The organism is Ovoidimarina sediminis (genome assembly GCF_032586175.1).
Taxonomy (GTDB): Bacteria; Pseudomonadota; Alphaproteobacteria; order Rhodobacterales; family Rhodobacteraceae; genus Ovoidimarina; species Ovoidimarina sediminis.
Genome location: NZ_JAWHTE010000007.1, coordinates 1 through 114,714, shown reverse-complemented (window position 1 = coordinate 114,714; position 114,714 = coordinate 1). Strand labels below are relative to the sequence as shown.

General features: G+C 63.1%; 104 protein-coding genes, 2 pseudogenes and 1 riboswitch (1 of these 107 only partly in view). Of the genes and pseudogenes, 59 read left to right on the top strand and 47 right to left on the bottom strand.

The features are described from left to right. A protein-coding gene (gene pnp / locus RXV90_RS10505) for a polyribonucleotide nucleotidyltransferase (protein WP_316648603.1) crosses the window boundary here: on the top strand, window positions 1–945 show its final stretch. Its footprint begins 1,188 nt before the window's first position; 945 of the gene's 2,133 nt are visible here — the last part of the coding sequence; the start codon falls outside the window, past its left edge; it ends in the stop codon at window positions 943–945. Window positions 946–1,062: 117 nt separating this feature from the next. Here pnp and RXV90_RS10500 read toward each other — a convergent pair whose 3' ends face one another. The 4 genes from RXV90_RS10500 to RXV90_RS10485 form a co-directional block, all read right to left on the bottom strand. Further along, window positions 1,063–2,328, bottom strand: coding sequence for a SulP family inorganic anion transporter (locus RXV90_RS10500; RefSeq protein ID WP_316648602.1), 1,266 nt, complete (start codon window positions 2,326–2,328; stop codon window positions 1,063–1,065). Window positions 2,329–2,510: 182 nt separating this feature from the next. Further along, window positions 2,511–4,427, bottom strand: coding sequence for a PhoX family protein (locus RXV90_RS10495; RefSeq protein WP_316648601.1), 1,917 nt, complete (start codon window positions 4,425–4,427; stop codon window positions 2,511–2,513). A 334-nt stretch (window positions 4,428–4,761) separates the two neighbouring features. After that, window positions 4,762–4,971: a hypothetical protein gene (locus tag RXV90_RS10490; protein WP_316648600.1), complete on the bottom strand. Its 210-nt coding sequence runs from the start codon at window positions 4,969–4,971 to the stop codon at window positions 4,762–4,764. Between the two features lie 12 nt (window positions 4,972–4,983). Then, on the bottom strand, window positions 4,984–5,286 hold the full coding sequence (locus tag RXV90_RS10485; RefSeq protein ID WP_316648599.1) for a hypothetical protein: 303 nt from the start codon (window positions 5,284–5,286) through the stop codon (window positions 4,984–4,986). A gap of 199 nt (window positions 5,287–5,485) precedes the next feature. Between RXV90_RS10485 and RXV90_RS10480 the strand changes: the two genes are divergently transcribed. From RXV90_RS10480 to RXV90_RS10460, 5 genes are all read left to right on the top strand, one after another. Beyond that, a complete protein-coding gene (locus RXV90_RS10480; protein ID WP_316648598.1) occupies window positions 5,486–6,922 on the top strand; it encodes an aldehyde dehydrogenase family protein in 1,437 nt (478 codons plus the stop codon). Beyond that, complete coding sequence (locus RXV90_RS10475; RefSeq protein ID WP_316648597.1) at window positions 6,919–7,344, top strand: ester cyclase; 426 nt, start codon at window positions 6,919–6,921, stop codon at window positions 7,342–7,344. The genes RXV90_RS10480 and RXV90_RS10475 overlap by 4 nt, the downstream gene beginning before the upstream one ends. A 101-nt stretch (window positions 7,345–7,445) precedes the next feature. Then, entirely contained in the window at window positions 7,446–8,375 is a 930-nt protein-coding gene (locus RXV90_RS10470; protein ID WP_316648596.1) for a VOC family protein, read from the top strand. 1 nt (window position 8,376) lies between these two features. Beyond that, the gene (locus RXV90_RS10465; protein WP_316648595.1) at window positions 8,377–8,979 is read left to right on the top strand and encodes an alpha/beta hydrolase; all 603 of its coding nucleotides are present in this window, start codon (window positions 8,377–8,379) and stop codon (window positions 8,977–8,979) included. 54 nt (window positions 8,980–9,033) lie between these two features. Further along, window positions 9,034–10,065: a serine/threonine protein kinase gene (locus tag RXV90_RS10460; protein ID WP_316648594.1), complete on the top strand. Its 1,032-nt coding sequence runs from the start codon at window positions 9,034–9,036 to the stop codon at window positions 10,063–10,065. Between the two features lie 16 nt (window positions 10,066–10,081). Here the strand turns inward: RXV90_RS10460 and RXV90_RS10455 are convergent. From RXV90_RS10455 to RXV90_RS10440, 4 genes and pseudogenes are all read right to left on the bottom strand, one after another. Then, window positions 10,082–10,777: pseudogene (locus tag RXV90_RS10455) on the bottom strand (pseudouridine synthase); the annotation flags it as partial. Beyond that, a complete protein-coding gene (locus RXV90_RS10450; RefSeq protein WP_316648593.1) occupies window positions 10,726–11,094 on the bottom strand; it encodes a GFA family protein in 369 nt (122 codons plus the stop codon). The gene RXV90_RS10450 and the pseudogene RXV90_RS10455, both read right to left, overlap by 52 nt. After that, a complete protein-coding gene (locus RXV90_RS10445; RefSeq protein ID WP_316648592.1) occupies window positions 11,091–11,711 on the bottom strand; it encodes a LysE family translocator in 621 nt (206 codons plus the stop codon). Before RXV90_RS10445 ends, RXV90_RS10450 begins: the two co-directional genes overlap by 4 nt. Further along, window positions 11,708–12,166 (bottom strand): GAF domain-containing protein, encoded by a 459-nt coding sequence (locus tag RXV90_RS10440; RefSeq protein ID WP_316648591.1) that lies wholly within the window; start codon window positions 12,164–12,166, stop codon window positions 11,708–11,710. Before RXV90_RS10440 ends, RXV90_RS10445 begins: the two co-directional genes overlap by 4 nt. Window positions 12,167–12,264: 98 nt before the next feature. Here RXV90_RS10440 and RXV90_RS10435 point away from each other — a divergent pair, with 98 nt between their 5' ends. The 4 genes from RXV90_RS10435 (at window position 12,265) to RXV90_RS10420 (ending at window position 15,476) form a co-directional block, all read left to right on the top strand. Further along, entirely contained in the window at window positions 12,265–12,609 is a 345-nt protein-coding gene (locus RXV90_RS10435) for an STAS domain-containing protein (RefSeq protein ID WP_316648590.1), read from the top strand. A 13-nt stretch (window positions 12,610–12,622) separates the two neighbouring features. Next, a complete protein-coding gene (locus RXV90_RS10430; protein ID WP_316648589.1) occupies window positions 12,623–13,105 on the top strand; it encodes an ATP-binding protein in 483 nt (160 codons plus the stop codon). A gap of 283 nt (window positions 13,106–13,388) precedes the next feature. Continuing rightward, the gene (locus RXV90_RS10425) at window positions 13,389–13,682 is read left to right on the top strand and encodes a hypothetical protein (RefSeq protein ID WP_316648588.1); all 294 of its coding nucleotides are present in this window, start codon (window positions 13,389–13,391) and stop codon (window positions 13,680–13,682) included. 216 nt (window positions 13,683–13,898) lie between these two features. Continuing rightward, entirely contained in the window at window positions 13,899–15,476 is a 1,578-nt protein-coding gene (locus RXV90_RS10420; RefSeq protein ID WP_316648587.1) for a gamma-glutamyltransferase family protein, read from the top strand. A gap of 54 nt (window positions 15,477–15,530) precedes the next feature. On the opposite strand, the gene hspQ is transcribed toward RXV90_RS10420, so the two are convergent. Next, complete coding sequence (gene hspQ, locus RXV90_RS10415; RefSeq protein WP_316648586.1) at window positions 15,531–15,857, bottom strand: heat shock protein HspQ; 327 nt, start codon at window positions 15,855–15,857, stop codon at window positions 15,531–15,533. A gap of 81 nt (window positions 15,858–15,938) precedes the next feature. Between hspQ and RXV90_RS10410 the strand changes: the two genes are divergently transcribed. Beyond that, on the top strand, window positions 15,939–16,820 hold the full coding sequence (locus tag RXV90_RS10410) for an AEC family transporter (RefSeq protein WP_316648585.1): 882 nt from the start codon (window positions 15,939–15,941) through the stop codon (window positions 16,818–16,820). Window positions 16,821–16,900: 80 nt separating this feature from the next. Then, entirely contained in the window at window positions 16,901–17,485 is a 585-nt protein-coding gene (locus RXV90_RS10405) for a transglycosylase SLT domain-containing protein (protein WP_316648584.1), read from the top strand. Between the two features lie 6 nt (window positions 17,486–17,491). Here the strand turns inward: RXV90_RS10405 and RXV90_RS10400 are convergent, their stop codons facing one another. The 4 genes from RXV90_RS10400 to RXV90_RS10385 form a co-directional block, all read right to left on the bottom strand. Beyond that, entirely contained in the window at window positions 17,492–18,091 is a 600-nt protein-coding gene (locus RXV90_RS10400; RefSeq protein WP_316648583.1) for a LolA family protein, read from the bottom strand. A gap of 80 nt (window positions 18,092–18,171) precedes the next feature. Continuing rightward, entirely contained in the window at window positions 18,172–20,886 is a 2,715-nt protein-coding gene (locus tag RXV90_RS10395; RefSeq protein WP_316648582.1) for a DNA translocase FtsK, read from the bottom strand. 20 nt (window positions 20,887–20,906) lie between these two features. After that, window positions 20,907–22,088, bottom strand: coding sequence for an aminotransferase class I/II-fold pyridoxal phosphate-dependent enzyme (locus RXV90_RS10390; RefSeq protein WP_316648581.1), 1,182 nt, complete (start codon window positions 22,086–22,088; stop codon window positions 20,907–20,909). A gap of 118 nt (window positions 22,089–22,206) precedes the next feature. Beyond that, window positions 22,207–23,532, bottom strand: a complete 1,326-nt coding sequence (locus tag RXV90_RS10385) for an amidase (RefSeq protein ID WP_316648580.1) — start codon at window positions 23,530–23,532, stop codon at window positions 22,207–22,209. 84 nt (window positions 23,533–23,616) lie between these two features. Between RXV90_RS10385 and RXV90_RS10380 the strand changes: the two genes are divergently transcribed. Further along, window positions 23,617–24,843, top strand: a complete 1,227-nt coding sequence (locus RXV90_RS10380) for an FAD-dependent monooxygenase (protein ID WP_316648579.1) — start codon at window positions 23,617–23,619, stop codon at window positions 24,841–24,843. Here RXV90_RS10380 and RXV90_RS10375 read toward each other — a convergent pair. From RXV90_RS10375 to trxA, 3 genes are read right to left on the bottom strand one after another with little or no spacing between them, the layout of a single operon-like run. Further along, complete coding sequence (locus tag RXV90_RS10375) at window positions 24,840–25,022, bottom strand: Trm112 family protein (RefSeq protein ID WP_316648578.1); 183 nt, start codon at window positions 25,020–25,022, stop codon at window positions 24,840–24,842. The two genes, RXV90_RS10380 and RXV90_RS10375, sit on opposite strands and share 4 nt — an antisense overlap. Continuing rightward, window positions 25,019–25,663, bottom strand: a complete 645-nt coding sequence (locus RXV90_RS10370; RefSeq protein WP_316648577.1) for an LON peptidase substrate-binding domain-containing protein — start codon at window positions 25,661–25,663, stop codon at window positions 25,019–25,021. The genes RXV90_RS10375 and RXV90_RS10370 overlap by 4 nt, the downstream gene beginning before the upstream one ends. Window positions 25,664–25,690: 27 nt before the next feature. Continuing rightward, entirely contained in the window at window positions 25,691–26,596 is a 906-nt protein-coding gene (gene trxA, locus RXV90_RS10365; RefSeq protein ID WP_316648576.1) for a thioredoxin, read from the bottom strand. Window positions 26,597–26,696: 100 nt separating this feature from the next. Here trxA and RXV90_RS10360 point away from each other — a divergent pair, with 100 nt between their 5' ends. Next, on the top strand, window positions 26,697–27,203 hold the full coding sequence (locus RXV90_RS10360; RefSeq protein ID WP_316648575.1) for a DUF6653 family protein: 507 nt from the start codon (window positions 26,697–26,699) through the stop codon (window positions 27,201–27,203). On the opposite strand, the gene RXV90_RS10355 is transcribed toward RXV90_RS10360, so the two are convergent. The 3 genes from RXV90_RS10355 to RXV90_RS10345 all read right to left on the bottom strand — a co-directional run bounded on the left by RXV90_RS10355 (window position 27,200) and on the right by RXV90_RS10345 (window position 29,602). Continuing rightward, window positions 27,200–27,988: an exodeoxyribonuclease III gene (locus tag RXV90_RS10355; RefSeq protein ID WP_316648574.1), complete on the bottom strand. Its 789-nt coding sequence runs from the start codon at window positions 27,986–27,988 to the stop codon at window positions 27,200–27,202. The genes RXV90_RS10360 and RXV90_RS10355 overlap by 4 nt on opposite strands. Before the next feature lie 138 nt (window positions 27,989–28,126). Then, window positions 28,127–28,762: a DUF924 family protein gene (locus RXV90_RS10350; RefSeq protein ID WP_316648573.1), complete on the bottom strand. Its 636-nt coding sequence runs from the start codon at window positions 28,760–28,762 to the stop codon at window positions 28,127–28,129. 153 nt (window positions 28,763–28,915) lie between these two features. Continuing rightward, entirely contained in the window at window positions 28,916–29,602 is a 687-nt protein-coding gene (locus RXV90_RS10345) for a response regulator transcription factor (protein WP_316648572.1), read from the bottom strand. Window positions 29,603–29,760: 158 nt separating this feature from the next. Between RXV90_RS10345 and ribA the strand changes: the two genes are divergently transcribed. Together ribA and RXV90_RS10335 are read left to right on the top strand one after the other, a co-directional pair. Further along, window positions 29,761–30,849, top strand: coding sequence for a GTP cyclohydrolase II (gene ribA, locus RXV90_RS10340; protein ID WP_316648571.1), 1,089 nt, complete (start codon window positions 29,761–29,763; stop codon window positions 30,847–30,849). Window positions 30,850–30,852: 3 nt separating this feature from the next. Then, window positions 30,853–31,347, top strand: a complete 495-nt coding sequence (locus tag RXV90_RS10335) for a L,D-transpeptidase family protein (protein ID WP_316648570.1) — start codon at window positions 30,853–30,855, stop codon at window positions 31,345–31,347. On the opposite strand, the gene RXV90_RS10330 is transcribed toward RXV90_RS10335, so the two are convergent. The 3 genes from RXV90_RS10330 to RXV90_RS10320 all read right to left on the bottom strand — a co-directional run bounded on the left by RXV90_RS10330 (window position 31,348) and on the right by RXV90_RS10320 (window position 35,517). Next, entirely contained in the window at window positions 31,348–32,004 is a 657-nt protein-coding gene (locus tag RXV90_RS10330) for a YggS family pyridoxal phosphate-dependent enzyme (RefSeq protein ID WP_316648569.1), read from the bottom strand. Then, the gene (locus RXV90_RS10325; protein WP_316648567.1) at window positions 31,991–34,162 is read right to left on the bottom strand and encodes a tetratricopeptide repeat-containing sulfotransferase family protein; all 2,172 of its coding nucleotides are present in this window, start codon (window positions 34,160–34,162) and stop codon (window positions 31,991–31,993) included. Before RXV90_RS10325 ends, RXV90_RS10330 begins: the two co-directional genes overlap by 14 nt. Before the next feature lie 146 nt (window positions 34,163–34,308). Further along, window positions 34,309–35,517 carry a porin gene (locus RXV90_RS10320; protein WP_316648566.1) on the bottom strand — a complete coding sequence of 403 codons (1,209 nt, stop codon included), beginning with the start codon at window positions 35,515–35,517 and terminating at the stop codon, window positions 34,309–34,311. 186 nt (window positions 35,518–35,703) lie between these two features. On the opposite strand from RXV90_RS10320, the gene RXV90_RS10315 reads away from it, so the two are divergent. The 6 genes from RXV90_RS10315 to RXV90_RS10290 all read left to right on the top strand — a co-directional run bounded on the left by RXV90_RS10315 (window position 35,704) and on the right by RXV90_RS10290 (window position 41,247). Continuing rightward, window positions 35,704–36,216 (top strand): DUF3576 domain-containing protein, encoded by a 513-nt coding sequence (locus tag RXV90_RS10315; RefSeq protein WP_316648565.1) that lies wholly within the window; start codon window positions 35,704–35,706, stop codon window positions 36,214–36,216. A gap of 90 nt (window positions 36,217–36,306) precedes the next feature. Then, entirely contained in the window at window positions 36,307–38,868 is a 2,562-nt protein-coding gene (gene leuS, locus RXV90_RS10310; protein ID WP_316648564.1) for a leucine--tRNA ligase, read from the top strand. Beyond that, entirely contained in the window at window positions 38,855–39,343 is a 489-nt protein-coding gene (gene lptE / locus RXV90_RS10305) for an LPS assembly lipoprotein LptE (RefSeq protein ID WP_316648563.1), read from the top strand. The genes leuS and lptE overlap by 14 nt, the downstream gene beginning before the upstream one ends. Further along, a complete protein-coding gene (locus tag RXV90_RS10300; protein ID WP_316648562.1) occupies window positions 39,340–40,362 on the top strand; it encodes a DNA polymerase III subunit delta in 1,023 nt (340 codons plus the stop codon). Before lptE ends, RXV90_RS10300 begins: the two co-directional genes overlap by 4 nt. Then, window positions 40,362–40,955, top strand: a complete 594-nt coding sequence (locus RXV90_RS10295) for a glutathione S-transferase family protein (RefSeq protein WP_316648561.1) — start codon at window positions 40,362–40,364, stop codon at window positions 40,953–40,955. The genes RXV90_RS10300 and RXV90_RS10295 overlap by 1 nt, the downstream gene beginning before the upstream one ends. Continuing rightward, window positions 40,939–41,247, top strand: a complete 309-nt coding sequence (locus RXV90_RS10290) for an HNH endonuclease (protein WP_316648560.1) — start codon at window positions 40,939–40,941, stop codon at window positions 41,245–41,247. The genes RXV90_RS10295 and RXV90_RS10290 overlap by 17 nt, the downstream gene beginning before the upstream one ends. A 9-nt stretch (window positions 41,248–41,256) precedes the next feature. Here the strand turns inward: RXV90_RS10290 and RXV90_RS10285 are convergent, their stop codons facing one another. Next, window positions 41,257–42,009, bottom strand: a complete 753-nt coding sequence (locus RXV90_RS10285; RefSeq protein WP_316648559.1) for an SDR family oxidoreductase — start codon at window positions 42,007–42,009, stop codon at window positions 41,257–41,259. Between the two features lie 100 nt (window positions 42,010–42,109). On the opposite strand from RXV90_RS10285, the gene RXV90_RS10280 reads away from it, so the two are divergent. The 10 genes from RXV90_RS10280 (at window position 42,110) to RXV90_RS10235 (ending at window position 51,283) form a co-directional block, all read left to right on the top strand. Further along, window positions 42,110–43,603 carry a DUF2125 domain-containing protein gene (locus tag RXV90_RS10280; protein ID WP_316648557.1) on the top strand — a complete coding sequence of 498 codons (1,494 nt, stop codon included), beginning with the start codon at window positions 42,110–42,112 and terminating at the stop codon, window positions 43,601–43,603. Window positions 43,604–43,666: 63 nt separating this feature from the next. Next, window positions 43,667–45,013 carry a TldD/PmbA family protein gene (locus RXV90_RS10275; protein WP_316648556.1) on the top strand — a complete coding sequence of 449 codons (1,347 nt, stop codon included), beginning with the start codon at window positions 43,667–43,669 and terminating at the stop codon, window positions 45,011–45,013. Further along, complete coding sequence (locus RXV90_RS10270) at window positions 45,000–45,782, top strand: 3'(2'),5'-bisphosphate nucleotidase CysQ (protein WP_316648555.1); 783 nt, start codon at window positions 45,000–45,002, stop codon at window positions 45,780–45,782. The genes RXV90_RS10275 and RXV90_RS10270 overlap by 14 nt, the downstream gene beginning before the upstream one ends. A gap of 220 nt (window positions 45,783–46,002) precedes the next feature. Then, a complete protein-coding gene (locus tag RXV90_RS10265; RefSeq protein ID WP_316648554.1) occupies window positions 46,003–47,253 on the top strand; it encodes an aminotransferase class V-fold PLP-dependent enzyme in 1,251 nt (416 codons plus the stop codon). A 37-nt stretch (window positions 47,254–47,290) separates the two neighbouring features. Beyond that, the gene (locus RXV90_RS10260) at window positions 47,291–48,253 is read left to right on the top strand and encodes a phosphate acyltransferase (RefSeq protein WP_316648552.1); all 963 of its coding nucleotides are present in this window, start codon (window positions 47,291–47,293) and stop codon (window positions 48,251–48,253) included. 108 nt (window positions 48,254–48,361) lie between these two features. Continuing rightward, window positions 48,362–48,814, top strand: a complete 453-nt coding sequence (locus RXV90_RS10255) for a hypothetical protein (protein ID WP_316648550.1) — start codon at window positions 48,362–48,364, stop codon at window positions 48,812–48,814. Window positions 48,815–48,825: 11 nt separating this feature from the next. Continuing rightward, the gene (locus RXV90_RS10250; RefSeq protein ID WP_316648549.1) at window positions 48,826–49,407 is read left to right on the top strand and encodes a hypothetical protein; all 582 of its coding nucleotides are present in this window, start codon (window positions 48,826–48,828) and stop codon (window positions 49,405–49,407) included. After that, window positions 49,404–49,982 (top strand): SCO family protein, encoded by a 579-nt coding sequence (locus tag RXV90_RS10245; protein ID WP_316648548.1) that lies wholly within the window; start codon window positions 49,404–49,406, stop codon window positions 49,980–49,982. The genes RXV90_RS10250 and RXV90_RS10245 overlap by 4 nt, the downstream gene beginning before the upstream one ends. Before the next feature lie 13 nt (window positions 49,983–49,995). Next, the gene (locus RXV90_RS10240) at window positions 49,996–50,457 is read left to right on the top strand and encodes a rhodanese-like domain-containing protein (protein ID WP_316648547.1); all 462 of its coding nucleotides are present in this window, start codon (window positions 49,996–49,998) and stop codon (window positions 50,455–50,457) included. Between the two features lies 1 nt (window position 50,458). Further along, complete coding sequence (locus tag RXV90_RS10235) at window positions 50,459–51,283, top strand: CE1 family esterase (RefSeq protein ID WP_316648546.1); 825 nt, start codon at window positions 50,459–50,461, stop codon at window positions 51,281–51,283. Window positions 51,284–51,290: 7 nt separating this feature from the next. Here RXV90_RS10235 and mdoH read toward each other — a convergent pair whose 3' ends face one another. From mdoH to RXV90_RS10170, 13 genes are all read right to left on the bottom strand, one after another. Beyond that, window positions 51,291–53,198: a glucans biosynthesis glucosyltransferase MdoH gene (gene mdoH, locus RXV90_RS10230; RefSeq protein ID WP_316648545.1), complete on the bottom strand. Its 1,908-nt coding sequence runs from the start codon at window positions 53,196–53,198 to the stop codon at window positions 51,291–51,293. Continuing rightward, window positions 53,195–54,694 (bottom strand): glucan biosynthesis protein, encoded by a 1,500-nt coding sequence (locus RXV90_RS10225; RefSeq protein WP_410482358.1) that lies wholly within the window; start codon window positions 54,692–54,694, stop codon window positions 53,195–53,197. The genes mdoH and RXV90_RS10225 overlap by 4 nt, the downstream gene beginning before the upstream one ends. Window positions 54,695–54,711: 17 nt before the next feature. Then, window positions 54,712–55,947: an OpgC family protein gene (locus tag RXV90_RS10220; RefSeq protein ID WP_316648684.1), complete on the bottom strand. Its 1,236-nt coding sequence runs from the start codon at window positions 55,945–55,947 to the stop codon at window positions 54,712–54,714. Window positions 55,948–55,983: 36 nt separating this feature from the next. Beyond that, complete coding sequence (locus RXV90_RS10215) at window positions 55,984–57,357, bottom strand: tetratricopeptide repeat protein (protein WP_316648543.1); 1,374 nt, start codon at window positions 57,355–57,357, stop codon at window positions 55,984–55,986. Window positions 57,358–57,565: 208 nt separating this feature from the next. Beyond that, window positions 57,566–58,774 carry a CaiB/BaiF CoA transferase family protein gene (locus RXV90_RS10210; protein WP_316648542.1) on the bottom strand — a complete coding sequence of 403 codons (1,209 nt, stop codon included), beginning with the start codon at window positions 58,772–58,774 and terminating at the stop codon, window positions 57,566–57,568. After that, window positions 58,758–60,368, bottom strand: coding sequence for a thiamine pyrophosphate-binding protein (locus RXV90_RS10205; protein ID WP_316648540.1), 1,611 nt, complete (start codon window positions 60,366–60,368; stop codon window positions 58,758–58,760). Before RXV90_RS10205 ends, RXV90_RS10210 begins: the two co-directional genes overlap by 17 nt. A gap of 25 nt (window positions 60,369–60,393) precedes the next feature. Further along, window positions 60,394–60,867 carry a DUF302 domain-containing protein gene (locus RXV90_RS10200; RefSeq protein WP_316648538.1) on the bottom strand — a complete coding sequence of 158 codons (474 nt, stop codon included), beginning with the start codon at window positions 60,865–60,867 and terminating at the stop codon, window positions 60,394–60,396. Between the two features lie 93 nt (window positions 60,868–60,960). Continuing rightward, complete coding sequence (locus RXV90_RS10195; protein WP_316648536.1) at window positions 60,961–62,952, bottom strand: thiamine pyrophosphate-binding protein; 1,992 nt, start codon at window positions 62,950–62,952, stop codon at window positions 60,961–60,963. Between the two features lie 17 nt (window positions 62,953–62,969). Then, the gene (locus RXV90_RS10190) at window positions 62,970–63,239 is read right to left on the bottom strand and encodes a hypothetical protein (protein ID WP_316648535.1); all 270 of its coding nucleotides are present in this window, start codon (window positions 63,237–63,239) and stop codon (window positions 62,970–62,972) included. Then, on the bottom strand, window positions 63,236–63,997 hold the full coding sequence (locus RXV90_RS10185) for a hypothetical protein (protein ID WP_316648534.1): 762 nt from the start codon (window positions 63,995–63,997) through the stop codon (window positions 63,236–63,238). The genes RXV90_RS10190 and RXV90_RS10185 overlap by 4 nt, the downstream gene beginning before the upstream one ends. Beyond that, window positions 63,994–65,043 carry a Rieske 2Fe-2S domain-containing protein gene (locus tag RXV90_RS10180; protein WP_316648532.1) on the bottom strand — a complete coding sequence of 350 codons (1,050 nt, stop codon included), beginning with the start codon at window positions 65,041–65,043 and terminating at the stop codon, window positions 63,994–63,996. The genes RXV90_RS10185 and RXV90_RS10180 overlap by 4 nt, the downstream gene beginning before the upstream one ends. 179 nt (window positions 65,044–65,222) lie before the next feature. Then, window positions 65,223–65,408, bottom strand: a complete 186-nt coding sequence (locus tag RXV90_RS10175) for a hypothetical protein (RefSeq protein WP_316648531.1) — start codon at window positions 65,406–65,408, stop codon at window positions 65,223–65,225. Beyond that, the gene (locus RXV90_RS10170; RefSeq protein WP_316648530.1) at window positions 65,405–67,009 is read right to left on the bottom strand and encodes a glutamate synthase-related protein; all 1,605 of its coding nucleotides are present in this window, start codon (window positions 67,007–67,009) and stop codon (window positions 65,405–65,407) included. Before RXV90_RS10170 ends, RXV90_RS10175 begins: the two co-directional genes overlap by 4 nt. Before the next feature lie 672 nt (window positions 67,010–67,681). Here RXV90_RS10170 and RXV90_RS10165 point away from each other — a divergent pair. The 4 genes from RXV90_RS10165 (at window position 67,682) to RXV90_RS10150 (ending at window position 74,136) form a co-directional block, all read left to right on the top strand. Further along, complete coding sequence (locus tag RXV90_RS10165) at window positions 67,682–69,523, top strand: Na/Pi cotransporter family protein (protein ID WP_316648529.1); 1,842 nt, start codon at window positions 67,682–67,684, stop codon at window positions 69,521–69,523. A 36-nt stretch (window positions 69,524–69,559) separates the two neighbouring features. After that, a complete protein-coding gene (locus tag RXV90_RS10160) occupies window positions 69,560–69,808 on the top strand; it encodes a hypothetical protein (RefSeq protein WP_316648528.1) in 249 nt (82 codons plus the stop codon). A gap of 148 nt (window positions 69,809–69,956) precedes the next feature. Further along, window positions 69,957–71,051: an efflux RND transporter periplasmic adaptor subunit gene (locus RXV90_RS10155; RefSeq protein WP_316648526.1), complete on the top strand. Its 1,095-nt coding sequence runs from the start codon at window positions 69,957–69,959 to the stop codon at window positions 71,049–71,051. A gap of 4 nt (window positions 71,052–71,055) precedes the next feature. Next, window positions 71,056–74,136 (top strand): efflux RND transporter permease subunit, encoded by a 3,081-nt coding sequence (locus RXV90_RS10150; RefSeq protein WP_316648525.1) that lies wholly within the window; start codon window positions 71,056–71,058, stop codon window positions 74,134–74,136. Here RXV90_RS10150 and RXV90_RS10145 read toward each other — a convergent pair. From RXV90_RS10145 to RXV90_RS10125, 5 genes are all read right to left on the bottom strand, one after another. Beyond that, entirely contained in the window at window positions 74,097–74,345 is a 249-nt protein-coding gene (locus RXV90_RS10145) for a hypothetical protein (RefSeq protein WP_316648524.1), read from the bottom strand. The genes RXV90_RS10150 and RXV90_RS10145 overlap by 40 nt on opposite strands. Then, complete coding sequence (locus RXV90_RS10140) at window positions 74,342–74,911, bottom strand: DUF2953 domain-containing protein (protein ID WP_316648523.1); 570 nt, start codon at window positions 74,909–74,911, stop codon at window positions 74,342–74,344. Before RXV90_RS10140 ends, RXV90_RS10145 begins: the two co-directional genes overlap by 4 nt. Before the next feature lie 6 nt (window positions 74,912–74,917). Further along, on the bottom strand, window positions 74,918–75,277 hold the full coding sequence (locus tag RXV90_RS10135; RefSeq protein ID WP_316648522.1) for a GerW family sporulation protein: 360 nt from the start codon (window positions 75,275–75,277) through the stop codon (window positions 74,918–74,920). 503 nt (window positions 75,278–75,780) lie between these two features. Continuing rightward, a complete protein-coding gene (locus tag RXV90_RS10130) occupies window positions 75,781–76,374 on the bottom strand; it encodes a response regulator transcription factor (protein WP_316648521.1) in 594 nt (197 codons plus the stop codon). Further along, on the bottom strand, window positions 76,371–77,522 hold the full coding sequence (locus tag RXV90_RS10125; protein ID WP_316648520.1) for a two-component system sensor histidine kinase NtrB: 1,152 nt from the start codon (window positions 77,520–77,522) through the stop codon (window positions 76,371–76,373). The genes RXV90_RS10130 and RXV90_RS10125 overlap by 4 nt, the downstream gene beginning before the upstream one ends. A gap of 211 nt (window positions 77,523–77,733) precedes the next feature. Between RXV90_RS10125 and RXV90_RS10120 the strand changes: the two genes are divergently transcribed. Genes RXV90_RS10120 through RXV90_RS10105 form a run of 4 tightly spaced genes read left to right on the top strand, consistent with a single transcriptional unit; the run spans window position 77,734 to window position 83,752 of the window. Further along, the gene (locus tag RXV90_RS10120; protein WP_316648518.1) at window positions 77,734–78,477 is read left to right on the top strand and encodes an ABC transporter ATP-binding protein; all 744 of its coding nucleotides are present in this window, start codon (window positions 77,734–77,736) and stop codon (window positions 78,475–78,477) included. 5 nt (window positions 78,478–78,482) lie between these two features. Then, entirely contained in the window at window positions 78,483–80,843 is a 2,361-nt protein-coding gene (locus RXV90_RS10115) for an ABC transporter permease (protein WP_316648517.1), read from the top strand. Window positions 80,844–80,847: 4 nt separating this feature from the next. Then, window positions 80,848–82,062, top strand: a complete 1,215-nt coding sequence (locus tag RXV90_RS10110; RefSeq protein WP_316648515.1) for an efflux RND transporter periplasmic adaptor subunit — start codon at window positions 80,848–80,850, stop codon at window positions 82,060–82,062. Window position 82,063: 1 nt separating this feature from the next. Then, entirely contained in the window at window positions 82,064–83,752 is a 1,689-nt protein-coding gene (locus RXV90_RS10105) for a PHA/PHB synthase family protein (protein ID WP_316648514.1), read from the top strand. Window positions 83,753–83,761: 9 nt separating this feature from the next. Here RXV90_RS10105 and RXV90_RS10100 read toward each other — a convergent pair whose 3' ends face one another. After that, complete coding sequence (locus RXV90_RS10100; RefSeq protein ID WP_316648512.1) at window positions 83,762–84,064, bottom strand: phasin family protein; 303 nt, start codon at window positions 84,062–84,064, stop codon at window positions 83,762–83,764. A 193-nt stretch (window positions 84,065–84,257) separates the two neighbouring features. Here RXV90_RS10100 and RXV90_RS10095 point away from each other — a divergent pair, with 193 nt between their 5' ends. Next, complete coding sequence (locus RXV90_RS10095; protein WP_316648510.1) at window positions 84,258–86,864, top strand: cation-translocating P-type ATPase; 2,607 nt, start codon at window positions 84,258–84,260, stop codon at window positions 86,862–86,864. Beyond that, window positions 86,830–87,570, top strand: a complete 741-nt coding sequence (locus tag RXV90_RS10090; protein WP_316648509.1) for a VIT1/CCC1 transporter family protein — start codon at window positions 86,830–86,832, stop codon at window positions 87,568–87,570. The genes RXV90_RS10095 and RXV90_RS10090 overlap by 35 nt, the downstream gene beginning before the upstream one ends. Before the next feature lie 5 nt (window positions 87,571–87,575). Here the strand turns inward: RXV90_RS10090 and RXV90_RS10085 are convergent, their stop codons facing one another. Then, window positions 87,576–88,232 carry a Crp/Fnr family transcriptional regulator gene (locus RXV90_RS10085; protein ID WP_316648508.1) on the bottom strand — a complete coding sequence of 219 codons (657 nt, stop codon included), beginning with the start codon at window positions 88,230–88,232 and terminating at the stop codon, window positions 87,576–87,578. Window positions 88,233–88,423: 191 nt separating this feature from the next. On the opposite strand from RXV90_RS10085, the gene RXV90_RS10080 reads away from it, so the two are divergent. From RXV90_RS10080 to RXV90_RS10040, 9 genes are all read left to right on the top strand, one after another. Then, window positions 88,424–90,292 carry an NAD(P)H-dependent oxidoreductase subunit E gene (locus RXV90_RS10080; protein ID WP_316648507.1) on the top strand — a complete coding sequence of 623 codons (1,869 nt, stop codon included), beginning with the start codon at window positions 88,424–88,426 and terminating at the stop codon, window positions 90,290–90,292. Next, window positions 90,289–91,002 carry a 2Fe-2S iron-sulfur cluster-binding protein gene (locus RXV90_RS10075; protein ID WP_316648506.1) on the top strand — a complete coding sequence of 238 codons (714 nt, stop codon included), beginning with the start codon at window positions 90,289–90,291 and terminating at the stop codon, window positions 91,000–91,002. Before RXV90_RS10080 ends, RXV90_RS10075 begins: the two co-directional genes overlap by 4 nt. Further along, entirely contained in the window at window positions 90,995–91,564 is a 570-nt protein-coding gene (locus RXV90_RS10070) for an NADH-quinone oxidoreductase subunit B family protein (RefSeq protein WP_316648505.1), read from the top strand. The genes RXV90_RS10075 and RXV90_RS10070 overlap by 8 nt, the downstream gene beginning before the upstream one ends. Before the next feature lie 27 nt (window positions 91,565–91,591). Continuing rightward, window positions 91,592–93,034, top strand: a complete 1,443-nt coding sequence (locus RXV90_RS10065) for a Ni/Fe hydrogenase subunit alpha (protein ID WP_316648504.1) — start codon at window positions 91,592–91,594, stop codon at window positions 93,032–93,034. After that, window positions 93,034–93,483, top strand: coding sequence for a hydrogenase maturation protease (locus RXV90_RS10060; RefSeq protein WP_316648682.1), 450 nt, complete (start codon window positions 93,034–93,036; stop codon window positions 93,481–93,483). The genes RXV90_RS10065 and RXV90_RS10060 overlap by 1 nt, the downstream gene beginning before the upstream one ends. Next, window positions 93,480–94,316 (top strand): DUF6544 family protein, encoded by an 837-nt coding sequence (locus RXV90_RS10055; protein WP_316648502.1) that lies wholly within the window; start codon window positions 93,480–93,482, stop codon window positions 94,314–94,316. Before RXV90_RS10060 ends, RXV90_RS10055 begins: the two co-directional genes overlap by 4 nt. Window positions 94,317–94,371: 55 nt before the next feature. Further along, window positions 94,372–95,766 (top strand): bifunctional enoyl-CoA hydratase/phosphate acetyltransferase, encoded by a 1,395-nt coding sequence (locus tag RXV90_RS10050; RefSeq protein WP_316648501.1) that lies wholly within the window; start codon window positions 94,372–94,374, stop codon window positions 95,764–95,766. 98 nt (window positions 95,767–95,864) lie between these two features. After that, window positions 95,865–96,299 (top strand): universal stress protein, encoded by a 435-nt coding sequence (locus RXV90_RS10045; protein ID WP_316648500.1) that lies wholly within the window; start codon window positions 95,865–95,867, stop codon window positions 96,297–96,299. Between the two features lie 22 nt (window positions 96,300–96,321). Beyond that, entirely contained in the window at window positions 96,322–97,866 is a 1,545-nt protein-coding gene (locus RXV90_RS10040) for an alanine/glycine:cation symporter family protein (RefSeq protein ID WP_316648499.1), read from the top strand. Window positions 97,867–97,929: 63 nt separating this feature from the next. Here the strand turns inward: RXV90_RS10040 and RXV90_RS10035 are convergent, their stop codons facing one another. Both RXV90_RS10035 and RXV90_RS10030 read right to left on the bottom strand, forming a co-directional pair. After that, window positions 97,930–99,177, bottom strand: a complete 1,248-nt coding sequence (locus tag RXV90_RS10035; RefSeq protein WP_410482356.1) for a D-amino acid dehydrogenase — start codon at window positions 99,175–99,177, stop codon at window positions 97,930–97,932. A gap of 128 nt (window positions 99,178–99,305) precedes the next feature. Further along, a riboswitch (glycine riboswitch) is annotated at window positions 99,306–99,393 on the bottom strand. 85 nt (window positions 99,394–99,478) lie between these two features. After that, window positions 99,479–101,629, bottom strand: a complete 2,151-nt coding sequence (locus tag RXV90_RS10030; RefSeq protein ID WP_316648498.1) for an EAL domain-containing protein — start codon at window positions 101,627–101,629, stop codon at window positions 99,479–99,481. A gap of 360 nt (window positions 101,630–101,989) precedes the next feature. On the opposite strand from RXV90_RS10030, the gene RXV90_RS10025 reads away from it, so the two are divergent. The 8 genes from RXV90_RS10025 to RXV90_RS09990 all read left to right on the top strand — a co-directional run bounded on the left by RXV90_RS10025 (window position 101,990) and on the right by RXV90_RS09990 (window position 111,577). After that, window positions 101,990–103,156, top strand: a complete 1,167-nt coding sequence (locus RXV90_RS10025) for a tyrosine-type recombinase/integrase (protein WP_316648497.1) — start codon at window positions 101,990–101,992, stop codon at window positions 103,154–103,156. 347 nt (window positions 103,157–103,503) lie between these two features. Continuing rightward, a complete protein-coding gene (locus RXV90_RS10020) occupies window positions 103,504–104,664 on the top strand; it encodes a mechanosensitive ion channel domain-containing protein (protein WP_316648496.1) in 1,161 nt (386 codons plus the stop codon). A 137-nt stretch (window positions 104,665–104,801) separates the two neighbouring features. After that, on the top strand, window positions 104,802–108,353 hold the full coding sequence (locus tag RXV90_RS10015; protein WP_316648495.1) for a PAS domain S-box protein: 3,552 nt from the start codon (window positions 104,802–104,804) through the stop codon (window positions 108,351–108,353). Window positions 108,354–108,363: 10 nt separating this feature from the next. After that, on the top strand, window positions 108,364–108,702 hold the full coding sequence (locus RXV90_RS10010) for an STAS domain-containing protein (RefSeq protein WP_316648494.1): 339 nt from the start codon (window positions 108,364–108,366) through the stop codon (window positions 108,700–108,702). Between the two features lie 134 nt (window positions 108,703–108,836). Continuing rightward, window positions 108,837–109,181: an STAS domain-containing protein gene (locus tag RXV90_RS10005; RefSeq protein ID WP_316648493.1), complete on the top strand. Its 345-nt coding sequence runs from the start codon at window positions 108,837–108,839 to the stop codon at window positions 109,179–109,181. 9 nt (window positions 109,182–109,190) lie between these two features. Beyond that, a complete protein-coding gene (locus RXV90_RS10000; protein WP_316648492.1) occupies window positions 109,191–109,331 on the top strand; it encodes a hypothetical protein in 141 nt (46 codons plus the stop codon). A 287-nt stretch (window positions 109,332–109,618) separates the two neighbouring features. Next, entirely contained in the window at window positions 109,619–111,022 is a 1,404-nt protein-coding gene (locus tag RXV90_RS09995; RefSeq protein WP_316648491.1) for a calcium-binding protein, read from the top strand. A gap of 348 nt (window positions 111,023–111,370) precedes the next feature. After that, on the top strand, window positions 111,371–111,577 hold the full coding sequence (locus RXV90_RS09990) for an adenylate/guanylate cyclase domain-containing protein (protein WP_316648490.1): 207 nt from the start codon (window positions 111,371–111,373) through the stop codon (window positions 111,575–111,577). 141 nt (window positions 111,578–111,718) lie between these two features. Here the strand turns inward: RXV90_RS09990 and RXV90_RS09985 are convergent, their stop codons facing one another. Next, window positions 111,719–113,920 (bottom strand): ankyrin repeat domain-containing protein, encoded by a 2,202-nt coding sequence (locus RXV90_RS09985; RefSeq protein ID WP_316648489.1) that lies wholly within the window; start codon window positions 113,918–113,920, stop codon window positions 111,719–111,721. Between the two features lie 293 nt (window positions 113,921–114,213). After that, window positions 114,214–114,633, bottom strand: a pseudogene (locus RXV90_RS09980) (IS5/IS1182 family transposase); the annotation flags it as partial. Between the last annotated feature and the right edge of the window lie 81 nt (window positions 114,634–114,714).

The following is a 114,714-nucleotide window of genomic DNA, read 5'->3' as shown; positions in this document are numbered from 1 at the left end:
GGTCCTCCGGGCCGGCGCGAGATCGGCCACGGCAAGCTTGCCTGGCGTGCGCTTCAGGCGGTTCTGCCGGCGGCGACGGATTTCCCCTACACGATCCGCGTGGTTTCCGAGATCACCGAGTCGAACGGCTCCTCGTCCATGGCGTCGGTCTGCGGCGGGTCGCTGTCGATGATGGATGCGGGTGTGCCACTTAAATCGGCGGTGGCCGGTGTGGCCATGGGCCTCGTCCTCGAGGATGACGGCTCTTACGCCATCCTGACCGATATTCTCGGCGACGAGGATCATCTGGGAGACATGGACTTCAAGGTCGCGGGTACCGAGAAGGGCATCACCTCGCTTCAGATGGACATCAAGGTTGCCGGGATCACGCCGGAGATCATGGAAAAGGCCCTCGCACAGGCCAAGGAAGGCCGGATGCACATCCTGGGCGAGATGAACAAGGCGCTCTCCGAGACCGCCGAGTTCAGCGTCCACGCGCCGCGCATCGAGACGATGACCGTGCCCACCGACAAGATCCGCGAAGTGATCGGCTCGGGCGGCAAGGTGATCCGCGAGATCGTGGAAGTCTCGGGCGCCAAGGTCGACATCAACGACGACGGTGTCGTCAAGATCGCCTCGCCGAACGGAGAAGCGATCAAGAAGGCCTATGACATGATCTACTCGATCGTGGCCGAGCCGGAGGAAGGCAAAATCTACAAGGGCACGGTCGTCAAGATCGTGGACTTCGGCGCCTTCGTGAACTTCTTCGGCAAGCGCGACGGCCTCGTCCATGTCAGCCAGATCGAGAACCGACGCCTGAACCATCCTTCGGACGTACTGAAGGAAGGCCAGGAAGTCTGGGTCAAGCTTCTGGGCTTCGACGACCGCGGCAAGGTGCGCCTGTCGATGAAGGTCGTGGACCAGGAGACGGGCGAAGAGATGAAGAAGGAAGAGACTGCGGAGTAATCCCGCACTCTTTCGGAAGGGATCGACGCCGTCCTTCGGGGCGGCGTCTTTCTTTTGGACCGGTGCCGCATTCGAACGGCTGAACCGGCGAACCGAGCGCGGCGTTTGCCCCGCACGTCACCGATCCGGTGGTGTCCAGTCGCTTTCGACAGTTGCCCGGCGGCTCAACCGGATGGCAAGGCCAACGGCAACACCCACACCGATGGCCACGGTCAGGTCGACCAGTACCGTCAGCACGAGGGTCAGAAGCAACAGCGCGATGTCGGCGGGGCGAGAGCGCGCGTAATCCCGCCACTTGTGCGGCTCGCTCATATTCCACGCCGTCACGATCAGCAGTGCCGCAAGCGCGGGCATGGCAAGATAGCCGGCCAGCGGAGCGGCCAGGAACATTACCAGAAGGATGGTGAGCGCATGAACGATCCCGGCCACCGGTGTCTTGCCACCGGCACGGATGTTCGTGGCGGTGCGTGCGATTGCGCCGGTGGCCGGCAACCCGCCGAAGAGGGAGGAGGCGACATTGGCGACGCCCTGGGCCGTCAATTCGGCATTCGGCCGATGCTGTCCGCCGATCATGCGATCCGCCACCATTGCGGACAGAAGGGATTCGACACCTGCCAGGAAGGCGATCACCAGCGCGGAAGGAAAGAGCTCGACAATCTGAGGCCACGTTATTTCCGGCAGGGCCGGGACTGGCAGCGTGGACGGCAAGTCACCGAACCGGGAATGGATCGTATCCACATTGAGGGCGAAGGCAGCGACGAGCAACGAGGCCAGCGCCACCGCCACGATCAGGCCCGGAAGACGCGGCGCCGCGCGGCGGAAGGCGACAATGAGACAGAGCGACAAGAGCGCAATGCCGAGGGCCGGGACGTTCACGGCCCCCCGCTCTGCCCAGAGCACCGGCATCTTTCCCAGGAAATCCGCGGGCAGGTCTTCGATCGACAAACCGAGAAAATCCTTGATCTGGCTGGTGGCGATAATGATCGCAATCCCGATCGTGAAGCCGTTGACCACGGCCTCGGGCACAAAGGCAATCAGGCGGCCGGCCCGGAAATAGCCGGCAACAAGCAGGATCAACCCTGCCATGAAGGTCGCCAGAACAAGGCCGTCATAGCCATGCTCGGCGATCACTCCGAAGACCACCACGATGAAAGCCCCGGTTGGCCCGCCGATCTGAACGCGGCTGCCGCCAAGCGCCGATATCAGGAAGCCCGCCACGATCGCCGTCGTCAGCCCTGTGGCCGGATCGACGCCGGAGGCGATGGCGATGGCGAGGCTCAACGGCAGCGCCACCATTGCCACGGTAACCCCCGCGACCAGATCGGCGCCGAACTGGCTGGCATCATAGGTTCTGAGGGTGGTGAGTATCTTGGGCTGGCGCATGGGTTTGGCAAAGACTGGACCGCCCGATCTATCTACGAGCCGCGGCCTCTACTCAATGGCAACCTGTTCTTAATGCCACCAGCCTGCGGTTCGCACCATCCGCGGAGGCACAAAGACCTTGAAACGGGGAAGGCCCCGGCGGTGTGCCGGGGCCTTCATCTTTTCTTCGGTGATACCGCGGATCAGCCCACGAGGCCGCCGTCGTCCCGCCAGACCGCGACGATGGACGAGCGCGGCAGCCCCTCGCCATCCGGGAACGACCCGCCCGGATGCTGGATGCCGACGAACATCGTCTTGCGGTCGGTGGACCAGCAGAGGCCGGTCACCTCGCATCCGTTCGGACCCGTCAGGAAGCGGTGAATCTCGCCCGATACCGGGTCGCCCGCGAGCATCTGGTTGTTGCCCTGACCGGCGAACTCCTCTTCGTTGGAGTCGTCGCCGTCGGTCTGGATCCAGACAAGCCCTGCGCTGTCGAACATGAGCCCGTCGGGCGAGTTGAACATGTTGCCCTCGTTGACGTTGGGCGAGCCCTTGTAGGCGCCTTCACCCACAACCGGGTTGCCCGCCATGACGTAAAGATCCCAGCGGAACGCATCGGTCGCGTGATCATCATTCGCCGGATACCAGCGCACGACCTGGCCGAAGTTGTTCAGGTCACGCGGGTTGGGCCCGTTCGCCGTCATCGGAACACCGCCGGGGTTGGTGCGGATCGACCCGTCGTCGTTGGTCGCACCCCTCCGCGAGTTGTTCGTCAGGCAGCAATAGCCCTCCGCGGCAATCGGGTTCACCTGAACCCATTCGGGGCGATCCATCGTCGTGGCCCCGACCGAAGTGGCGGCCACACGGGTGTGGACCAGGATCTCGGTGGCTTCCATGCCCGTCGATTCCGGCGTCAGCGCCAGCCACTCACCAGTCCCGTCCCAGTTGAACTTGGCGGCATAAAGCGTGCCGTCGTTCAACAGGTTCTCGGTATCCTTGCCCGGCGCATAGGTGCCGTTCGAGACATACTTGTAAAGGTGCTCGCCCCGCTCGTCGTCGCCCATGTAGACGACCACGTGCCCGGACGGCGCGATGGCGACCGCCGCGTTCTCGTGCTTGATGCGGCCGAGGCCGGTGCGCTTCTTCGGTGTCGAGTTCGGATCGGAGGGATCGATCTCGACGACCCAGCCAGCCCGGTTGGGTTCGTTCGGGTTCTTCGAGATGTCGAAGCGTTCGTCCCACTTGTGATAGTCATAGCCCCAGCCGTCGAGCCCGACACCATAGCGCTTCATGCCATCGGTCCGCTCGAAGTTCTCGTCGGTCGAGCCGAAGTAGCCGTTGAAGTTCTCTTCGCAGGTCAGATACGTGCCCCAGGGCGTCGGGCCCGAGCCACAGTTGTTCATCGTACCAAGGGACATCTTGCCGTCGGGGTCGGCCGCCGTCTTCATCATGTCGTGGCCGGCCGCGGGGCCGGTGATTTCCATCGGCGTGTTGTGGTCGATCCGGCGGTTGTAGGGTGAATCGACGACGATCTGGTACTGGCCGCTGTCATCGGGCGCGACCTCCACGATCGTCACACCCTGGATACCCTGGAAAAGGCGCACGTCGTCGAGGCTCTGCGGTGTGCCCGCCGCGTCTCCCTCGTAGGGCAGGTTCGTCCGGCGGTTGGCGTATTCATTGTTGACAGCGATCACCTCGCTGCCGTCGATGTTGAAGAGCCACATGCCGTCTGTGTTCTCGCCAAAGACCTTAGAGGCGTTGGCGGCGCTGTGCCCTTTCACCGGGTCAAACGGTTCGGCATCGGATGTCATGGGCTGGCCCCACTTGGCCACGACCGACCAACTGTAGCCCTCAGGGACATGCACGGTGCTGTCGGTCGCAATCCCGATCGGCTTGAAGGCGAAGCGGCTGTGCCCCATGGCCTCGGCCGATACCGAGGACATCAGCGTGCCCACGCCCATCGTCGCAGCGCCAGATCCGAAGGCCAGCACACCACCCAGGAAGCCCCGGCGCGAAATCGCCTCTTCAACCACGCGATCGAAATCGGATTCGGCGGGGCGCGGATCGTTCAGCTCATCCCAATCGTCGGCCGAAATTTCGGTGAGGTCGATATCTTTCATGAAAAACTCCCAAGTTGCAGTCGGCGCACGTTTCGGCGCCGTATTCGAATTGATGGACCGGAACACCCGGCCCGCCAGGACTGCCACTCGATAGAGTCTTACGAGGAAACCACATACGGCGTCGTTGCGCCGTTCACGCACTTTGACAATCTGGACGCAACTTGCCCGGTCGCGCAAGACTCTTGCAAGGGTCAGGCAAGATGTCAGGTGCTCCGGGGATGCGTCGGGTATCCTCGCCTCTCGTCAACGGGTGGCTGTACCCCGCCCGATATCGGGCAAGGCTGACAATCCCGTGACAGTCGGATGACAGATTTGTATCGGACCCGAACGCGCCTCAGCGCAGGTGGCGGTTCACCGTATTGAGGGCGTCGATCGCCTTGTCGCTCAGTTCGCCATCCGAATCGCTGCAGGTCGCCTCGATGATGCGGGCGAGATCCTGTCGGGTGCGGCTCTCACCGAACGACGCGAGGTGCTTTGCCAACCGGCGCACGATCTCGTCATAGGTCGAGGACTGGTCGGAGAGCCATTTGGCGAAGACCACCATTTCCTCCGCTTCCTACGCGGTCACGAGGAAAACATCGCGCGCCCCGCGCGCGAGGCTTTCCTCGGCGTCGCGGCTCCATGCATGGTCCATCTGCATCATCGCCGCCGCGATTGCGAGTGCGCCGAGACGCGGATCGTCCACGCATTCGGCGGGATGGACATTCGCCTTGCGCCGGAAGCCGAAGCGGCGGGCGGCGAGGCGCACGTCATTGGCCGCATCGACCAGTGTTTCGGCGGCATCGCGCGCATTCTGGTAGCGCAGATACCAGAGATAGGCACCCGTTAGGATAGCCAGCGCCCCGATAACGATGGGCATCGTTCGTCTCCGCGTCGATGTGACTGCTTCAAGACGTAAAAGGGGATTCGGGCGATTTCTGGGCTGGAAATCGCCATGAACGGCGTTGGATCGCGGAAGAGTGGTGCGGCAGCGATTGAAACTGCGACGGCGCGCGACTACGAAGTCTCGCGGTCAGGGGAGGTGCGGATCACCGTGCCCCCGAACAGGAGGTTACGCCATGCGCGAACATCGCCAATTCTACATCGACGGCCAGTGGGTGGATCCCGCCAAAACGCGGGATTGCGAGGTCATCGATCCCTCGACGGAAGAGCCCTGCGCGGTGATCTCGCTGGGCAGTGCCGTCGACACCGACGCGGCGGTTGCCGCCGCCCGCCGCGCGCTGCCGGGCTGGTCCGAAACCCCACCCGCGGAGCGCATCGCCTATATCGAGAAAATGGCCGAGATCTACGAGCGCCGGATCGACGAGATGGCCGAGGTGATCTCGATGGAAATGGGCGCGCCGAAGGCGTGGGCCCGGGGTGCGCAGGCCGCCGCCGGTCTTGGAAACATCCAGGGCTGTATCGCGGCCGCCAGACAGGTGCAGTTCGATCACCCGCTGGGCACCGCAGAAGGTGCCCATATTCTGAAGGAGCCGATCGGCGTTGTTGGCATGATCACGCCGTGGAACTGGCCGGTCAGCCAGACCACGCTGAAGGTGCCCTTCGCGATGGCCGCCGGCTGCACCATGGTTCTGAAGCCATCGGAATTCGCGCCGCTCGATTCGATCCTTCTGGCCGAGATCATCGACGAAGCAGGCGTGCCCGCCGGTGTCTTCAACCTTGTGAACGGGGATGGCGAGGGCGTGGGCGCGGTTCTTTCCGCCCATCCCGACGTGGACATGATTTCCTTCACCGGCTCCACCCGTGCCGGCAAGGCGATCAGCAAGGCCGCCGCCGAGACACTGAAGCGCGTGTCACTGGAACTGGGCGGCAAGGGTGCCAACATCGTCTTCGCCGACGCGCCGGAGGGTGCGGTAAAGAAGGGTGCGCGGGCCTGCTTCAACAACACCGGCCAGTCTTGCAACGCGCCGACGCGGATGCTGGTGGAACGCCCGATCTACGACGAGGCAGTGGAAATCGCGCGCGAGACGGCGGAGGCCACGACTGTCGGTTCGGCCCACGAAGACGGGCGGCATATCGGCCCCCTTGTATCGGAGCGGCAGTTCGACCGGGTGCAGGCACTGATCGAAACAGGCATCGCGGAAGGCGCACGGCTCGTCGCGGGCGGCCCGGGGCGTCCCGAAGGCTTCAACCGCGGTTTCTTCGTGCGACCGACGGTATTCGCGGATGTGACCCCGGGGATGGAAATCGAACAGACCGAGATCTTCGGCCCGGTTCTGTCCATGATCCCGTTCGATACCGAGGAAGAGGCGCTCGAGATCGCAAACGGCACGGCCTATGGCCTGACGAACTACGTCCAGACCTCCGACCCGGCGCGCCGCAACCGGCTGGCCCGGCGCCTGCGCTCGGGCATGGTAGAGATGAATTACAAGCCGCGCGGTGCGGGCGCACCTTTCGGAGGCGTCGGCCTGTCGGGCCGGGCGCGCGAGGGCGGTGTCTGGGGCATCGAGGAATACCTCGAGGTCAAGTCGGTCTCGGACTGGGCGGCGGAGTGAGCCACAGGAAAGATCGGCTTGCGGCGTTTCTGCGCCGGATCTGGTCGGAGGGCGAGGTGGCGGCGGTGGAGGAGTTCATCGCCGACCGCTACACCATCCACAACGATCCGGGCGATCCGTGGCATGGCCAGACGCTCACCCGGGACGGGTTCGCCGATCGGCTCGTGACATCGCGCGACGCGGCGCCCGATCAGGTCTTTACCGTCGTCGACATGATCGAGGAAGGCGACCGGATCGCCTTGACCTGGACCTGGACGGGCACACATCTGGGCGATCTTCCCGGCCTGCCCGCGACCGGACGGCGGATCGAAATGACCGGGGCAACCGTCTATGGCTTCGACGCAGAGGACAGGCTGACCGGGCATTGGCAGATCGCAGACCGCCTTGGCATCTACCGGCAGCTCACCACACCTGCTTCCTAAACCGAGTGCACAATTGCACATAAATGGCGCGTGGGCGGCGGTTGATGTCGTCCTTGCACGTCATACCTTCGATGGCGACATCAGCCAATTAGGACAGCACCATGCTGCACCAGATCAAGGGCCTTCACCACGTCACGTCGCTGGCATCCGGCGCGGCCCAGAACAACGATTTCTTTACGGGCACGCTCGGCCTGCGCCGGGTGAAGAAAACCGTGAACTTCGACGCGCCCGACGTATACCACCTCTATTACGGAGATGAGACCGGCGCGCCGGGATCGGTGATGACGTACTTCCCGTTCCCGGGGGCCATGCGCGGCCGGGCAGGCGCAGGCGAGGTCGCCACCACCGCCTTTGCGGTGCCTAGGGGCAGCCTGCCGGCCTGGACCGAGCGGCTTTCAGGCCATGGCGTTACCGGGCTTCAGCGCGGCACGCGGTTCGGAGACGACGTCCTCGCCTTCAGCGGGCCCGATGGCGACGGTTTCGCCCTGGTCGAAACCGAGGATGCGCGCATGCCGTGGACCGGCAACGGTGTTTCCGAGGACATCGCGATTCGCGGGTTTCACTCCGCCGCGATCCGGCTGCGCGGCACCGGCCCGTCCGCCGAGCTTCTGCGCTTCATGGGATATGAAGAGATCGAGCGCGACGGCGATGTCACGCGCTTTGCCATCGCGGATGGAAACGGGGCGGACATCATCGATCTGGAAAGTGTGCCGGGCGCGCCCTGGGCCGGTCAGGGTGCGGGCAGCGTGCATCACATCGCATTTGCGGTGGAGACTCGCGCGCGTCAGCTTGAGGTGCGCGAGGCGCTTCTCGACACAGGCTATCAGGTGACGCCGGTGATCGACCGAGATTACTTCTGGTCGGTTTATTTCCGCACACCGGGGGGCGTTCTTTTCGAGATCGCGACCAACGAACCCGGCTTCGACCGCGACGAGGATACCGCCCATCTGGGCGAGGCGCTGAAACTGCCGTCGCAGCATGCGCACCTGCGCGAGCGGCTGGAGCATGTGCTGGAGCCGATCGGAGACTGAGATGAGCTATTTCGCGGCAAGGACGGAGGGGCGCGAGGGCGCCCCGCTCCTCTTCACGTTCCACGGGACCGGGGGCGATGAAACACAGTTTCACGGGCTCGGAGGACAGCTTTTCCCCGGCGCGCATGTCGTCTCGCCCCGGGGCGATGTTTCCGAGATGGGGCATGCCCGGTACTTCCGACGTACTGGCGAAGGCATCTATAACATGGAAGACCTCGCGCGCCGGACGGAAGCGATGGCAACATTTATCGAGACCGAGACGGCACAAACCAGGGCGGACCGCGTGATCGGCCTTGGCTATTCGAACGGGGCGAACATCCTTGCCTCGGTCGCCTTCGCGCGGCCAGACCTGGTCGACGATCTGATCCTGATGCACCCGCTGATCCCCTGGTCGCCTGATCCGGTGCCGGGCCTTGCGGGCCGGCGTGTTCTGATCACGGCCGGACGGCAGGATCCGATCTGCCCGGCGCCGCTGACCGAGGCACTGGCCGGCTTTCTCAGTGCGCAGGGTGCGGCGGTGGAAATGATCTGGCATCCGGGCGGGCACGAGATCCGGCAGGACGAACTGACCGCGATCCAGGGGTTTCTTGGATCCGGGGCCTGACGCGCCATCCGTGCCGCCTTGCCGGGTGGCGCCCGCGAGTGATAGGTCGCGCGGATGACTGGGCCGGAAGACACCTTCGTCGCCACGAGCGTTCTGAAGCGCGATGCGTTTTCAGAGACGGTGATGGGCCATGCCCCCGGCCGTCCGGAGGAAAAGCTCACCCGGCGGAACCTCGGCACTCTCCCTCTCTGGTCGAGGGGTATCGGGCGGGCCCTTGCGCGGCGCGAGGCGCGGGCGCTCGAGGCTGTCATCGGGATCGACGGGGTGCCGCAGCTTGTGACCTCTAGCCGTGACGGGCTGACCCGAAGCTGGATGGAGGGCACGCCGCTGCAACTTGCCCGGCCTTCGGGCCCGGAATGGTACAAGGATGCCGCCCGGCTGCTGAAGGAAATGCATGCGCGCGGCGTAACCCATAACGACCTCGCCAAGCCGCAGAACTGGCTTGCCCTGCCAGACGGACGGGCGGGCGTGATCGACTTTCAGCTTGCGATCCTGCACCGGCGGCGCGGGCGATTCTATGAAATTGGCGTCTACGAAGACGAGCGCCACCTTCTGAAACAAAAACAGCGCTTTGCGCCAGATCTGCTGACCGCTGCAGAACGCGAGATCCTCGAAACCCGGTCGCGCCTTTCGGAAATTTGGCGCGCCACCGGCAAGCGGGCCTACAATTTCGTCACCCGACGGGTGCTGAACTGGTCGGATGGCGAGGGCACGGGCGACCGGCTGGAGCTTGAAGGCCCAGCGATCCGCACGGCGCTTCTGGACGGCGGAGGGGTTCGCGAAGTTGAGATCATGACATTTTCCGCCGCTGCATCGCGGATCGGGCTTTATGCCTTCGTCGAAACCGATCTTTCGGCGGACGCATTGCGGAGCCGGGTGAAAGCGCTCAGGCTCGACCACCTTCAGACCGCGTCCGCCCTGCCCCGGGGCGACGGCGGTGCCGTGCGGCGCGACGTTCTGGCACTGGTGGCCTCAAACCGGATGGACGAGATCGAGGCACTTCTTGATCGCGAGCCGGAGCTTCGCGAGATTGTGAGCCCGCTTGTCGGTGCACGCGAGAACCTGACGGACCGCTATATCCGGTAACTTGCCACTGACGCGTTCAGAATGGCACCTTCACCGAGAAGGTCAGCCCAGCGCCCCCGTCGGGATGTCGAAAACGCAGGCTTTCGGCGTGGAGCATGAGGCGCGGATGCGCACGCGCCTCGCCTGAGGCATAGAACGGATCGCCGAGGATCGGATGCCCGATCTCGCGCATATGCACCCTGAGTTGATGCGATCGCCCGGTTTTCGGGAACAGCCTGAGGCGCGTTTCGCCGTCGCCCCGCCGCACCACGCGCCAGTCGGTGACGGCCTCGCGCCCCGCATCGTGATCGACCTTCTGCATGGGGCGGTTCGGCCAGTCGACGGCAAGCGGCAGATCGACCGTCCCGGTATCTTCCGCCACGATCCCCGCGACCCGCGCGACATAGACCTTGCGCACCCTGCGCTTTTCGAACTGGAGGCCGAGGTGGCGCTGGGCGTGGGGCGTCAGCGCGAAGACCATGACGCCCGATGTATCCCGGTCAAGCCGATGGACGAGCAGCGCCTCGGGATAAGCTGCCTGGATGCGGGCGATGAGGCAATCGGCAAGCTCCGGCCCCTTTCCCGGCACCGAAAGAAGCCCCGACGGCTTGTTGGCGACGAGGATCTCATGATCGGCGTGGACGATCTCAAGAGGATCGTCTGGGGGCGCGTAGGCATCCGTCACGACTGCGGCAGGCCGTCGGTGATGTCGTAATAATCGCCCTTGTCGGACGTGAAGATGTGCTTTTGCAGCGTCATGCCCGTGGGACCGTCGATCGCGCCCAGCGCGAAGGAGATCGTATCTTCGTCATGGGCCTTCCAGAACAGGAAGGCCCCGCAGGTCGGGCAGAAGCCACGCTTCGCCGTCGCGCTGGCCTCGTACCAGCGAGCGTCTCCCTCGATCGCGATTTCCGTCTGCGGGACGTAGGCCGAGGCCCAGACATGACCCGATTGCTTCCGGCACTGGCCGCAATGGCAGGCGGACAAACCCTGGGGTCTTCCGGTTACGGTGAAGCGGACGCCTCCGCACAGGCAGGAACCCTTCATCATACTCTCCCTTGTATCCCTGAGGCACCGAGAAGCGCCCCGTAGACGATAAAGCACGCCGCCATGACACGGCGGAACCAGACATTCAGAACCGCGGCCATGGCTTGCCGACCCACCCAAGCGCCAATGGCGGTGTAGCTTGTATAGCTGAGCGCCGTAATCGTCAGCGCCGTTGGCACGATCACCGTCATCTGCGTCCAGATTGGCACGTCGGGCTGCACGAATTGCGAAAAGGCGGCGAGATAGCCCGCAATGGATTTTGCGTTGATCGTCGCGATGAGGAAGGCGCGGCCATAGATCGAGCGGCCCGACGCGGGGCGCGCCGGCACCGGGCGCTTCGCCGTGATCCAGCCGCGGATGCCGAGGCCGATCAGGAACGCGGCCCCGACTGCCTTCATCGCGAGAAAAAGCGTCTCTGAGGCCGCGATGACCGCCGTAACGCCAGCAGCCGAGAGGAACAGGAAAAGCGTCGCCTGGGTCAGGATCGCCGCGACACCCCAAAGCGACCGGCGGAAGCCGTGAGTCATCCCGTTGCTGATGCAGTTCACCGCGTTGGGCCCGGGCGTCGTGACGAAGAGCATCCAGAAAGCCGCGAAGACAAGCCAGCCCTCGACGCTCATGCCTCCAACCTTCCGAAGACATCCGCGAGGATCCGCGAGAGGCCTTCCGCATCGCCTTGCCCGAAAGCATCGGGCTGATCGCTGTCGATATCGAGAACGCCGATAAGCGCGCCCGCCGCATCGCGCACCGGCAGCACGATTTCCGACCGGGTACTCGACGAACAGGCGATATGGCCGGGGAAGGCATCGACATCGGCGACGATCTGGATCTCTCCGGTTCGGGCGGCCGCGCCGCAGACGCCGCGTTCGAACGGGATCACGAGGCAGCCACGGCCGCCCTGATAGGGCCCGATCTTCAGAACGCCGGGCGCGGTGACGCGATAGAAGCCCGTCCAATCGAAGCGCGCATCGGAATGGTGAAGCTCGCAGGCCACCGTCGCCATCAGCGCGATGGTATCGGTCTCTCCCTCGGTCAAGGCCGCGATGGTTTTTCCGAGCGCGGTATAGTCCTGCATGCCCGATGCCCCGGTATTTCGAGTTTTCGATTGCGCTCTTACCGAATGGTAACCCGTTCGGTCTAGCCTGCGCCGAAGCGTTGGGAAAGGAGTGTCTCGTGCAGCTTCAGTCTGAAACTATCGGGGATTGTCTTGTCGTCACCATTCTTGACGAGAGGATCGATGCCGGAACGGCCATCCAGTTCAAGGATGAAATGCGCAAGGTGATCGGTGACGCGCCTCAACGCGTGGTTCTTGACCTCAAGCCTGTGGATTCGATTGATTCGAGCGGCCTTGGCGCCATCGTTTCGGTAATGAAGATCATGGGCCCGGACCGGCCGCTTGAGCTTGCGGGGCTGTCGACCAAGGTGCAGACGGTGTTCCGGCTGACGCGAATGGACAGCGTGGTGACAATTCATTCGTCGCGCGAGGCAGCGTTGGGGGCCTATTCCCGTGCATCCTGAACCCATACAGCCGATGGGGGGCGACGACGGCATCGTGATCCGCCGGGGCACGAGCCCCGAGGGCGCGATGCGCACGGCGCTGTCCATCCCGGCGACGAATGAAGGCACACGCCTGGCCATCAAGAAGATCGCGGGGCTGGTCGACCGGTCGACCGCCTCGGGCGACGATATCGACCGGATGGAGATCGCGCTTGCCGAGGCGCTAAACAACATCGTGGAACACGCCTTCGCCGATCGCGAGGACGGGGTGATCGAGATGACGATCGATGCCGCGCCGCCGGGCCTGCATTTCGTGATCACCGATGATGGGGTTCCGATGCCTGCAGGCCGCTTGCCTGGCGGCCATACGGCGAATCCCGATCGGCGGGCCCATGAGCAGGAAGAGGGCGGCTACGGGCTGCACCTGATCCGCGAAGTGGCGCGAAAACTGCGATACGAGCGGGTGGACGACCGTAACAGGCTGCCGTTCCGGATCGCTCTTGGGGCAACCCGCTGACGTCTGTCTTGCGGCACTTGTGAAAGGGGCCGCCCGGACGTGCCTTGGAAGTAAGCTTCGGGCAGGATCCACGAACACCATGGTGTGAAGCGTGGGCATGAAGCACAGGAAGCGCCAAGTGCCGCGTGGCATATCGTACAGCACTCCGCCTCAGTGGTGCGGGAGCAGACGCGCGGCGGTGCATCGGGTTCCGAGCCGTAATTGGGGTGACAGGGCAAGGCACGGCCTATGGCTTTGACCAGTGCCTTCCAGGAGCCACCAGTCTTCAATGCCTTGGTCGATCTTGGCGAACTTCGCGCGCATCCCTGGAGCCGCAGGCGCCCTTGCAGGCGGCAGTCACGCAGCGCATTCGGATGCACCGATACGCGAGATTGACGAAACCAGACCTTCAGTTCGAGGCGCGCTTCGGCGCAAGGGCTTCGCGGCCCGGATCGAGAAGCGGAATTGCGAATGCCGGATCATTCAGGGCTTCGGGAGACTGCCCCTGGTGAGGGCGTGCGCAAATGGCATCGGCGAAGCGTTCGTCGGGCTTTCACCGGCACATTTGGGCACGTTGAGCATCGGCTTCGACGAATGAGGCCCAAGGCCTGAAACGGTGCCGGCTGTCTACCGTGCAGTGGCCGGCCGCGAGCCGGATCTCGCCCCCATAGGATAAGCCACGGCGCTGTTTATCGGGGCAATCAGGGCATCACCTTCGCGCCCGCTTCTCCTCTGATGGCGATGCGCCCGGCGCGGGCGCATGTGGACAGCGCCACCGCATCGCCTAGAGTGCGCCCCGCAGGCAGGAGGTATCATGCGCGATTTTCATTTGCCGGGTCGCTCGGCGGTCTTTGCGACGAACGGGATGGCAGCCACGTCGCATCCGCTTGGCGCGCTCATCGCGGTAGAGACGCTAAAGGCAGGCGGAAATGCAATGGATGCCGCGATCGCCGGCGCGTTCGTCCTGCAGATGTGCGAACCCCAGATGACCGGGATCGGTGGCGATTGCTTCGTGCTGTTCCAGAGGCCCGGGGACGCGGCCCCGCGGGCGATGAACGGCTCCGGCCGCGCCCCTGCTGCGCTGAAGGCAGAGGATCTGCGGGCCGCGGGGCATGACAGGATGCCTGCCGGCGGGCCTCTTCCCGTAACCCTGCCCGGCGCAGTCGATGCGTTTTGCAGGCTGTCCGAGGATTGGGGGCGGCTCGGAATCGACCGGCTGCTTGCCCCGGCGATCCACTACGCGGAGGCCGGAGTACCCGTTTCGCCCCGCACGGCCTTCGACTGGACTGCAGGCGAGGCCTTTCTGACCGGCGCGGCGCGGGAATTCTACCTTCTGAACGGCGCTGCACCCTCCCCCGGCATGCTTTACCGACACCCCGCACTCGGCGAAGCTTTCCAACACATCGCGCGTACGGGGCGCGCCGGATTCTACGAGGGACCGGTGGCGGAGGACATGGTCGCGGCGCTACGGGCCGCGGGCGGATGCCATACGGAGGCGGATTTCGCGGCCGTCGCCGCCGAGTATACCGATCCCCTGAAGGTCGCCTACGGCGGCGCCACACTTCACGAGCATCCACCAAATGGCCAGGGCGCGACCGCAATCCTGCTTCTGAAGATCCTGTCGAAGTTCGATCTCGCGGCGATGGATCCGTTTGGCGCCGAACGCGCCCACATCGAGGCAGAGGCCGTGAAGCTCGCCTATAGCGCGCGCAACCGGTTCATCGCCGATCCGGATCATGCGACGCGAACAGATCACATGACCGCGCCCGAGACGGCGGAGCGGCTCGCCGCCCTGATCCGGCCCGACCGTGCGATGCAGGACCCGCACCGCCTGAGCGAGGAGGTGCACCGCGACACGATCTATATCACGGTCGTCGACCGCGACAGGATGGCCGTTTCGCTGATCTATTCGATCTTCCGGAAGTTCGGCGCAGGTCTTGCCTCCGACCGGTTCGGCATACTGTTCCACAACCGCGGCTCGGGCTTCACCCTCGCCGAGGGGCATCCGAACGAGGCCATGGGGGGCAAGCGTCCCCTGCACACGATCATTCCGGGAATGCTTTCGGGCAGCGATTTCACGATGCCCTTCGGCGTCATGGGCGGAGCGTACCAGGCAGCGGGGCACGGGAGGTTCGTGACCAACCTCATGGATTACGGCCTGCACCCCCAGGCTGCGATCGATGCCCCGCGATGCTTCGCCTACGAGGGCCGGCTGGCCGTCGAGCGGGGATATCCCGACGCGGTGCGGGCCGCACTCGCCGATCTCGGCCACGACGTGTTCATTCCCGACGAACCGATCGGGGGCGCCCAGGCCATTCGTATCGATACAGGGACAGGTGTGCTTCAGGGCGGCTCCGACCCGCGCAAGGACGGCTGCGCCCTGGGATATTGAACCGGCCGGACAGGGGCGGTGCCTCCGGCCCACCCCGCGTTCATCGGTGTTCGTTCAGTTCAGCTGAAAATGCAGCGGATAGTGCCCGTCCTCGAAATCACCGAAGAGATCCGGAATATCCGGATGCCCGACCGGCTCGCCCGAATAATCGGCCACGAGGTTTTGTTCGGACACGTAGGCCACGTAATAGCTTTGATCGTTCTCGGCCAGCAGGTGGTAAAACGGCTGTTCCTTGGACGGACGGCTGTCTTCCGGAATGGCGCGATACCATTCCTCGGTATTGCTGAATTCCGGGTCCACATCGAACACCACACCACGAAACGGATGTTTCCGGTGGCGCACAATCTGGCCAAGATGATACTTCGCACGCTGTGTCAACATAGTACGACCCCCAATACTCTGTTCCTAATGAATGGGTTGCGGGCTGTCCACGCCCCAGCCCCGGATTGAGGGAAACAGACTGTGAACGTCGCCCTGACAGTGCTTGAAATCGTGGCTCCGATCTTCCTTCTGGGGCTCGTCGGCTTCGCCTGGGTGCGTCTTGGGTTCGAGTACCGAATCGAGTTCATCACGCGGTTCGCGATGAAGCTGGGCGTGCCCTGTCTGATCTTTACTGCGCTGATGAAAACCGAGATCGATCCCGCGGCGCTTCGCGCGCTGTCGCTGGCGACGCTCGTGGCCTACGGGATCGTGGCCTTGGCCGCCACGGCACTCGTTGCTGGCCTGCGCCTCGACATGCCGACGTATCTCAGCCCGATTATCTTTGGCAACACAGGCAATATCGGTCTGCCGCTGGCATTGTTCGCTTTCGGGGCGGAGGGGCTTGGCTATGCGGTCGTGGTTCTCGCGATCATGGCGGTGATGAATTTCACCGTCGGCCTGTGGATTGTGGCGGGTGGCGGAAACCCCCTTTGGGTCGCGAAAGAGCCGATGGTCGCGGCCACGCTTCTTGGTCTTCTTTTCCTCTGGCAGGGCTGGGAAACGCCCGCCTTCCTGACCAACACGCTGGACCTGATCGGGCAGACGGCGATACCGCTGATGCTCATCACCCTTGGCGTGGCGGTGGCGCGGCTGTCGCCGGGCCGGTTTGGCCAGTCATTGTGGCTGAGCCTTGCCAAAGCGCTGATATGCCTGCCTGCTGCCTGGGGAACGGGAGTGTGGTTTGGGCTCGCGCCTGTGCCCTTCGCGGTTCTCGTTCTCCAGGTCACCACGCCGGTCGCCGTCACATCCTATCTTCTCGCCGAGAAGTACGACGCGGATGCCGATGCCGTTGCCGGCCTTGTCGTCGTCTCAACCCTTCTGTCGGTTGGCCTGATCCCCCTGATCCTCGCATTCGTGATCTGACCGGGGCCCAGTTTTTCGTTTCGCCGGGGAACAGCATCCGGTAGTCTGCCGCAAAACAAATAAGAACGAGCGAGAGGCAGATGAGCAGACTTCTTCGCGCTCTGGTGCTTTTGACCCTTGTGGCGGGCTGCGGCAGCGCAAACTACTCGGCGCCCCGGAATCTCGACAATGCGTGCAGCATTGTCAGCCAGCGACCGAATTACCTTCGCGCCATGCAGCGGACGGAGGCGCGCTGGGGCGTGCCGGTGCCGGTGCAGATGGCAACGATCTATCAGGAATCGAAATTCATCGGAAACGCGCGCACCCCGCGCAAATACACGCTCGGGATCATCCCGATGGGGCGCGTCTCCTCGGCCTATGGTTACAGCCAGGCGCTGGACGGAACGTGGGACGATTACCGCAGCGACACCGGCCGCTGGCGGGCCCGGCGCGACGATATCGACGATGCGACGGATTTCATGGGCTGGTATTTCGCGGCGACACAGGCCGAACTCGGCATCTCGATGGCCGATGCGCGCAACCAGTACCTCGCCTATCACGAGGGGCGTACCGGGTACCGGCGCGGCAGCTACAACAAGAAGCAGTGGCTGATGCGCGTGGCCAACGAGGTGGCACAGCGCGCCGTCACCTACGAGGCGCAGCTCGTATCTTGCGGACGGCGCTGAGGAGGTTCAGCGCTTCCGGCTTTCGACTTCGTGGGTGATGTTGAACAGCACGGCTGACAGCGTGCCTCCAAGCCGGATCTCATCCAGCCTGACCTGGGTGGGCTGTCCCATGGCATCGATCACCGTCCAGCCCGCAAGGCTCAGCGGTTCGTTCTGGAACACCAGTTCGACCTGGCCGTTTTCGGGCGCATCGGGATCCTGGGCGGTAAGGATCGTGCGGTTCGCATCGCCCCGATGCCCTACGACCATACGCTGGTTTTCAAGGTCGACATTGCGTTCGAGGATCACGTAAAGCGGGGTGCGCTTCAGCGGATACTGCTCGGGAAATCCTGCGTTCGAGCGACCATCGAATATCGCGACCTGCCCGCCACCTGCCATCACGAGCGACTCTTCGGGCGGGTCGTACTCGAAACGCGCCCGACCCGGGCGACGCATGTAAAGCGTGCCGGTAGACCGCGATCCGTCCGCGTTGAGCTGGGTGAACCGGGCCTCAAGCGTGCGGATCGCGTTGAAGTACTCGGAGAGGGTCTCGAGAGGCACTTCGGCGAAGGCGGGCGTTGCAAGAAACGATGCGACTGTACCGGCGAGAAAGAGGCGGCGATCCATGTGGCGGCTCCATTGACTGCTCTCCCACTCATATAGGAAAGGCCCGCGGAAACCGCCAATGATAAGCGATAGCGCGCCGGTTACCCCTGCTCGGGCACCAGGATCTCGCGCTTGCCAACGTGGTTCGCTGGGCTCACGACGCCCTGGTCCTCCATCTGCTCAACAAGCCGAGCAGCCTTGTTGTAGCCGATGGCGAGCTTCCGCTGGATGTACGAGGTCGAACACTTCCGATCCTTGATGACGATCGCCACGGCCTGATCGTAAAGCGCGTCTTCCCCATCGGTGTTGCCGCCGAGGCCGAGGACGAGGTCGATATCGCTTTCCTTCTCCTCGTCGGGCCCCTCGACCACGCCGCCCACATATTCGGGCGGGCCGTAGGCCTTGAGGTGGTTCACGATTTCCTCGACCTCTTCATCCGAGACGAATGGCCCGTGGACACGGGTAATCTTGGCGCCACCGGCCATATAGAGCATGTCGCCCATGCCCAGAAGCTGTTCGGCGCCCTGTTCGCCCAGGATCGTGCGGCTGTCGACCTTCGAGGTGACCTGGAAGGAAATCCGGGTCGGGAAGTTCGCCTTGATCGTGCCGGTGATGACGTCGACCGAGGGCCGCTGCGTCGCCATGATGAGGTGAATGCCGCTCGCCCGCGCCATCTGTGCAAGGCGCTGGATGCAGGCCTCGATTTCCTTGCCCGCGACCATCATGAGATCGGCCATCTCGTCCACTATGACGACGATGAAGGGCATGGTTTTGGGTGCGAATTCCTCTGTCTCGAACACCGGTTCACCGGTCTCGTCGTCAAAGCCCGTCTGCACAGTGCGTTTGAAGAGTTCGCCTTTCGACAGAGCCTCGCGCACCCGGCCGTTGTAACCTTCGATGTTGCGGACGCCCATCTTGGACATCTTGCGGTAGCGCTCCTCCATTTCTCCGACGACCCATTTCAGGGCCACGACCGCCTTCTTGGGGTCGGTCACCACGGGGGAAAGGAGATGCGGGATCCCGTCATAGACGCTGAGTTCCAGCATCTTCGGGTCGATCATGATAAGCCGGCATTCTTCTGGCGTCAGCTTGTAAAGAAGCGACAGGATCATCGTGTTGATCGCCACCGACTTACCGGAACCCGTGGTACCCGCGATCAGAAGGTGGGGCATCTTCGCAAGGTTCGCGACCACCGGGTCGCCACCGATGTTCTTGCCGAGCGCCAGCGGAAGACGGTGGTTTCCGTCTCCGAAATCGCGACCCGAGAGGATTTCGCGCAGAACAACCTTCTCGCGCTTCTCGTTCGGAAGTTCGATGCCGATGACGGAACGGCCCGGCACGGTCGAGACCCGCGCCGACAGCGCCGACATCGACCGGGCGATATCGTCGGCAAGCCCGATCACGCGGCTGGCCTTGAGGCCCGGGGCGGGTTCGAGTTCGTACATCGTGACGACGGGGCCGGGGCGGACAGAGACGATTTCGCCCTTCACGCCGTAATCGTCGAGCACGGCCTCAAGCATGCGGGCGTTCTCTTCCAGCGACTCGTCGGACAGGTGATGCCGTTCGATGGCCTCGGGATTGGTCAGAAGGCTGAGCGGCGGAAGATCATAGCTTGCCGCCTCTTCGTCGAAGAGCGCCGGCTGCACCTCGGCCTTGGCGCGTGAGGACGGTTGCACAGGTTTCCGTGCCGTGTGCTGCACCCGGCTTTCTCCCTCGGGCCCGCGCTTCGAGGCGAAGAGCGGTGGGCGCGGGGCAAGGGGGGCCTCTTCATCGACAAGTTCCATGGGCGGCAGATCGCGCTCGACCTCGAGGGTATTCGCGCCCCGCACCGGGGGTTCGGCGCGCAGGGTCGTGGGCGCGGGTTCGTGCCCTTTCGCGCGAATGACATCGGCGATGCGCGCGCGAATGCGGTCGTCACCCGCGGGCTCTGCCTGGACGAAGGCCTCCGTCTCCTCGGCCTCGGGGGCAGCTCTTCCACCGAGCACCCGGGCCAGAAGGCCCTTGCGGCCCAGGGGCGGCGTTTCCAAGGCCGCTTCTGCACTTCGGCGGAACGCGTCAGGAGGGCCGGCAACCGGCTGCGCCTCCAGGTGTAGCATCGCGTTGTCGCGGGCAAGCCGCGACGCAGCACGCGCTTCGGCCGCGCGGCGCGCCACCGCCACACCGCCCGAGGCGGTGCTGCTCAACGCCGAGATCGCGGCGGCATAGGCCACCACCGATCCGCGCAGAAGGAAGCGCCAGAAGCCCCGCAATTCGGTTTTCGTGGCCCCAAGCACATAAAGCGCCATGGCGATGGTGCCGACGCCGACCATAAGCGACAGCACCTTGAGGCCGATGGTCGCGCGGATCGGAATGACACCCAGCACCGCGCCAAGAACGGTATCGCCGAAGAGGCCCCCGAGCCCGAAGGAGTGGGTCCACTGCGAGGTGGGCAGAAGAGTGGAGGCATAGATCGAAGCAAGAGCGATCGCGATCGGCGCGAAGATCAGCCGCGGCATCGCCCGGTCGGATCCGGCATGGAGGCAGAACCGGAGACCCCAGACAATCAGCACAGCGGCGAGGCCCCAGGCCCCGAACCCCGCGATGATGAAGAGCGGCGAGGCGATCGAGGCCCCGAAGCGGCCCAGAAGGTTCTGCGCCGGTTCATCGGTTACGGACAGCCAGGACGGATCCTCGGGCGCGTACGATCCAAGGATCATCGCCACAACCACACCGGCGACGAGCATCAGAAGCCCCATAAGCTCCCGTGCGCGCCGCTCCAGTACCGCCTGGGTTTCGCTGTCGAACAGCGGGTCTCTTGTCCGTGCCTGATACGCCATTGCTGCCTCTTCTTCTTGTCTTACGCGTACAAACAGTCCCGAAGCGCGGTAAGACCGCGTTCGAAAACCTCCTCATCGGCTGTCACCATCGCCGCGCGGATATAGCCCGCACCCGGGTTCTGGCCGTTCTCTGACCGGCTGAGGTATGCGCCTGGCAGCGTGCGCACCCCCCTTTCCCGCCAGAGTTTCACGGTTGCGGCCTCGCCGTCTTCGACGGGAAGCCACAGGAAGAAACCGGCATCGGGCGCCCCACAGCCCTGGATGCCGGACAAAACTCGGTCGGCCACGTCGTACTTGCGAACATAGGCCGCGCGGTTCTCCGCAACGTGCGCCTCGTCGGCCCAAAGCCGCTCTGCCACCCGTTGCAGCGGAAGCGGAAGTGGCGCGCCGGCATAGGCGCGCAGGCGACGCAGTTGAACCATCGCTGCCGGCCCGGTGGCGACGAAGCCCGAGCGGAGGCCGGGCATGTTCGAACGCTTCGACAGCGAATGAAAGACAGCGATGCGTTCTGGATCGGCCCCGACCTTCTTGCCAACCTCCAGAAGGCCCGGCGGCGGCGTATCGCGGTAGATCTCGGAATAGCATTCGTCGGCGAAGATGCGGAAATCGTGCTGCTCGGCGAGATCGAGGAGATCGGCAAGATAGGCCTCGTCCGCCACCGCGCCCTGCGGGTTCGAGGGAGAGCAGATGAAGGCGATCGCCGCCTGATCCAGCACATCGGCCGGAAGGGAGCGGTAATCGGGCAGAAAACCATTTGCGGCAATGGCAGGCACATAGACCGGCTCTGCCCCGGCCGCGAGGGCACCCACGGCATAGACCTGGTAGAACGGGTTCGGCACCAGCACCTTGGGGCGTGCTCCGTTCTTCTGTTCCGGGCACAAGGCGAGGACGGCGTTGAACAGGCCTTCGCGTGTGCCGTTCAGAACCATGATCCGGTTCGTCCCGACATCGACACCGAAGCGACGGCCGATCCAGCCGGAGATTGCGCCCAACAGCTCTTCCGAGCCGTCGTTCGGCGGATACATTCCGAATTCAGCGATATGTTCCGCGATCACCTCGCCCACCCAGTTCGGGAACGGATGCTTGGGCTCGCCAATCGACATTGCGATCACGTCGCCGCCCGGGGGCGTCTCCCCCAGTAGCGCGCGCAAACGCGGAAACGCGTATTCCGGCAGATCGGAAAACCGCTCTGGAAACGTCATTACTGCCTCAAGCCCGGGATCGTTCGTGTCCCGTTTGCTCAGAAGCTATCCCAGTCAGTCGCCCATGGTCCAGAAAAACGACGGAAAATCGCCCGTGGCCATGCGGGCTATGTGGCTTTTAGGACAAAGCGTCTTCCGCCGCCCGGCCGATCCGAAGAAGATGTCGTGTTGCGTCCGGCGCCACACACAACATGATGCCTGTTGATGGTGTGCCCGTCGGCAGTGTCAGCGCCGCAAGACCCATCAGATTTCCCACCCGCGTGTTTTGCAGGGCAAGGAGGTTGCGGGCGTTGAAATAGTCGATATCCCGCTCCAGATCCGCGATCTTCGGCGGCATGATCACGCAGCTTGGCAGGATCACCGCGTCATAGCCCGCGGTTTCCTCCAGATAGGCTGCACGAAGCCGATCGAGGCGCTGCCACGCGGCCACGTAATCGGAACCCGAATGCTGTGCCCCGCCCCGGAAGCGTTCGCGCACCCCTTCGAACATGACGCCGGGATTGGCTTCGATTTCCGCCGACCAAGTGCCATAGGCTTCGGTCGCGAACAGGACAGCTGAAAGCGGCATCGCCTCGGCAACAGAGCGAAGCGCGCGCTTCTCGATCACCGCGCCGGCGGCTTCGAGGCGTTCGACGGCGCTTTGGAAGGCCGCCAGCGGGGTGCCTTCGGTATCTTCCATCCCATTGAGAAGACTAAGGAAACGAGCGCCCTTCAGGGATGCGCCACCGAGATCGGTCGCTGCCCCCCCGCCCAGCGCGGAGAAGAGAAGCCCCGCATCCTCGACCGATCTGCAGAGTGGCCCGACGGTATCGAATTTCGGACAAAGCGGCACGACACCCTCGAGCGACAGATCGCCATGGGCCGTCTTGAGCCCGACCAGATCGTTCCAGGCCGACGGTACCCTGACGGAGCCGCCGGTATCCGATCCGATCCCCGCGGCGGCAAGCCCGAAGGCCACCGATGTGGCCGCGCCGGAGGAGGAGCCGCCCGAAACGGCCTCAAGATCGTTGACGGAAGGCGGTGTTGCCGTGATCGGATTGTAGCCGAGACCGGAGAACGCAAGCTCTGTCGTATGCGTTTTCCCGAGGCAAACGAGACCTGCCTGCGTCGCGTTCCGCAACACGCGGGCGTCGGCGTCCGGCACGCGGCCCTTCAGAAGCGCAGTGCCCGCCTCGGTGGCCACGCCGGCGGTGTCGTAAAGATCCTTCCAGGAGATCGGCACACCGTCTAGGGGCCCGCGGCGAAGGCCGGCGCGTGCCCTGTCCCGCGCTGCCGCCGCCTCGGCCCGTGCGCGGTCCGGTGTCAGCCGGGCATAGATCCGGTCGGTCAGGTCGTGCACCTCGCATGCGGCAAGATAGGTTTCGGTCAGTTCGAGCGGATCGATCTCGCCCGCCGCGATCCCGCGCCCCAGATCAGCCGCGGTCATGTGCCGCCAGTCTTCCATGTGACCGCCTCCATTGTTCGGCCCGGACGGTAGCGGCAGCGGGGCGCATGGACAATGCCGGCCGGAGGCGCATATCTGCGTGCCATGACGGAAAGGACAGATATCGTTGTTGCGGGGGGTGGGCTGAACGGCACCGCCCTTGCGCTTGCGCTGGCCTCCGGCGGGTTTTCCGTGACCATGGTGGACCCAGTGAAGGCAGAGATCCGCGCCGATGCAGGTTTCGACGGGCGGGGATACGCGCTGTCTCTGTCGTCGGTGCAGGTGCTCAAGGCACTTGGCCTCTGGGCCGGGCTGCAAGGGAACGCGCAGCCAATCCTCGATATCCGGATCACCGACGGGCGGCCGGGCGAAGGGCCGTCGCCCCTCATGCTTGAATTCGATCACCGCGAGATCGAAGAGGGCCCCATGGGCTTCATGATCGAAGACCGCTTCGTTCGGCAGGCGCTTCTGGCGGCCGTGGCCAAAAGCGATCTGATCGACCACCGCGATGGCGTGGGGGCGGCCGATCACAAGATAACGCCGGCAGATGTAACCGTTTCCTTCACGGATGGCGGAACATGCGAGGCCGCACTTCTGATCGGCTGCGACGGGAAGGCGAGCCCCACGGCCCGGCGAAGCGGCATTCGGCGCCAGGGCTGGGCTTACGGTCAGACAGCGCTTGTCTGCGCCGTCTCTCACGAATTGCCGCATGAGGGCTGCGCGCATCAGTATTTCCTGCCTGCCGGGCCCCTCGCCATTCTGCCCCTGCCCGGCAACCGGTCCTCCATTGTCTGGACGGAACGCGAAACGGAGGCACGGCGGATAATGGCGCTCGACGAGGCCGGGTATCTCGAGGTTCTCCGCCCCCGCTTCGGCGGCTTCCTTGGCGAGATCTCACTGGCCGGCGCGCGGTTTTCCTATCCCCTCTCCCTCTCGCTGACCGACCGGCTGGTTTCGGACCGCGTGGCGCTGGCGGGGGATGCCGCCCATGCCGTGCACCCGATTGCAGGTCAGGGGCTGAATGCCGGGCTGAAGGATGTGGCGGCATTGGCCGAGGTTCTGGTCGACGCCCGCCGGCGCGGCGAAGATATCGGCACGACCCTTGTCTTGGAACGCTATCAGCGCTGGCGCCGATTCGATATCGCAACGCTGGCACTTGCGACGGATGCGTTCAACCGATTGTTTTCGAATAACAATCCGATCCTCAGGGTTGGCCGTGATCTTGGCCTCGCCGCTGTCAACGCGATGCCGGGCCTGCGCCGGGGTTTCATCCGCGAAGCTGCGGGTCTGACCGGCGATCTGCCGCGCCTCGCGAAGGGACAGCCGCTTTAGTCGTCGAGTTTCCGCGCCTCGTCGACCAGCATGATCGGAATGCCGTTCCGGATAGGATAGGCCAGATGCGCGGCCTTCGAGATCAGTTCCTGCGCGTCGGCGTCATATCGCAGGGGCGCGCGGGTTTCAGGGCAAACCAGCGCCTCCAGCATTCGCCGATCGTGCGCCGGCTCGCTCATTGCATCACATCCTCACCCATCCCGCCCCGCAGTGCGAACTCGATCAGCGTGACGAGCGTTTCGCGACGCGTGGCAAGCGACGGCGCCTCGAGCAGCGCCTGCTTGTCTTCAGGTTCGAACGGGCAAAGCATCGACAGCGAATTGATCAGAAGCTCGTCCTCGGCCTCGCGCAGCGATTCCCAGTCGGTGGACAGGTTGCGATCCTCGAAATACCGGCGCAGCACGTCGAGAAACGCGGCCCTGTCGAAGCCCGCGTCATGCTCGGGCCCGCCCCGGTCGCGCTGAAACCCGTCCCACTGAACCTCACAACGGCGGTAGGGGGTGAAGCCTTCCACCTCCTTCGATACCCTGAAACGCGAAACGCCCGAGAGCGTGATCATGTACCGCCCGTCCTCGGTTTCCGAGAACGCGGTCACGCGACCGGCGCAGCCGATGGAATGCAGGCGCTTGACCTCGGCCCCCGGCACCTCACGCGGCTGGATCATGCCGATCAGGCGGTCGCTCGTCTTCAGCGTATCGTCGAGCATCGCAAGATAGCGCGGCTCGAAGATATGAAGCGGAAGCCGCGCGCGCGGCAGAAGAAGCGCTCCCGGTAAAGGGAACACGGGAATCACACCGGGCAGATCACCGTCTCGCGTCATACCTGAAAACGTAGGCCACGGGGCCGGTCAGGCAAATATCATTGACGACAGCTTGCGCCGGCCGTTAAGCGCGATCGGATCCTGGGGCTTCAGCGCGTCGAAAATCTTGAAGAGCTGGGTCTTTGCCGCAGCATCGTTCCACTCCCGGTCGCGCCTGAAGATATCAAGAAGCTCGTCCACCGCAGCGTCCACATCGCCCGCGGCATGAAGCGCCTGGGCCAGATCGAAGCGGGCCTGAAGATCGCCCGGGTTCGCCTCGACCGCCGCGCGCAGTTCCGCAACCGGCCCCGCCTTTTCCGCCTGGCGCGCAAGATCGATCTGGGCGCGGGCGGCCTCGACCTCGGGCGATCCCGCGATGGCATCCGGCGCATTCGCCAGAAGCGATTCCGCCTGGTCAAGCTGCCCCGTCGCCAGATGCGCACGGATCAGGCCACCATAGGCGCCAGGGTTTTCGGGCTCTTCCCCAAGGATCGCAGCAAAGGTTTGTGCCGCATCCGACGCGGCGCCTTCGGCCAGCATCGTTTCGGCGGCCTCAAGCGCTTCGCCCAGTCCGCCATCGCCCGCCATACCGCTCAGGCGGCCGATGAAGGCGTCGATTTCCGAAGCGGGCACTGCACCCTGAAACCCATCCACGGGCTGACCCTGCCAGAAGGCATAGACGGTTGGGATCGACTGAATCCGAAGCTGGGCGGCGATGTTCTGGTTCTCGTCGACATTGACCTTGACCATACGCACCTTGCCACCGGCCTTGGTCACGGCCGCCTCGAGTGCCGGGCCCAGCGTCTTGCACGGCCCGCACCAGGGCGCCCAGAAATCTACGATCACGGGCACTTCGCGGCTGGCCTCCACCACATCGGCCATGAAAGTGGCTTCCGAGCTATCCTTGATGAGATCGGTGGCAGGCGCCTTCGGTGTCGGATTGAGTTCCAGCATCTCTGAACTCCTTCTATCTGAGGTTGGGCTCTATATGCGGGTTCATGTGCGCCGCGCCAAGGGCTTGTTTGCAACACGCCGCGCTTCCATCTTCGCAAATATGGATATCTTCAAGGCCTCGGAGCGCCTGATGGGGCTCGACGACACGGAATGGGCGCATCACGCGTCGCCGTGGAGCGTGTACACCCGATTCACGATCCTGCCACTGCTTACCGTGACCACCTGGGCGCGCGACGCGCTGGGATGGTGGATCCTTCTGCCGGTCGCGGCAATCGTCGTCTGGATCTGGGCCAATCCCCGCGTGTTCCCGAAACCCGCGACGACGAACAACTGGGCGTCGAAGGGCACTTTTGGCGAACGGGTCTTTCTCAACCGCGCCGCCCTGCCGGTCCCCGATCATCACCGCCACTGGGCTTTCGGGCTGAGCTTCGCAGCGGGGCTTGGACTGATCCCTCTCGTCTGGGGGATCATCGCCTATGACGTGGGGCTCACGCCGTTTGGAATGGCGCTGTCGATGGGTGCGAAGATCTGGTTCGTCGACCGGATGGTCTGGCTTTACGAAGACATGAAGGAGGCCGATCCGGTGTATCGCGCCTGGCTGCGCTAAAGATCGAAAGTCGCGAACACGGGGGCGTGGTCGGAGGGCTGATCCCAGCCGCGAACGTCGCGCAGAATTCGGCTTCCATGCGCCGATCCGGCAAGGTCCGGCGTGGCCCAGATGTGATCGAGCCGCCGGCCCTTGTCGGCCGCATCCCAATCCCGCGCGCGGTAGGACCACCAGCTGTATAGCAGGCCCTCGGGGATGTCCTTGCGGGTGATGTCGATCCAGTCTCCCGCCTCCTGCGCCGCGCCGAGGTGGTCGACCTCGATCGGCGTATGGCTCACGATCTTCAGAAGCTGCTTGTGCGACCAGACATCATCCTCGCGCGGTGCGATGTTGAGATCGCCGACGAGGATCGCGCGTTCCGGCCGGGTGTCGCGAAACCAGTCGCGCATCTCGCTCAGGTAGTCGAGCTTCTGGCCGAACTTCTCGTTCTTCTCCCGGTCCGGCACATCCCCGCCTGCAGGCACATAGAAATTGTGAATGAGCGTTCCGTCTTCCAGCCGTCCCGCAATATGGCGCGCGTGCCCCAGCGCGGCGAAATCCATGTCACCGGCATCCTCGATCGGGCGCTTCGACAGGATCGCGACGCCGTTATACCCCTTCTGCCCCCGCGCCACGACATGGCCGTAGCCAAGACGCGCGAAAGTTTCGAGCGGCATCTTCTCGACCGGCGACTTGCATTCCTGCAGGCACAGGATATCGGGGGCCTCCTCGGTCAGAAGACGCTTCACCAGACCCTCGCGCAGGCGGACGGAATTGATGTTCCAGGTGGCAAGCGTCAGCGGCATCAGGGTTTCTCCGGTTCGTCAGGCCGCGCGACCCTAGTCGGTGCCGCGACGTCCCTCAAGCACCCTTCATGGGGCCGGAAATATCCTGGGGGAGGCGCGCGGCACGCGCGGCGGGGGCAACGCCCCCATGGCAACGTGTCAAACCGTTGGCTGCGCCTGCACATGCGGGAAATCGCCCGCGGCGATATAATCCTCTTCCTCCGGCGTCGAAAGGCGCCCGAGGATCGGATTGCGGTGCGGATGCCGCCCGAACCGCTCGATGATCCCGCGGACCCGCTCGTTCTGGGCGCACAATCGTTCCTTTGCATTGTTGAGGTGCTCGGGCAGCTCTGCGACGATCGTTTCGGTCATCTCGTCGATCACATTGAAGCGCTCGAGGTGATCGGGGCCCTCGCAATGCCCGAGCGCGATCACAAAGAACAGCTTCTCCCAAGGCGCGTAGGTCTCGAAATGGCCGTTGCGGTAGCCTTCAAGGGCCAGACGGCACGCCTTGATATCCTGCGCGAATGCGCCCGGCGTATCGCGCCAGAGTGAGCGCGGGAACTGATCCAGCACCAGAAGAAGCGCAAGTCGCCCCCGCGGTGTTCCGGCCCAGTCATCCAGTTCTCCGCGCGCTGCTGCCTTCGTGAGATCGGCGAACCGGGTGCAGATGGCCTCATCCATCCCGCCCTGCATCCGCTCGAAGATCCACGCAGTGAAGTCTTCCTGCGAGCGGTGAAATGTGTCGTCCGGATACCAGAACTCCAGCACGTCCTCGATCATTGTCGATGTCACTGTCTTTCCCCCGTTGTTTGCTTTGGATCGAGCCTAGCAAGATCGGCCTCGCGCGGTGCAACGAAAAAAGGCCGGGCGCAAGGCCCGGCCAGTCCAACAGGGAGGTATCGCCACTTCATAACCCCGAAGTGGCCCGGGGAACTTTGATTCGGGTCAAGAAACGAGCCGGTACCCTCCACTTTCCGTAACGAGAAGGCGAGCGTTTGACGGATCTGGTTCAATTTTTTGGCGAAGCCGATAAATGTGCGTTTCCAGAGTATGTGTGGTCACACTTGCGTTGTATCCCCACACCTCATGGAGGAGTACGTCACGCGCAACGACCCCCTCAGTTGCACGGTAGAGGAATTTCAGGATGTTTGTTTCCTTTTCGGTGAGGCGGATCTTCTTCTCGTCCTCGGTGACCAGCATCTTCTGCGCCGGCTTGAACGTGTAGGGGCCAAGCTGGAACACCGCGTCCTCGGACTGTTCGTGCTGCCGCAACTGGGCGCGGACACGGGCCAGCAGCACCGGGAACTTGAAGGGTTTCGTCACGTAATCATTCGCGCCTGCATCGAGGCCCAGGATCGTATCGGCATCGCTGTCGTGGCCCGTCAGCATCAGGATCGGACATTTGACACCCTGTTTGCGCATCAGGCGGCACAGTTCGCGGCCGTCGGTATCGGGAAGCCCAACATCCAGAATGACGAGATCGTAGATCGCGGCCTTGGCCTTCTCCATCGCCTCATGTCCGTCGCCGGCCTCGAAGACATCGAAATCCTCGGTCATGACCAGTTGTTCGCCCAGCGCCTCGCGCAGGTCCTCGTCATCGTCTACGAGCAGAATTTTCTTAAGGTTGGCCATCATCGCCTCCGTGCCGTTCCCGGAGAAATGCAACCCCTCGTTCCGTCTGCCAAGATGTGCTGCAACGATTTCACGCGCTCGTGTCGCCGCGTGTGGAAATGTTTCAATTCCCCGGGAAAATCGCTAGATCGACGGAAGCTGTCGAAAAGGATGCCTTGATGACCCTCGGCCCGTCCCCGGCGGAACGCCTGGCCCGCGCCCGCGCCGATCTTCGGATGGGCGTGCCCGTGGTGTTGTCGGGGCCCGAGGGCGGGGCTCTGGTGCTGGCCGCTGAAACCATTCGGCCCGAGCGGCTCGACGCATTGCGCGCGCTTGGTGAGCCGTGCCTCGTGATCACATCGCGCCGGGCGGAAACCTTGAAGGCGCGCGCCTATGACGGCGATCTCGCGCGGCTGGTCCTGCCCGAGAGGGCAGCTGCCGACTGGGTGGTCGCGGTGAGCGACCCGGCCACGGATCTGAACCACCCCATGCTCGGCCCCTTCGAAACGGCCCGGGGCGGCGATGCCAACCTTCACCGCACCGCGCTGCGCCTCGCGAAATCGGCGCGGCTTCTGCCCGCCGCACTCGTAGCAGCCCTGGACACTCCCGTGGCTCTCGCGCAGCGGGAAGGGCTGACCTGTCTGGATGCCGCGGTTACCGCGGAGGCTCTGGGCCACCTTTCGCCGATGCGCGACGTGGTCGCCGGGCGCGTGCCTACCACTGTCTCCGAGGCGGGCCGCGTCCATGTCTTCCGCCCCGACGATGGCGGGGAAGAGCATTATGCGGTCGAGGTCGGTCGCCCGGATCGCAGTGGCCCCGTTCTCGTTCGGATCCATTCCGCCTGTTTCACCGGCGATGTGCTTGGATCGCTGAAATGCGACTGCGGCCCCCAGCTTCACGCTGCACTCGCGCAAATGGGGGCCGAGGGGGCCGGACTTCTGCTCTATCTCAACCAGGAAGGGCGCGGCATCGGGCTGGCCAACAAGATGCGTGCCTACAGCCTTCAGGATCAGGGTTTCGACACGGTCGAGGCCAATCACCGGCTGGGTTTCGAGGATGACGAACGGGATTTCCGGATCGGCGCCAGCATCCTTGGCTCGATGGGCGTGCGCGACGTGCGGTTGATGACGAACAATCCTGCCAAGGTGGAGATGTTGAACGCCTGCGGCCTCAACGTGGTGGAACGCGTGCCCCTGAAGGTTGGGCGCACGGCCGAGAATGCGGCGTATCTTGATGTGAAGGCCAAGAAATCCGGCCATATCCTATGATCCATGCATCCCGCTGACCTCGTCCTCACGCCCACCCGCCTCCGGTTCCTCGGGCGCGGTTTTCCATGCAGCATCGGGCGGGGCGGCATCGCACGGCAGAAACGTGAGGGCGACGGCGCAACGCCCGTCGGTGTGCATCGGATCATCGGGCTCCTCTACCGGCCCGACCGGATCGCGCCACCGGCAGACTGGGCGGTGCCGATCCGGCCCGGCGGTCTCTGGTCGGACGATCCGGCCGATCCGCTCTACAACAAGATGGTGCGCGCGCCGCATCCCCATTCCCACGAGGCGTTGCGACGGGCCGACCGGCTTTACGACCTCGTGCTGCTGACCGACTGGAACTGGCCGTTCTCCGTCCCGGGCCGGGGATCGGCCATCTTCCTCCATCGCTGGCGGAAGCCCGGCCATCCCACCGAGGGATGCGTGGCCCTTCGGCCCGATCACCTGCGCTGGATCGCGGGGCGGATCACCGTGGGAACACGCCTGATCGTGCGCTGATCAGGCCTCTGACGGGCGGTCGCCGAAGATGGCGGAGCCGACCCGGACATGGGTTGCGCCAAGTGCGATCGCGCTTTCGAAATCAGCACTCATTCCCATCGACAGGCCTTCAAGCCCGTTCCGCTTTGCGATCTTCGCGAGAAGCGCGAAGTGAAGCGCGGGCTCTTCATCGACCGGCGGGATGCACATCAGGCCCCGCACCGGCAGATCGAGAGCCCGGCAATCGGCGACGAACCCGTCTGCCTCCGCTGGCATCACACCGGCCTTCTGCTCTTCTTCACCGGTGTTGACCTGCACGAAGAGATCCGGACATCCGCCTATTTCCTGCGCAAGCCGCGCGAGCGTCTTGGCAAGCTTCGGGCGATCCACCGAATGGATCGCGTCTGCAAGCTCCATCGCCTGGCGCGCCTTGTTGGTCTGAAGCGGGCCGATGATGTGAAGGCGGATCCCGTCGTATTCGGCGCGGTAGCCGGGCCAGCGGCCCTGCGCCTCCTGCACACGGTTTTCGCCGAAATCGCGATGGCCATCGTCAAGCACCCGGCGGATCCGATCCTCCGGCTGCTTCTTAGACACCGCGATCAGGGTGACGTCATCCGCGCTCCGCCCCGCCTCCTCCGCCGCCCGCGCGATGCGGGCGCGGACGTCACTCAGCGGCATCCATGTACTCCGGCCCCAGCGCGTCGAAGAGTTCCGTCAGATCGTCGCGATACCGCTCCCACGCCTTGGTCGAGGATTTGTACATCGGCTGACGCACCTGATAGACGCTGAGCGTCCGCACCCGGCGGTCGTTCTTGTGGAACTCAAGACACTGATCCTCCCACTCGAGGCCCACGGCATCGATCAGCTTGCGGGTTTCCTCTTCAGGATTGGCCACTAGATCTTCGTACTGGATTTCGTAGAACCAGTCGGGGGTGCGTTCGCGCCAGAAGTTCACCGCATTCTCAAAAAGCTTATAGTAATGCGCGCAGGCCTTTAGGTTGTAGCTGTACATGTGACCGCCAGCCGGAAAAATGTTCTTATAGATAGACAAAAGATTGTCGCGCGGGTCGCGCCTTACAATTACGAACCGAGCGCGCGGCATCGCCATCTTTAGTATTCCAACATACTCATAGACCTGAATAGACTTGTCTGTGGTATGATCATTTGGCTCCGCAATTTTCCCAACATAGGCTTGATACTTGTTGGCCAATTCCTCAAGCTCACTCTTGTGAATATCGCTGAGTGGTCTAAACGGTCCCTCGTTACGTTTGATAGCTTCGAGAGCTTGACGTACTCCAAATGCTAGTTCGCCTCCGCCTGATACCCGGCTATGGCTTGAAATGATTTGCTCTACAAGCGTTGTTCCTGAGCGCGGCATGCCCGTCACGAAAATGGGGGCAAATGAACTCTCAGACTCTAGTGTGACATTCGACCAATCCACCGAGTCAAGACTTGCATGGATCTTATCCTGCAATTCTTTGCGCCGGTCCATGTCATAGGGGTCTGTGCTTGCAATCATGGCGTTTGCAGGGTGCAGGAACTCGAAAACCCTATTGTAACTCTTATTGTCTTCCATGACCTTCCCCAATGCAAAGCCCAGGTTTGCCCGGCTGAAGTCATTCATGGTGTCGTCTTGCCAGAGCGACATCATCTCCGAAACAATTGGATCATCGAGCTCGATCTTCTTGCTGGTCAGATAAACTCGATAGGTTTCGCCGCGACGGGGAGCGAGCTGAATGGACCGTTGAAAAGCTTCATTAGCAGCGTCGAAATTACCGAGCGTCTGCTCGATTTCCGCAATTCTCGCCTGAATGAATCCTTTCTCTTCATCGTTTTCTACCCTGGTTCTTTTGAGGAGTTCGAGCGCAGCCTGAGGCTTTCCAAGTTCGACTTTCAGCGGGACGCCTAACGCGAGGAACCTAGTTTCAGCTTCCCGACTCTCCAAAATGTCCTCGATAACCTCCTCAGCGGCAACGTAATCTTTTCGTTCATGGTATATACTGGCTAGCGCATAAGCCGCATCGAGATTCTTGGGATGCAGAGACAGAGCCCGCTCAAAATCATTGGTTGCGTAGTCATCTCGACCAAGTTTCTTCATGATCATGCCACGCAAGAGAAGGGCGTCAGGCTGTCCTGGCGAAAGGCGCAGCGCGGCATTGGCATGCCGCAAAGCCAACTCAGGCTTATCGATGGTTAAGAGATGGCGGCCATAGTGAACGTGTGGCTCAGAGAGGCCTCTGTCCAACTGGATCGCCGTCTGGAATGATTGCTCCGCCTCTTGGTTTCGGCGCGTCGCCGACATTGCAACGCCGAGAACATCATGAAGCGCGCCGACGTCGGGATATATTGAGAGAAGACTACGAGCTAGTTTTTCCGCTTCTTGCCATTTCTTACTGTTGAGTAACTCTGCGAGGCTCAACATCTTGGCCGGCGGCATGCTGCCGAGATCTGGCCGTGACTTCTTCGGAAGGTCCACGCCCGTCTTCAACTCCGCGACCAGCCTTTTGTCGAGGTCCTTCACTCGGCCAATATCATCTTGGAATTTCTTTGCCTCTTCAGGATCCGAGAGAGTTCGAACAACGTCGGCCCTTAGCCTCCAAACGTCTGGAATTCTAGGACGAAGAACAGTGGCCACGGTAGCGTGCTTTATGGCGCGATCCGGTCGGTCGTTCTTGATGAATAGCCGCGCAACCTGAAAATGAACTTCCGGGATCTTGGGATTGGTCGCGATTAGCTTGCCGTAGGCTGATAAGGCTTCTTCGTCTTTCCCCGCCTTCTGGAGCTTGCGAGCCTCTGCAAATCCCTGTTTGAGGTCTTCCTTGGTGTCCGGTCTCATGGAAAAGCTTTCGAAGTTTTATGCCTGCTTTTTTGAATCTATGAGCCGCCAATATCAATGTCCAGTCACAGGCGTCGATTGGGACACACGCAAAAAGAAGAGAGCGGGCAAACACCCGCTCTCTCTTAGCATTTGGCTACTTTGACTTAGAAGCTCAGGCCCAGACCAGCCGACCAGGTGTCAACCGAAGTCGTCGAACCGAAGCTTTCGCCCGAACCATAGCCGACCATGATGACGGCACCGCCGCCGAGGTCGTAGTTGAAGGCGAGACCAAAGCCGTCCGCTTCAACCGAAGTCGAAGCTGTGCCCAATGTAACATCTGCATCGTACTTGCCGTAGTTGGCTTCGATGATCCAGTTGTCCACCGCGTAGGCAACGCCGATTCCATAGTGATCCCATTCAATGGTGCCACCAGTACCGCCAAACCCAAGAATTGCAGCCGCAGCGTTAACCGACGCAAAGCTGCTGGCGACGGACGTCACGACGCCGGCCAGATCGCCGTCAAGATTCATGTAGTTCAAGACAACACTGAAGCCACCGTCGAAATCGGCTGTCACAGAGGCGCCCCAGACGTCGGCATCACCCACGAGAGTAACGCCAAGAGTGGAAGTGCCCCCTACAGTCGAAACGGAAGTGGCAAAGTCGTAGGCACCCGACTGGAAGCCCAAGCCGAAGTCCATATCAACGCCACCGAGATCAGTGGAGTATTTGAAGGCAATACCCAGGATCTCATCAGGATCGTAAACAGCAGTTGTAAGCGCCGATCCAGTAGCCGTAATACCGAAGCCTGTGACGTTGTCAGCCGTATCCGCACCGATTTCAGCCGAGATCGCGAACGCGAAGTCGCCGAAGGAGTACTCGTATCGGGCAACCTGCCCGTCGAGGCCACCGTCGAGGCCCGAGTTGCCGTTGAAGCCGGCGTGGGTCGTGTGGTCGTCAGCGATCGACGTACCGAAGCCGACTTCGTTCATGGCCCAGTCGAGAGCACCGTCGGTGTCACCCATGGTGATCTTACCGAACGAGCCCGAGACGAAGACCGAGTGAGCGCCGCTTTCCGAACCGATGTCGCCAGCAGTCGCCTGGTTGTCGAGTTCGTCCAGGTCAATGGTCGCACCAAACTGGAGACCGCTGTCAGTTTCGCCGGAGAGCGTGAACGTCACGTCCAGGTCATGGTGGAAGACGGTGTCGACATCGTTGTCCTTAACACCGATTTCCGCATAACCGGAAAGCGACACGCCCTGCGCAGCCGCCATGCCGGCCGTCATGGCCAGCGCGGTGGAAGCAAGAAGTACCTTTTTCATTTCGTTTCCCTCGTGTTCAAAGGTGCGCCCCTTTTCGGCGAACCGAACGGGCATGCGTCTCTGTCGCTCCATAGGCCTCCGATTGCAAGAAGACCCCACGGGCACCCCGCAAATGCCGGGGTGATGGTGCAGCGATGCCACAGTGTGGCGGGCCGGTACGCCAAATGCGTGTGGGGAAACGGCTTGTCGCGTGCGAATCCGTCGGATACCAAGGCCTCAGAACAGCGTTTTGAGGAACTGATGCGGGCGAGAACCACCTTCACACTGGCCGCTATGGCGGTGGCGATTCTCTCCGCGTCTGGCTGCAGCCGGCTGGGAATCACGGGCTCCCGTCCGCCACAGAACAACGACAACTTTCCTACGGAAAACCGCACCCAGCAGGGCAATGAAGTCGTCTTCGACCGCGAGCGCAGCACGATCTGGGATCTGTTCTCCGCCGGCAACGACCCGAACATCACGGTTGAGGTCAACAAGTACATCTGGGCGGCCGCGCTCGATGTGCTCGATTTCATGCCGATCCAGGCCGCGGATCCGTTCTCCGGCGTGATCGTCTACGGCTTCGGCACCCCGCCCGGTTCGAACCGCGCTTACCGTGCCACGGTTTATGTTCAGGATCCCGCGCTTGACGCGCGCAGTCTGCGCGTTGCGCTCGCCACCCGTTCGGGCCCCGCACCCGCGGAAACCGTGCGCGCCGTGGAAGACGCGATCCTGACCCGGGCGCGCCAGCTTCGCATCCGCGACGGCGACCTCTAGAAGACACCCGCCGAACCGGCTATCAACCGCGCGGGGTCGCCCCCGGCCCGGTGTTTTCTGACGACAAGAACAAGAACAGGACGCTTCGCGATGTCGCGCTACACGCCCGCCGAGATCGAGACGAAATGGCAGACGGCCTGGGACGAGGCCGAAACCTTCCGCGCCACACGCTCGGACGACAAGCCAAAGTACTACGTGCTCGAGATGTTCCCCTATCCATCGGGCCGGATCCATATGGGCCACGTGCGAAACTACACCATGGGCGACGTCATCGCGCGTTACCGAATCGCGACCGGCCACAACGTGCTGCATCCGATGGGTTGGGATGCCTTCGGGATGCCGGCGGAGAACGCCGCGATGGAACGTGGCGGCCATCCGAAAGACTGGACCTACGGAAACATTGCCGACATGCGCGCGCAGATGAAGCCCCTGGGGCTTTCGATCGACTGGTCGCGCGAATTCGCCACCTGTGACCCCGAATATTACGGCCAGCAACAGGCGCTGTTCCTCGATTTCCTTGAGAAGGGCCTCGTCTACCGCAAGAACGCGACGGTGAACTGGGATCCGGTGGATATGACCGTGCTCGCCAACGAACAGGTGATCGACGGCAAGGGCTGGCGTTCCGGCGCACCCGTGGAACGGCGCGAATTGACGCAATGGTTCTTCAAGATTTCCGAGTATTCCGAAGAGCTTCTGGAGGCGATCGACCGGCTCGACAACTGGCCCGACAAAGTGAAGCTGATGCAGCGGAACTGGATCGGGAAGAGTCGCGGCCTGCAATTCGACTGGGCCCTGACCGAGCCGTCGCACGGGCATGAGACGATCGTCGTCTACACCACACGTCCCGATACGCTTCTGGGCGCGTCCTTCCTCGGGATTTCACCCGATCACCCGCTGGCGAAGGCGCTGGAGGCGGACAACCCCGACCTCGCTGCCTTCAACGCCGAGTGCCGCCGCACCGGCACCTCGGAGGAAGAGCTGGAGCGCGCGGAAAAGAAGGGCTTCGACACCGGGCTGAAGGTTCGCCACCCGCTCGATCCGACGTGGGAACTTCCCGTCTGGGTCGCGAATTTCATTCTGATGGATTACGGGACGGGCGCGATCTTCGGCTGCCCGGCGCATGACCAGCGCGATCTCGATTTCTGCCGCAAATACGATCTGCCGGTGATCGATACCTTCCTCGCCATCGACGACCCGACACCGGTGGAGGCCGAGGCCTTCGTGCCGCCGAAGACTGAAAAGGTGAAGTGGATCAACCACTTCACCGGCATCGACATGGCAACCGGACAGGACGCGATCGACGCCACCATCACACAGGCGGAACGCGACGGCTGGGGAACCGGTGTCACCAAATACCGCCTGCGCGACTGGGGGCTCAGCCGCCAACGCTATTGGGGTTGTCCGATCCCGGTCGTCCATTGCGAAGCCTGCGGGGTGGCGCCCGAGAAGAAAGAGAACCTGCCCGTCCGCCTGCCCGAAGACGTGTCGTTCGATCAGCCGGGCAACCCGCTCGACCGTCATCCGACATGGCGCGACGTGCCCTGCCCCGCCTGCGGCGCGCCGGCGAAGCGCGAAACCGACACGATGGATACATTCGTCGATTCCTCGTGGTACTTCGCGCGCTTCACGGCGCCTGATGCGGAAACGCCCACGCGGATGGAAGATGCCGCCTACTGGATGAACGTCGACCAATATATCGGCGGGATCGAGCACGCGATCCTGCACCTTCTTTATTCCCGCTTCTTCGCCCGCGCGATGCACATCTGCGGGCACCTGCCCGAAAGCGCGATCGAGCCCTTCGATGCGCTTTTCACCCAGGGCATGGTGACGCACGAGATTTATGTCACCCGGGATGAAAAGGATCGGCCCGTATATCACCTGCCCGGCGATATCGAATGGCACGAGAGCGGCGCACGCCTTGGCGCGACCGGCGAGGCGGTGGAGGTCATCCCGTCGGCCAAGATGTCGAAGTCGAAAAAGAACGTGGTCGATCCGTCGGATATCATCGAACGCTATGGCGCCGATACGGCGCGGTGGTTCGTATTGTCGGACAGCCCGCCGGAGCGGGACGTGGAATGGACGGCGGCCGGGGCGGACGCCGCATACAAGCATCTGGCCCGCGTGCACCGGCTTGCGACGGAGGAACTGGTCGATCCATCGGCGGAAAACCCCGGCGAGGACGAAGAACTTTATCGCGCGATGCACCGCACGATTCATGACGTAACGATGGGCGTCGAAAGCTTCGGCTTCAACGCGGCGATCGCGAAGCTCTATGCCTTCACGAGCACGATCGCACGGTCGAACGCCGGGGGCCACGCGAAACGCGAAGCGCTCCGCACCCTCGCACAGCTCATGGCGCCGATGACGCCGCACCTTTCCGAAGAGGTCTGGTCGCTTCTGGGCGGCGAGGGGCTTGTCGTCGATGCGCCCTGGCCCGTGGCGGACGAGGCTTTTCTGGTCGACGACACCGTCACCCTGCCGATCCAGATCAACGGCAAGCGGCGTGACGAGATCGAGGTGCCCAAGGATCTCGACAAGGCCGAGGTTGAAAAGCGTGCGCTCGCGACCGAAGCTGTCCAGAAGGCGCTGGCCGGTGGCCAGCCCAGAAAGGTCATCGTGGTTCCGGGCCGCATCGTGAATGTCGTTGTCTGACAGACGCATATTCCTGCTTTCCGCCGCTGCCCTCGCGGGCTGCGGCTTTACCCCGGTCTACGGGCCCGGTGGGTCGGCCAGCGCGCTCACAGGCCACATCGCCTTCGATCCGCCAAGTGACCCGGCGGGCTTCGCTCTCGTCCGGCAGCTTGAACGGCGCCTCGGGATCGCGCAGTCGCCAGCCTACCGGCTGTCGGCAGATATCGCGCGTGGCGAACAGGAACTCGGCGTCACGTCGGATCAGACGATCACGCGGTATAACGTGCTGGGACGGGTCGATTTCGTGCTGCGCCGCACCGATACCGGCGCGCCCGTCACGTCAGGCTCGGTCGAAAGCTTCGCCAGCTATTCCGCCACCGGCACCCCGTTTGCCACCCAGACCGCGCAGTCGGATGCCAATGAGCGCCTGATGGTTATCCTCGCCGACCAGATCGTCGCCCGTCTTCTGGCGACATCGGAGGAGTGGGCTTCGTGAAACTATCGGGCCGGGATGCCGCCGCCTATTTCCGCAAGCCCGACCCCGACAAGGCCGGACTTCTGATCTTCGGGCAGGACGGAATGCGGGTGGCCTTGCGCCGGCAGGAGGTGATCCGCGCCCTCGTCGGCTCGAACGGCGAGGAAGAGATGCGGCTGACCCGCCTTTCCGCCGCCGATGTACGGAAGGATCCGGCCACCGTGCACGACGGGCTGAAGGCACAGGGCTTCTTTCCCGGACCGCGCGTGGTTTTCGTCGATGAGGCAGGCGACGGGCTTACCCCGGCGCTCGAAACCGCACTGGGCGACTGGCAGCCAGGGGATGCGCAGCTCGTCGTCACAGCGGGATCGCTGAACGCGCGCTCTGCACTTCGCAAGCTTTTCGAGGCCGGACGCGCGACCGTGGCCATCGGCATTTACGACGACCCGCCATCCCAGGAAGAAATCGAGGCGATGCTAGCCGATGCGGGCCTGAAGGAGATCCCGCGCGAGGCGGCGGTGGATCTCGATACCCTTGCCCGCGCCCTCGACCCCGGCGATTTCCGTCAGACGATCGAACGTATCGCGCTCTACAAACTGAACGACCCCGCTCCGCTGACGCCCGACGAGATTGCCGATCTCGCGCCAGCCACCATCGAAGCCGCGGTGGACGATATCCTGCATGTCGTGGCCGAAAGCCGCCATGGAGAGATCGGCCCACTCATGGCGCGGCTGCGGGCGCAGGGCGTTTCCGCCGTTGCCCTGTCGATCGCGGCCACGCGCCACTTCCGCGCGCTTCACGCCGCTGCCTCCGATCCCGGCGGCCCGGCGGCGGGTCTTGCGCGGTTAAGGCCCCCCGTCTTCGGCCCCAGACGCGATCGGATGGGACGGCAGGCACAGACCTGGGGGGCACGCAAGTTGGAAGAGGCGCTTCGTGTGCTGATCGACACCGATCTCACACTACGCTCCCGCAACCGCGCGCCCGATATGGGGGTTATGGAGCGGACGCTGATACGCCTTGCCATGATGGGAGCCCGCTGATGCTGAAGCTCGTCGGATATATCCGAAGCCGCGCCTTCCGCGTGCTCTGGGCACTGGAGGAAATGGGGCTCGATTACGAACACGATCCAGCCGCGCCACGGTCCGAGGAGGTGAGGGCGCTGAACCCCTCGGGCAAGATCCCGATCCTTATCGATGGTGACGCGGTTCTGACGGAATCCACCGCCATTCTCACCTATCTTTCAGATAGATACGGTGGCCTTGCCTTTCCTTCCGGAAGCGTGGAGCGCGCACGCCAGGACGCCGCCACTTTCACATTGCTCGATGAACTCGACGCACCGCTCTGGGCGCTTTTCAAGCACCGCTTCCTCTTGCCCGAAGAGCTCCGGACAGACGCCATAAAGCCTGCTGCGTTGTGGGAGATCCAGCGTGCCGAGACGCATTTCGCCCGCCGCGTAGGCGCCGGGCCCTTCGTGATGGGCGACACCTTCACGATCCCCGACATTCTCGCCGGGCACCTTGGCGACTGGGCCGATCGCGCGGGCTTCGGCTCGGATGATCCGGACTGGCTGGCCTATCTCGACCGGCTGCGCGCGCGCCCTGCATTTCAGAAGGTCAATGCCACAGCCGGCTGATCCGGTTTGTCCGCTCTGCGACCGTCCGATCCCGCCGGATGCGCCGCAAAGCCGGCATCACCTGATCCCGAAACTCCGGGGCGGCAAGGGCGGGCCCACCGTGCTTCTGCACCACATATGCCACCGCGAGATCCATGCAACGCTGAGCGAGGCGGAGCTGGCCCGTGAGTACCCTGACATCGAACGTCTGAGGGGCCATCCCCGGCTGGCGAAGTTCCGCGCCTGGGTCGCAAAGCGGCCGCCCGACTTTCAATCGAAAGTGCCCGGAAAGCGCCGTCAGAAGGGGCGCTGATCCGACCTATCAGGAAAGCCCGATCTTCTGGCGGATATCCTCGTCGCGAAGCGAGATTTCATCGCCGAGGAAGCCGTCAGCCTCTGCCGAACACATCCAGTGAAGCGCACGCGCCGGCCATTCCGCAGGAATATGCGCCGACCAGTCGAGCCTCGATACGCGGTTGATCCCCGACGCCTTGATCTCCTTCTGCATCTGCGTCGCCACGGTGCCGGGGGAAAGACCGATCGCGCGGATCCCCTTGTCGCCATATTCGTGGTGGATGCAACGCGTCAGCATCGCTGCCCCGGCCTTCGAGGCGTTGTAGTGGCTCCACCCTTCCGTCGGGCCATGTGCCGCCCCAGACGACACTCCGAGAATGGTGCCGCCACCGGCCTCGAGCATCACCGGCAGAACCGCGCGGATGCCGTGATAGACACCTTTGAGATTGATATCGATCGCCTGCCCCCAGCCATCGGGATCCGACGTGGCGAGATGTGAAACGGGTTCGATCACACCTGCGTTGTTGATCAGAACGTCGACGCGCCCGAACGTGTTCCGCGCGGCCTCGACAGCGGCCGCGACCTCCCAGTACCGGGTCACGTCGCAAGGCACGGCCAGGGCCTGTGACCCGATTTTCCCGGCGAGATCTGCAATCGCCTCTTCGCCCCGCGCCAGCAGAACGACATTTGCGCCCGCCGCGGCAAAGACTTCCGCCGCGGCCGCACCGATGCCCCGGCTCGCCCCGGTGATGATCACGCATTTTCCGTTCAGCTCGGACAAATGAAAGCTCCCCTTAAATTTAGCCACAGACGGGTTGACCCCGGTTGCCCTGAGGCCAAAGGTAGCGCCGCCCCCGGAGTTTCAAAAGGTCCCCCACAGAATGACCCGTACCACTCTCATGATATCCGCCGCCCTCGCGGCTCTTTCCCTGCCCGCTCAGGCCGATGTCACCGCAGATGACGTATGGGAAAGCTGGCAGGCCATGTTGGAAGATACCAACCAGACCCTTCAGGTCGCACAAACCACGCGCGAGAACGGAACCCTGCGGCTTGAGGGCCTCGTATCCACGCTGGTGTCAGGCGGAGACACGATCGTCACGGAGTTCGATGAACTGACCTTCGACGAGCAAGGCGATGGCACCGTCTTGATCTCGTCGTCGCCGACCTTCCGGATCACGGTCGACGGCGACGGTGTCAATGGTGAAACCGTCAACATGGTCATCCTCCTCAACGTGACGGGGGCGGAAACGATCGCATCGGGCGATCCTGGGAACATCGACCACGCCTATACCGCCGATCGCATGGAAATGGTGCTCGACAGTATCGAGGCCAGCGGTGACCCCTTCACACTCGACTTCTCCGTTGCCGCCGACAGCGTTTCGGGAACCTACAACTGGAATGATGGAAGCCCCCGAAGCATCGATAATGCCTTCAGAGCGGGCGCGCTTGCGGCCTCTTTCTCGTTCGACGACCCCGGCGAGGAAGCGGCCGGAAACATGTCGCTGACCATGCAATCCATCGAAGGGCAGACGTCGGGAACCATATCGCCGCTTCAGGCGGGCGACGAGTTGGGGGCCTTCCTGCGCGCCGGGCTGACATCCGAAAGCACGTTCGCCTCGGGCCCGCTCGCCTACAAGATCGATGTGACCGACCCGGACGAGCAATTCATCATCGAAGGCTCGAATGAGACGGCAAGCCTGTCGGCCCGCCTGGACGCGGATGGCCTTTCCTACCAAAGCGCGGGCACCGGCACGGCGATCAGCTTCCTCGCGCCGGGGGCGATGATTCCGCCGATCTCGCTTGAAATCGCCGAAACCTCTTCGGGCCTGCGATTGCCCTTGCTCAAGAGTGACGAGATGCAGGATTTCGCGATCTCCTCACAGCTTACCGGCCTCGAAGTTTCCGACATCGTCTGGTCGATGATCGATCCGACAGGTGGCCTGCCGCGCGATCCCGCCAATCTCAAGATCGACATCACCGGCAAGGGCCGCTGGCTCTTCGAACTGACAGATCCCGCCGTGATGGAACAGGTCGAGGCCGAGGGCGAGGTGCCCGGCGAGGTGCAGTCGGTCGATATCAACGCGATGGACCTGTCCGTTGCCGGTGCAGCGCTGACCGGCACGGGCGCATTCGCTTTCGACAACAGCACCGTTCCGCCCACCCCCGCGGGCGCGATCGACCTCAGGCTTGTCGGCGCCAACGCACTTCTCGACAGCCTCGTGGCGATCGGGCTTCTGCCCGAAGATCAGGCGATGGGCGCGCGCATGATGCTCGGCCTCTTCGCCCGGCCGGGGGATGGCGAGGATACGCTGGTGTCCACGATCGAGCTGAAGGAAGACGGATCCGTGATCGCGAACGGTCAGCGCATTCGCTAAGCCCCGGGCTTGCGGCGCCCCCCTTGCGGGACTAGGTGCGGGGGATGATCGCAGGACACACCCATGACCGCTGATTTGTCGCTTCTGACCCAGCGTCTTCTCGACGCCGCCACCAAGGCCGGTGCGACCGCGGCCGATGCCATCGCTGTCGATGGCACGTCGATCTCCGTCGATGTGCGCGCCGGGGCGCTCGAGCAGGCCGAACGCGCCGAAGGGCTGGAGATCGGCTTGCGCGTTCTCGTCGGTGCGCGGCAGGCCTCGGTCTCGGCCTCCGACCTTTCCGACCGGACGATCGCGGAAATGGCCGAACGCGCGGTGATGATGGCCCGTGAAGCGCCGGAAGACCCTCATGTGGGGCTGGCCGAGCCGGGACAGTTGTCGGAGATCCGCGACGCAAAGGGCCTCGAACTTGAGGATCCGGCGGCGGAACCCGCCCCTTCCGCGCTCGAGGACGTGGCCCGGGACGCGGAAGCGGCGGCGCTGGCGGTCGAGGGCATTTCGATGGTTCAATCGGCCAGCGCGACCTATGGCCGCCGACGCATCCATCTTGCGGGTACGAACGGGTTCGAAGGCGGATACGGCCGCACCGACACGAGCCTGAGCTGCGTCGCGATCACCGGCGAAGGCACCGGGATGGAGCGCGACTATTACGGCGAGATGCGCGTGTTCGCGGCCGACCTGCCGGACGCAGCGGAGATCGGGCGGATCGCGGGCGAACGTACCGTCGCACGGCTCGGCGCGAAGAAACCGCCCACCGGCGCCTACCCGGTGCTTTACGACGAGCGTGTCGCGGCGTCCCTGATCGGCCACCTGTTGCAGGCCACAAACGGCACCGCGATCGCGCGCGGGGCCTCTTGGCTCAGGGATGCGATGGGCGAAGAGGTGCTGCCGCCCGCACTGTCGCTGCATGAGGATCCGCACCGTCTCCGCGCCTCGGCCTCGAAACCCTTCGATGGCGAGGGGCTGCGTACCCGCGCCCGCGATATCGTGGCGAACGGCATGCTGACGGGCTGGACGCTCGACCTCGCCACTGCCCGCAAGCTTGGGCTCGAAAGCACGGCGAACGCGGCACGCGGAACCTCTTCGCCGCCCAATCCCTCGAACCACAACATCGCACTGACCCAGGGCACGCAAAGCCGGGATGACCTGATCCGCGAGATGGGCACGGGGCTTCTCGTCACGTCTATGATTGGCACCTCGATCAACCAGACGACCGGCGACTATTCGCGCGGCGCCTCTGGCTTCTGGGTCGAAAACGGCGAGATCACCTATCCGGTCAACGAATGCACGGTGGCAGGCAACCTGCGCGACATGCTGCGCACGCTGGTGCCGGCGAACGACGCACGGTTGCACCTTTCGCGCGTCGTGCCGTCCTGCCTCGTCGAAGGGCTGACGATTGCCGGCGCATGACCTTGATCTTCTGACCGACGCCGCCCGCGCGGCGGGGGACATCGCCCGGGGCTTTTTCGAGGGCGCGAACCGGGTCTGGGACAAGGCCGATGGCGGGCCGGTGGGCGAGGCCGACATCGCCGTCGATACCTACCTGCGCGAAACGCTGACTGCCGCGCGGCCCGATTACGGCTGGCTGAGCGAGGAAACCGAGGACGATCCCGCCCGCTTGTCCGCCCGGCGGCTTTTCGTCGTCGACCCGATCGACGGCACCCGCGCCTTCATCGCGGGCGAAGCCACCTGGTCGCATTCCATCGCGGTGGTCGAGGACGGCGTGGTGAAAGCAGGCGTCGTCTACCTGCCGATCAAGGACAGGCTCTTTTCCGCACGGCTCGGCCACGGGGCGGAACTGAACGGCAGGCCCCTGGCAGCCTCAGCCGCCACCCGGGAAACCGGTGCGCGCATCCTCGCCGCCCGGCCCGCGCTTGACGACAGCCACTGGGCCGGGGGCGCGCCGCCCGTTCACCGGCATTTCCGCCCTTCGCTCGCCTATCGTCTCAGCCTTGTGGGCGAAGGCCGGTTCGACGGTATGCTGACGCTGCGCGACGCCTGGGAATGGGACATCGCCGCGGGCAGCCTGATCGCTGCCGAAGGGGGGGCTGAGGTGACCGACCGGACGGGCGCGGCGCTCCGCTTCAACAACCGCCACCCGGTCACCCCCGGCGTGATCGCGGCGCCGCACGCCCTGCACGCGGCGCTTTTGGAGCGGCTTCTGGTGCGGCCTCTCTGAACGCGGGCGGTCCCTGTCAGCAGACCCACGGAACCGCGCTAGTTGTCGGCGACGACCAACAGAGTGGAGGGCCCAGACGATCCTGCCGCCCATTCCGCACCCTCTCACGCACACACCCGCAATCCTCACCCGCCCCGCACGCCGGATCAACCTGCATCCGCCTTGACTTCGCCTCCCGCATCGGATCGACCTCGGCCAAACACCAGCCGGACCCTGACCGATGCCCGAAATCACCCCAGAACTCCTGACGCAAATCCGCGACCGTTTTGCCCACGTCGATGCCTGCCCGTTCCAGGGCGAGCGCATCTTCTTCGAGAACGCAGGCGGTGCGCTGACGCTCAGATCGGTGGTCGACACCTCCGCCCGCTTCGCCGCGATCCCCGACAATCAGGGGCGCGACAACCCGGCCTCCCACGCGCTCGTCGAGATCATCGACCGCGCGAAAGCGGATATGGCCGTCTTCTTCAACGCACCGGGCGGCCAGTTCTTCGTCGGCGAAAGCGGCACCGAACTGATCTTCCGCCTGATCTCGGCGGCCTGCCTTGCCCAGGACGGCGGCGTGATCCTCGGCTCCACCCTCGAACACCCCGCTACCCGGTCCGCCGCCGCGCGCTGGTCGGCGGAGGCCGGGATACGCCACGTTCTCATCCCCCATGACGACGCCACCGGTGGGATCGAGGCAGCGGCCTATGCTGCACACATCACTCCCGACACCCGCGTCGCCACGATCATCCACACCTCGCCCGTGACGGGGATGGGCACCGATCTTGTCGCAATCTCGGGCGCGATCCGGGGCGTCGCACCCGACTGCCTGATCATCGTCGACGGGATCCAGCACGCGGCCCACGGCCGGCTCGACCTCGCGGCCTATGGCATCGACGGCTACGTGATCTCGCCCTACAAGGCGTTCTCGCGCCATGGCTACGGCGTGGCCTGGGTTTCCGACCGGCTTGCCGCCCTGCCCCACGATCACCTTCTGAACGCGCCCGGCAATCCCTGGGAACTCGGCACCCGCGATACCGGGGCCTACGCGACGTTCTCGGATGTGGTGGCCTATTTCGACTGGCTCGGGGGTGAGGTCTCCGGCGCCCCGGACCGGCGCGCGCGCCTTGTCGCGGCGGGTGAGGCGATCCATGCCCACGAGGCGCGGCTGACGGACGCCATGCTGCACGGCACGGGAAACCTGAAGGGTCTTGCCGACATGCCGCGAGTGACCGTGATCGGCGGCGTCGACAACCCGCGGCGCGAGGGGCTTGTTTCGCTCACCGTCGATGGTCTCGATGCGCAGGACGTTGTGGCCCGCCTGAATGCGGCGGGCATCCGCACCCATACCCGGAAGGCCGATCACTATTCGGGCAATATCCTCGATCCCCTTGGCCTGCCCTCCTGCGTGCGCGTTTCGATGTGCCACTACAATTCCGAGCGCGAAGTGGCCGCCTTCCTAACCGCCATGGCCGAGATCGCGGAGTAGGCTTGCCCGCGCAGGGCCCGCACCGTAGCGTCCGGCCATGTCGCTGATCGAAGACATTCATGCCCGCGCCCGGGCCGCCCGACGCCGGATCGCGCTGGCAGATGCCGATGATCCGCGCGTGATCGAGGCTGCGCGCGGGGCGCGGGACCAAGGCCTTGCGGACATCATTCTCGTGGGGGCCCGAACCCCGATTCTCGCACAAGGCGACATCTCCGGGTTCGAGATACACGATCCGGCGGACAGCCCGCATGCGTCAGCCCTCGCCGTGGCCTTCGCCGCCCTGCCCCGACACCGCGCGTTCACGGCGGAGAAGGTGGCCCGTGCAATGAGCGATCCCCTCACCTTCGCCGCCATGCTCGTGCGTGCCGGCCATGCCGACGGCACCCTTGCTGGCGCGCGATCGACCAGTTCCGATGTCCTGCGCGCTGCCGCACGTGCGATCGGGCCGGCACCGGGCGCACCGCTGATTTCGTCCTCCTTCCTCATGGTGCGCGAGCGCCCGCTTCTCTTTGCGGATTGCGCACAGACGGTCGAACCAGACGCAGAGGCGCTGGCGGTCATCGCCGCGCAATCCGCCGACACCTACGCCGCGCTTACGGGCGACACACCCGTTGTCGCGCTTCTGAGCTTCTCGACTGCGGGCAGCGCGCGGCACGCCGCCGCCCGGAAAGTGAGCGATGCGGCACGGCTTCTGAAGAATGCGCGACCCGATCTTCTTTCCGACGGAGAACTGCAGCTCGACGCCGCCATAGTTCCCGAGGTCGCCGCGGCAAAGGCGCCGGCATCCCCAGTGGCGGGCCGGGCCAACGTGCTGGTGTTTCCAAGTCTCGAAGCGGGCAACCTCGCCTACAAGACAGCCGAACGCCTGGGCGGCTGGGCCGCCATCGGGCCGATCATGCAAGGGCTCGACCGTCCTGCAAACGATCTGTCCCGCGGCTGTTCGGCCGATGACATTCTGACGATGATCGCGATTACCGCGCTCCAGGCACCTGCCCGCTAAACGGGCATCGTCTCTCATCCGGGGACCAGTACACGGCTCCTGCCGGAAATGTGATCCCCTGGCCGGAAACGGCATGCTAGCGTCGACCTCACCAAAAGGGAGATCTACATGCGCACTGCCCTTGGCCTCATCCTGGGCCTCTCCATCCCGTTTCTGTCCGTCCCTGCGGAGGCCGCCGAGCAGCAGCGGATACGCGGCGAATTCATAGACACATGGTGTTACTTCTCCGGCGTGATGGGCGGCCCCGATGCAGTTCAGGGCACGGCGCACCATACCTGCGCAATCTGGTGTTCTGCAGGCGGTATTCCAGTGGGCCTTCTGGCCGAGGACGGCACCGTCTACATGATCCTGTCGATCAACGGTGACGATCAGTCGGCCTCGGGCGACACGCAACTCGCCCTCGCGGCCCATACCGTGACGGCTGATGCGACCGTCTATCGCCGGGACGGGCTGAACTACATCACGATCGAAAGCATCGTCGAGGACGAGGGGATCATCAACATGACCCACGAGGATTACGGCGTGATCCCGCCCTTCGCCATCCCGGATCCCGCGAAATGAGGCCCGGTTCCATGACACGCACTTCCCTGATTGCCGCCCTCCTTGCCTCTGTTGTCGCGGGTCTTCCTGCCACTGCCCAGGACGGGCCCGACTTCTCCGAAGGATCGGAAGCCAAACCCTGGAACCTTGGCTTCGAACAGCCCGCCTTCTTCAGGGCCAGGGTCGTCGATATGCTGTGCGAGGTTGCGGGCGATTGCGACAGCGCGTGCACGCCTGGCCGCCAGCTTGGCCTGCTCCGCGCCGCAGACGGCGTTCTGACATTCCCGAACAAGAACGGGCAGCCTGCCTTTTCCGGGGCGGCGGTCGAGCTTCTTCCCTTTTGCGGCGAGGAGGTTGAGGTCGACGGTCTTCTGATCGAGGACGATTATGTCGGCGCAACGAATGTCTATCTTGTGCAGACGATCCGACGAGTGGGAGACAGCGAATGGACGAAGGCCAGCCGCTGGACGAAGAACTGGGCCGACGAACATCCCGAGGCAAAGGGCAAGGGTCCGTGGTTTCGCCGCGACCCCCGCGTGCTCTCCCAGATCGCCGAACATGGCTATCTGGGCCTCGGCCTGTCGCATCAAGAGGCCTGGGACATCACGCGATGAGGCTGAATGCCGGGGTCGTCGCAGCCTTTGGTATGTCACTGGCGCTCTGGGCCGTGCAGGGCCATGCGGGGGACAGCCTGCCAGGTGACATCGGCGGCGCCTTCAAGCTGACCAATCAGCACGGCGATCCGCGCAGCGAGGCCGATCCTGACAGCGACGCACAGCTTCTGTTCTTCGGCTACGTGAACTGCCAGGAGATCTGTTCCGCCGCCCTTCCCGCAATGGCCGATGTTTCCGACATTCTCGCGGAGCGCGGGCTCAGGGTCACGCCGGTGCTCGTCACCGTCGATCCGGAACGCGACCGGATCGACACGATGGGCGGGCCGCTCGCCGATCTTCACCCCGGCTTCGTAGGGCTGACGGGAACGGCTGAGGCGCTTCAGGTCGCCTACGATGCCTATGACGTATCTTTCGAGGAGGTGTTTACCGATCCCGAATTCGGGCCGGTCTATTCCCACGGAAGCTTCATCTACCTCCTGGATCCAGGCGGCCGCGTTCTGACGCTGCTCCCCCCGGTGCTCTCCCCGGAACACATGGCCACTATCGTCGCGGCGAACGTGGCAGGGGCGGGCTAGGGCGTTGGCGCGCGTGACACGGCGACAGGCGCTTATCGGGCTCGGCGCGGTTTGCCTTGCGGGGGCTGCAATCTACGTAGGCGGAGGGCGGAACGCCTTCTACAGCTTCCTGGCGGAAGGCACGGATGCCCGTCAGCTGACCGCGCCGGAAGCCTACGAGGCGGCGCGATCCGGCGAGATCCTTCTTGTCGACATTCGCCGCCCCGACGAGTGGGCCGCGACAGGCAGCCCAGAAGGCGGCGTGCGCCTCGATCTCAGGCGCGAGGATTTCATCGAGGAACTGGACAAGCTCGCCAAAGGCCGGCGCGATGCGCCGATCGCGCTGATCTGCGCCCGCGGCGTGCGGTCGGCGCGGCTTACGAACAGGCTGACGGAGGCTGGATTTACCGCCATCATCGACGTGCCGGAAGGAATGCTCGGCTCTGGCGCCGGGCCCGGCTGGATCAAGCGGAACCTGCCTTTGGATCGGAGCTAGCATGCGTTGGATATGGGCACTTGCGGCGGCATTCATCGCCGGCCCCGCGGCTGCGGCATGCAACGGCGCAGAAGGGGCCTGCACCATCTCCTCGGGCGAATATCACATCGATCTTCCAGCAGGCGACGGGCCCTTCCCGGCGCTCGTATTCCTGCACGGTGCGGGCGGGAAGGGAGAGTCGATGGTCCGCATGATGGGCCAGGCGCTCGATCGCGGCTACGCGGTGATCGGCCCTCAGGGGTTGAAACGCCCAGACTCGCGGTTCTCCTCAAGCTGGTCGTTCTTCCCGGGCCGCGAAAAAATACGTGACGAGGCAGCCTTCCTGCGGGAGGTGATCGCGGATGCGAGTGCGAAACACCGGGTCGATCCCGATCGCATCCTTCTTGGCGGGTTTTCCATCGGCGGATCGATGACAACCTACCTCGCCTGCGAGCATCCCGACCTCGCGAAAGGCTTCGCCCCCGTCGCGGGCGGGTTCTGGCGCCCGCATCCCGAGCTTGACGCCTGCGCGGGGCCCGTCGATCTGTTCCACACCCATGGCTGGACGGACGGCACTGTGCCATTGGAGGGCCGCCCGCTTCGCCCCGGGCTCACGCAGGGCGATATCTTTTACACCATGCAAGTCTGGCGCGAGACGAATGGCTGCAACCGGCTCAGGGCCGACAGGTTCGAGATGGATGAGAACTGGTGGCGCCGTGCGTGGGACAGCTGTGACCGGGGATCTCTTGAGCTTGTACTGTTCCCCGGAGGGCACGGCGTCCCAAAGGGCTGGGCCAATATCGCGCTCGACTGGTTCGAGGCGCTGCCGCCGTCGCCCACGCAGTAGCGGCACGTCACTCCGCAGCGATCCGATCCGGCCCCGCCAGGGTGTCGCGCAGCGCGGCGCGATGCGCCCTGGCGCCGCGGATGATCGGCGGCGCGTCGAACACTTCGGGCGTCCCCAGAACCCGCTGGGTCCAGCGGAACCGCGTGAGGCGAAGGCCGGACAGCGCCGAAAGCGGCACCGCACCCAATAGCGAAACGGCCACCGGCAGAAGCCAAAGCGTCACGAGGCCGTGCACCATACCCCCGACGAGGAGGGCACCCACAATCGTCTCGAGCGCGTGGAACTTGATCAGCGTCCCGGGCCCGTAGCGCCCGCCTTGCCGTGGCTGCGGCACCCAACCTTCACGAATGCCAAGTGCCGTGCGGATCACCGCGATGGTCTGCTGCACCATCAGTATCGGCGCATAGAGGATCGACAAAAGGAGTTCTGCAAGAAACGACGCGGCGAACCGCACCGGCCCGCCCACCTCGCTCAGCCGCACACCGGAACGGTGAAGCGCGATAGTCCCCACGAATTTCGGGGCAAGCAGCATCCCGTACATGAAGGCAAGCATGAGCATGTTGTTGAACGAGCTCATCTCGGGCCAGACGACCTGCGGGTTCAGGCCCGAGAAATAGGTGATCACGTTCCGCTCCTGTCCTGCGCCGATAAGCGCCCAGACCGTCAGCAGCGCGAACCACGCGGGCGACAGCATGTAGCTCATCGCCCCGTGAAACATGTGGAACCGGCTGACCGAGTGGAAGCCACGAGTGGTCAGGATGCTCAGATGCTGCAGGTTGCCCTGGCACCAGCGCCGGTCCCGGCGGACATAGTCGATCAGCGTGGCCGGAACCTCTTCATAGCTTCCGCGTATCCGCGGGAGGAACCGCACGCCCCAGCCCGCCCGGCGCAATAGCCCGGCCTCGACGAAATCGTGGCTGAGGATCAGCGCATCCTTCGCGCGGAAGGTGTGAAGCCTGGGCAGCCTCGCCGACGCCGCGAAGGCCGCTGTGCGGATGATCGCATTGTGGCCCCAGTAGTTGCCCTCGCGGTCCGACCATGTCGCGATGCCTTCCGCCAGAACCGCACCATAGATCGTCGAGGCGAACTGCTGCACCCGCCCGAAAACCGTTTCGGCCCCGAAAAGCTGCGGACATGACTGGATCAGGCCGGCGCTTGGATCGCCCGAAAGCTCGTCGGCGAGCGCAATGATCGCCTCGCCCGACATCAGGCTGTCGGCGTCGAGCACCAGCATCGCCTCGTAGCTTCCGCCCCAGCGTTCAACCCAGTCGGCAAGGTTGCCGATCTTCCGGTCGGTGTTCATCGGCCGTCGCCGGTAATGTACCCGGGTGCCGTGCGGCAGCTTGGCCCTGAGCGCGGCGAAGGCGCGAAGCTCCTGTTCCGCAAGCGCCAGGTCGTGCGTATCCGACAGGATGAAGAGCGAGAAGCGGTGCACATGCGGTAGCGCGCTCAGCTCGTCAAGCATCGCCGCGGCATTGCCGAACACGTCCCACGGAATCTCCTGATAGGCGGGCACCAGAAGCGCCACCTCGATCGGCGCGACGGCCGCCTTCGCTTTCGGGGGCGCGGCACCGATAAGGCTCACCAACCCGACGGTCACGTTCGAAACCGCAAGCGAGATCCAGAAGAACGTCACCGCCATCAACCCGATAAGCAGCGCTTCCGGCAGGGACAGCCCGCCCATGGCAAAGAAGTTACCAACGATCACGACCAGAACGAGGGTCGCCAGAAGCGCGGGCAGGAAGGTCACGACCCGCCAGATCGCGGCGCGGCGCCGGCGCGTTAGCCCGGGGGCGGCATTGTCGCGGAACGGCCGCTTGAGATCCTGCCGCGGATGCTGAAGCGGCTTCTCCGGCGGCATGTAAAGCGCGAGCGGCAGAGATGCCTTGGCGGATTCCGCGGATCCCTGCGTCATGGCGCCGTCCAGCGGTATAGCCAGACCTCGGTCTGCGACCGGCCGTCCCGCACCAGTTGCGCGCGCAGTTCCACCGCGGGCGCCTTGCCGGGATCGAAACTGAAAGTCAGGCGCAGCCCGCCTGTCTCGGGATTCTGTTTCAGAACCCCGTCAGACACCTTGCCGCGATTGGAACTCACGTGCTTCACCAGCGTATCGATATCGCCGCGCAGGTTTGGGTGATCGGCGAAATCTATGACGACCAGCGTTTTCGAGCGGTCGAAATTGCCGCCGATCCGCGTGTTCAGAACGGGTGCGACAGCCCGGGGGCGCGGCGGCTCCCCGCCCCACGACATCTGATAGCTGAACCGGTGCGCCATGCCCGAATCGAGCGCCATGCGTGGCCGCCAGTAGGCGACGATGTTGTCATAGATCTCCAGATCCGTCGGGATCTCTACGAGGGTGACGGCCCCGGGCCCCCAATCCTCGCCTGGGGTGATCCACAGCGACGGGCGGTCGTGATACTTCGCCTCGAGATCGCCGAATGCCTCGAAGGCTCTGGAGCGCTGCATCAGACCGAAGCCCGACGGCCCGTCATCCACGAAGCTCGACACCTGAAGCCTGGCGGGGTTGGCAAGAGGGCGCCACAGAAGCTCTCCCGCCCCGTTGTGAATCATGAGACCGTCGCTGTCATGTACAGCCGAGCGGAAATCGTCATGTCCCGCGCGGTTCGTTTCGTCGAAGAAGAACATCGACGTCAGCGGCGCGATGCCCACGTGCTCAAGCGGGATACGCGGATACAACCTGGCGCTCACCTGCATCGTCATCGGCAGGCCCGGGGTTATGGCAAAGCGATAGGCCCCCGCGACCGACGGGCCGTCGAGAAGCGCATGCACCACCATCTGCGGATCACCGGGCGCCGGTGTTTCCAGCCAGAAGCGCGTGAATTCCGGAAACTCTTCGCCCGCCGGTTCCGCCGTGTTGACGGCAAGCCCCCGGGCCGACAGGCCATAGGTCTGGCCCCTGCCGATCCCCCGGAAATAGCTGGCGCCCTGGAACACCGCGAATTCGGTAAAGACACCGGCCTTCTGAAGCGCGGCGCGCAGGCGCAGGCCGGAATAGCCCATCGTCGCGTCCACCGGCAGATCGGGAAACTTGTCGGTCTTGTCGAAAAGCGTCGGGTCGAAGGCGAGCGTCCGGGCCTCGCCATTCTCGATCACGTTGATCTCGACCGCGCGCGGGAAATAGAGGCCGGGGTGAAAGAAATCGATCTTGAAGGGCGCGTCGGTGTCGTTCCAGAGCGCGTTGCGCGGATCGAACCACATCGAGCGGTATTGTTCGTAGGTCAGATCCCGCCAGCCCTGCGGCACCTGCGGGCGGGGCTGATAGGTGGCCATGGAAAGACGCCGCGCCTCCGCCTCCAGCCAGTCTTCCGAAAAGGGCCGCGCCGCGCCCTTGAAAACCGGGTCGGCCCCCGCCCTGGGGGCAAGGGCGGCAGCGGCAAGAACCGCAAGCATCTGACGACGGCCAAGCGTCACGACGGCCGCGCCTTGGGGCGCCACGGCTGGCCCTTGAACCACGCCACGGTGTAGGCCACGACAATCAGGGCCGCGATCCCCACAAAATTCGCAAGCGTTGTGTTCAGCGTCGACCGCCCGGCGACATCAAGCGCGACGCCGAGGATCCGCGCAAAGACCATCGAGAAGACGAAGACCGCAAGCGACTGCTGCCCGACCTTCATGACAACCCGCACAATCCTGTCCCACCAACGCTCAAGCATCCCGTCGCCCGTCGCGATCAGCCGCGCCCCCTGCACGCCGGCGGCGGCCCAGGCGAGGTAGGCGAGCGCGAGAAAATGTACGTAGCGCAGGATCCCGAAATCGGATTTGTTGAACCAGCTCCGGTTTTCGATGCGCCACTCCCGCGCCCAGTCGAAGCCGAACTCTCGCACCCCGATATTCGACAGGGGAATATTTGTAAGAACGATCACCGCCGCCACAGCGATCAGCCAGCCCTTCACCGGCGGCGCCGGGATCCAGCCCCGCATGAACGCAAAGCCGGTGAAGAAGATAAGTTGCCAGCCGAACGGGTTGAAGAACCACTCGCGGTCCGACCACGGCTCTGCGGGGAAATTGATCGCCAGATGCCCGACGCCCAGCCATTCCAGAAGCGCGCTTTGTGCGAAAAGCCAGACGACGGCGACCCCCGCCGCCGTCTGCCAGAGCGAGACATAGGAAAGCGCCATGACCACCGGCATCATGGCGAGGATCACGAGGTACATCGGCAGGATGTCGAAATAGTTCGGCACATAGGTGAGGGTGAATAGGCCCACGAGCTGCGGCCCGGGATCGGCGAAGAACTTCCAGAGGTTCAGCGAGCCGACGTAGTTCTTGTCGAAATCGCCATAGATGTTCAGCGCCGCCATCAGCATCGCGATAGTGAAGAACAGCCCGATATGCGCCCAGTAGACCTGCCAGACCCGGTAGATCACCCGGCCCGTGCCCAGCCGCCAGCCAGAGCGGTCATAGGTTTTTCCGAAGGCAATGGCCGAAGCCATGCCCGAACAGAAGACGAAGATTTCGGTTGCGTCGGAAAAGCCCCAGCGCGCGGGAATCCAGGAGGTGAAGAAGTTCCCCGGCGTATGGGCAAAAAGGATGATGAACATCGCGATCCCGCGGAAGAAATCGAGCCGCGGGTCGCGCAGCGTGCGGTCAGGCACGGCGTGCGACGCCGCGCGCGCCTGTTCCCGTTCCGGCGATGTCGTCACCATGGTCATACTCGTCCGCCCCGCCCAACCAGCTCCTGATCACTCAGCCGGAACCCGGTTCGACCGTGCCGATCCCCGGCGCGCCGCCTCGATCATCGCGCGGCGCGTCATGGCATAGGCGTCATCCGTTCTGGCGCGCCGGGCAGTCCTGTCGTTCAGGATCGCCTCGGTCTGTTCAAGCATTCCTGCGCGAAGACCCGCATCAATCGTAAGGCGCTCGAAGATATCGCGTTGCGCGTGGCTGCCGCCGGCAAGATGCATCTGCCGCCGGGCGCGCGCGAGGTGGGTGAAGGCTGTCCGATAGGCGCCTTCGCCGAAATCCCTCAACCCCGTTGCCGCGGCGACGCCGGGATGTGCCATGCGCGCATCCGCCTCCGAAGCGGAACGGTCCGCATCGTCCTTCAACCGGCGCAGAAGCTTGATGACCGCGTCCTCCCGCCTGTCTCCGATCAACGCCAATAGATAGTGGAGATCGGCGAAGACAAGACTGCCATCTTCCGTTCGCGCCGCAGAAAGATCCGCCAGTTCATTCCAGCGCGCGCCCACATCGACGCCTTCAAGCTCCAGCCGCATCAGAAGCGAGGTCGCATTCGAAATATCCCTGTAGTCGTCGGTCCGCTCCGCCCGGATCAGGGTGTCGTAGAGGGAAAGCACCGTCTCCGTCTCCCCGAGATCGAGGTGCATGAGGGCCTTGTGCCACCACACGTGGAACCGGAAATTGTTGCAATGCGCCCAGGCCGCTTCCCGCCCGCTCAGCCAGTCGATCCCGCCCCGGCTGTCGCCGGTCATGTCATAAACATGGGCCACGGCATGCAGGCCCCAGGCATCGTCAGCCGCAAGTTCAAGCCCAGCACGCCCCGCACGCGCGGCCTCCTGATACTCGCCGGTCTCCTCAAGTGCAAAAGCGTGGCAGCCCAGAAGATAGCCCCGCCCCGGATGATCCGCGTCATAGGCCGGAAGCACGGTTTCGATCGAACGTCGCATCCCTGCCGCATCGCCAAGAACGAACCGGATCGCATGCGAGAGTTTCATTGCCAGCGTATCGCCCGGGTTTTTCGACAGAACCTCGTCAAGCCGGTGCACGGCCAGCGAGGGCCGGCCGGAAAGCCATTCCCCGAGCGCCAGAACAAAGGCGTGCTCACGTGCGCTGACGGCGCCGTCCCGCACCGCGTTCTCTGCCGCCTGCAGGGCCTCCGCCGCGGTCGGCACAAGCTCGCCTCGGCCCAGAAGCATCAGGAACAGCCCTTTCACCGCGTGACCGAGCGCGAAGCCCGGCTCTGCCTCGAGTGTTCGGGCCAGATGCTCCGGGGTCACCGCGCCATGGGCCAGAAAGGCCATCTGCGTGTCGTTCCAGGCGGCCAGGGCCATGGAGGACGCAAGTGTCGTTTCCTGGCGAAAGATATCGGTTTGCATGAGGGTAACGCTGCTTCCGTTTAGGAGGGTCGAGCAAAACGGAATAGGATTGGCTGCTTTGTGTCAAAGGCGGGGGCCCCGATATGACGGACATGTGAGTGAATGCATGAAGTCTGTGATCGTATGTTGCGAAACGCAGCGCGCGGCGGCCATTTCCCGCCCGCGCCAGAACCGATATGCCCGTTTGGATGCCCCTTGAACTCGGCCGTCAGGGCAGCGCGTCGTCGCTGTCGAGCCAGCGCAGAATGCGTTCGCTGTGCTCCCCGAACCGGGGCGGAGGGTGTCGGTAGGTACACGGCGTCTTCGACAGATTCAGGGGGTTGCCGATCAGCTCCACGCCGCTGCGGTCGATATCCTCCCGCGCCATGTCGATGCGCATACCGCGCGCCGCCACCTGATCGGAGGCGAAGACCTGTTCGACCGTGTGAACGGGCCCGACGGGCACCTTCAGCGCTTCGAGGCCGGTCACCACTTCCTCAGAAGCGCGGCGGGAAAGTTCGCCCTCAAGCACCGGGATCAGCCTGTCGCGGTTCTTCACACGCATCGGGTTGGTCGCAAAGTCGGCATCCCGGGCAAGGTCGTCCCGGCCAAGAAACGAACAGAACCTCTGGAACTGGCTGTCATTGCCCACCGCGACGAGGACGTGCCCGTCCGAGGTCGTGAAGGTCTGGTATGGCACGATTGTCGGGTGCTGGTTTCCGCGCCGGGGCCGCGGCCCGCCGGTCGTCAGATGCGCGACACCTTCATTGATCAGCCAGGCCACCTGGCTGTCGACAAGCGAAAGATCGATATGCTGGCCCTGTCCCGTCCTGTCGCGGTGCCGAAGCGAGGCGAGGATGCCGGTCGTCGCGTACATCCCGCACATCACGTCGGCGATGCCCACGCCCACCTTCATCGGCGCGCCGTCCACCTCGCCGGTAAGCGACATGATCCCGCCATAGCCCTGCGCCATCAGGTCATAGCCCGGCTTGTCGCGGTTGGGCCCGGTCTGGCCGAAACCCGAGATCGAGCAATAGATCAGGCCGGGATGCGCGGTAAGAACGCTCTCGTGGTCGAGCCCGTATTTCAGAAGCCCGCCGGGCTTGAAGTTCTCGATGAAGATATCTGCGCGCGCCGCGATCCGTTTGACGGTCGCCTGCCCCTCGGGCGTCGCAATGTCGAGGACAATCGACAGCTTGTTGCGGTTTGCCGACATGAAGTAGCTCGAAAGATCCGTGGGAGCCCCGTCGCATCCCGCCGCGAACGGCGGGCCCCACTGGCGGGTGTCATCGCCCGCGCTTGCCGGATTCTCGATCTTGATCACGGTTGCGCCCAGATCGCCCAGCAGCTGGGTGCAGGTCGGTCCGGCGAGGATGCGCGACAGATCGAGGACAATGACCCCCGCAAGTGGCCCGGCGGCGTCAGATCCGTCCGTCATAGCCTTGCCCCTCGATCTCGGCCGCGATGACGGTGAAGGTCTCCGCCTCGAGCGCCCGCGCAAGCGCGGCCCGCAACTCGTCGCGGTTGCGCACCGTCTCGCCCGCACCGCCGAAGGCCCGGCCGAGGGCCGCGAAATCGTGATGGGCAAAGTCGACGCCCGCATTCTTCAACTGCCGCTGCCGCTGTTTCAATTCGATCAGCGCAAGCGACGCATCGGCGAATACGATGACGATCGGCTTCAATCCAAGCTCTGCGGCCGTTGCCAGTTCCCCGGCGACCATCAGGAACCCGCCATCGCCTGTGAAGGCAACGACCGGGCGATCCGAAGCGGCAAGTGACGCACCCATCGCAAGCGGCAGGGCGCAGCCCATGGTGCAAAGGCCGGTGGATTGCAAAAGCGTCTTCGGGGCCGGGCACCTCCACATCTGGCTTAGCAGGATGCGGTGCGCGCCGGAATCGACGGTGGCCACTGTTTCAGGTGGCAGGACGCGGCGCGCTTCGGCAATCACCGCGCCGGGCCCCCAGGCCTCGTCCTCGGGAAAGGCCCGAGCCAGCGCGGCCTTCAGCGCCGGGATCTCTCCGCCGGGCCAGGTGACGCGCGGCGCAATTCCGGCCGCCATCGCCTTGAGCGCCGCCCCGGTATGGCCGATTACCGACAGCGTGGCCTGGTGCATGTAATGGGTGTTCGGCGCCGCATGAATGTCGATGACCGCCTGCTGCGCCGGATCCCAGATTTCGCGCCAGCCCGTCCGCATCTCGATCGGATCGTAGCCTACGCAAAGGATCAGATCGGCACCGCTGACAAATGGAACGAGGTGCCGGTCCGCAAGCGGCGACAATCCCGCACCGCCCAAGGCAAGGGGATGCGCTTCGTCCAGCACGCCCTTCGCCTTGTACGTCGTGATCACCGGGATGCTGAACGCCTCGGCGAAAGACTGGACATCGCCCGCGGCTCCATCCTTGAGAACATCGAGCCCCACGATCATCACCGGGCGTTCCGCCGCCGCTAGATAGGCGCGCATCCTCTCCAGAACCTCGCCCGAGGGCACGACGGGCGCTGGCGGGATGCGGCGCCGGGTGCCCGATACCGCCGTTGCATCGGCGACCGAAATCGGCACATCGATCAGAACCGGCCCCTCGCGCGGATCGGTCGCGATGGCAAGCGCCTTGTCGGCAATCGTATCTGCCCCCTCGGCCGTCAACGTGAAGGTCGCCTTCGTGATGGGTGCCAGAACGGCGCGGTGATCAAGCACCTGATGGGTATAGGTCAGCGCCTCGTCGGCATCGATGCAGCCCGACAGGACGATCAGCGGCACCCTGTCCTGTTCGGCATTGGCCACCACGTTGACCGCGTTCATCAGTCCCGGCCCCACCGTGCTCACAAGGATCGGTGGCGCCCCGTCCATGTGATGTGCACCCTCGGCCAGGAAGCCCCCGGCATTCTCGTGCTTGATCAGGTGAAACGCGATCCCCGCACGCTCCAGAGCGTCGAGAAGCGTCAGAACCTCGCCGCCGGGCATCCCGAATGCGTGGCGGCATCCAGCCTCGTAGAGACGTCGGGCCAGAATGTCGGCGGCGCGGTCTTGCTGCATGTCTCTTCCTCCCGCCCTCGTTTTGTCAGCGGGTCGCGTCCAAGGCAATCGCCTCGAAGATCGCGTCAAGCCGGGCGGCGGCATCGGCAAGCTCCGCCCCACCTTCATCGGCATAAGGCGCGGAGACGAAAGAGGGCAGCTTGTAGCTTAGCGTCGCGGTCCCATCGGCGTTCTCGGTAAGGTACATCCGCATCGGGGCCTCGATCATGGCAGCGGTCGAAAGCCGCAGGATCTCGACTGCAAACTGGTTGTTGAAAAGTCCCAGCACGCGGTTTTCGGGGATCTCGATCCCCCGTGCCTTCGCCGCCTTCGTCGGCCCGGCCTGGGTGACGATGATCATCTTGTTCGCCTTGGCCGCTGCCGTGAGGTTCTGAAGAAGCGCGTCGAAGGCCCGTTCGGTCGGATAAACCTTCCAGCCTTCGCGCGGCGCCATGTCCTCGTCCGCGAACGCCGGAATACCCGCAAGCAGGACGAACAGAAACGTCACGATACGTGCCATGTGCTTTCCCTCCCCGAGAGTCTCCGTCCGGCAATGCCCGGAAACCGCCCCCCCGGCAAATCACGATGAAGACAGGCGAGAGTGCCCTTCGCGCTAGACGAGCTCCGCATCCGTCATGACTTCCAGAAGCGCCGGGCCCTTCGCGGCCAGCGCCTCTTCCATCGCCGCAGCGAGCTCGCCGGGCTGCGTCACCTTGAGACCGGTGCCGCCGCACAGCCGGGCGAAGGCGGCGAAGGAAGGATTCACCAGATCGGTTTCCCACACCGGCCATTCCCCGGCCTTCTGCTCTTTCGAGATCTTTCCGAGCTGGCCGTTGTGCAGCAGGATATGCGTGATGTTCATCCCGTATTTGACGGCTGTCGTGAACTCCATCGGGTATTGCCCGAACCCGCCATCACCCGAAATCCCGATAACCTTGCGGCCCTTCAGATGCACGAAATCCTGCGTCGCGGCCCAGGCCCCCATGGCGGCGGGAAAGCCGAAGCCGATCGAGCCCAGATAGCCCGACATCAGCACCCGCTGGCTGCCCTTCGTCTCAAGATACCGTCCGAAGGAATAGGTGTTGTTGCCCACATCGACGGCGAAGATCGCGTCCTCAGGCGCAAGCCGGCTCAGTTCCGCGAAGACCGCCGCCGAGGCGATGCCTTGCCCGAGATCCTCGGTCAGCCGCGTGGCCTTTTCCTCACGCCAGAACGCCCACCGTTCGGCCAGTTCCGCCACGGCGTTCGCTGCACCCTCGGGCCGTTCAATCCGCGAGGTGACGGCATCGCAGAACGCCCCGATCTCGCCCCAGACCGGCAGGGTGACGGAATGGAACTTGCCCAGTTGCATCCGGTCGGTATCGACCTGGATCGTCGGTTTCCCCGGATCGATCCCGGTATGGTTCGAGAACGATGTACCAAGGCAGATCATCAAATCGGTCTCGTTCATGAACCAGCTTGCGATCGGCGTGCCGGACCGCCCCAGAACGCCGGCGGCATTCGGGTGATCGTCGGGAATGATGCCCTTGGCCTTGAAGGTCGTCAGAATCGGCGCGCCAAGCGCCTCGGCAAGCGCAATGGCCTTTTCGCGCACTTCCCATGCCCCGTGCCCCAGCACGATGCAGGGCCGTTTCGCCCCGTTCATCAGTGCAACCGCCGCATTCAGATCCTCGGAGTCGGGATGCACAACGCTGCGTCCGACGCGGCCTTCAGGACCGCGCGCGGAAGCATCGCTCGGCAAGGTCTGCATGTCATCGGGGAAGATCAGATGCGCAACGTCCTGTTCGACGATCGCACTCTTGCACGCCAGCGACATCAGTTCGGCGTGGTTCGACGTGCTCAGAACGGTCTGGGAGAACCGCGTCGCCGCCTCGAAGGCCGACGCCAGATCGATATCCTGAAACGCCCTAGGCCCGAAGACCTGGGTCTGCACCTGCCCGGTCAGCGCCAGAAGCGGTGCCCTGTCCACCTTCGCGTCCCAAAGCCCGGTCAGAAGGTTCGTGGCCCCGGGCCCCGCGATGGTCAGACAGGCAGCGGGATGCCCCGTCAGCTTGCCATAGGCGGAAGCGGCGAAGGCCGCCGCCCCTTCGTGGCGGATCCCGACATAGCGCATCTCACCATCGCCCACCCGGCGGCGGATCGCGTCGGCCAGCCCAAGATTCGAGTGCCCGACCATGCCGAAGACATGGCGGACGCCCCAATTCACCATCGTCTCCGCCATCACATCGGTCGCGGTGCGGGTATGCGGGGCCTCGGGCTCGAGGCCCACGAAGATCTCACCACTCCGGATGTCGAGCGGATAGATCCTTTGCCCGGAATCCTCGTGGCCACCGGGCGGCTTCCCGGTCAGCGGATCGAAATCCCACCCATGCCAGGGGCAGCGGATCCAGCATTTGCCTTCCACGCCCTTCTCGATCGATCCTTCCCCCAGCGGCCCCCGCTGGTGCGGGCAATGGTTGTCCATCGCCGCCCACTGCCCTTCGAAATGCGACAGGCAGATCGATACGGTGCGCGCGGTCACCGTCTTCACCCGGCCCTCCGGCAGGTCGTCGACATGGGCAACGCGGATCCAGTCCAGCGCCTCTGGCTCGGAAACGTCGGGCATAGGCGGAAACTCCTGTGTCAGTCGGTGTCGCCGGGCGACAGCAAGTCGAAGATCTTCTGCAAGCCGGTCAGAATCAGGACAGAGCCGAGGGCCCAGACCAGCAGCTCATAGGGTGCAAGTGGCGTGCCGCGCAGCCATTGGGCAAGCAACCCGCCCTGCGGGCGCAAGGCCGTGAAGCCGAGAAGCCCCTCGTTGCCCCAGAGGCGGAAACCCCAGAAGCGAGAGACATAGAACAGGGCAAAGCCCACCAACAGAACCACCACAAGCGTCAGGATCCGCCGCATCATGGCAGCACCACGGCCGTCTCGGGCTCCATCGCGAAGACCAGAAGATCGCCATGCCGGGTGATCCGGCCTTCGATCTGGATGTAAAGCGCCATCAGGTCATAGATTTCCTCGGGCAGATCAGAGCCATCGGGACCCGCTATCATCAGAAACTCCGTCCCCTCGACAGGCTGGGACGATACGAAGACCGGCGGCACACCACCCAGGATGCACAGGTTCGCGCAAGCCTTGTGGGCAAGGCCACGGCCGGGGCGCATCGCGCCCGCGAGGCATTTGCCGTCACAGATCTCCCCGGCAAGCTTCCAGCGGCCAAGGTCCTCGGCCACGGGGACCTCTCCTGTCCCGTCAAGCGTCTTCATCCCGTTGTTGCCGCCCCTGAGCTGCAACATGTCCATTGTGCCGCGTTCGAGAATGACACCCGAAACTTCCACGAGCTGACCGTGAACCGCGCCCGGGCGTTCCATCACACCGTTCTTGCCCTGGCCGGACATCATGAGCGTTCGGCCCGCGGGGATCCGTTCGTTTCCTTCTGTCACGTGAAGGATCGGCAACGGCGTCAATTCGATTACCCCTGATACCGTCTGCCGCCCGTAATCGAAACGAAGTGCGGCGGTCCCCGGATCGTCCTGCGTCGTGCCGATCCAGTAGGCTAAGGCACCGCCCGCCACAATGAGCCCTGCAACCGTTACCGCAAGGAAAATGCGCAAGCCCGAGGGAACCGGAAGATAGCCGACGAAGAAGGGATGTTCCTTGCGCTTCATGCGTTGTCCTCCCGGACCGGCGCCACCACCGGCTCGACATAGGTGCCCGGCGGATTGGCCTCGGGGTTCACGAAGACGACGCCGTTCTCAAGCTTCAGCCCGTAAGTCGGGATCGTCTCGGTAAACGGTGCGGGCGAGCGCCCGTCGGTCACGTTGTACTGAAACCCGTGCCAGGGGCAGGTCACGAGACAGTCGACGATCCGCCCCTCGCCGAGGGGCCCGTTCTGATGCGCACAGGCATTGGCAATCGCGCTCAACCGGTCGCCATCCCGGAACACCGCCACGCGGTCGCCATTCGGAAGAAGCGCGATGCGCGCCCGGCCATCCTCGATCTCGCCGGCGGGGCAGAGCGGCACCCACGCCGCAGCGGCAGGTGGGTTCGCACGTTCCTTCAGCCCGGCCGCAAGATGCAGGCCCGCCACAAGCGCGGCACTGCCGATCACGATCACGGTGAAACCCTGGTGGTCCTGGTCCAGAAGCGTGCCCAGCATCACGTGGCCCACCACCCCCACATAGGCGGGGTAGATAAGGTAATGCAGCGCCTTCCACAGCGGCGGCGTCAGGAATTTCATCCAGAAGTCATGGCTGGTGGCCGCGAGGACCAGAAGACTGAGAAGCGCGAACACTCCCAGTGCTTCGAACGGAAAGCCCGCCATCTGCCCGAAGCTTGTGTTCGAGGACAACACTGCCTCGAACTGGTCCACAGGTGAGAAGGCGAAATACCAGTTCAGGATGAAGTAGGCATGGCTTACTGCGACAACCGCCGTCAGTACCCCGAAATGCCGCCGGTTGTAGAGAAGCGGCAGAAACCGCCGGTCGAGCCGTGCGAGGGGCCCTGTGCAGAGGATCACGGTCATCATCAGGAAGGCGCAGGCACCGAAGGCCCGCGCATTGTGGATCTGCGGGGTGATCGGGCGTTCGTGGCTGAGGATTCCGGGGGCCAGATCGACGAACACCCAGAGGAAAAGCCCGGTTCCCGCGACAAGAGCCGCGTCATAGCCCCATTTGAAGCGGTTCCATTGAACGGGGATGTATTTGACGCTCATCGGGCCGCCTCGCTCACGTGCTCGGGCGCTATGCTCTCCGGCCATTCCTGACGCGCGGCCAGGCCCGCGATCACCGCGATCAGAAGTGCGGCGGACATGAGAACCGCCACCGGCAGGTGCACGGCACGCGGAGGGCGATACCTGTCGGCCCAGCGATCGGCCTTCGTTTCCAGCCGGACTCAGCGCCAAAGCACGAGAGGCCAGATCAGAAGCACCCCGGGCACCAGCAGCGGACGGAACGCATAGGCGCCCCGCGCATCCTCATCCACCCGGTCGATCCCGAAGAGAAGAAAGACCGCGGCGACGACGGCACCGAGGATCAGCCACCACTCCGCGATGCCGACAAGAAGCGCGGCCCCGCTCATGCGACACCACCGTAGCGGATCCCTGTCAGATCGCTCATGTCCTTCTTCCAGGTGGTCAGATCGTCGATGGTGAACTTCGACAGGTGATCATGCCCGCAGGCCCGCGCCATGAGTTGCATGAGTTCCTTGCTGGCAGTGAAGAAATTCGCGAGCCGCTCGGCCGATTTCTCGATCACCAGACGGCTCACCAAATGCGGCTTCTGCGTTGCGATCCCCACCGGGCAGGCGTTGGTGTGGCAAGCACGCATGGCGATGCACCCGATCGCCTGCATCGCGGAATTCGACACGGCGATCGCATCGGCACCAAGCGCCATCGCCTTGATGAAATCCGCCGCGGTGCGAAGCCCTCCGGTGATGACAAGGGGCACGTCTCCACGCTCCAGCCGGTCAAGGTGCGCACGTGCGCGCGCCAGCGCCGGGATCGTCGGCACCGAAATGTTGTCGCGGAAAAGCGTGGGCGCCGCCCCCGTACCGCCGCCGCGCCCGTCGAGGATGATGTAATCCACCCCGACCTCCAGTGCGGCATCGATATCCCGCTCGATATGCTGGGCCGACAGCTTGTAGCCGATCGGAATGCCCCCGGTCCTGTCCCGCACCTGATCTGCGAAATCGCGGATCTGGTCAGGATCCGTCCACTCCGGGAACCGCGCGGGGGATATGGCATCCTCGCCCTCATCAAGCCCGCGCACCTCGGCGATCCGCGACGTAACCTTGTGGCCCGGCAGGTGCCCGCCGGTCCCGGTTTTCGCCCCCTGCCCGCCCTTGAAGTGAAACGCCTGCACGCGGTCGAGCTTGTCCCAGGAAAAGCCGAACCGCCCCGAGGCAAGTTCGTAGAAATAGCGGCTGTTGTCCTTCTGCTCCTCCTCCATCATCCCACCTTCGCCTGAACAGATGCCTGTCCCCGCTTTCTCGGCCCCCTGCGCCAGTGCGCGTTTCGCGGGCTCCGATAAAGCGCCGAACGACATGTCGGAAACGAAAAGCGGGATCTCGAGGCGCAAGGGCTTCTGCGCATTGGGCCCGATGATCACGTCGGTGCCCACCGTCACATCCTCAAGCAGCGGCGGGGTGGCGAGTTGCGCGGTCAGAACCTGGATATCGTCCCAGGTCGGCAGATCGTCCCTCGGCACCCCCATCGAGGCCATTTCGCCATGGTGCCCGTTCTTCAGCCCGTTCCGTGCCAGCGCCTGGATCGCCGCGTTCGCCGGCTCCTCCGCCGTACCATGGGATGTATCCGCGTAAAGCCCGAGATAGGCCTTGCGGTTGAAGGGCTGCGGGTTCTCCTTCGCCCAGGCACCGATCTCGTCTTCATCGACGAGTACGTCGCCTCCTTCGACCCATGCGGTGAAGCGCGGCAATGCCTCGTCGTTGGCGTATTCCGATACGCCCGTGTCCAGCCGGTAATCCCAGTTGTGCACCGGGCAGATCAGGTTCTGCCCCCGCACATATCCATCCGCCATAAGCGCACCGCGGTGCAGGCAGCGGCCGTAGTAGACGCGCACGTCTTCGTCGAAGCGCACGACCACCAGATCGACCTCGCCAACAAGCGCATAAGCCGGTTCCCTGTCCTTCAGATCATCGTATATCGCCACGCTGACGGCCATGCCGATCGTCCTTCCCGGGTCAGATTGCCCCAAAATTTCCGCCGAGCCTTCGGTCTCTCCAATGCCGATGGCCCGGGGATCTTCACGCTAATGCACAGAAGACAAACGAAATCGTTTCGCCAAGGCAACTCCTTCGGCCCTCAGAACACGTCCAAGTCACGATGGTGTGCGCTCAGGCCTTCGTGAGAAATGTAACGAACCCGCACCGACGGCAGGCTGCACGCGGCCGCCGGGCTCCGCCGCACGAGGCCACGATCGCGGGCCCCCTCGGGGCGCGCGCGGCACGGCGTCGCGTGAATTCCCCGATGGTTTTATGGCCCGATCCATCTTCCGGAGGCGGACTGCCCGCTGAACGGAGGAGCAAGCACTTCCACCGCGGCGTGCGTTGCCGGAAAAGCGACGCCGCGCGCCCGATCACGTGGACGCCGGCGCAGAATGCCCTTGTCCGCCGCACAACCTGTAAAGAAACACCCTGGAAATATTACGAATGGCTCCGCCGAAACGCCCGGCCCGGCCGCTCGCCAGCCTTCCGCATCTCCGTCCTGATCGGATTCGCCGCAGAAACCCCGCTTGCACCGGCCTCCGCCCTTGCCGACACTGGTAAAAGGCGGATTGAACGAGAAGGGCCCGGTCTTCCGCCTCAGACGAGGGGGCAACGGAACGGCAATCTGAATGCGCAGATATCTTCTTCCGGTCGCGATCGCCGCGCTTCTTCTGGCCTTCTGGCTGAGCCCTGAGGCGCGGGAAGTCTCTGCGGGCGTCGCGATCTTCCTGTTCGGGATGCTGATGCTCGAAGATGGCTTCAAACTCTTCGCGGGCGGCGCGCTGGAGAGGATGCTGGAACGCGCGACCCGCTCCACCGCGCGATCGCTACTGTTCGGCATCATCTCGACGACGCTTCTGCAATCAAGCTCCCTCGTCTCCGTCATCACGATCTCATTCCTGAGCGCGGGGCTCATCTCGCTGACCGGCGGCGTCGGCATCATCTTCGGCGCGAATATCGGGACGACCACGGGCGCCTGGCTCGTCGCCGGGCTGGGATTGAAGGTAGATATCGCTGCCTACGCCATGCCCATGATCGCAATCGGCATCGTTCTGGTATTCCAGAAACCCAAACCTCTGCGTGGGATCGGCTACGCGCTTGGCGGCCTCGGGTTCCTTTTCCTAGGGATCCATCACATGAAGCTCGGCTTCGAAAGTTTCAGGGATCAGATCGATCTTCTGCGCTTCGCGCTGCCGGGGCTTCTGGGGCTCTTGGTCTACACGCTCCTCGGCGCGGGTGCGACGGTCATCATGCAATCGAGCCACGCAACGATGGTTCTGATCCTCGCCGCCCTCGCCGCCGGGCAGATCACCTATGAAAACGCCCTCGCGCTCGCGATCGGCGCAAACATCGGCACGACGGTTACCGCCATCATCGGATCACTCGGGGCGAACTTCCAGGGCCGGCGGCTTGCACTTGCGCATCTGGTGTTCAACGTCGCAACCGCCGCCGTGGCGCTTGTCTTCATCTCTCCCCTTCGGCTCGCGGTCGACGGGATCAGCGAAGCCGTAGGTGTTGCGGCGGGCGACTACGCCCTCAAGCTCGCGGTGTTCCACACGCTCTTCAACCTCCTGGGCGTCCTCCTGATGCTGCCTCTGCTGAACCGCCTGATCGCCATCCTCGAACGCCGGATACCTGAACCTGTTCCGGACGTAAGCCGCCCACGCTACCTGACGCAGGCGGTCGACGCCTTTCCGCAGGCACTGGAGGGTGCGCTTCGCAAGGAAGTGCTTCACCTTTACGACAATGCATCCGAAGTGATCCTGAGCGCCCTCAACCTCGATCCCGATGCCGTTTTCGCCAGCACCGATCTTTCGCGAACCGTCCGGCAAAGCCGCCGCGCGGTCGATATCAATGTTGACGAAGCATACGAAAAGCGGATCAAGACACTCTACTCCGCGATCTTCGAATTCACCACGCGGGTCGGAGAGAACCGGGCATCCGCCGAGATCGCCGAAAGCATCTCGACCCTGCGCAACGTCTCAAGCGACATCGTGCGCGCAGTAAAATCCGTCAAACACCTCCGCAAGAATGTGCTGCGCTACGGCACCCGGCCACAGGGCAAAGTGACCGAGCTTTACGATGGGCTCCGCCTGGAACTTGCGCAAATCCTCAAGGAGATCCGCAAGCTGGAACTCTCCGATCCCGCCGATCGCAGCATTCTCTGGCTCGACCAGGAGCGCGCGAAGGTAGAGGAGGACGCACGCCTGACGACCCGCCGTGTCGAAACGCTGCTTCACGACGGCATGATCTCCCCCGCTGCAGCGACCTCGTTTCTGACCGACACGGGCTATGCCTACGGGGCAATGCGCGATCTGATCGAGGCCGCACGCGGCACCTATGCCGAACGCGACACGGGTATGGCGGAGGTGGAGAAGATGCTCGCCCTCGACGAGGATGAACTGCAGGACATGGCCCCCGGCGAAAAGGGCAAGATCCGGCGTCACGAAACAGTCGCGGACGGCACGTAGCATGAGCAGGGCACCCAACCGATCGGAGCTGGCATAATGGGGTTGAAGAAACTGGCCGCAAAGGTCGCCGACTACAACGCGCGGCTGGATCGCGGCGCGGCGGGCAAGATCAAGCCGGGCCACGTCAGGAAGGTGCTCCGGAAACTGACCCGAAAATCGGAAGAGCTTGAACAAGAGATCGCGGCCACGACCGATCCCGATAGGAAAGCCAGCCTTGCAATCAAGCTTGACGTCGCGCGGCAGCATATCGAACGGGCGAAGTGGCTGCTCGAACAGCTCGACTGACAGCCCCCCCGCCTTGCGGCATTCGCAAGAAGGCAGGGCCGAAGGGAAGGTTATTCGCTGCTGATCCTTGCGGAAACACCCGCTATGCTCGGCCGAGATCGATACGCGTGAGAGGTGTCGCGCGCTCGGGCGGCGAAGGAGAGACGCCATGAAACCCTTGTTGATCCTGCCCATCTGCCTTCTGACCCTTGCCGCGTGTAGGGAGGAGGCCGCGCCGGAGCCAAACATCGTGCGCGGCATGAAATCCCATCTCGTCACCGCAAGCCCCAACGTCGAGATGCGGCGCTTCCCGGCCGTGCTCGAGCCGTCAGAAATCACTGCCCTCTCGTTTGAGGCCGCCGGATCGCTCGAAGCGGTCAACCTTTCCGTTGGCCAGCGCGTCGCGGCAGGCGAAACGCTGGCGACCCTCGACAAAACGACGCTCGAACTTCAGGTCGCCTCCGCCGAGGCTGGCGTTGACCAGGCACGATCGAACGCGCGGAACGCCGACGACACGCTTGCACGCCAGCGCGCCCTCCTCGAAAGCGGCACCGTCACCCGCGCGGCGGTCGAGCAGGCCGAAGTGCAGGCCGACGCCGCAGCCGCACAGCTTGTCCAAGCAGAGAAATCTCTGGAAACGGCGCGCGAGAACCTGGGCAAGGCGGAACTCACCGCGCCCTACGACGGCATCATCAGCACGGTCGAGGCCACCTCCTTCGCGACCGTCGGCGCAGGAAGCCCGATCGCCACAATGTATCCCGACGACAGTTTCGAGGTTTCATTTTCGGTCAATTTCGACACGGTGGGCCAGCTCGTCGTCGGCACACCTGCCCGTGTACGCCTTGCTGACCGGCCGGACACCACCCTATCCGCTGTCGTGTCCGAAATCGGTGCGCGCGCCGATGCGGTATCGAGCTTTCCCATCGTCCTTTCCCTCACAGAAACACACCCGGTGATCCGCGCGGGAATGGCCGTCGAAGCGGCGATCATCCTGCCCGCCCCAAGGGCCGACGGCTTTGCCATCCCCCTGAGCGCGGTGATCCGAGACGGACGGGTCGAGGGTGACGGAGACGGGATCATGAGTGTCTATGTCTTCGACCCCGACACCTCCCGCGTCGCACGGCGCGACGTCACCGTTGGCGGGATCCGCGAGAATATGATCGTCGTCCTCGACGGCCTGAATGAGGGCGATCGGATCGCCTCCGCCGGTGTCTCCTTCCTGAAGGACGGGCAGGAGGTGCGCCTCCTCGACGCCGGGGAATAGGGGCATGGATGTCCTGACGCGCTTCGGCATCGAGAAATCGCGCCTGACCCTTCTGGCAATGGTCGGCCTCCTGCTGATCGGCGCGCTGGCCTACATCAGCCTGCCGAAACGCGAGAACCCGGCCATCACGGTCAGAACGGTCATCGTCTCGGCAAAGTTCGACGGCATGGATCCGGAACGCGTGGAAAACCTGATAGCGATCCCGCTGGAACGCGCCGCGCGCGAGATCGGCGAGGTCGACGAGGTAAAGACCCTGATCACCACCGGATCGGCGCAGCTGAACGTCGCGGTGGCGGATTGGGTGCCGTCCGAAGATCTTGACCAGATCTTCACCGACATCCGCACGCGCATCGAACAAACCGCACCGCAGCTTCCAGAAGGCACGAAAGGGCCCTTCGTGAACTCGAACTACGGCGATGTCGCGGTGGCGACCGTGGCGGTCACGGGCGACGGCTTTTCCATGGCCGAGATCGCGGATGCGGCGGAGGATCTGCAATCGGGGCTCTACGCCGTCGACGGGATCACCAAGGTCACACTGTCGGGCGATCAGGACGAACGCATCTGGCTCGAGGTGGATGCACGGCGCCTCGCGGCGGTGGGCGTGCAGATCCCGGAACTCCTGCAGGATCTGCGCGATCAGAACGTCATTCTCCCGGCGGGTGAGATCGACGCCTCTGGAACCACCGTCCTTCTTGAGGCGAACGGCAATCTCGACACGCTCGACGATGTGGGAGAGGTGCTGACAAAACTGCCCTCGGGAGACATCGTGCGGCTGCGCGATCTGGTGACCCCGCGCCGCGGCTATGTCGACCCGCCCGAACAACCTGTCTTCTTCGACGGAGAGCCGGCGGTGCTTGTCAGTGTCGAGATGGCCGAAGATCGCGACATCCAGAAACTCGGCCGCACGCTTCGGGGCGAAATCGCGCGACTCGAGGCGCTGCAACCCATCGGCATCGGCTTCAACATCTCCACCTTCCAGGAAACAAACGTCACCCAGTCGATCAACGGCGCCCTGTCGAACGTGGCCCAGACCTTCGCGGTCGTTCTTCTGGTGATGCTCGTTTTCCTTGGTCTGCGCCCGGCCTTCATCATCGCAAGCATCGTGCCCTTCACCGTCACCTTCGCGCTTCTGGGGATGAGCCAGTGGGGCATCGATCTCGAACAGATATCCATCGCAGCGGTCATCATCTCGCTCGGGCTTCTTGTCGATAACGGGCTCGTGGTGGTCGAAGACATCGACACCCGGATCCGGGGCGGCTCATCCCCCCGCGAGGCCGCAATCGCGGCGGGCGGGCAGTTCTTCGTTCCACTCGCAGTGGCCTCGATCACCACGGTCTCCGCCTTCCTGCCGATGATGCTGGTGGAAGGCACCTCGGGCGAATTCGCCTTCTCACTTGGCGCGGTCGTGACGCTGATGCTGGTGGGATCGTGGCTCACCGCGCATTACATCCTGCCCTTTATCGCGGCGTCCGTCCTTCGCCCCGCATCCGCGAAGGCGGCGGAAACGGGCCGGCTGGCATCCGCCTATGGCACGCTGATCCGCCGGATCCTGCCCTTCGGGCTTCCTGTGATCGCAATCAGCTACGGCCTTGTGGCGCTCGGCATCCTGCAATTCGGCTCCCTCAGATCTGAGATGTTTCCGCTGTCCGAACGCGCCGAATTCCTGATCTACCTCGACCTTCAGAAAGGCAGCACACTGTCGGCAACCGAGGCAGAGGCGCTTGCCGTCGACGCCTGGCTGCGCGACCCGACGGTGAACCCGGAGGTCGCAAGCACCACGCTCTTTGTCGGCCACGGCGGGCCACGGTTCTACCTTGCCCTGGCACCGGCGGATGCCAGCCCGTCCAGCGCATTCTTCGTGGTCAACACTTACGATTTCGACGGCGCCGTGACGGCCGCGGCCCGCGCGCGCCGCCACCTTCAGGAAAATGCACCCGCCGTCCGGGCGCGCGTCACCCGCCTGTCCATGGGCGGCAGCGAAAGCGGCATCGTGGAAGTCGAAATCACCGGGCCCGATACCGATGTCCTCCTGAACGCAGCGAAACGCGTGGAAGAGGGGTTTGACGCCGTGCCCGGCCTCATCCTCAACCAGAACGACTGGGGCAACAAGACGATCACAATCGGCATCGACATCCTGCAGGAAAAGGCACGCGAACTCGGGGTCACGTCCAAGGATATCTCGAATGTCATGGAGGCGTACTTCTCGGGCGCCGCCGTATCCGTCCTGCGCGATGGCGACGATCAGATCCCAATCGTGATACGGGCAGAGGAGGTGTTTCGCGACAGCCTCGAAGATCTTCAGAACCTCTCGATCCCGACCGAGCGGGGGCTCGCCTCGCTTGATCAGGTTGCCCGTTTCGCGCCTCGCCTCGAACTCTCCCAACTCCGGCGCGAAAACCAAACCCGCAAGATCACGATCAGCGCGAAGAGCGAAACCCTTTCGGCAGCGGCAATCGAGGAGATCATCCAACCCACTCTGGACGGCCTCGATCTGGGCCCCGGCTATACCATTGAAATCGGGGGTGAAAGCGCGGAATCGGCCGAAACCAACGCCAAGCTCCTCGCCGGGATGCCCTATGCGCTAGTCGTGATGATCCTCGCGCTGACCTTCCAGTTCAATTCGATGCGGCGCGTTGCGCTCACCTTCATGACGATTCCCCTGATCCTCGTCGGCGCGCCCCTCGCGCTCGGGCTCACCGGTCAGCCACTTTCCTTCTTCGCGATCCTCGGTCTGATCTCGCTTATGGGGATCATCATCAACAACGCGATCGTGCTGATCGATCAGATCGATATCGAACGGCAAACCATGGATCTCGACGACGCCATCGTCACGGCATCGGCGAAACGGCTGAGCCCGGTCCTCCTGACGTCCGTCACCACGGTCCTCGGCCTCGTCCCGATGGCGCTGATCGGCGGCGCGCTGTTCGAGCCGATGGCGACGCTCATGATCGGCGGGCTGATCCTTGCCTCGCCGCTTACGCTGATCTTCGTGCCGCCGGTCTACCGGATGATGTTCGCGCGCGCGCCGGGCGCCGCGTCAGAGGGTCAACGCGCCAAGGCGAATGCTGCAAGCATACCGGGATAGCAGGCCTCGATTTCCGATGTCGTGAACGTCCGTCCCCGCAGATCCACGCCCCCGACGACGCCACCCGCCGCAAAGAGCAGCAGCGCAGGTTCCCGCCGCGCCACCCCCGTCACGCAGCCGGTGAAACCACGCGCGTGGACGTCGGTCTTCACGACCGCGCAACAGGTCAGATCCCCGACCCGCACCATGGGTGCCAGAGCAACCGTCATCGCTCCGGTCCCCACACGGCCCAGCCGAACCGCAAGAACGGCGGCACGAGGCGCGCCGGGACGAGCGTGAGGTCAAGCTCCGCCTGCCCCGAGAACACACGCGCATCAAAAACGGGTTCGATCCTGATGGAAGCTGTCTGCCCCGGCGGGACGCCGAAGACGAGAGGCGTCAGCATCCCGTAGAGAGCGCCGGTATCGCCGGGGTCACCGCAGCCGAACCGCAGGTCAAGCGTCGCGCGGCGGATGTCGAAACGGCCCAGAATCTCCAGAACAAGCCGCACCACCGCCCGCAACATACGTCCCGGGCTGGCAGAGATCCTGCGCGCCCTGTTGCGCGTCCTGCGCTTGTCGCGCGGCTCTTTCCGCGCTGCCTCTGCGCGCTTCGTCCTGACCGGCAGCGCGATCCTCGGCCCCATGCCGCCGAACAGGCGCAGCGCGACCGACCAGCGGATCGTTTCGGTGGCAGTTGCCCTCAGTTCGATCGAAAGCGGCAGAACGAGGAGGCATAATACCAGCGCTCCGATCGCGGCCAGAAGCCACGCGAGGATCGCGATTGCCAGCATCATTACCGGTCAGGTATCAGCCTGCCCGGATTTCGCACCCCGGCTTGCGCTTTCTATCACCTTGCCGGCCGTCTCGCCCAGGATTTCGGCAACAGTCGTCATTACGCCCTGCACCGATTCCACCCGCGCGCCATTCTTGTCGATGATGATTGCGCCCAGGGGCTTTATGCCGCCACCCCCGCCCGTGCCCGCGCCATCACCTGTCTTCTGGCTTACGCCACCTCCGGCGCCGAAGCCGAACCCGTAGCTGACGATCGGGATAACGGTGGCATCCCCTTTCTCGATCGGCTCTCCCAGCACGTTTTTCGCATTGAGAAGCCGGTCAAGCTCCTCGACCGTGCCCTTCAGCAAACGCTCCACATGTTCCATCTGGTATCCTCATCTTATGAATTGGCTGAACGAAATTGGCCGGAGTCTAACGCGCCTACCGCCCCGCCCGTTTGACGCGGCGCAACAGCCGGCCCCGCCGCCAACTTGATCCGCGTCAACAGCCAGGGCCCCGTGCGGGCTAGCATTGCGGCACGCCATTTCCCGACCAGAGGTGAAGGGGGCTTCTCATGACACACTTGACGGAAACAGTGCCCGCATATTCCCGGATCCCGCCTCCCGCACCGGCTCCGCACTCAGTCGCCGCGCTGCGCATCACCCCCTGCCCGGCATAGGCGGCCCTTGCCGTGGTCGGCTGCGTCACGGAGATACGGGGCAGCGAAGTGCGTTGCTCGGGATCGGAGGATGCCCCTCACGAAGACGTCGTGATCGATATCCCCGTAGATGTGACGGCGCATTGCCCATGCTGCGGGCGCGGATTCCGGCGCTCGGAACAGTGGAACATGATATCCGGCGCAACCTGGCCCCGGGAAGGTTGAGCAGCCTCAGATCGGATCGTCCGCACCGATGCCTCCGCGAAGGGCGATCCGGACGAGGTGCTGCACGCTGCCGGCGTCGGTCTTGTCCATCACCCGGGCGCGGTGCAGTTCCACGGTCTTCTGACTGATCCCCAGATTGTAGGCGATGATCTTGTTGGGATGCCCTGCCACGATCTCGCGCAGCACATCGGTTTCGCGCGGCGTCAGCGCCTCGATCTTCCGGCGGCATTCAAGATCGGGCATCGCCCTGTCGATCGCGGCCTGTATCCGGCCTGCCAGATCGTCGCCATCGAAGGGTTTTTCGATGAAATCCTGCGCGCCTTTCTGCATCGCTTCGACGGCCATGGCCACGTCACCATGGCCCGTCATCACGATCACCGGGGTCTGCGCGTCCTTCTTGCGAAACGTGTCGAGCACTGTCAGACCATCCATGCCGGGCAGGCGCACATCCAGCACCACGCAGGCCGGAGGCTCCTGTTCCGCTTCCAGGAAAGCCACGCCTGTCTCGAAATGCCTGCAGTCGAATCCCCAACCACTCAGCAGGGCGACAAGCGACTGCGCGACCGCAGTGTCATCCTCGACAATATCGATGCTACTCACACCGCATCCTCCCGCGCGATCGGAAGGGTGAAACAGAAAACGGCGCCGTTATCCGTGTTCTCCGCCCAGATCCGCCCCCCATGGGCCGCGATGATCGAACGGCAGACCGCAAGCCCGATCCCCAGACCGCGTGCCTTCGTGGTTACGAGGGGCTCGAAGAGTGTTCCAATCACATTCTCCGGAATTCCCGGGCCGGAATCGATAACCAGCGTGACGATCTCGTCATCTGTCACACCGGCGCGCAGGACAATCCGGTTCGTTTCCCGGCCCATGCGCGACTCTATGGTGATGCCGTTGTCTTCGCCGCTCACCGCCTCGAACGCGTTCCACATGAGGTTCAGAAGCACCTGCTGAATCTGCACGCTGTCCGCCATCACCTTCGGCAGTTCCTGCCCGAGGTCGAGATGCACCTCCGGCTCGCCATGCATCGAGGTCATCCGCCCCACCCGCACGGCATCCGAAATGATCTCGTTGATATCCTCCGGCCTGATCTCCGCCGCCCCGCGATCGACCATCTGGCGCATCCGCCGGATGATTTCGCCCGCCCGGATGGATTGCTCCGCAATGGCCGCAACATGAGAGCCGATCGCCTCGAGATCGGGCGCATCAGCCCCCAACGCCCGTGTCGCGGCCTTCGCGAAATTCGAAATCGCGGCGAGCGGCTGGTTGATCTCATGGGCCATTGCCGCCGACACTTCGCCCAACATCTGAATGCGCGCAACGCGCTCCAGCCGCATCTGAAGATCCCGGGCGCGGCTTTCCGCCCTGGCCCGCCCGCTCGCGTCCCTTATGAAACCGGTAAAGACGTGACGGTCACCGAACTTCAGCTCGCCCACCGCGAGTTCCGCCACGAAGATCTCGCCGCTCTTGCGCCGGGCGCGCACCTCGCGCCCGATCCCGATGATCCGCTTTTCGCCGGTCTCGAGGTAATGCTCCATGTAGGCGTCATGCTCCGAACGATAGGGTTCGGGCATCAGGCAGGTCAGGTTCTGCCCCGCAACTTCGGCTTCGCTGAACCCGAAGATCCGCTCCGCCGCCGGGCTGAAACTCAGAATCCGGCCTTCGGCATCCGCAGTGATGATCGCATCAGGCGCCGTCTCGATGATCAACTCGAGAAGGGATGTGTCCTCAACCGCTCTAGGTTTCACAGTCTCGGTCCGGTTGCCGGCATGCCAAATCCGCGTTCTCCAGCCGTTGAGACAGGGTTCCAAAGGAAAGCCACGCTTCATCCTAAGACGCGGCCCGACCGGCTGACAAGACGGGTGCCGGTTCAACTCGCTCGCAAAGCGTGCCACCTTTCCACGAAAGGTTGATCCCGCGCAAAGCGAAGCGCATCTCCACCGCTAGAGTCTTGCAACCATGCAGACGAACGAAACTGCACACCCGGGCGAAGGACGGCGCGAGACTGTCTTCCGCACTGAAGGCCTCACCAAGGTCTACGACACTGGTGAGGTGAAGGTTTTTGCACTCGCCGGTGTGGATCTCGAACTTTACTCGGGTGAACTCACCGTCCTTCTCGGGCCCTCGGGCAGCGGAAAATCCACGCTTCTGAACATCCTGGGCGGGCTCGATCATGCCACTGACGGCAGGGTATGGTTCCGCGATCTCGAACTGACGCGGCTGGGCGACAGGGGCCTCACCCGGTTCAGACGCGATCACGTGGGCTTTGTCTTCCAGTTCTACAATCTCGTTCCCAGCCTGACGGCACGCGAGAACGTGCAGCTTGTAACGGATGTCGCCCTGAACCCGATGCGCCCTGAAGAGGCGCTCGAACGCGTCGGGCTATCACACCGGATCGATCACTTTCCGGCAGAGCTTTCGGGTGGCGAGCAACAGCGTGTCGCCATCGCGCGCGCCGTCGCGAAACGCCCCGAGGTGCTTCTGTGTGACGAGCCGACGGGTGCGCTTGACAGCAAGACCGGCATCCAGGTTCTCGAAGTGCTGAAGCACATCAACGAGGAATTCGGCACCTCGACGGTCGTGATCACCCACGCCGCCGAGATCCGCAAGATGGCCCATCGCGTGATCTGGTTTCAGGATGGTCGGATCGCAAAAGTCGACATCAACGAAACCCGGCTTGATCCGGCAGAGATCGCGTGGTGACCGGCATGCAGGCACTCGATCGCAAGCTGTTGCGCGATTTCGCCCGCCTCTGGGCCCAGTTCCTCGCCATCGCGCTGGTGCTCGCCGCCGGGGTCGCGGTGCTCCTGATGTCCTTCGGCATGTCACGCGCGCTCGATGAAACCCGCGACACCTATTACGAGCGCAATCGCTTCGCCGATATCTTCACCGATGCGCGCAGCGTCCCCCGCTCGATGCTGCCGATCCTGCGCGGGATCGAGGGCGTCGTCGCCGTCGAGGCCCGCGTCACGACCTTCGCCACTCTCGATCTGCCGGACAAGACCGACGCGACAGTGGCCTACTTCGCCTCGCTTCCGGAAGGCGGCTCGCTCCTCAACATCCCGCTTCTCCGGCGCGGCGACTGGCCCGATCCCGACGCAACCGACCAGGTTCTTCTGAACGAACCCTTCGCAATGGCAAACGGGCTCTTCCCCGGCACGACGATCACCGCCACCCTGAACGGCACCAAGCGGAGCCTCACCGTAACCGGCTGGGTTCTGTCCCCCGAATTCATCTACACGATCGGCCCCGGAAGCCTGATCCCCGACAACGAGGATTACGGCATCGCATGGATGCCCGAACGCGTGCTCGAAGCGGTGCTTGACCGGACCGGAGCCTTCGACAACCTCGCGGTCAAGATCCGCCCTGACATGCGCCCCGAACCGGTGATCGACGCGCTGGATCGTCTTCTTGAACCCTACGGCTCCTGGGGCGCAATCGACCGGACCGATCAGATCTCGAACGCTTTCATCGACGGCGAAATCACCCAGCTTCAGACACTTGCCTATACCCTGCCGCCCATCTTTCTCGGGATCACGGTCTTCCTCGTGAACATGGTGATCGGGCGAATCGTCACGCTCGAACGCACCGAAATCGGGCTTCTGAAGGCGCTCGGTTATTCCGATGCCGCGATCCTGACGCACTACCTTCTGCTCGCCGCGCTGGTCGCGGCGGTGGGCGTGCTGATCGGCTTCTTTGCCGGAAGCTGGCTCAGCTACGGGCTCGCGCGGCTTTATGCGAACTTCTTCAATTTTCCCTACCTGATCTACAACGTATCCTGGAATACCTACGTGATCGCCGGCCTCCTTGGCCTCGGCGCGGCGACACTTGGCGCGGCACGGTCGGCCTGGAAGGCGGCGCGGCTTGCGCCCGCCACCGCAATGTCGCCGCCTGCACCGCCGCGCTTCAAGCGCAACTGGTTCGACCTTGCGCTCAACGCCATCCGCGTCAGCCAGCCCACCATGATGATCCTGCGAAGCCTGATCCGGTGGCCCGTTCGCGCGGGCCTCAGCATTCTCGGCATGGCGCTCGCGGTGGCGATCCTCGTGGCCTCCAATTTCTTCCCCGACGCCCTCGATCACATCATCGATTCCGCCTTTCACCAGTCGAACCGCCAGCATGCCGTCCTGTTTTTCAACGATCTGATGCCCGAAAGCGCGCTTGAAGACGCGCGCCGCCTTCCCGGCGTTCTGCAGGCCGAGGGCCAACAGTATCTCACCGCAGTCCTGCGGAATGAACACCGCGCCAAGCGTGTGGCGATCGAGGCCCGCCGTCCCGGTAACGACCTGAGCCGCGTCGTCGCCGAGGACGGCACGGTGGTCGAGGCACCGCCCGGCGGCATTGTCCTGTCCCGTCGCCTCGCCGCACAGCTCGGCGTCCGGCCCGGAGATCTGGTCGAGGCGGAATTCAGGGGCAACCGGCAGGGTACCTTCGAACTTCCGGTGACCCGCCTCGTCACGCAATACTTCGGTCTCGGCGCCTATATGGATCAGGAAACCGCCGACCGGCTGTTCCAGCAGGCCCCGCAGGTCTCGGTCATCAACGTTACGCTCGACGCGGCGGAAACCGACGCGTTCGAGGAACGGCTCAAGGAACTGCCGCGCCTCGCGGGCCGCGCCATGATGCTCGAGAACCGCGAAGGCTTTCAGGAAACGATCAGCCGCAACATCCTGATCACGACGACGATTTACACAACTCTCGGTATCCTGATCACGGTCGGCGTGGCCTATAACGGCGCACGCATCCAGCTATCTGAACGGGCCCGGGAACTCGCCAGTCTCCGCATCCTCGGCTTCACGCGCGGCGAGGTCGGCTATGTTCTCGTGGGTGAGATGATGCTGCTTGCGGTGATCGCCCAGCCCGTCGGTTGGTTCCTCGGCTGGGGAATCGCCAGGCTGATGTCCGAGGCATTCACCAGCGATCTCTACGCCATTCCCCTGATCGTCAAACCGGCGACATTCTCTTCGGCAAGCCTCGTCGTCCTGGCCGCGGCCTTCGTCTCGGTTCTGATCGTCCGCCGCCGTCTCGACCGGCTCAACCTCGTCTCCGTCATGAAAACGCGGGAGTAACCCGATGGCCCAGAACCACAGAAACATCATCCTTGCCGGGCTCGGCGCGGTCGTTGTTGCGGGCCTGCTCTACACGACGCTACGGCCCGAACCGATCCCCGTCGATCTGCACACCGTCGCCTTGCAGGAATTCGAGATCACGGTCGACGTCGACGGCGAAACCCGGGTGGCAGAGCTTTACGAAGTGGCCGCGCCGATCTCCGGCGTCGCACTCCGCGCACCCGTCGAGGTGGGCGATGCGGTCACAGCGGGCGAAACCGTGGTCGCGCAGGTCGAACCGGCAGCCTCGGGGCTTCTCGACACGCGCTCCCGCCTTCAGGCCGAGGCTCAGGTGCGCGAGGCCGAGGCAAGTCTTCACGTCGCCGAAACCGACCGCACGAAAGGGGCGGAGGATCTGGCCTACGCACAGTCGCAATACGACCGGGTCAGCCAGCTTGTAGATCGCGACGTCGCCTCGATCACTCAGCTTGAAGGCGCGCATCAACGCCTTGCCGTCGCGCAGGCCGCGCTCGAAGCTGCCGAGGCGCGCATCGCCCAGGCGCGCAGCGGGCTGGACCGTGCCCGCGCGGCCCTGGTCGACACGACGACCGAACCGGGCAGCGAAGTCTGCTGCGTTCCAATCCTGTCGCCCGCGGACGGCGTCGTTCTCGATATCGACACGGAAAGCGCGCGCCCGGTGCTTGTCGGCGCGCGCCTACTCACGATCGGTGACCCGCGGAACCTGGAAATCGTCGCCGATGTCCTGTCCTCCGACGCGGTGCGTCTGCCTGAAAACGCGGATGCCTATGTCGAACGCTGGGGCGGGCCTCAGCTCACCGCGCGGCTTCTGCGCGTGGAACCCGCCGGGCGCACCAAGGTCTCCGCACTCGGGATCGAGGAACAACGGGTCGATGCGATCTTCGAACTCACCTCGCCCCCCGACATGCGAAAGGCGCTGGGCCACGGCTTCGCCGTTTATCTTAGGATCGTCGAGTACCGGCAGGAGGATGTTCTCGTCGTCCCGCTCAGCGCCACCTTCCGCTCCGGTGACGATTGGGCGGTTTTCCGCGCCTCAGGCGACCGGGCGGAGCGTGTGCCGGTCGAACTGGGGCGCCGCAACGGGCGCTACGCTTTGGTGGTTTCGGGGCTAAGCCCTGGAGACCGCGTCATCGAACACCCCAGCGAGGCGCTGGAGGACGGCGCGTTGATCGTTCCGCGCACCACCTACGGAGGGGAGTGAGATGGCCACGCGCCCAGATCCCGACCGCCTGCTTCACACCGCCATCGGGCGCGTAACGGGGGGCATCTCGCCCGCAGCTCTGGCCACCGCCTGGATCGACTGGATCCTGCATCTTCAGGGCTCGCCCGTCCGGCAGATGGAGCTCGCCCGCCACGCCTGGGCCAACGCGCTCGAGGCTGCGGCCCTCGCCAATCTCGCCGCATCGGGCGCCGATATCGCGCCCGCTCACGAAAGCGCCGACACCCGATTTGCAAGCGAGGGCTGGGCACACCCGCCTTTCAACCTCCTCAGCCGATGGTTCCTGCTTAATCAGGACTGGTGGGAACATGCGACGGCACCACAGGACGGGCTCGACCCGGCCCATCAGCGGATCGTCTCCTTCGCCATGCGCCAGATGCTGGATATGGTCTCGCCCACCAATTTCCCCGCAACGAATCCCGACGTGCTGTCGCGCACCCGCGACGAGGCCGGGCAAAACGTGATCCGAGGCGTGCAGAACTGGCTTGAGGATTTCAACCAGGTGGTCACCGGCGACCGGAAACCGGATGGAGAATACCGCGTGGGTGAAACCATCGCGATAGCGCCGGGCGAGGTCGTCTTCCGGAACAGGCTCATCGAACTGATCCGCTACACCCCCACCACCCCCCGTGTCCGGGCCGAGCCAGTGCTGATCGTTCCGGCCTGGATCATGAAATACTACATTCTCGATCTCTCGCCCGACAACTCGCTCATCGCCTGGCTTCGCGATCAGGGGTTCGAGGTCTTCGCGATTTCCTGGAAGAACCCCGATCGGGACGACGCCGACCTTGCGCTTGCCGATTACCTGTCCCTCGGCATCGGCGCGGCCCTCGACAAGATCGCGCCGGAAGAGGATCGGCGCGTTCACGCGGTGGGCTATTGCCTTGGCGGCACACTGCTGGCGGCGCAGGCTGCGGCCATGGCGCGCGACGGGGATGAACGCTTTGCCACCGTCTCCCTCCTCGCCGCGCAGGTCGATTTCTCTGAACCGGGCGAGCTTTCGCTCTTCATCAACGAAAGCCAGGTCGCCTTCCTCGAAGACATCATGGAAAGCCAGGGCTATCTGCGGGCCGACCAGATGGCGGGCGCCTTCCGCATGCTGCGCTCGGCCGACCTGATCTGGAGCCGCGTGATCCGCCACTACCTCATGGGTGAACGCACGCCGATGAACGATCTGATGGCCTGGAACACCGACGCAACCCGTATGCCGGCAAAGATGCATTCCGAGTACCTGCGGCAGATGTTTCTCGAAAACCGGCTGGCGACGGGGCGGTTCCGCGTGGGGGGCGAGCCTGTGGCCCTGACGGACATCCGCGTGCCGGTCTTCTGCCTCGGAACAGAGGCCGATCACGTATCGCCGTGGCAATCCGTCTACAAGTTCCACCTTCTCGCCGACACCGACGTGACCTTCTGCCTCACATCGGGCGGCCATAACGGCGGCGTTCTGTCCGAGCCAGGCCACCCCGGGCGGCATTACCGCATCACGGAACGGCGGGAGACGCAGAAGTACACCGATCCCGAAACCTGGCTCGAACGGGGAAAGGAAAAGGACGGGTCCTGGTGGCCAGCGTGGTGCGACTGGCTCGATGCCCGCAGCACCGGAACAAGACCGGCCAGAAAGAAGCGGGGCCGATCGCTCGGCCCGGCTCCCGGAAATTACGTGTTCGGCTAGGCGCGCATGTCAGCTTTCACCCCGCTCCGCCTCCGCCCGGCTTACGAAACTCCGGCTCATCTCCACAAGCTTGCCGGTTTCCTCGCGATACTGGTCAATCGCCTTCTGAACGAATTCAGCCTGTATCTCCTGAAGCTCGTCCACATCCTTGCAATGCAGCAGCCGGTGCTGCGTCTTCACATCTTCCTTGATCCGGTCGGCGACGAAAGACAGCACCTCGCTGCCCATGTCGCTCAGCGCCTCGACCCAGGCGACGCCCATCGACGTCATCGTATTGAACCCATAGGCCTGCAGAGCCGCGGCATCATCCATCGCTTGCTGGGGTCCTGCCGCCGATTTTGCGGCACGGTCCGTGTCACTTTGCTTTCCTGGCATTCCGGCCTCCCTTCTTGTGCTCGTGCGGAAGGCTACACCTATGCGCCTGTCCGCACATTGATCCGGCGCAACTCCGGATCGATGAGACTGTGGTAATCTTCAGATGCTGACGTGGGGACAGTCTTCCGATATGGCCGAACCTGAGCCGCCAAACGCAGCGCCCGGTCTCGGGACCGACGAGATCGTGGAACTGAGGGCAAGGTTCGGCTGGAACGAACTCCCGCGCCAGAGGCCGCCGTCACCGGCGAGGATCCTGCTACGTCAGTTCCGCGGTTTTCTCGTTCTGATCCTGGCTGTGGCGGCGGCCATTGCCTTCCTGCTCGATCAGCGGATCGATGCGCTGGCAATCCTCCTTGTTCTCGTCCTGAACGCTGTTCTGGGCTTCGTTCAGGAGTGGCGGGCCGAGACCGCGCTCGATGCGCTGCGCGCCATGCTCAGCCCGACCGCAATCGTCATCCGCGACGGGGTGGAGCGTGAGATCCCGGCGCGCGAAATCGTACCCGGCGATCTCGTCATCGTGGCCCCGGGCCAGGCCGTCCCGGCCGATCTGCGGATCACCGCCGGGACCGGGCTCAAGGTCGATGAAAGCGTGCTCACGGGCGAATCCCTTCCGGTCGAAAAGCGCCCTGAGCCCGACAGCGACGTCGGCCGCCTATTCGCCGGAACCGCGCTGGTCTCTGGCCGGGCCGAGGGCGTCGCAACGGCGATCGGGCTGGCCACCGAATTCGGCCGCGTCGCGGAACTCACGGCACAGGTAGGTGAAAAGCAGACCAACCTGCAGATCAGGCTCGGCCAGCTCGCCCGGCAGATCGGCGCCGCCGCGCTGGCGATCGCGGCCCTCGTCATCCTGATCGGCTGGAGCGTCGGGCGCCCGCTCTTCGAAATGTTCATGACCGGCCTCTCCCTCGCGGTCGCCATGGTGCCCGAGGGTCTGCCCGCCGTCGTCACCATTACCCTCGCCCTCGGCGCCTCTGCCATGGCGCGCAAGCAGGCCCTCGCCCGTCGTCTTCAGGCGGTCGAGACGCTGGGGGCGGCTTCGGTCATCTGCACCGACAAGACAGGCACCCTCACAGAAAACGCGATGACGGTGACGGAGGTACGCACGCCCACGCAGCTCTACCGCGTGACCGGCGAAGGCTACGACCCAACCGGCCACATCGAACGGAACGGCACCCGCGTCCGGGCCGCGGACGATCCCCTTCTCGCCGCGCTTCTCGAAACCGCGCTCGTGTGCAACCACGCGTCGATCACGCGCGACGGCCCTGCATGGATCACGGTGGGCGCGCCGACCGAAAAGGCACTCGTCACCCTGGCCTACAAAGGCTGGGCGCCCGAGGTCTCGCCTGACGCCCATGTGGCGGAAGTGCCCTTCGCCAGCGAACGCAAATGCATGAGCGTCCTTGCGCGGAAGGACGACGGCCACCGGCTTCACGTCAAGGGCGCGCCCGAGGTGATCCTCGAACGCTCAACGCGCTATCTCGGCCCCGAAGGCCCCTTGCCGCTCGATACCGCCACACGCCGGAGAATCGCGGAAGAGAACGCCGAAATGGCCGCCGAAGGCCGGCGTGTTCTGGCCCTGGCCGCGCGCCCCGCCACAACCGGTGACCTGGAAGAACGCGGCCTTTTATTCCTCGGCCTTGCCGGCATGATCGATCCGCCGCGGCCCGAGGTGCGCCCGGCCATCGATCTTGCCCGAAGCGCCGGCATCCGCATCGTCATGATCACTGGCGACGGCGCAGTCACCGCCGCTGCCGTCGCCGCAGAGGTCGGGCTCGGCACCCCCCGCCCGATCGAGGGCGAGGCGCTCGACGCCATGTCGCCGGAAGAGCTTTCCGAGGCGCTCGAACAAGACGTTCTCTTCGCCAGAACCCGGCCCGAGCACAAGCTTCGCATCGTCGAAGCGCTCCGCGCCCAGGGTCAGATCGTGGCCATGACCGGCGACGGCGTGAACGACGCGCCCGCGCTCAAGACCGCCGACATCGGAATTGCCATGGGAATCCGGGGCACCGAGGTGGCCAAAAGTGCCTCCGATCTCATCCTCCTCGACGATAATTTCTCGACCATCGTGAACGCCATCGCCGAGGGCCGCCGCCAGTTCGACAACGTCCGCAAATTCGTCCGCTACCTCCTGTGTTCCAATGCGGGCGAGGTGATCGCGATCATGGCCAACCTCTTCATCGGCGGTCCGCTCATCTTTCTCGCCACCCAGATCCTCTGGATGAACCTCATCACCGACGGGGTCACCGCAGTGGCCCTCGGTCTCGAAAAGGCCGAGCCCGACCAGATGAAGCATCCGCCGCGCCGCCCCGACGCGCCGATCCTCGGGCGCACCGGTCTCGCGCTTATCCTCTGTTTCGGGCTCTACACCGGGGCCGCGAGCCTCTGGATTTTCTACACGTTCCTTCCGCTCGGGGCCGATCTGGCGCGCACCGCGGCCTTCACCGGAATGCTTGTCTTCGAGAAGGTAAGCGTCTTCGCCTTCCGCTCGCTCCACCGGCCCGTCTCGTCGATCGGCTGGCTTTCGAACCGGGTGCTGATCGGCGCGTTCACCCTGAGCCTTCTTCTCCAGGTCGCCGCGATCTACTGGGCGCCGCTCCAGACGCTTCTGCGCACCGTGCCGCTGTTGGCCGAGCACTGGGGTCTCATCGCCGCGCTTGCCTTTCCGCTGGTGGTTGTTCCCGAAGGCGTGAAGGCGTTTATGAGTGCACCGGGACGACGCGGATCCGAAAGGCCCTGACATGCACGATCACTCGCCCAAGGCCATCGCGGACCGGCTGGCCGCGCAGCGGTTGCCGAGCCGCCTGAAAGACGCCGTCCTCGGCGGGATCGACGGCGCGGTCACCACGCTTGCCATCGTCGCAGGGGTCGAGGGTGCCGGTCTCTCCTCTAACGTCGTCGTCGTTCTCGGGATTGCGAACGTGCTGGCGGACGGCTTTTCCATGGCCGCGGGCAATTTCGCAGGCACCCGCGCCGAAGCCGAGGATGTCGACCGATTGCGCGCGGTGGAAGAGGATCACATCCGCCGTGCACCCGAGGGTGAGCGCGAGGAGCTTCGCCAGATCCTCAACCAGAAGGGCCTTACAGGTCAGAACCTTGAAGACGCGGTGCGCGCGATATCAAGCCACCGGGACGTCTGGGTGGATTACATGCTGGTTGAGGAGTACGGCGTCTCGCCAAGCAAGTCCCTGCCGCTCAGGGGCGCCATTGCCACCTTCCTCGCATTCCTCGCCGCGGGCCTCGTACCGCTTCTGCCCTTCATCTTCGGGATGGACAACGCATTCCTGGTCTCGATCCTGATGACGCTAACTGTCTTCTGCGCCATCGGCGCGATCCGCAGCCGCTGGTCGCTCCGCGCCTGGTGGTGGACGTCGTGGGAAACTCTGCTGATCGGCAGCGTTGCGGCGACGATCGCCTACGCCGTGGGAAGTCTCTTTCACCCGTAGCAGGCTCAGGCGGCGCAATGCACCGCCAGACCGCCGGCATCCTGTTCGGGAAACCGGAAGAACGAAGCGCCCTTGAGGTCGATCTCGCCGTCGCGTTTCAACGTGGAAATCGCGCGGCAGACCGATTCCATGGACAGCGCCAGATGGTCGCCGATATCCCGACGGCTCATCGGAAGCGAAATAAGGCCGCCGCTTTTCCGGCTCCGCGCGAAATCCTTAAGGAACTCCCTCACCCGGTCGACCGCCGAACTGTTCGAGGTCAGGACAAGAAGCGCGGCATGGGCTTCGATCTCCTCCCGCATCCGGTCATGCAGGTCACGCTGCGCAGCGGGCGAGGCCGCCAGCATCGCCTCGAAGGCCGCGACCGGGATCGCTTCGAGAACCGCCATGTCCACGGCCTCCTCCGACGTCGTCCATTCCGCGGCCAGACCGAGGCCCAGCACCGATCCCGGCCCCCGGAAACGCACGACCCTGCGATGCCCCTCGGGCGAATAGATGCACGATCGCACACAACCCCGTGCCACCATGTAGACCCAGGCCTGTCGTTCTCCCTGCGCCGCAATCGTGGCGCCCGGGTTGAACCGTCTCTTGATGCCTGATGTCTCGAACAGCTCCGAAAGCGAGGGCGCTCCCGTGTCGGAGCGAGAAGCACAACGTGTCATGACCAGTCCCCCGAAATAGCAATGTCTCGTTGAATGAGATCATCACTTCATCGGTCTCGCGGGAGTCCGGTGTTTCCCCATCAGGGTTTTCCCCGACTTGATCGCACCCGTCGCGAGTCGGGCGGCGAAACCTGCCGCGGCATGGGGCCACAGGGGATGACAAGGCCCGCGCGAAGGTGCAGCATGCCGGTATGGCGAAGGCGGCTGAACACCACCCGGACGGCGCGGCCCTCACGCCCGAGGATGTGACCGCCCTTCACGATATCTGCGCCGGTGTCGGGAACGATCCGGCGCGGATGATGGATATTCTGTTGCAGACGCAGGCGCGGTTTCGCTGCATCCCTCGCAGGGCGATGGATCTGATCGCAGAAAAAACGGGGCTCAGCCGCGTGGCCGTCGAGGGTGTCGCAAGCTTCTATGCCTTCTTCTCCCGCGAACCGAAGGGCCGCATCACCATCCGACTCTGCGACGACATCATCGATCGTTACGCGGGCATGCCCGCCGTCGCGCAGGCCTTTCAGACGGCGCTGGGTATAGGAATTGGTGAAACCACCGCTGACGGGGCGTTCTCGCTCGAATACACGCCCTGCATCGGTCTTTGCGATCAGGCCCCGGCGGCGATGATCAACGACGTGGTCGCGACGCGACTGACACCAGCTTCGGTGCAACGCCTGATCGACGCCCTCAAAGCCGAGCAAAGCGCCGAAGAAGCCCTCGTGCCGCGCCACGCCGAACTTGCGCCCCTCGCCCGCGCGCACTGCCTGGTCGAAAACAACATCCGCCATGCCGGACAGGTCCTTCTTGGCCCCGTTCCCGACGAGCACGGGCTCAAGGCGGCGCTCCAGGCTACCCCCGAAGAGATCATCCGAATCGTTGAGGCCAGCGGCCTTCGCGGCTGCGGCGGCGCGGGTTTTCCCACGGGGCGAAAGTGGCGGACCGCGGCAGCCGCGAAGGCCGCCCGCAAGGTCGTCATCTGCAACGCCGACGAAGGGGAACCGGGCACCTTCAAGGATCGCGTTCTCCTGACCGAGCGCGCAAACCTCCTTTTCGAAGGCATGACCATCGCGGCCCGCGCCATCGGCGCCGGCGAAGGCCTTCTCTACCTGCGGGGCGAATACGTCTATCTGCGCGACCACCTTGAAACCGTGCTGGCCGAGCGCCGTCAGCGCGGCCTCCTCGGCACCGCGATCATGAGCACCCCGGAATTCGACTTCGATATCCGTATCCAGCTTGGCGCCGGGGCCTATATCTGTGGCGAGGAAGGCGCGCTCATCTCCTCCTGCGAAGGCCTGCCGGGTGAACCGAAGACGCGGCCACCCTTCCCTGTCACTCACGGCTATCTCGGCGCACCGACCGTGGTGAACAACGTTGAAACCCTCTGCCATGCGGCCCGCATACTCGATCGGGGCGCCGCATGGTTTCACGCCATGGGCACGTCCGGCAGCCACGGCACGAAGCTTTTCAGCGTCTCGGGCGACTGCCTGAACCCGGGTATTTACGAACTGCCCTACGGCCACACCGTGCACGAATTGCTCGAGATGGCAGGGGCCGAAGATGCCGCGGCCGTCCTCATAGGCGGGCCCAGTGGTACCATGATCGCCCGCGACACCTTCCACCGCCGCCTGACCTTCGACGATCTCGCCACGGGCGGCGCCGTCATCGTGTTCAACGGCGCGCGCAACGTCCTCGAAATCGTCGAATACTACATGTCCTTCTTCGTCCACGAAAGCTGCGGCTATTGCACACCCTGCCGCGTCGGGAACGTCTTTCTGCAGAAGGCCATCGGGAAGTTCCGCAAGGGCCTCGCGAACCCCGAGGATATCGACTACCTGAAGGATCTCTCGCAGACGATCATCGAAACCAGCCGCTGCGGCCTCGGCATGACATCGCCGAACCCGATCCTGTCGACCCTCGAAAACTTCCCGCTGGTCTATTCCGCGATGGTCAAACCGTCCGAAGATCGCATCCGCGCCACCTTCGATATTCAGTCCGCCATCGACGGCGCGCGCAAGCTCGCCAAGCGCCGCTCGCACGTCTTCGACAAGGATTTCAACGAATGACCGGCTTCACGCTCACGATCGACGGAGTCGAAATCACCGCCGAACCGGGCCAGACGATCATGGACGCCGCGGATGCCGCCGGCGTCTACATCCCCCGGCTTTGCGATCACGAGGGTCTTCGGCATCAGGGAAGCTGCCGGGTCTGCACCGTAAAGGCGGGCGGGCGCAGCGTCGCGGCCTGTACCGAACCCGCCAGCCCGGGTCTCAATGTCGAGAACGAGACCCCGCATATTACCAAGCTTCGCCGCGATCTTGTCGAGATGCTGTTTCACGAGGGCAACCACCTCTGCCCGATCTGCGAGGCCAGCGGCAATTGCGAGCTTCAGGCGATGGCCTACCGGCTCGACATGACCCATCCCACCAAGTTCCCGTATCTGGAGCCATGCCGCGCCGTCGATGCCTCGCACCCCGATATCGCGCTCGACACCAACCGCTGCATTTCCTGCGGCCGCTGCATCCGCGCCAGCCAGGATGTCGATGGCAAGGGCGTCTTCGGCTACGTGGGCCGCGGCATCCACCGTCGCCTTGCCGTGAACGGCGAAGATCTTTCCGACACCGATGCCGAGATCACCGATTTCGCGGTATCGGCCGAGGTTTGCCCGGTCGGCTGCATCATCCGCAAGGGCGTGGGCTTCGCCACCCCGATCGGCGAACGCGAGTTCGACAGGGGGCTGATCGGCAGCGATATCGAGAAGGCCCGTGATGAGTGAGATCCGCAAGGCCCGTGTCGCCACCGCCTCCCTCGCCGGCTGCTTCGGCTGCCACATGGCGATCCTCGATATGGACGAACGGCTCATCGATCTGATGTCTAAGGTCGAGATCGACCGCTCCCCCCTCACCGATTTCAAGACATTCACCCGCCGTTGCGACATCGGCATCATCGAAGGCGGCTGCTGCAACGAGGAAAACGTGCACGTCCTGCGCGAATTCCGCCGCAACTGCGACGTGCTGATCGCGCTCGGCCAGTGCGCGATCATGGGGGGCCTGCCCGCGATGCGGAACGCGATCATGCATTCCGACGCGCCGCTGCGCGAATGCCTGGAAGAGGCGTTCATCACCGGCCGTTACATCGAGAACAAGACCCACAACATCCCGAACGATCCGGCCCTGCCGCTTCTGCTCGACGAGGTCTATCCCTGTTCGGCGGTAGTGGAGATCGACTACAACATCCCCGGCTGCGCACCCTCGGGCGAGGTGATCCACGACACGCTGATCGCGCTTCTCGCCGGCCGGTTTCAGGGCTTCGAACGCGAAAGGATCCGGTTTGACTGAAATCCAGGCAATGACGGTCAGACGCCCATGAGCGAACCACGCCTCATCGAAATTTCGCCGGTCACCCGCGTCGAAGGTCATGGCAAGGTCACCATCCATCTCGACGCCGAAGGCCAGGTCGACGAGGCCCGTCTTCACATCGTCGAGTTCCGGGGCTTCGAACGGTTCATCCAGGGCCGGCTCCTCTGGGAGGTGCCGGTCATCGTCCAGCGGCTCTGCGGCATCTGCCCGGTCAGCCACCACCTTGCGGCCGCCAAGGCGATGGATGCCATCGTGGGGGTCGACGAACTTCCTCCCACCGCCGAGAAGATGCGCCGCCTGATGCATTATGGGCAGGTCATGCAAAGCCATGTCCTGCACTTCTTCCACCTCGCCTCCCCCGATCTTCTCTTCGGCTTCGGCGCCCCTGCCGAACGGCGCAACATCTTCGAGGTGCTGCGCGAGAAACCGGAACTCGGCCGCCGCGCCATCCTGATGCGCAAGTTCGGGCAGGACATCATCGAGGCCACGGCAGGCAAGAAAATCCACGGCACCGGCGCGGTGCCTGGTGGCATCAACCGCAACCTGCCGATTGAAACTCGCGATGCCTTTCTCGCGGTGATCGACGACATGGCGGCATGGGCGAACGACGCGCTGGCGCTCGCCCGCGACTACACGGTCGAGAACCGCGATGCCGTCCAACGCTTCGCCGCCTTCCCCTCGCATTACCTCTCGCTTGTCCGGCCCGGCGACGGCGCGCTCGATCTCTATGATGGAAACCTCCGGGCCCGCGGCTCCGACGGAAGCGACATCTTCGATCAGCTCGACTGCACCCGCTACCACGAGGTTCTGCTCGAGGATGTGCGCGCATGGTCCTACATGAAGTTCCCCTATATCCGCAGCCTCGGGCCCGAGGCGGGCTGGTACAGGGTCGGCCCGCTCGCCCGGATGATGACGGCAAGCGTCATCGACACCCCCCGCGCCGAAGCGGCCCGGCAAGAGCTTCTGGCGTCCAATGACGGCCAGACCCAGCACGCGATCCTCGCAAACCACTGGGCGCGGATGATCGAGGTCGTCCACTGCATCGAAAAGATCCGCGACCTCCTCCACGACCCCAACCTGCAGGGCACCGATCTCGTGGCAAAGGGCGAACGCCGCCAGTCGGGCATCGGCGTGATCGAGGCCCCGCGCGGCAATCTCATTCACCACTACGAGGTCGACGAGAACGATCAGGTCACCTACTGCAATCTGATCGTGTCGACCACGCACAACAACGAGGGCATGAATCGCGCGGTCAAGGACGTCGCCGTGCGCGCCCTGTCGGGCCAGCCTGAAATCACCGAGGGCATGCTGAACGAGGTCGAAGTCGCGATCCGCGCCTACGATCCCTGCCTGTCCTGCGCGACCCACGCGCTCGGGCAGATGCCGCTTCAGGTCGAACTGATCGGGCCGGACGGCGCGGTGCTCGATTGCAGGACAAAAGATCCGTGATGCTTCTGATCGCCTACGGCAATCCCGGCCGCGGCGATGACGGGCTCGGCCCGGAATTCGCGCGCCGCCTGTCAGAAAGCGGGCGCCAGGGGATCAAGATCGTCACCGATTTCCAGCTGAAACCGGAACACGCCGTCGCCATCGCCACGGCCTCCTCCGTCGTCTTCGTCGATGCGTCACTGACGGCCCCGCCCCCGTTTGCATTCGATCCGCTCGAACCGGAAGAACGGGGCGAGGTGAACAGCCACCGAATCGCGCCCGTCACCGTCCTCGCGCTTGCCCGGCTTCACTTCGGGGCCACCTGCCCGGCCTACCTGCTCGCCATAAGTGGCACCTGTTTCGAACATCTCCATGACGGGCTGAGCCCCGAGGCCCAGGCAAATCTCGCGAAAGCCGAGGCTTTCTTCCACACCTGGCGCGAAACGCAGCACCCCGTCTTGGCACAATGAGCGCACGGGCCATGGTCTTCTATCCGCTTGCCGTCCTTCTCGCCGCTCTCCTTGCTCTCCTCGCCTGGCGCTATGCCGATCACCGCGCCGATGCCGCGGCCTGGCTTCGCCTCGCGGACCTGGCACAACCCAATGGCGCCACCTTCGACCCTGCACAACTCGCGGGCCTGCCAGAACCGGCGCACCGTTATTTCACCTACACGATCGCTCCCGGCACCCCGATCCGCACAGCCGTCCGGATCGAGATGACGGGCACCCTCGGCCTCGGCACGAAGGATGCCCCGAAGTATCAGCCGATGAACGCAAGCCAGATCCTCTCCCCGCCCCATGGCCTTGTCTGGAAGGTCAGAACCGGCCCGCTCAGCGGATCGGACGGCGCCCTGCCCGACGGGTCGTGGACACGGTTCTGGCTTCTGAACCTCATCCCCGTCGTGCGCGCGCACGGCCCCGATCACCACCGCGCCGCATTCGGGCGCGTGATCGCCGAAGCCGCCTTCTGGTCACCTACGAGCCTTCTGCCAGGCGAGGGTGTCACCTGGTCGGAGGTCGACCCGGACACTGCCCGCGCCACCGTCACCCTCGGCGCCTTCTCGCAAGTCGTCGACATCACAGTCGACGCCTCCGGCGCGCCGAAAAGCGTCTTCATCCAGCGCTGGAGCAACGAGAACCCCGAAAGGACATTTCGCGAACAGCCTTTCGGCGGCACACCCTCGGAGTTTCGCGATTTCGGCGGATATCGCCTTCCAACCCGCGTCGAGGGCGGTAATCATTTCGGCACGCCCGCCTATTTTCCCTTCTTCAAGGCCCGGGTGACGGAGATCGGCGCGCCCTGACCGGCGCACCGCAGGAACAGGATCGGATCACCCCGCCGCGGGGCAGGAGCACGCGATGCGCTTCATCGAGAACATGACCTTCGAGGAGATCGAGATTGGCACCACCGCCGAGCTGACGACGACGCTCCGGCCCGGCGACATCGCCCGCCTCGCCACCATGTCGGGCGATGCGAACCCCGCCCATACCGACGTGGCCTATGAAAGTTCCGAAGATTTCCGGGGCTTCGTCACCCACGGCATCTGGGGCACGGCGCTGATCACCAGCCTTCTGGCCACCGAACTCCCGGGCCCCGGCGCGCGCTATGTCGGGCAGGCACTGTCCTTCGATCATCCCGTCGACGTGGGCGATACCGTCACCGTCCGTCTTCGCGTCGCCTCGAAAGATGAAAGCCGCGGCGCGCTCACCCTCGACTGCACCTGCACCAACCAGAACGGCCTCGTGGTCATTTCGGGCACCGTCGATGTCCTCGCGCCCAGCGAAAAGATCCGCCGCCCCCGCGCGGCACTCCCCGTCGAACGCACCCACCAGCCGGGCGTGCTGTTCCGGGAATGGATCGCCCGCACGGCAGGCCAGCCCGCGACACCCACCGCCGTCGTCCACCCCTGCGACGCACTTTCGCTGGGCGGAGCGATGGCTGCGGCGGCCGAAGGCATGATCGAGCCGATCCTCGTCGGCCCGGCGCAGAAGATCGAGGCCACGGCCGAAGCCGCCGGGCTCAGCCTCGACGGGGTCGAAATCATCGACGCTCCCCACAGTCACGCCGCCGCCGAGCAAGCCGTCGCACTGGTGCGCGAGGGCCGGGCGGGCATCCTGATGAAGGGCAAGCTTCACACCGACGAACTCATGGGGCCGGTTGTCGACCGCGATACAGGTCTCAGAACCGAGCGCCGGATGAGCCATGTCTTCGGCCTCGACGTCCCGCACTACCCCAAGCCGCTTTTCATCACCGATGCGGCGCTCAACATCTTTCCCGATCTCGATACCAAGCGCGACATCGTGCAGAACGCCATCGATCTCGCACATGCCCTGGGAATCGCACAGCCGAGGGTCGCCATCCTTTCCGCCGTCGAAACCGTCTATTCGAAAGTGCCCTCGACGATCGAAGCCGCGGCGCTCTGCAAGATGCTCGATCGCGGGCAGATCACCGGCGGCATCATCGACGGACCACTTGCATTCGACAACGCCGTGTCGAAATCCGCAGCACTTTCCAAGGGCATCGCGTCAGACGTGGCGGGAGAGGCCGATATCCTCGTCGTCCCCGATCTCGAAGCCGGCAACATGATCGCGAAACAGCTCGTCTACCTTGCCGGCGCGGATGCGGCGGGGATCGTCCTGGGTGCCCGTATCCCGATCGTTCTGACCAGCCGGGCAGACGGCATCTCGTCCCGCCTCGCCTCCGCCGCCATGGCCCAGCTTCTGACGCTTCACAGCACCGCGACGGCAGGCTGAACGCCCATTTTTGCGGCACGAGAATAATTTTTCCTCATGAGCCGATTTTGCGGCTACGCTCGGGGCACGAAAAAAACCTGAAAAGACAGGAGGGAAGAGTGTCACGAAAGATTGTAATCGGCTTCGACGACAGCGAGAGCGCCAGGTCGGCCCTCGACTTCGCCACCAATTTGGCGAAGTCCGACGGTTCCGAGCTGGTGATTGCGCATGTCCTCGAATGGTCACCCTATTCGTTCCTCACCCCTGAGGAACTCGAAGAACGGCACAAACGCCGTAAGGAAGAGCTGAACCGCGCAGAAACAGCCCTGATCGGGCCGATCGCGGAAAAGCTGCGCGCCGACGGCGTGAACGTCTCGACGGTCCTGCGCTACGGGCATATCGCCGAAACGCTGTGCGCCATCGTCGAAGAGGCGGGCGCCTCACAGATCGTCATCGGCCGGACGGGTCATTCGTCCCTGTCATCCCGGCTCTTCGGCTCGGTCGCCGGCAGCCTCGCGCAAGCCTCGCCCGTCGCCGTCACGATCGTTCCATGACCAACAGACAACAGGGACACACATGAAAAAGACAACTCAGGCGTCGGTTCTGGCGCCCCTTGCCATGGTTGCGGCGGCCTCGCCCGCCCTGGCGCAATCCATCGACGAACGCGTGAACGAGATTTTCGCAAGTTCCACCGGCTGGTTCGTCAACCTGATCTTCAGCCCGTTCCCCGGAACCAGCTTTCCCTGGATCGTGGCCTGGCTCGTCGTCGCGGCGACGGTCTTTACGGTCTATTTCGGTCTCATTCAGTTTCGTGCTTTTCCCCATTCCATCGCCCTTGTGCGGGGCGACTATTCCGACCCGAACGACGCCGGTGAAGTCAGCCATTTCCAGGCACTCGCCACCGCACTGTCTGGCACGGTCGGCCTTGGCAACATCGCGGGCGTCGCGGTGGCTGTCGGGATCGGCGGGCCGGGCGCGACCTTCTGGATGATCCTCGCGGGCCTCATGGGCATGGCGTCGAAATTCACCGAATGTACGCTCGGCGTGAAATACCGCAACGAATACGAGGACGGCACCGTCTCCGGCGGCCCGATGTACTATCTGACGAAGGGCTTTGACGAGCGCGGCATCCCGGCGGGGCGCATCCTCGCCGTCCTGTTCTCGATCTTCTGTATCCTCGGCGCTCTGGGCGGCGGCAACATGTTCCAGGCCAACCAGGCTCATGCCCAGATCACGAACGTCGTGGGCGAATACCCGGGCTGGATCACCGGCCTCGTGTTCGCGGGAATCGTCTTCGCGGTCATCGTGGGCGGCCTGAAATCCATCGCGCGGGTGACCGAGAAGGTCGTGCCGTTCATGGGGATCCTCTATGTCGTGACGGCCCTCATCATCATCCTGATGAACGCCGACAAGATCGGCTGGGCCTTTGGCCAGATCTTCGAGGGCGCCTTCACCGGGCTCGGGGTTGCCGGCGGCTTCGTCGGGGCGCTGATCCAGGGCTTCAAGCGGGCCGCCTTCTCGAACGAGGCGGGCGTCGGCTCTGCGGCGATCGCCCACTCGGCCGTCCGCACGAAGGAGCCGATCACGGAAGGCTTCGTCTCGCTTCTGGAGCCGTTCATCGACACCGTCGTGATCTGCACCATGACGGCGCTTGTGATCATCATCACCGGTCAGCTTGTTTCCGACCCGAACACCGGCATGTACCTCCTGAACGAGGGCGGCACGGCGATCCAGACGGTCGACGGCAATTCCGGCGTGGCGCTCACCTCCGCGGCCTTCTCCTCGGCCTTCGGGTGGTTCCAGTACGTGCTGGCGATCGCGGTGATCCTGTTCGCCTTCTCGACGATGATCAGCTGGTCCTACTACGGTCTCAAGGCCTGGACCTTCCTGTTCGGCGAGGGGCAGACCAAGGAAATCATCTTCAAGGTGATCTTCTGCATCTTCGTGGTCATCGGCGCCGCGGCCAACCTCGGCCCGGTCATCGACTTCTCCGATGCCGCGATCTTCGCCATGGCGGTCGTCAACATCATCGGCCTCTACTTCCTGATGCCGATCGTGAAGGCGGAACTGAACAGCTATCTCTCGCGCCTGAAATCCGGCGAGATCCGCAAGTACACCTGACGCGCCCCAGCGTCGATCAAGCAAGGAAGGGCCTCCCCGACAAGCGCGGGGAGGCCCAATTCGTCAGGCGGCCTGCGCCAGCGCCACCGGCTGCACCACCCCGGCGCTCAGGTCTTCGGCCACCGATCCGGCGACGATCCGCGCCGTCGCGGCCGACAGCGTCCAGCCCAGGTGCCCGTGGCCGGTGTTGTAGAACACACCCGGCGCCTGGCCCCGCCCGACCCGGGGCAGCATCGAGGGCATCATCGGCCTCAGGCCCGCCCAGGGCGTGACGTTCTCGGTCGAGATCCCCGGGAAGTGCCGTTCGCACCATTCCGTCAACGGCCGGATCCGGTCTGCCCGGATATCGCGGTTCGCACCGTTGAACTCGGCCGTCCCGGCGATCCGAAGCCGCGTGGCTCCGAACCGGCTCGCCACGATCTTCGCCCGGTCGTCGAGCAGGCTGATCCAGGGGGCAGCCGCCTGGCTTTCGGCATCCTCGAGATTCACGGTGATCGAATAGCCCTTCACCGGATAGATGTTCACCCGGTCGCCCAGCTGGCGCGCGAACTCCCGGCTGTGGATCCCCGCGCTGACAACGACGGCATCGAAGATCTGCGCATGGCCGCCCTCGGTGATCTGCACCTTGCCGCCCAGCGCCTCAAGCCGCTCCACCGTCGCGCCGAACCGCAGAACCGCACCGCGCCGCGCGCAGGCCCGGGCAAGGCCCATGGTGAACTTGTGAATGTCGCCCGAACTGTCCGACGGCGTCACGAACCCGCCGATCAGATCGCCCTGAAGCCGCGGTTCGATTTCGCGGATCTCGTCGACACTCACCTCGCGCCGGTCAAGCCCGCCCTCGCGCAGAAGCACGTTCACCGCCCGCGCATGGGCCAGATCCTTCTGCCGGTCATAGAAGTGCAGGATCCCGCGCCGCTCCAGATCGAAATCGATCCCTTCACGCTCGGCCATCTCGAACAGAACCGCCCGCGCCTGGATCGCCAGCCGCACCGTCTCCACGGTGTTGGCGCGGTAGTTCGGAATGTTCGAAAGGAATTCCGCCATCCAGCGCATCTTGTGCAGCGTCGGCGCGGGGTTGACGAGCAAAGGCGCATCCGCCTGAAGCATCCATTTCAGGCCCTTCAGAACGGTGCCCCACTGGGTCCAGACTTCGGCATTCGACGCCGAAAGCTGGCCTCCGTTGGCAAAACTCGTCTCCATCGCGGCATAGCGGTTCCGGTCGAACACCGTAACCTCGCAGCCCCGATCGAGAAGCTCATAGGCAGTGGTCAGGCCGGTGACACCGGCCCCGATGACAGCAACTTTGGGCATGGACGTACTCCTCGCACCTGCGGCCTTCGCCGCGCGCCCCCTCCGTGCGTGGAACCTGAGAGCTTCACCCGGTCAGACCGGGCTTTCTCCTACGGTGGGCCCGTTCCCGGGCCGCTTTCCGGAGTGTTTCAACCATGCCGGTCCTTGGACCTGAGAGTTTCCGGGGCGGTTGCTCCTTCGGCGGCGGGTTCCCCCACCTTCTCCCGGCACAGTCATCACTGACGCGCGCCATAGGGGATCGCCCTGAGTCGATCAACAGAAATCTGCGGCGCGTGTGCACGCCACGCACCGCACGGCGCAGCTACGCAACGCGCCTCGCGAAGAACGGGTGCCCCAGCAAATCCCCGAGAGGCGCGGGCGGCGAGAAGAAGTGCCCCTGCAACCGGTCGCATTTCAGATCCTTCAGGATCTCGACATGCTCGACCGTTTCCACGCCTTCCGCGGTCACCCCGATCCCCAGCGTCAGACAGATGCCGATAATGGATTTCACCAGCAAGCGCGCATCCTCCGAGCCGACGATCGGGCCGACAAGCTGACGATCGATCTTCATCCGGTCAGGCGATACCCGGCGCAACGCCACGAGAGAGGCGTTTCCACTGCCGAAATCGTCCATCTCGAACCGGATTCCAAGCTCTCGCATCGCGTCGATCTGCAACATGAGGGCGTTGCCTTCCCGTTCGAAGAATATGCTCTCCAGCAGCTCGAAGTTCACCTGCCCGGGATACGTTCCCACGCATTCGCCGATTGCCGCCGGCGCTTCCATCGTCAGCCGCTTGCCACTGACGTTGAACGATAATTCCGGCGGCTCAGGCCAGTAGCTGAACGCGGCAGAACATTCGCGAACGGCGGTTTCAAGGATTTGCTTGTCGATCATCTGCAGGATGCCAAGCTCGTCGGCAACCGGGATGAAGCTGTCGGGCGTCAAGAGGCCCCTTTCCGCGTGACGCCAGCGTGCGAGCGCCTCAAGGGCCACGACCTGCCCGGTCAGCGCATCCACCTGCGGCTGGTAGAACGGAATGATATCCTGCCGCTCCACGGCGCGGATCAGGTCATCCTCCAGCCTCTTGGTCTCGCGCAGCCGCTCCAGATCGGCATGCTCGAAATGCCGGACCCTCGCGCGACCATCCCGCTTCGCCATGTAAAGCGCGATATCAGAGTTCGTCAGAAGGTCGTCGACCGTCACCTCCGGCGTCCTCGCGAGGCCGACGCTGACACCGAAGCGGCATTCCTTGCCCTCGAAAGTGACCGGCGCGGTCAGACCCGCTATCAGGTCGTCCGCCAGATCCTCCGGTCTCCGGCTCTCCGGCTCGGCCTGCATCAGCACGAAGAATTCATCGCCGCCTATGCGCGCCGCGATATCCCGCGGTCCGATCATCGTCTTCAGCCGCTTCGCAACCTCGCGCAGAACGAGGTCGCCCGCGGCATGGCCCATCGTGTCGTTGATCTGCTTGAACCGGTCGAGATCGATGTGAAGCGCGGCCAGTTCGCCCCCGGTGTTCCGGCGCTCATCGCGCAACCGCTCCAACTCCTTCGCCAGGTAGTGACGGTTGCCAAGCCCGGTTAACTCGTCGATCAGCGCCTTGCGGGAAATGTCCTGATACGCCCGCTCGAGCCGCGCGGCATATTCCTGCAGTTCGCGCTCCTTCCGAACAACTTCGGTGATGTTGATCCGGAGGGCGACGATATCGCCGTTCGGCGCGATCGAACGTAGCAGCCGGAAGTGCTCGTCCCCCGACATCTCGACATCGGCCGTCAGCGTACCGTGCCGCGCGATGTCTCCGCGACCGGCGAGGAACCCGGCGGCTTCGGCGCCTCCGTTCACGAACCTCCCATTCGTGCAGCCCAGCCGGAACACATCCCGCATGTGGATGCCCTGATAAAGGTCACCCGGATCGTCCGAAGCGGCCTTGGCGAACGCGGGGTTCCACATCACCAGCCTGTCGTCGGCATCGTAGATCGCGAAGGGATCGGGCACAGTATCTATCGCCGACACCAGGCGCTGCTGCGCGCGGCTCAGATCAGCGAGCAGTTTCTTGTGATCGGCCAGGGCCGATTCCGCCGCGATTTCCCGGTTCTTGAGATCCGTGATGTCCCGGAAGATGACCATTGAAAAGCGCCCGCCGCTGCTTTCATCGGGGATCGCGGTGAAGGCCATGCTGGCCCAGAACACCTCTCCCGACTTACGCACACAGCTTGTCTCCTCGGTGAAGTTCGTCTCGCCCAACGTGAAACGCGGAGCAACCCCGCGGATGAAATCATCAGCATGGGGGGGGTCGTGGACAACGTCAACCTCGGTTCCGATAACTTCGGTTTCGTCGTAGCCGAAGAGATCGAGGAATGCCTGGTTCACGAAGACGAACCGGGCAGTCGGCCCCCCCTTCTCGCGGAATGCGACCGAGATCGCATCCTGCGCAAAAACGGGAAGATCTGCCAGAATGTCGTCTAACGTCATTTGCTCTCAGGCCAGTCCCACCATGGACTGATACGGCCCTTCGGCTAACGAAGCTTTAAAGGATCAGCGAGATGCCGCACGCCCCGACACGGCGCGACCCGAACGCCCCGCCCCGTTCTGGACGGACACACGGAATTTGGATGGAGTGGTGAGCCGTGCAGGATTCGAACCTGCGACCCACTGATTAAAAGTCGTGTGGGCAATGTTTGTACGCGCTTCTACTGGTTTCTACTCAAGGCTTCTATTCCAATATTTTAATGTTAAAATGTGGGGTCTATAGCCATTGATGTTTCTGTACTCTTCTTGCTGTTTCCCTTCAGCTTGCTTACCTTTTGCTTACTCAGCCGAATGAGGTGGCACGTGCCAAGAGTAAAGCTCACGAAGGCTTTCGTCGATGGCGCTGCCGTTGACGTTGGAGAGAACGTCTTCTGGGATGCCGCCCTTCGTGGGTTCGGTCTTAGGGTTAAGGCTTCAGGTTCCAAGAGCTACATCGTCCAGTATCGCGATCGCCGGTCCGGTCGCTCGCGTCGCAAGACTATCGGCCAACATGGGCCGTTGATGACGCTCCATCAGGCTCGCGACATCGCTAAGGGGTATCTCGCCGATGCCATGCGTGGCCGAGATCCAGTCTCCGAGGAACGCGCCCGCCGGGACAGCTTCTCCATGCGAGATCTGGCAAATGACTACATGGCCAAGCACGCGATGCCCAAGAAGCGTGTGCGCAGCGCCGCGATGGACAAGTCACTCTTGGATCGACTGGTTCTCCCCGCAATCGGATCGCGCGCTGTTGGGGCGATTACTCACGGTGACATCCAGAGTCTCCACAACAGCCTTTCAGACAGGCCCTATCAGGCGAATCGCGTACTCGCGCTTCTATCCAAGATGTTCGAGCTTTCGGTTCGCTGGGGGTGGCGGGGCGACAATCCAGTGAAGGGCGTGCCGCGTTTCCAGGAGGAAAAACGTTACCGTTGGTTGTCCGATGCTGAGCTTGAGCGATTGATGGCGGCCCTCGATGCTCATCCAAACCAAGTCGCAGCGAATGCCGTGCGATTACAGCTCATGACTGGTGCGCGCATCGGTGAGGTGCTGACCTCGAAGTGGTCGGATTTCGATCTCGATCGCCGGGTCTGGGTTAAGCCTTCCCATCATACGAAGCAGAAGCGGACAGAGCACACTCCCTTGTCGAGTGGCGCCGTGTCTTTGCTCGGTTCAATGGCCTCGATACGGTTGGCGGACAACCCGCACGTCTTTCCTGGGCGCAAGTCAGGCCAGCCAATCAAAGATCTCAAACGTTTCTGGAAGTCAGTGACGGAAGCTGCGGGGCTTAAGGACTATCGCCTTCACGACAACCGCCACACGCACGCATCGCATCTGGTGTCCAGCGGGCACAGTCTTCCGGTAGTAGGACGTCTCCTTGGTCATACCAATCCAATGACGACCCAACGCTACGCTCATCTATCCGACGATCCGCTTCGACAGGCCGCAGAGGTGATGAGTGAGAAAATGACGCGACGATCGAAAGGCTGACCAAGCCACAGAGACCCTGCTCGCCGCGATTTGCACTCTTCGTCAGGACACTCGAAGAGATAGTACGCACCCGCACGCTTGACGACCGCAACACCCGCGAAAGCGGTCATCCGACTGAAATGCTCAGATGACTGTGTAGAGCCCGAAGCACTCATTTGTCGGCGTACGAAACGGGCGGTACATAGCCCGCCCACACACTCTGAATGCATACTAGAGATGTCGCGGAGACACATTTCTCTCTGGCACATCGGTGTCACGGCAATAGTATTGCGCTTGTCACTCGCAACGCTGTTCGGTCCTGCGAGCTGAGAACTAAGAAGAAAAAGACGCCAGGGGGGCTGTAGCGCATGAACCTATTGCAGGAAAGTCCAAGTATCAGCTTTGTACTGGTCGTTGTAGTTGCCCTTATCGCATCTCCATTGCTCCAGAGGCTGATCGGACGCGTTGCACTCCGGGTCGCAATACGAACAGAGACAGTCATCGATGACCTGATCGTCGATGCGTTAAGACCTTTCCGCTTCGTCTATGCCATTCCCGCTGCGCTCGCATTCTTCCTTGCCAACCTAGCAAGTCCCTACGAATACGCAGCACGACTAGTCTCCGGTTTGATCTTGGTCTTCCTTGCAGGCGAGACCGGCGTCAAAGTGCTTGGCGCCATCGCGGCCGTAATCCGACATCGTTCGGGCGAAAAGGGAGTGAGTTCTACCGGCTACATCGACCTGCTGAAGATCGCCGTCGTCTTGCTGTCCATCGCATTTGCGGCGGCTATTACCATCGACACTGATCTTTTAACGCTGCTCGGCGGCCTTGGCGCGGCCACAGCTGTGGCTGGCTTCATCTTCAGGGACACCCTTCACTCCATATTTGCCAGCATAAAGATAGCGTCATGGGGTTTGATACGTGAGGGCGACTGGATTTACGTTCCCAGCTTTAATGCGGACGGTCCTGTCGAGCATATCGGCCTCTACGATATCAAGGTCCGCAACTGGGATCTGACTACATCATTGATCCCTACTCATAAGGTGCTTGAGGTTGCCAACACGAACTTCGCGAGCATGCAGCGGGATGCGCGAGCGCGAAGAATACAAGAAACATTCATGTTTGATGTGTCCTCTGTTCGGCTCTGCGATCGCGAGTTGCTAGAGCGTCTCAAAGCGATCCCCGTTATCGAGGACTTGGTTGCAGAGAAACTGGAGGCATTAGGGGATCGTGACAGTGCAGGATATGATCCTGACCTCGCCGGCAAAGTAGCCACCAACTTCGAGCTTTTCGCTACATACGTGGATCGCTTCTTGCGAGCGCGAAAAGACTTGAACACGCGTCAGAGGTTTGTGTTGGTTCGCACTCTTGCACCGAGCGAACGTGGTATCCCGCTCGACATCTTCGCATTCGTCAAGAAGACCGACCTGATCGGATTTTCGAATGTGCAAACCGAGATATTCAATCATTTTCTCGTCATGATCGGCCTCTTCGACCTTCGACTGCATCAAGCTGCGATGGAGCGTTAAGCATATGGGCCTTGTCGGATACCAGCAGCGCCGTTTCCCGCTACTACATGTTGATGTGTCCCGCTTTGAGCAGGAGCATCATCAGCGCAAGTTGGGCGCTTAGAACTTTGGCGGGGAAAGGCGACATCGTTAGAGACATGGCAGAATCGACCCGAGACATTCACTCTACTGCAGATGCGAAGCCCGCCTCTTTCATTAGAAGCCTGAAGATTCGCACGAAACTACTGATCGTGCTCGTGCTGGTCGCCGCAGTAAGTGTCGGCATCTACTCTGTAGTGGAATACCGAGCCGCGAAACGGGCTTTGCTTGAGGAATCCTTCGATACGCTCGTCGCTGTGCGAGAGCTGAAAGCACAACAAATCGAGGACTACTTCTCAACCATTGCCGGCCAAGTCACGACCTTCTCTGAAAGCAGTATGATTGTAGGTGCGATGCGGGAGTTTCGGGCCGCTATCGACCTGCTGGATGAAGGTGGTGATGTTTCCGCATTGCCGGTGCTGCAGAGTTATTATGAGCAGGAGTTCCTACCTAGACTTAACGAAAACTCCTTCTCCCAAGCCCCTGAGCAGGTCGAAGCTTACCTTCCACAAGACGCGATTGCCCGATGGATGCAGACGCGATTTATCGCCGAGAACCCCAATCCGACCGGGGAAAAGCACCTGCTTGACGACACCGGAGACGGCAGCGCTTACAGCGCAGTGCATAGCCGGTATCACCCGATCATCAGAAACTACCTCGAGAGGTTCGGGTACTACGATATCTTCCTAGTCGATGCCGAAAGTGGGCGGATTGTCTATTCAGTTTTCAAGGAGGTCGATTTTGGGACTTCGCTACTTACGGGCCCATATGCTGATACAAATTTTGCCGCGGCGTTCCAGACCGCCCAGTCAGCAAGCTCTGCTGAATTTGTCAATTTTCAGGATTTTGAGGCCTATGCTCCATCCTACAACGCCCCGGCATCCTTTGTAGCTTCGCCCATATTCGACGAGGGCGACCTCGTAGGGGTCTTGGTGTTCCAGATGCCGATTGATCGCATCAACGACATCATGACGAGCCGAGGGGCCTGGAGCGATGTCGGGCTCGGCGAAAGTGGAGAAACCTATATCGTCGGTGACGACCTTCTGATGCGCAACCAGTCTAGGTTTTTGATCGAAGACCGTGACGGGTATCTCGGAATGATCCGCAATATTGGTCTCGACGAGCGTATCGTCCAAAGGATTGATGCATTCAATACGTCCATTGATTTGCAGCCCGTCGATACGAGGGGCACTCGGGCGGCTCTGGCCGGTGAAACGAACACTGAGATTTTCCCAGATTATCGCGGTGTGGCAGTGCTCTCGGCGTATCGCCTTCTTGATCTACCGGGATTGAACTGGGCGATCATGAGCGAGATCGATGAGGCTGAGGCACTCGCGCCCGCCTATCGTTTGCGGAACAGAACCATGCAACTCATGGGGTTTCTCATAGCGGGTATTATCCTCACGTCCTTCCTCTTCGCGAGAACGATGACCCGGCCGATACAGAACCTAAGCGCCAAGGCACAAAGAATAGCGAAGGGTGATCTTGGCATCACAATCGAAGCGACGGGCGGAGACGAAATAGCACAACTGGCTCGCAACTTCGACGTCATGCGTGAAGCACTACGTGAGCTGATCGAGGGGCTAGAAGAAAAGGTCGCAGATCGAACCAAAGAGCTCACTGATAGCGAGACGAGGGTCCGCTCGATCCTAAACAACGCTGCGGACAGCGTGATTGTCATTGATGAAAAAGGTTTCATCAGAGAATTCAATCCGAGCGCCGAGGAAACCTTCGGATATGAAGCGAGTGAAGTCATAGGCGGCAAAATAGATGAACTGATGCCCAAGAGGCATGCGAAAGATCACGACGCCCATCTCCAACGCTACCACGATACCGGTGAGAAACATGTCGTAGGCCGCACTCGAGAAGTCGAGGGCCTGAGAAAAGATGGTTCAGAATTCCCCATGGAGCTTCACGTTGGAGAAGCACAACTGAAAGACGAAAAGCTCTTCGTAGGGATCATCAGGGATATTACCGAACGGAAGCAGCAAGAAAAAGAAATTGCTGACAATTTGAGCTTTGTCACAACCTTGGTGGATTCCGTTCCAAATCCCATCTTTGTCAAAGATACCTCAGGTCGATACCTCAATTTCAACAGTGCCTATGAAAGCGCGTTCGGTATTCGGCGAGAGGAAATCATCGGCAAGACAGTTAAGGAGCTAGAATTCTTTCCCGAAGAGTACCGTAGCAGGCGGCACGAAGAGGATGTGCAGCTTCTCCGAGATGGCGGAAGTAGTCATCGCGAGACAAGCGTTGTGCTCGCAGATGGAGCCGAGCATGACATGCTCTTTTGGGCTCGTGCATTTGACCTATCCGATGGTTCGCGGGGCGGCGTGCTTGGCGTATTCGTCGACATCAGTCAGCAGAAAGAATTGGAGCGACAACTAGCAATTGCTAATAAGCGCATGGGGGACGAGCTCAATATTGGACGCCAGATCCAGATGAGCATGATACCTCTGACTTTCCCGAGATTTCCGGAGCACAAGGACCTTGATGTTTGGGCCTACATTCGTCCTGCACGTGAAGTGGGCGGGGATTTCTATGACTTCTTCATGATCGATGATCGGTACTTCGCGTTCGTGATTGCGGATGTCTCTGGTAAGGGGGTTCCGGCAGCACTCATGATGGCGGTTGCAAAGACGATGCTGAAGTCCCGATCACAGGACACAAAGTCCACTGCCAGTATCATCTCAGCGACAAACAACGAACTCAGCGAAAACAATGACGACTGCATGTTCATCACTGCATTTTTTGGCATTATTGATACAAAAACAGGGACGCTCACCTATACAAATGCTGGGCATAATCCGCCATACTTGATAAAGACAAACGGAACCATGCAGGCTTTGGGAGAACTGCACGGTCCGATGGTTGGGGTGATGCCGGGGGCTCCGTATGGTGAGGCCCAAATGCAGCTCGATGTTGATGACAAAATAGTCTTGTACACCGATGGTGTTACGGAAGCCTTCAATGCGAAGGGAGAAGACTACGGAGAAGCTAGGCTTGAAGCGTTCCTAGAGCGCTCCCAAAAACTGGGAACCAAGTATCTAGTCGAGTCATTAGTTCGCGATGTCGATGAGTTTGTTGGTGCAGCCGAGCAGTCAGACGACATTACAATGTTCTGCCTTCGCTACGTAGCTTGGGATGTGCGCGACGCACGGGGCACTGTGGAATTACGCCTGGCGAACGACCTCACCGAGATCGATCGTTGTCTAGCAGCACTTGGCGAAATCTGTCATCGGTTCGAGCTTCCACCGGAAATTCAAAACAACTTTTCGGTGGTGCTGGATGATCTTCTCAATAACGTGATCAGCTATGCATTTGGCGATGAGGGAGAGCACATCATCGACGTCGTGCTCTCGACCGATGGTCAACGCTTTATCGTGTCAGTCACTGATGAGGGGATCGAATTTGATCCATTCACGCGGAAAGACCCGGATACAGCTTCGTCCATTGAAGAGCGCGAAATCGGCGGACTAGGCATCCACCTCATTCGGAATCTCATGGACGATTACTCATACCGACGTGTCGAAGGCAGAAATGTCACGACGCTCATGAAGCGCTTTGCTGGCGACAAGCCGACACAAGCAGACGAAACAACAAAGAACTGAGGGAAACGACATGCATACTGAAGTGACACACCGTACAACAGACGCTGCTGTCGTGATCTACGTGGACGGAGACCTGACAACGAACACCAGCCCAGACGTCGAAGCCGATATTCTTGAGGCGATGGAGGATGAAAGCAAACACCTTGTGATCAATGTCGAAAAGGTGAATTTCATTGCCTCGACGGGTCTGCGGGTAATCCTTTCGCTGGGCAAGAAATTGAGCAGCAAAGGTCTGAAGCTGACTGTCTGCTCTATGAATCCTTCCACAAAATCTGTCTTTGAGATGTCAGGCTTCACAAAGCTTTTCCCTACATATTCGAACGAAGAAGAGGCGCTTGCAAACCTGTGAAGCTGTGGGTGCGATCTCGTCCGGCTGCGAGTATGAGAACTGAATGGAATAGAAGCATCAGTTCCGAGGTGAGTTACTTAAAGCGGAACTAATATCTGGAGCGGCGTACTGCTCCATGTGACTGGGAAAATGGAATGACGGATATGGAAATCAACTCGAAGGAAGTTGCCGGGGTGACTTTTGTAGGCCTAAAGGGCGATATTAAAAGCACAACTTCCGGTGAAGTCATGGATGCGCTGGTTGGGTTAGTTAAAGGCGGTTCCAATAAGCTACTGATCAATCTGGAAGGTGTCGATTTCATTAGTAGCGCGGGTCTGAGAAGTATTCTCGTTGCAGCCAAGCTCCTCAAGAACTCAAACGGTCAAATGAGGATTTGCGGGGCAAACGAGTCCGTTCGTAAGGTTCTCGAAACATCCGGTTTTACAAGTCTGGTGAGCCTGTACCCTGATGAAGACGAAGCGCTGGCGGCATTCACCTAAGTCACCTTATTGACTAAGAAAGACGTTTTGTCCGACCGGCAGCTTCGTCCGCGCTCCGGTCATTGCCTCAATTTCGGCGAACGTCTGGAGCCGGTGAAAGCCGCCGTTCGGGCGCGGCTCAACGGAATCTTCGGCTCCAAGGGCCTCTAAGCGCAAGAGAGCGGTCATCTTTCTATTTCGCTCAGATGACGGGGTAGAGCCCGATTCGGACATTTCACTTGCGATAGCGCTCGGCGATCTCGCGAAGGCAAGACCGAATGCGATTTCAGGGGGAGCATCTCTACATTGATATATATCAAACTCGCGATTTGCGGGTCGTGCAACCCTTTCGGAAGTTCGAGTTGTTTTGAACTGCCTGCCCCTAGGGATGAATACTTTCCGAATTTAAAGGAGTTTCAGGCTTACGGCGACTTGATCAGAAATGAGGGAGGTGTGAGTTGGCCAATATCATTGATGGAACGGAAAATGGCGATCTGCTGATTGGTACTGACGGTGCCGACATCATTAATGGCTTCGGTGGAAGCGATACTCTGATTGGCGAGGCGGGCAACGACGAACTCTACGGAGGCGCGGGCTTCGACTTTCTCGATGGAGGCGAGGGCAACGACTACATTGATCCGGGAGAGGGCAACGGCGTCATATTCGGAAGTATCGGCTCGGACACCATCGACTACTCTAATGTAGTATCGGGCTTCGCCAATCTGCTTTATCGCAATCTTAATGAAGGTATTTACGCGATACTGGATATCGATGGTGATTTCGCCGAAGTATCGAGCGGCTCGGACACTGATACAATCATTGGAATACAATCTCTCTTCGAACAGACGGACGGCATTTACTTCGAAGGGACATCTTCAGGCGATGTGTTCATCATCGATCACAACGACCTTAATGAGGCTCAACTGGTACTCGCCCCGGGCGATGGCGTAGACAGCTTTTACATAGGAGGCGATTTCAAAGGCCACGAGAGTAACACCCGTCTTTCCTTCACGTTCGGAGCAGACGGTGCGATCGTCGAAAATGGTGTATTCATTGATCTGAGCCTGGAATCTGGACAGATCATCGATGACGGGTTTGGCAACGCCGAGACGATCTCCGGCCCAGGCTATATGCGCCAGTTCTTCCTGACCTATTCTGACGATACTTTCATAGGCGGGGATGGGGACGAGCGCATAAGGGCGTATTCGGGAAACGACTACATTGACGGTGGCGGAGGCACAGACCTCCTAGATATGGGGACTAGTCAATTTCAGTCCTTGGTGATTGATCTCAGCGCGGGTACCGCAACTGGCACCTTCTTTGATCCTTGGGTTTTTGATGAACCACAGCTGTTCAACTACACGCTCGCAAACATTGAGGATGTTGTCGGGTCGCGAAGTGGCGCAGATACCATTACCGGTTCAGATGCTGATAACTATCTCCGGGGACGGGGTGGCGATGACACTTTGTCTGGCCTCGGCGGTGACGACAAACTTCAAGGGGATGAAGGCTCTGATCGGCTTTTTGGCGGGGATGGCGACGACATCCTCTTGGGAGGCCGTGATTCGGACGAGTTTATCTTCGACGGAATGGACGGGTCTGACAGGCTTCTGGATTTCGAAATTGGCTCTGATCAGATTGTCTTGATGGCCGTCAGCCTTGATTTCGATGACCTTGCGATTGCTGAGGCATTCGAGGTGAGCAACGGGCTGCTTCCTACTGAACGCCTGCCTGGCGGCGTGTTTGATCATCTAGCGGATAAGTTCCAGAAGGTCGCTGTTGTCAGCTTCGAGGAGACAGAGATAACAGTCCTGCTTGATGCTGAAGCCTCACTGAGTTCGGACGATTTCATATTCATCTGAAACGTTGATGGATTGTTCGATTTTCAAGCGGAACTGAGTGGGCTCGAAAGGCATCGGTGGCGCGCGACGAGTGACACCTCTGTCCCGCGATCCGGTCATCCAGCCCGATGTGATCGACGTCCGCTACCGCGAGAAGCCGACGTTCGCGGCGGATTTCCCCCCTCGATGACCGGTTAGTGCGGCAGAGAAGTCATCCGACAGAAAGGCTCGGATGTCTCAGGAGAGCCCGGAGCAGACACAAAGAATGCTTTACCTTTCCAGAACCAGCGGGCGGATCCACCAGTAGGCGCTGGAGCTAGTTCGCCTCTGGTTCGAGAGTCCTGAAGTAAGGGATATTGACTGAAGCCTATGAGCCGGGTTGGGGTTCACTCTGGCCAGCTGATCGTCGGCGACATCGGGTCGCCCGACCGGATCAATTACACGGTCATCGGCGATGTCGTGAACACAGCCCAGCGACTGGAGGGGCTCGGCAAGGAAGTTGATGGTGACGCAGAGTCGATCGTATTGGTCAAGGTAGCGGACGGTCGGGGTGGCGTGGGGTGGCGTGGGGTGTGAGAAGCGGACGCTCGCCCCCGCAGCGTTGAGTGGCCGGTGTGTGGAATAGGCTGGCATTCGCATGACTAGCGCTTCTCTTAGCGAAGCCAGAACTAAAATCTTTAAGGCTTGGACTACTGCTGATGGGTCTGATCTCTTGACCTACTCGTAAGCAACCCGTGCAGGATCGATCCCCAAGACAAGACAGGTCGTGGAGTCCAGCAATCCAGTGGCTTCCAAGTCGTTGCGGTGCTGGAACATGATCACCGCCGCTTCTGTGACCTTGCCCCAGACGCCGTCAAGGGGGCCCGGATCAAAGCCGCTTCGATAGAGCAGGATCTGTGCTTCCCGGATATCGCAAGCTCGTCCATCAGGATATTCGGCGATGGTCTTTGGAGACAGCAGATGCTTTTGACGGGCTGCTGAAGAAGGCGCAGCAGACTGGGTCGCATCTGCCCCAGCCGCAATTAATAGTTCTTCTATCTCAGAGGCACCGTTTTTCCGAGCGACCCACAATGGCGTACCTCCATCGTGAGCCGCAAGATCTGGATCAGCACCATTGTTGATGAGAACCTGAACTAATTCCTTTCTTCCTGTCTGAACTGCCAAGATCAGCGGCGTCACACCGTCATTCCTCTGAAGGTTCACATCCGTGCGTGACGCAAGAAGTTCAACGACATCTAGGAAACCGTGACCTACCGCTCTGTGAAGTGCGGTCTGACCTTGCGGATCCTGAAGGCCCATATCCGCGCCCTTCGCAAGCAAATGCGACAGTGCTTCGGGATGACCCCGGTCTGCTGCAAAGTAAACCGCCATGCCCCCGGCACGGGCGAGTTCCTGATCGGCATCGGATTGATTTAGAACCCGGTCCAGTACGCCTACCATTCCAGATCCGGCCGCGTACTCCAGAACTCCTCGCCCATCACCGTCCAAGATGTCGGTTCTCGCACCGCCATCGATAAGCAGGTGGGCGATCTCACCCTGGCTCTGTTGCAGCGCGATTAGAAGGGCGGTCCTACCTGACCAGTCTAGCAAGTCCATATCGGCGCCAGCCTCAATCAGAAACTTAGCAATCTCGAAATTTCCTAACTCGGCAGCCAACATAAGAGGTGTAGCACTTAGTTCCGTCCTCGCGTTGAGATTCGCGCCCAAGGCTAGAAGCCGCTGAACTGCCCCTACTTTCCCGTTATCGGCCGCAATGGTCAGTGCTGTGCCCTCACGCGCAGACCTACGCTCCAAAGACGCACCCGCCTCGATCAGGGCGTCAATCGCATCCGGCGATCCGAACTGCGACGCAAGATGAAGGGGCGTCAATCCTTCGGCCGCAGTGATGTCCGGATCTACACCCGCCCTCAGTAGCGTCTGCGCAGCGAGCACGCTGCCGTTTTGAGCCGCAATGTGGAGTGGGGACAAGCGTCCCTCCATTGTCTGAACATTTGGATTGGCTCCGGCTGAAATCAGCATTTGCATGGCTTCGGCGTTATTCGAAAAGGCGGCGAAGTAGAGCGCAGTACGGTCTCCCATCACTTGGAGATCAGGCTCGGCTCCCGCTTCCAAGAGGCGCGCAACGGTGTCCGGGTGACCGTTAAATGCTGCCTGAACGAGCGCAGTGCGCCCGAAGGCGTTTTGCCAGTTGGGATCGGCACCTGCCTCGAGGAGTAAATCGACTACGCGATCATGGCCACTAAACGCTGCCGCTAATAATGGATTTGCACCCCGCATCGGCCCTTCGTCATCGAACATCACCTCCTGCGAAGCACCTGCCTTCAGAAGAAGCCGCACATTCTCGGTTAGCCCATTTGCGGCGGCGATCAATAGTGCGGTGCCTCCAAAGATCGACCCATTTTCCTCGAGATCGACACCTGCTTCGAGCAAGAGTTCAATTGTGCGCGGGTTATCGACCTGAGCCGCAATACCGAGGGCCGACAAACCTTCAGGAGAAACGACCTTTGCCGAGGCTCCGGAGTTTAGAAGTTCTTGTACCACAAGATCGTGTCCATTGAGCGCTGCAACCATCAATGGTGTGACAGAGTTCGAGCTGATGGTGTCCAGGTTTGCACCTCTACGGATAAGGGTCCGGACTGCCTCGAGATGTCCCTCCTGGGCCGCTAGTAGCAAGGGGGTGGCATCGTTGCTGTGTCGAACATCAGGGTTTGCCCCCTGTGCTAGCTGCCTTTCAATTTCGACGACATTGCCAGACCGCGCCGCATGGAGAAGTGGGTCTTCTACTTGAGCGCCAACCTCCGAGACCAAAGCGATAACGATGAGGAAAATAAACACAGCGGACAGTAAGCAGGTCTGGACCAGGCACTGCATGAACTTCGGGCCATCAAATAGCCTTTTCAAAGTTGAGTTATGAAACAAATCAGGGCCTCCATGAGGTCGTCAGGCTCGACTTTCCAAAATAATATATTCCGATGTGCTTAGACTTGCGCTGCATCAACGCGAGCACCAAACGGCCGGTTGCGCTTGATACAGCTCACCGCAACTCCACGATGGCAGTTCGCCGCACCTTGCTTTAACGACCGCTTCAGAGAAAAAGCGAGAAGAAGGTCGAGCCCGGCCAGCTCCCGTTGAGGGGAGCGTGCAGTAAGCTGTAAGCGAAAACAGATCTAAAGCTGCCGCTACTGCTCAGTAGTAGCCTCATCTGGCGATGCCCATCCGAGCATCCCGCCGGACCCATAAGCCGTGTCTGCGGCAAGCCGCTCAGGGGTGAGATCGAACCGCTCCCGCGTGCGTTCGATCATCGTCTGCGTGGCGCCAACTTCTGTCGAGCGGATCGACCTGGTGGCCTCCACATCGAGGATCACACCATGGTCCGTGTCGATCAGGTAGTTGTCCGAGTATGCGAAGAACGCCGGACCCTTTCTGGCGCCGGTCCACTGGCTGGCAGGATCGGCGAAGGACGTAAACTTCGGTTCTACTTCGCTCGCCGCCCCGAAGGCGGCATCGTCGAGCACATCGAGATACTCGCGCACGGCACGGGGCGCAGCAGACAGGTCGATCCTGCCCGGGTCCCAGTCCGCCTGAGGCGCCGCATACTGCTTGTTGGCATCTGCCCGGATCAGGCTGGCGTCGGATGTGTCCGTCGTCAGATGATTTGGGACAGGGTGGCTTGATCTGTAACGGAGGCCCTGGCTCGTTGTGGTTCCAGCTTA

What these genes read in the sequence shown, in the direction of transcription:
- RXV90_RS10220 (WP_316648684.1), bottom strand. Translation starts at nt 55,947, where the DNA reads ATGGTGACGACATCGCCGGAACGGGAACAGGCGCGCGCGGCGTCGCAC.
- RXV90_RS10450 (WP_316648593.1), bottom strand. Translation starts at nt 11,094, where the DNA reads ATGATGAAGGGTTCCTGCCTGTGCGGAGGCGTCCGCTTCACCGTAACC.
- RXV90_RS10495 (WP_316648601.1), bottom strand. Translation starts at nt 4,427, where the DNA reads ATGAAAGATATCGACCTCACCGAAATTTCGGCCGACGATTGGGATGAG.
- RXV90_RS10050 (WP_316648501.1), top strand. Translation starts at nt 94,372, where the DNA reads ATGCGCTTCATCGAGAACATGACCTTCGAGGAGATCGAGATTGGCACC.
- RXV90_RS10005 (WP_316648493.1), top strand. Translation starts at nt 108,837, where the DNA reads ATGACGGATATGGAAATCAACTCGAAGGAAGTTGCCGGGGTGACTTTT.
- RXV90_RS10250 (WP_316648549.1), top strand. Translation starts at nt 48,826, where the DNA reads ATGACACGCACTTCCCTGATTGCCGCCCTCCTTGCCTCTGTTGTCGCG.
- RXV90_RS10030 (WP_316648498.1), bottom strand. Translation starts at nt 101,629, where the DNA reads ATGACGTTAGACGACATTCTGGCAGATCTTCCCGTTTTTGCGCAGGAT.
- RXV90_RS10180 (WP_316648532.1), bottom strand. Translation starts at nt 65,043, where the DNA reads ATGAGCGTCAAATACATCCCCGTTCAATGGAACCGCTTCAAATGGGGC.
- RXV90_RS10015 (WP_316648495.1), top strand. Translation starts at nt 104,802, where the DNA reads ATGGCAGAATCGACCCGAGACATTCACTCTACTGCAGATGCGAAGCCC.
- RXV90_RS10345 (WP_316648572.1), bottom strand. Translation starts at nt 29,602, where the DNA reads ATGGCCAACCTTAAGAAAATTCTGCTCGTAGACGATGACGAGGACCTG.
- RXV90_RS10280 (WP_316648557.1), top strand. Translation starts at nt 42,110, where the DNA reads ATGACCCGTACCACTCTCATGATATCCGCCGCCCTCGCGGCTCTTTCC.
- RXV90_RS10405 (WP_316648584.1), top strand. Translation starts at nt 16,901, where the DNA reads ATGAGCAGACTTCTTCGCGCTCTGGTGCTTTTGACCCTTGTGGCGGGC.
- RXV90_RS10105 (WP_316648514.1), top strand. Translation starts at nt 82,064, where the DNA reads ATGGCCACGCGCCCAGATCCCGACCGCCTGCTTCACACCGCCATCGGG.
- RXV90_RS10120 (WP_316648518.1), top strand. Translation starts at nt 77,734, where the DNA reads ATGCAGACGAACGAAACTGCACACCCGGGCGAAGGACGGCGCGAGACT.
- RXV90_RS10140 (WP_316648523.1), bottom strand. Translation starts at nt 74,911, where the DNA reads ATGATGCTGGCAATCGCGATCCTCGCGTGGCTTCTGGCCGCGATCGGA.
- RXV90_RS10485 (WP_316648599.1), bottom strand. Translation starts at nt 5,286, where the DNA reads ATGCCCATCGTTATCGGGGCGCTGGCTATCCTAACGGGTGCCTATCTC.
- RXV90_RS10185 (WP_316648534.1), bottom strand. Translation starts at nt 63,997, where the DNA reads ATGAAGCGCAAGGAACATCCCTTCTTCGTCGGCTATCTTCCGGTTCCC.
- RXV90_RS10055 (WP_316648502.1), top strand. Translation starts at nt 93,480, where the DNA reads ATGAGCGCACGGGCCATGGTCTTCTATCCGCTTGCCGTCCTTCTCGCC.
- RXV90_RS10375 (WP_316648578.1), bottom strand. Translation starts at nt 25,022, where the DNA reads ATGAGCGAGCCGGCGCACGATCGGCGAATGCTGGAGGCGCTGGTTTGC.
- RXV90_RS10155 (WP_316648526.1), top strand. Translation starts at nt 69,957, where the DNA reads ATGAAACCCTTGTTGATCCTGCCCATCTGCCTTCTGACCCTTGCCGCG.
- RXV90_RS10215 (WP_316648543.1), bottom strand. Translation starts at nt 57,357, where the DNA reads ATGCAAACCGATATCTTTCGCCAGGAAACGACACTTGCGTCCTCCATG.
- RXV90_RS10295 (WP_316648561.1), top strand. Translation starts at nt 40,362, where the DNA reads ATGCTGAAGCTCGTCGGATATATCCGAAGCCGCGCCTTCCGCGTGCTC.
- RXV90_RS10265 (WP_316648554.1), top strand. Translation starts at nt 46,003, where the DNA reads ATGCCCGAAATCACCCCAGAACTCCTGACGCAAATCCGCGACCGTTTT.
- RXV90_RS10035 (WP_410482356.1), bottom strand. Translation starts at nt 99,177, where the DNA reads ATGCCCAAAGTTGCTGTCATCGGGGCCGGTGTCACCGGCCTGACCACT.
- RXV90_RS10315 (WP_316648565.1), top strand. Translation starts at nt 35,704, where the DNA reads ATGCGGGCGAGAACCACCTTCACACTGGCCGCTATGGCGGTGGCGATT.
- RXV90_RS10430 (WP_316648589.1), top strand. Translation starts at nt 12,623, where the DNA reads ATGGGGGGCGACGACGGCATCGTGATCCGCCGGGGCACGAGCCCCGAG.
- RXV90_RS10165 (WP_316648529.1), top strand. Translation starts at nt 67,682, where the DNA reads ATGCGCAGATATCTTCTTCCGGTCGCGATCGCCGCGCTTCTTCTGGCC.
- RXV90_RS10135 (WP_316648522.1), bottom strand. Translation starts at nt 75,277, where the DNA reads ATGGAACATGTGGAGCGTTTGCTGAAGGGCACGGTCGAGGAGCTTGAC.
- RXV90_RS10380 (WP_316648579.1), top strand. Translation starts at nt 23,617, where the DNA reads ATGACGGAAAGGACAGATATCGTTGTTGCGGGGGGTGGGCTGAACGGC.
- RXV90_RS10255 (WP_316648550.1), top strand. Translation starts at nt 48,362, where the DNA reads ATGCGCACTGCCCTTGGCCTCATCCTGGGCCTCTCCATCCCGTTTCTG.
- RXV90_RS10245 (WP_316648548.1), top strand. Translation starts at nt 49,404, where the DNA reads ATGAGGCTGAATGCCGGGGTCGTCGCAGCCTTTGGTATGTCACTGGCG.
- RXV90_RS10275 (WP_316648556.1), top strand. Translation starts at nt 43,667, where the DNA reads ATGACCGCTGATTTGTCGCTTCTGACCCAGCGTCTTCTCGACGCCGCC.
- RXV90_RS10150 (WP_316648525.1), top strand. Translation starts at nt 71,056, where the DNA reads ATGGATGTCCTGACGCGCTTCGGCATCGAGAAATCGCGCCTGACCCTT.
- RXV90_RS10195 (WP_316648536.1), bottom strand. Translation starts at nt 62,952, where the DNA reads ATGCCCGACGTTTCCGAGCCAGAGGCGCTGGACTGGATCCGCGTTGCC.
- RXV90_RS10095 (WP_316648510.1), top strand. Translation starts at nt 84,258, where the DNA reads ATGGCCGAACCTGAGCCGCCAAACGCAGCGCCCGGTCTCGGGACCGAC.
- RXV90_RS10080 (WP_316648507.1), top strand. Translation starts at nt 88,424, where the DNA reads ATGGCGAAGGCGGCTGAACACCACCCGGACGGCGCGGCCCTCACGCCC.
- RXV90_RS10175 (WP_316648531.1), bottom strand. Translation starts at nt 65,408, where the DNA reads ATGAGCGGGGCCGCGCTTCTTGTCGGCATCGCGGAGTGGTGGCTGATC.
- RXV90_RS10190 (WP_316648535.1), bottom strand. Translation starts at nt 63,239, where the DNA reads ATGATGCGGCGGATCCTGACGCTTGTGGTGGTTCTGTTGGTGGGCTTT.
- RXV90_RS10480 (WP_316648598.1), top strand. Translation starts at nt 5,486, where the DNA reads ATGCGCGAACATCGCCAATTCTACATCGACGGCCAGTGGGTGGATCCC.
- RXV90_RS10400 (WP_316648583.1), bottom strand. Translation starts at nt 18,091, where the DNA reads ATGGATCGCCGCCTCTTTCTCGCCGGTACAGTCGCATCGTTTCTTGCA.
- RXV90_RS10145 (WP_316648524.1), bottom strand. Translation starts at nt 74,345, where the DNA reads ATGACGGTTGCTCTGGCACCCATGGTGCGGGTCGGGGATCTGACCTGT.
- RXV90_RS10260 (WP_316648552.1), top strand. Translation starts at nt 47,291, where the DNA reads ATGTCGCTGATCGAAGACATTCATGCCCGCGCCCGGGCCGCCCGACGC.
- RXV90_RS10445 (WP_316648592.1), bottom strand. Translation starts at nt 11,711, where the DNA reads ATGAGCGTCGAGGGCTGGCTTGTCTTCGCGGCTTTCTGGATGCTCTTC.
- RXV90_RS10385 (WP_316648580.1), bottom strand. Translation starts at nt 23,532, where the DNA reads ATGGAAGACTGGCGGCACATGACCGCGGCTGATCTGGGGCGCGGGATC.
- RXV90_RS10085 (WP_316648508.1), bottom strand. Translation starts at nt 88,232, where the DNA reads ATGACACGTTGTGCTTCTCGCTCCGACACGGGAGCGCCCTCGCTTTCG.
- RXV90_RS10290 (WP_316648560.1), top strand. Translation starts at nt 40,939, where the DNA reads ATGCCACAGCCGGCTGATCCGGTTTGTCCGCTCTGCGACCGTCCGATC.
- RXV90_RS10060 (WP_316648682.1), top strand. Translation starts at nt 93,034, where the DNA reads ATGCTTCTGATCGCCTACGGCAATCCCGGCCGCGGCGATGACGGGCTC.
- mdoH (WP_316648545.1), bottom strand. Translation starts at nt 53,198, where the DNA reads ATGACGCAGGGATCCGCGGAATCCGCCAAGGCATCTCTGCCGCTCGCG.
- RXV90_RS10460 (WP_316648594.1), top strand. Translation starts at nt 9,034, where the DNA reads ATGACTGGGCCGGAAGACACCTTCGTCGCCACGAGCGTTCTGAAGCGC.
- RXV90_RS10100 (WP_316648512.1), bottom strand. Translation starts at nt 84,064, where the DNA reads ATGGATGATGCCGCGGCTCTGCAGGCCTATGGGTTCAATACGATGACG.
- RXV90_RS10320 (WP_316648566.1), bottom strand. Translation starts at nt 35,517, where the DNA reads ATGCCCGTTCGGTTCGCCGAAAAGGGGCGCACCTTTGAACACGAGGGA.
- RXV90_RS10330 (WP_316648569.1), bottom strand. Translation starts at nt 32,004, where the DNA reads ATGCCGCTGAGTGACGTCCGCGCCCGCATCGCGCGGGCGGCGGAGGAG.
- RXV90_RS10500 (WP_316648602.1), bottom strand. Translation starts at nt 2,328, where the DNA reads ATGCGCCAGCCCAAGATACTCACCACCCTCAGAACCTATGATGCCAGC.
- RXV90_RS10200 (WP_316648538.1), bottom strand. Translation starts at nt 60,867, where the DNA reads ATGGCACGTATCGTGACGTTTCTGTTCGTCCTGCTTGCGGGTATTCCG.
- RXV90_RS10115 (WP_316648517.1), top strand. Translation starts at nt 78,483, where the DNA reads ATGCAGGCACTCGATCGCAAGCTGTTGCGCGATTTCGCCCGCCTCTGG.
- RXV90_RS10440 (WP_316648591.1), bottom strand. Translation starts at nt 12,166, where the DNA reads ATGCAGGACTATACCGCGCTCGGAAAAACCATCGCGGCCTTGACCGAG.
- RXV90_RS10070 (WP_316648505.1), top strand. Translation starts at nt 90,995, where the DNA reads ATGAGTGAGATCCGCAAGGCCCGTGTCGCCACCGCCTCCCTCGCCGGC.
- RXV90_RS10210 (WP_316648542.1), bottom strand. Translation starts at nt 58,774, where the DNA reads ATGACGGACGGATCTGACGCCGCCGGGCCACTTGCGGGGGTCATTGTC.
- RXV90_RS09990 (WP_316648490.1), top strand. Translation starts at nt 111,371, where the DNA reads ATGAGCCGGGTTGGGGTTCACTCTGGCCAGCTGATCGTCGGCGACATC.
- RXV90_RS10390 (WP_316648581.1), bottom strand. Translation starts at nt 22,088, where the DNA reads ATGACGTTTCCAGAGCGGTTTTCCGATCTGCCGGAATACGCGTTTCCG.
- RXV90_RS10490 (WP_316648600.1), bottom strand. Translation starts at nt 4,971, where the DNA reads ATGGTGGTCTTCGCCAAATGGCTCTCCGACCAGTCCTCGACCTATGAC.
- RXV90_RS10235 (WP_316648546.1), top strand. Translation starts at nt 50,459, where the DNA reads ATGCGTTGGATATGGGCACTTGCGGCGGCATTCATCGCCGGCCCCGCG.
- RXV90_RS10335 (WP_316648570.1), top strand. Translation starts at nt 30,853, where the DNA reads ATGCATCCCGCTGACCTCGTCCTCACGCCCACCCGCCTCCGGTTCCTC.
- RXV90_RS10075 (WP_316648506.1), top strand. Translation starts at nt 90,289, where the DNA reads ATGACCGGCTTCACGCTCACGATCGACGGAGTCGAAATCACCGCCGAA.
- RXV90_RS10205 (WP_316648540.1), bottom strand. Translation starts at nt 60,368, where the DNA reads ATGCAGCAAGACCGCGCCGCCGACATTCTGGCCCGACGTCTCTACGAG.
- RXV90_RS10325 (WP_316648567.1), bottom strand. Translation starts at nt 34,162, where the DNA reads ATGAGACCGGACACCAAGGAAGACCTCAAACAGGGATTTGCAGAGGCT.
- RXV90_RS10020 (WP_316648496.1), top strand. Translation starts at nt 103,504, where the DNA reads ATGAACCTATTGCAGGAAAGTCCAAGTATCAGCTTTGTACTGGTCGTT.
- RXV90_RS10065 (WP_316648504.1), top strand. Translation starts at nt 91,592, where the DNA reads ATGAGCGAACCACGCCTCATCGAAATTTCGCCGGTCACCCGCGTCGAA.
- RXV90_RS10370 (WP_316648577.1), bottom strand. Translation starts at nt 25,663, where the DNA reads ATGACGCGAGACGGTGATCTGCCCGGTGTGATTCCCGTGTTCCCTTTA.
- RXV90_RS10110 (WP_316648515.1), top strand. Translation starts at nt 80,848, where the DNA reads ATGGCCCAGAACCACAGAAACATCATCCTTGCCGGGCTCGGCGCGGTC.
- RXV90_RS10395 (WP_316648582.1), bottom strand. Translation starts at nt 20,886, where the DNA reads ATGGCGTATCAGGCACGGACAAGAGACCCGCTGTTCGACAGCGAAACC.
- RXV90_RS10420 (WP_316648587.1), top strand. Translation starts at nt 13,899, where the DNA reads ATGCGCGATTTTCATTTGCCGGGTCGCTCGGCGGTCTTTGCGACGAAC.
- RXV90_RS10160 (WP_316648528.1), top strand. Translation starts at nt 69,560, where the DNA reads ATGGGGTTGAAGAAACTGGCCGCAAAGGTCGCCGACTACAACGCGCGG.
- RXV90_RS10470 (WP_316648596.1), top strand. Translation starts at nt 7,446, where the DNA reads ATGCTGCACCAGATCAAGGGCCTTCACCACGTCACGTCGCTGGCATCC.
- lptE (WP_316648563.1), top strand. Translation starts at nt 38,855, where the DNA reads ATGTCGTTGTCTGACAGACGCATATTCCTGCTTTCCGCCGCTGCCCTC.
- RXV90_RS10170 (WP_316648530.1), bottom strand. Translation starts at nt 67,009, where the DNA reads ATGGCCGTCAGCGTGGCGATATACGATGATCTGAAGGACAGGGAACCG.
- RXV90_RS10465 (WP_316648595.1), top strand. Translation starts at nt 8,377, where the DNA reads ATGAGCTATTTCGCGGCAAGGACGGAGGGGCGCGAGGGCGCCCCGCTC.
- RXV90_RS10360 (WP_316648575.1), top strand. Translation starts at nt 26,697, where the DNA reads ATGGATATCTTCAAGGCCTCGGAGCGCCTGATGGGGCTCGACGACACG.
- RXV90_RS10010 (WP_316648494.1), top strand. Translation starts at nt 108,364, where the DNA reads ATGCATACTGAAGTGACACACCGTACAACAGACGCTGCTGTCGTGATC.
- ribA (WP_316648571.1), top strand. Translation starts at nt 29,761, where the DNA reads ATGACCCTCGGCCCGTCCCCGGCGGAACGCCTGGCCCGCGCCCGCGCC.
- hspQ (WP_316648586.1), bottom strand. Translation starts at nt 15,857, where the DNA reads ATGTTGACACAGCGTGCGAAGTATCATCTTGGCCAGATTGTGCGCCAC.
- RXV90_RS10355 (WP_316648574.1), bottom strand. Translation starts at nt 27,988, where the DNA reads ATGCCGCTGACGCTTGCCACCTGGAACATCAATTCCGTCCGCCTGCGC.
- trxA (WP_316648576.1), bottom strand. Translation starts at nt 26,596, where the DNA reads ATGCTGGAACTCAATCCGACACCGAAGGCGCCTGCCACCGATCTCATC.
- leuS (WP_316648564.1), top strand. Translation starts at nt 36,307, where the DNA reads ATGTCGCGCTACACGCCCGCCGAGATCGAGACGAAATGGCAGACGGCC.
- RXV90_RS10040 (WP_316648499.1), top strand. Translation starts at nt 96,322, where the DNA reads ATGAAAAAGACAACTCAGGCGTCGGTTCTGGCGCCCCTTGCCATGGTT.
- RXV90_RS10225 (WP_410482358.1), bottom strand. Translation starts at nt 54,694, where the DNA reads ATGCTTGCGGTTCTTGCCGCTGCCGCCCTTGCCCCCAGGGCGGGGGCC.